This is a genomic window from Streptomyces sp. NPDC044002 (assembly GCF_056434525.1).
The window spans coordinates 164,224-251,395 of sequence record NZ_JBWKEZ010000001.1 but is presented as its reverse complement, the minus strand read 5'-3'; the positions used below and the strand labels follow the sequence as shown (position 1 = coordinate 251,395).

Annotated in this window: 95 protein-coding genes; 66 read left to right on the top strand and 29 right to left on the bottom strand. The window is 69.9% G+C overall.

The features are described from left to right. Positions 1–125 precede the first annotated feature (125 nt). The 17 genes from AC07A6_RS01195 to galE all read left to right on the top strand — a co-directional run bounded on the left by AC07A6_RS01195 (position 126) and on the right by galE (position 19,097). On the top strand, positions 126–1,226 hold the full coding sequence (locus AC07A6_RS01195; protein ID WP_478775564.1) for a hypothetical protein: 1,101 nt from the start codon (positions 126–128) through the stop codon (positions 1,224–1,226). A 545-nt stretch (positions 1,227–1,771) separates the two neighbouring features. Beyond that, entirely contained in the window at positions 1,772–3,649 is a 1,878-nt protein-coding gene (locus AC07A6_RS01190; protein ID WP_478775632.1) for an ABC transporter ATP-binding protein, read from the top strand. Further along, positions 3,646–4,614: a 5'-3' exonuclease gene (locus tag AC07A6_RS01185; RefSeq protein ID WP_478775563.1), complete on the top strand. Its 969-nt coding sequence runs from the start codon at positions 3,646–3,648 to the stop codon at positions 4,612–4,614. Before AC07A6_RS01190 ends, AC07A6_RS01185 begins: the two co-directional genes overlap by 4 nt. Beyond that, a complete protein-coding gene (locus tag AC07A6_RS01180; protein ID WP_478775562.1) occupies positions 4,608–5,954 on the top strand; it encodes an MFS transporter in 1,347 nt (448 codons plus the stop codon). The genes AC07A6_RS01185 and AC07A6_RS01180 overlap by 7 nt, the downstream gene beginning before the upstream one ends. A gap of 49 nt (positions 5,955–6,003) precedes the next feature. Next, on the top strand, positions 6,004–7,467 hold the full coding sequence (locus AC07A6_RS01175; RefSeq protein ID WP_478775561.1) for an NUDIX domain-containing protein: 1,464 nt from the start codon (positions 6,004–6,006) through the stop codon (positions 7,465–7,467). A gap of 49 nt (positions 7,468–7,516) precedes the next feature. Beyond that, positions 7,517–8,815 (top strand): protein-L-isoaspartate O-methyltransferase family protein, encoded by a 1,299-nt coding sequence (locus tag AC07A6_RS01170; protein WP_478775560.1) that lies wholly within the window; start codon positions 7,517–7,519, stop codon positions 8,813–8,815. Further along, complete coding sequence (locus tag AC07A6_RS01165; RefSeq protein WP_478775559.1) at positions 8,812–9,225, top strand: GFA family protein; 414 nt, start codon at positions 8,812–8,814, stop codon at positions 9,223–9,225. Before AC07A6_RS01170 ends, AC07A6_RS01165 begins: the two co-directional genes overlap by 4 nt. A gap of 52 nt (positions 9,226–9,277) precedes the next feature. Next, on the top strand, positions 9,278–10,084 hold the full coding sequence (locus AC07A6_RS01160; protein WP_478775558.1) for a class I SAM-dependent methyltransferase: 807 nt from the start codon (positions 9,278–9,280) through the stop codon (positions 10,082–10,084). A gap of 20 nt (positions 10,085–10,104) precedes the next feature. Beyond that, positions 10,105–11,463: an NUDIX domain-containing protein gene (locus AC07A6_RS01155; protein WP_478775557.1), complete on the top strand. Its 1,359-nt coding sequence runs from the start codon at positions 10,105–10,107 to the stop codon at positions 11,461–11,463. 39 nt (positions 11,464–11,502) lie between these two features. Further along, the gene (locus tag AC07A6_RS01150) at positions 11,503–11,976 is read left to right on the top strand and encodes a GNAT family N-acetyltransferase (RefSeq protein WP_478775556.1); all 474 of its coding nucleotides are present in this window, start codon (positions 11,503–11,505) and stop codon (positions 11,974–11,976) included. Then, a complete protein-coding gene (locus tag AC07A6_RS01145) occupies positions 11,973–12,476 on the top strand; it encodes an NUDIX domain-containing protein (RefSeq protein ID WP_478775555.1) in 504 nt (167 codons plus the stop codon). Before AC07A6_RS01150 ends, AC07A6_RS01145 begins: the two co-directional genes overlap by 4 nt. Beyond that, positions 12,477–13,142, top strand: coding sequence for a M15 family metallopeptidase (locus AC07A6_RS01140; RefSeq protein ID WP_400749534.1), 666 nt, complete (start codon positions 12,477–12,479; stop codon positions 13,140–13,142). Positions 13,143–13,174: 32 nt separating this feature from the next. Continuing rightward, positions 13,175–15,544 (top strand): methyltransferase, FxLD system, encoded by a 2,370-nt coding sequence (fxlM, locus tag AC07A6_RS01135; protein WP_478775554.1) that lies wholly within the window; start codon positions 13,175–13,177, stop codon positions 15,542–15,544. Beyond that, a complete protein-coding gene (locus AC07A6_RS01130; protein ID WP_478775553.1) occupies positions 15,541–16,119 on the top strand; it encodes an AAA family ATPase in 579 nt (192 codons plus the stop codon). Before fxlM ends, AC07A6_RS01130 begins: the two co-directional genes overlap by 4 nt. Beyond that, positions 16,119–17,078: a hydroxymethylbilane synthase gene (gene hemC / locus AC07A6_RS01125; RefSeq protein WP_478775552.1), complete on the top strand. Its 960-nt coding sequence runs from the start codon at positions 16,119–16,121 to the stop codon at positions 17,076–17,078. The genes AC07A6_RS01130 and hemC overlap by 1 nt, the downstream gene beginning before the upstream one ends. Continuing rightward, positions 17,075–17,953: a hypothetical protein gene (locus AC07A6_RS01120; protein WP_478775551.1), complete on the top strand. Its 879-nt coding sequence runs from the start codon at positions 17,075–17,077 to the stop codon at positions 17,951–17,953. The genes hemC and AC07A6_RS01120 overlap by 4 nt, the downstream gene beginning before the upstream one ends. Before the next feature lie 148 nt (positions 17,954–18,101). Then, positions 18,102–19,097 (top strand): UDP-glucose 4-epimerase GalE, encoded by a 996-nt coding sequence (galE, locus tag AC07A6_RS01115; protein WP_478775550.1) that lies wholly within the window; start codon positions 18,102–18,104, stop codon positions 19,095–19,097. 160 nt (positions 19,098–19,257) lie between these two features. Here the strand turns inward: galE and AC07A6_RS01110 are convergent, their stop codons facing one another. Beyond that, positions 19,258–19,431 carry a hypothetical protein gene (locus AC07A6_RS01110; RefSeq protein ID WP_478775631.1) on the bottom strand — a complete coding sequence of 58 codons (174 nt, stop codon included), beginning with the start codon at positions 19,429–19,431 and terminating at the stop codon, positions 19,258–19,260. 93 nt (positions 19,432–19,524) lie between these two features. Between AC07A6_RS01110 and AC07A6_RS01105 the strand changes: the two genes are divergently transcribed. Then, positions 19,525–20,298, top strand: coding sequence for a glycosyltransferase family 2 protein (locus AC07A6_RS01105; protein ID WP_478775549.1), 774 nt, complete (start codon positions 19,525–19,527; stop codon positions 20,296–20,298). A gap of 398 nt (positions 20,299–20,696) precedes the next feature. Here AC07A6_RS01105 and AC07A6_RS01100 read toward each other — a convergent pair whose 3' ends face one another. Then, on the bottom strand, positions 20,697–21,206 hold the full coding sequence (locus AC07A6_RS01100; protein WP_478775548.1) for an NUDIX domain-containing protein: 510 nt from the start codon (positions 21,204–21,206) through the stop codon (positions 20,697–20,699). A gap of 77 nt (positions 21,207–21,283) precedes the next feature. Further along, the gene (locus AC07A6_RS01095) at positions 21,284–21,811 is read right to left on the bottom strand and encodes a GNAT family N-acetyltransferase (RefSeq protein WP_478775547.1); all 528 of its coding nucleotides are present in this window, start codon (positions 21,809–21,811) and stop codon (positions 21,284–21,286) included. A gap of 250 nt (positions 21,812–22,061) precedes the next feature. On the opposite strand from AC07A6_RS01095, the gene AC07A6_RS01090 reads away from it, so the two are divergent. After that, entirely contained in the window at positions 22,062–22,901 is an 840-nt protein-coding gene (locus AC07A6_RS01090; RefSeq protein WP_478775546.1) for a hypothetical protein, read from the top strand. Here AC07A6_RS01090 and AC07A6_RS01085 read toward each other — a convergent pair. Then, on the bottom strand, positions 22,889–23,029 hold the full coding sequence (locus AC07A6_RS01085) for a hypothetical protein (protein WP_478775545.1): 141 nt from the start codon (positions 23,027–23,029) through the stop codon (positions 22,889–22,891). The genes AC07A6_RS01090 and AC07A6_RS01085 overlap by 13 nt on opposite strands. Before the next feature lie 256 nt (positions 23,030–23,285). Between AC07A6_RS01085 and AC07A6_RS01080 the strand changes: the two genes are divergently transcribed. The 13 genes from AC07A6_RS01080 (at position 23,286) to AC07A6_RS01020 (ending at position 39,463) form a co-directional block, all read left to right on the top strand. After that, entirely contained in the window at positions 23,286–24,404 is a 1,119-nt protein-coding gene (locus tag AC07A6_RS01080; protein ID WP_478775544.1) for a helix-turn-helix domain-containing protein, read from the top strand. 81 nt (positions 24,405–24,485) lie between these two features. Further along, positions 24,486–25,736 (top strand): helix-turn-helix domain-containing protein, encoded by a 1,251-nt coding sequence (locus tag AC07A6_RS01075; RefSeq protein ID WP_478775543.1) that lies wholly within the window; start codon positions 24,486–24,488, stop codon positions 25,734–25,736. 240 nt (positions 25,737–25,976) lie between these two features. After that, a complete protein-coding gene (locus tag AC07A6_RS01070) occupies positions 25,977–27,092 on the top strand; it encodes an archaeosine biosynthesis radical SAM protein RaSEA (RefSeq protein WP_478775542.1) in 1,116 nt (371 codons plus the stop codon). After that, complete coding sequence (locus AC07A6_RS01065) at positions 27,085–28,389, top strand: cytochrome P450 (protein ID WP_478775541.1); 1,305 nt, start codon at positions 27,085–27,087, stop codon at positions 28,387–28,389. The genes AC07A6_RS01070 and AC07A6_RS01065 overlap by 8 nt, the downstream gene beginning before the upstream one ends. A 2-nt stretch (positions 28,390–28,391) precedes the next feature. Continuing rightward, positions 28,392–29,681 (top strand): PLP-dependent aminotransferase family protein, encoded by a 1,290-nt coding sequence (locus AC07A6_RS01060; protein WP_478775540.1) that lies wholly within the window; start codon positions 28,392–28,394, stop codon positions 29,679–29,681. Then, positions 29,678–30,847, top strand: a complete 1,170-nt coding sequence (locus AC07A6_RS01055; protein WP_478775539.1) for a glycosyltransferase family 9 protein — start codon at positions 29,678–29,680, stop codon at positions 30,845–30,847. The genes AC07A6_RS01060 and AC07A6_RS01055 overlap by 4 nt, the downstream gene beginning before the upstream one ends. Positions 30,848–30,920: 73 nt before the next feature. Further along, complete coding sequence (locus tag AC07A6_RS01050) at positions 30,921–32,633, top strand: carbamoyltransferase family protein (protein ID WP_478775630.1); 1,713 nt, start codon at positions 30,921–30,923, stop codon at positions 32,631–32,633. Positions 32,634–32,719: 86 nt separating this feature from the next. Next, positions 32,720–34,105 carry a GDSL-type esterase/lipase family protein gene (locus AC07A6_RS01045; RefSeq protein WP_478775538.1) on the top strand — a complete coding sequence of 462 codons (1,386 nt, stop codon included), beginning with the start codon at positions 32,720–32,722 and terminating at the stop codon, positions 34,103–34,105. A gap of 90 nt (positions 34,106–34,195) precedes the next feature. Beyond that, on the top strand, positions 34,196–36,157 hold the full coding sequence (gene rfaE2 / locus AC07A6_RS01040) for a D-glycero-beta-D-manno-heptose 1-phosphate adenylyltransferase (RefSeq protein ID WP_478775537.1): 1,962 nt from the start codon (positions 34,196–34,198) through the stop codon (positions 36,155–36,157). Beyond that, complete coding sequence (locus AC07A6_RS01035) at positions 36,154–37,134, top strand: NAD-dependent epimerase/dehydratase family protein (protein WP_478775536.1); 981 nt, start codon at positions 36,154–36,156, stop codon at positions 37,132–37,134. The genes rfaE2 and AC07A6_RS01035 overlap by 4 nt, the downstream gene beginning before the upstream one ends. Before the next feature lie 52 nt (positions 37,135–37,186). Next, entirely contained in the window at positions 37,187–37,783 is a 597-nt protein-coding gene (locus AC07A6_RS01030; RefSeq protein WP_478775535.1) for a D-glycero-alpha-D-manno-heptose-1,7-bisphosphate 7-phosphatase, read from the top strand. 103 nt (positions 37,784–37,886) lie between these two features. Continuing rightward, positions 37,887–38,441 (top strand): P-loop nucleotide/nucleoside kinase family protein, encoded by a 555-nt coding sequence (locus AC07A6_RS01025; RefSeq protein ID WP_478775534.1) that lies wholly within the window; start codon positions 37,887–37,889, stop codon positions 38,439–38,441. Positions 38,442–38,719: 278 nt separating this feature from the next. Further along, positions 38,720–39,463: a TIGR02391 family protein gene (locus AC07A6_RS01020; protein ID WP_400749469.1), complete on the top strand. Its 744-nt coding sequence runs from the start codon at positions 38,720–38,722 to the stop codon at positions 39,461–39,463. 117 nt (positions 39,464–39,580) lie between these two features. Here the strand turns inward: AC07A6_RS01020 and AC07A6_RS01015 are convergent, their stop codons facing one another. Continuing rightward, positions 39,581–39,760 (bottom strand): hypothetical protein, encoded by a 180-nt coding sequence (locus AC07A6_RS01015; RefSeq protein WP_478775533.1) that lies wholly within the window; start codon positions 39,758–39,760, stop codon positions 39,581–39,583. Between the two features lie 89 nt (positions 39,761–39,849). Further along, on the bottom strand, positions 39,850–40,266 hold the full coding sequence (locus AC07A6_RS01010) for an NUDIX domain-containing protein (protein WP_478775532.1): 417 nt from the start codon (positions 40,264–40,266) through the stop codon (positions 39,850–39,852). 651 nt (positions 40,267–40,917) lie between these two features. On the opposite strand from AC07A6_RS01010, the gene AC07A6_RS01005 reads away from it, so the two are divergent. The 3 genes from AC07A6_RS01005 (at position 40,918) to AC07A6_RS00995 (ending at position 43,686) form a co-directional block, all read left to right on the top strand. Further along, on the top strand, positions 40,918–41,418 hold the full coding sequence (locus tag AC07A6_RS01005; RefSeq protein ID WP_478775531.1) for a hypothetical protein: 501 nt from the start codon (positions 40,918–40,920) through the stop codon (positions 41,416–41,418). 144 nt (positions 41,419–41,562) lie between these two features. Further along, positions 41,563–42,798 (top strand): MAB_1171c family putative transporter, encoded by a 1,236-nt coding sequence (locus tag AC07A6_RS01000; protein WP_478775530.1) that lies wholly within the window; start codon positions 41,563–41,565, stop codon positions 42,796–42,798. 255 nt (positions 42,799–43,053) lie between these two features. Further along, entirely contained in the window at positions 43,054–43,686 is a 633-nt protein-coding gene (locus AC07A6_RS00995; RefSeq protein ID WP_400749455.1) for an HAD-IA family hydrolase, read from the top strand. 385 nt (positions 43,687–44,071) lie between these two features. Here the strand turns inward: AC07A6_RS00995 and AC07A6_RS00990 are convergent, their stop codons facing one another. Beyond that, positions 44,072–44,947, bottom strand: a complete 876-nt coding sequence (locus AC07A6_RS00990) for a helix-turn-helix domain-containing protein (RefSeq protein WP_478775529.1) — start codon at positions 44,945–44,947, stop codon at positions 44,072–44,074. Between the two features lie 667 nt (positions 44,948–45,614). Between AC07A6_RS00990 and AC07A6_RS00985 the strand changes: the two genes are divergently transcribed. The 19 genes from AC07A6_RS00985 to AC07A6_RS00895 all read left to right on the top strand — a co-directional run bounded on the left by AC07A6_RS00985 (position 45,615) and on the right by AC07A6_RS00895 (position 59,627). Beyond that, the gene (locus tag AC07A6_RS00985) at positions 45,615–45,866 is read left to right on the top strand and encodes a transcriptional regulator (protein ID WP_478775528.1); all 252 of its coding nucleotides are present in this window, start codon (positions 45,615–45,617) and stop codon (positions 45,864–45,866) included. Then, entirely contained in the window at positions 45,866–46,918 is a 1,053-nt protein-coding gene (locus AC07A6_RS00980; protein WP_478775527.1) for a UBA domain-containing protein, read from the top strand. The genes AC07A6_RS00985 and AC07A6_RS00980 overlap by 1 nt, the downstream gene beginning before the upstream one ends. Beyond that, entirely contained in the window at positions 46,915–47,652 is a 738-nt protein-coding gene (locus AC07A6_RS00975) for an ATP-binding protein (protein ID WP_478775526.1), read from the top strand. Before AC07A6_RS00980 ends, AC07A6_RS00975 begins: the two co-directional genes overlap by 4 nt. A gap of 143 nt (positions 47,653–47,795) precedes the next feature. Continuing rightward, positions 47,796–48,386, top strand: coding sequence for a WhiB family transcriptional regulator (locus AC07A6_RS00970; protein WP_478775525.1), 591 nt, complete (start codon positions 47,796–47,798; stop codon positions 48,384–48,386). A 44-nt stretch (positions 48,387–48,430) separates the two neighbouring features. Continuing rightward, positions 48,431–49,585: a DUF2637 domain-containing protein gene (locus AC07A6_RS00965; RefSeq protein ID WP_478775629.1), complete on the top strand. Its 1,155-nt coding sequence runs from the start codon at positions 48,431–48,433 to the stop codon at positions 49,583–49,585. Positions 49,586–50,064: 479 nt separating this feature from the next. After that, positions 50,065–50,562: a MobC family plasmid mobilization relaxosome protein gene (locus AC07A6_RS00960; protein ID WP_478775524.1), complete on the top strand. Its 498-nt coding sequence runs from the start codon at positions 50,065–50,067 to the stop codon at positions 50,560–50,562. A gap of 15 nt (positions 50,563–50,577) precedes the next feature. Beyond that, positions 50,578–52,302 (top strand): relaxase/mobilization nuclease domain-containing protein, encoded by a 1,725-nt coding sequence (locus AC07A6_RS00955; RefSeq protein WP_478775523.1) that lies wholly within the window; start codon positions 50,578–50,580, stop codon positions 52,300–52,302. 81 nt (positions 52,303–52,383) lie between these two features. Further along, a complete protein-coding gene (locus AC07A6_RS00950) occupies positions 52,384–52,839 on the top strand; it encodes a hypothetical protein (RefSeq protein ID WP_478775522.1) in 456 nt (151 codons plus the stop codon). An 86-nt stretch (positions 52,840–52,925) separates the two neighbouring features. After that, the gene (locus tag AC07A6_RS00945; RefSeq protein WP_478775521.1) at positions 52,926–53,624 is read left to right on the top strand and encodes a hypothetical protein; all 699 of its coding nucleotides are present in this window, start codon (positions 52,926–52,928) and stop codon (positions 53,622–53,624) included. 218 nt (positions 53,625–53,842) lie between these two features. Beyond that, complete coding sequence (locus AC07A6_RS00940) at positions 53,843–54,127, top strand: hypothetical protein (RefSeq protein ID WP_400748995.1); 285 nt, start codon at positions 53,843–53,845, stop codon at positions 54,125–54,127. Next, on the top strand, positions 54,078–54,611 hold the full coding sequence (locus AC07A6_RS00935) for a DUF6879 family protein (RefSeq protein WP_478775520.1): 534 nt from the start codon (positions 54,078–54,080) through the stop codon (positions 54,609–54,611). The genes AC07A6_RS00940 and AC07A6_RS00935 overlap by 50 nt, the downstream gene beginning before the upstream one ends. Before the next feature lie 12 nt (positions 54,612–54,623). Beyond that, positions 54,624–55,472 (top strand): helix-turn-helix domain-containing protein, encoded by an 849-nt coding sequence (locus AC07A6_RS00930; protein WP_478775519.1) that lies wholly within the window; start codon positions 54,624–54,626, stop codon positions 55,470–55,472. 168 nt (positions 55,473–55,640) lie between these two features. After that, positions 55,641–55,874, top strand: a complete 234-nt coding sequence (locus AC07A6_RS00925) for a hypothetical protein (RefSeq protein ID WP_478775518.1) — start codon at positions 55,641–55,643, stop codon at positions 55,872–55,874. After that, positions 55,871–56,194 carry a hypothetical protein gene (locus AC07A6_RS00920; protein WP_478775517.1) on the top strand — a complete coding sequence of 108 codons (324 nt, stop codon included), beginning with the start codon at positions 55,871–55,873 and terminating at the stop codon, positions 56,192–56,194. The genes AC07A6_RS00925 and AC07A6_RS00920 overlap by 4 nt, the downstream gene beginning before the upstream one ends. A gap of 110 nt (positions 56,195–56,304) precedes the next feature. Next, entirely contained in the window at positions 56,305–56,445 is a 141-nt protein-coding gene (locus AC07A6_RS00915; protein ID WP_398672368.1) for an albusnodin family lasso peptide, read from the top strand. Between the two features lie 91 nt (positions 56,446–56,536). Then, positions 56,537–58,204: an albusnodin/ikarugamycin family macrolactam cyclase gene (locus AC07A6_RS00910; protein ID WP_478775516.1), complete on the top strand. Its 1,668-nt coding sequence runs from the start codon at positions 56,537–56,539 to the stop codon at positions 58,202–58,204. After that, entirely contained in the window at positions 58,201–58,809 is a 609-nt protein-coding gene (locus tag AC07A6_RS00905; protein ID WP_478775515.1) for a lasso peptide biosynthesis B2 protein, read from the top strand. The genes AC07A6_RS00910 and AC07A6_RS00905 overlap by 4 nt, the downstream gene beginning before the upstream one ends. Further along, the gene (locus tag AC07A6_RS00900) at positions 58,806–59,390 is read left to right on the top strand and encodes a GNAT family N-acetyltransferase (protein ID WP_478775514.1); all 585 of its coding nucleotides are present in this window, start codon (positions 58,806–58,808) and stop codon (positions 59,388–59,390) included. Before AC07A6_RS00905 ends, AC07A6_RS00900 begins: the two co-directional genes overlap by 4 nt. A 66-nt stretch (positions 59,391–59,456) precedes the next feature. Then, entirely contained in the window at positions 59,457–59,627 is a 171-nt protein-coding gene (locus AC07A6_RS00895; RefSeq protein ID WP_478775513.1) for a hypothetical protein, read from the top strand. A gap of 155 nt (positions 59,628–59,782) precedes the next feature. Here the strand turns inward: AC07A6_RS00895 and AC07A6_RS00890 are convergent, their stop codons facing one another. From AC07A6_RS00890 to AC07A6_RS00785, 22 genes are all read right to left on the bottom strand, one after another. After that, positions 59,783–60,529, bottom strand: a complete 747-nt coding sequence (locus tag AC07A6_RS00890; RefSeq protein ID WP_478775512.1) for an SPDY domain-containing protein — start codon at positions 60,527–60,529, stop codon at positions 59,783–59,785. Between the two features lie 16 nt (positions 60,530–60,545). Further along, complete coding sequence (locus tag AC07A6_RS00885; protein ID WP_478775511.1) at positions 60,546–60,842, bottom strand: hypothetical protein; 297 nt, start codon at positions 60,840–60,842, stop codon at positions 60,546–60,548. Positions 60,843–60,947: 105 nt separating this feature from the next. Continuing rightward, a complete protein-coding gene (locus AC07A6_RS00880) occupies positions 60,948–61,301 on the bottom strand; it encodes an SPDY domain-containing protein (protein WP_478775510.1) in 354 nt (117 codons plus the stop codon). A 222-nt stretch (positions 61,302–61,523) separates the two neighbouring features. Continuing rightward, positions 61,524–62,540 (bottom strand): MSCRAMM family protein, encoded by a 1,017-nt coding sequence (locus AC07A6_RS00875; protein ID WP_478775509.1) that lies wholly within the window; start codon positions 62,538–62,540, stop codon positions 61,524–61,526. A gap of 58 nt (positions 62,541–62,598) precedes the next feature. Continuing rightward, positions 62,599–63,231: an SPDY domain-containing protein gene (locus tag AC07A6_RS00870; RefSeq protein ID WP_400748967.1), complete on the bottom strand. Its 633-nt coding sequence runs from the start codon at positions 63,229–63,231 to the stop codon at positions 62,599–62,601. A 200-nt stretch (positions 63,232–63,431) separates the two neighbouring features. After that, complete coding sequence (locus tag AC07A6_RS00865; RefSeq protein WP_478775508.1) at positions 63,432–63,923, bottom strand: hypothetical protein; 492 nt, start codon at positions 63,921–63,923, stop codon at positions 63,432–63,434. Positions 63,924–63,950: 27 nt separating this feature from the next. Next, positions 63,951–64,805, bottom strand: coding sequence for an SPDY domain-containing protein (locus AC07A6_RS00860; RefSeq protein ID WP_478775507.1), 855 nt, complete (start codon positions 64,803–64,805; stop codon positions 63,951–63,953). A 27-nt stretch (positions 64,806–64,832) separates the two neighbouring features. Next, entirely contained in the window at positions 64,833–66,077 is a 1,245-nt protein-coding gene (locus AC07A6_RS00855; RefSeq protein ID WP_478775506.1) for an ATP-grasp domain-containing protein, read from the bottom strand. A gap of 35 nt (positions 66,078–66,112) precedes the next feature. After that, positions 66,113–66,475 (bottom strand): hypothetical protein, encoded by a 363-nt coding sequence (locus tag AC07A6_RS00850; protein WP_478775505.1) that lies wholly within the window; start codon positions 66,473–66,475, stop codon positions 66,113–66,115. 147 nt (positions 66,476–66,622) lie between these two features. After that, positions 66,623–67,885 carry an MFS transporter gene (locus tag AC07A6_RS00845; RefSeq protein ID WP_478775504.1) on the bottom strand — a complete coding sequence of 421 codons (1,263 nt, stop codon included), beginning with the start codon at positions 67,883–67,885 and terminating at the stop codon, positions 66,623–66,625. A 104-nt stretch (positions 67,886–67,989) separates the two neighbouring features. Next, the gene (locus tag AC07A6_RS00840) at positions 67,990–68,661 is read right to left on the bottom strand and encodes a winged helix-turn-helix transcriptional regulator (RefSeq protein ID WP_478775503.1); all 672 of its coding nucleotides are present in this window, start codon (positions 68,659–68,661) and stop codon (positions 67,990–67,992) included. Then, positions 68,658–69,512, bottom strand: a complete 855-nt coding sequence (locus AC07A6_RS00835) for a winged helix-turn-helix transcriptional regulator (RefSeq protein WP_478775502.1) — start codon at positions 69,510–69,512, stop codon at positions 68,658–68,660. The genes AC07A6_RS00840 and AC07A6_RS00835 overlap by 4 nt, the downstream gene beginning before the upstream one ends. Positions 69,513–69,550: 38 nt before the next feature. Continuing rightward, the gene (locus AC07A6_RS00830; protein ID WP_478775501.1) at positions 69,551–69,754 is read right to left on the bottom strand and encodes a hypothetical protein; all 204 of its coding nucleotides are present in this window, start codon (positions 69,752–69,754) and stop codon (positions 69,551–69,553) included. Positions 69,755–69,974: 220 nt separating this feature from the next. Then, a complete protein-coding gene (locus AC07A6_RS00825; protein WP_478775500.1) occupies positions 69,975–70,382 on the bottom strand; it encodes a hypothetical protein in 408 nt (135 codons plus the stop codon). Further along, the gene (locus tag AC07A6_RS00820) at positions 70,379–70,825 is read right to left on the bottom strand and encodes a hypothetical protein (protein ID WP_478775499.1); all 447 of its coding nucleotides are present in this window, start codon (positions 70,823–70,825) and stop codon (positions 70,379–70,381) included. Before AC07A6_RS00820 ends, AC07A6_RS00825 begins: the two co-directional genes overlap by 4 nt. Positions 70,826–70,986: 161 nt before the next feature. Further along, entirely contained in the window at positions 70,987–71,700 is a 714-nt protein-coding gene (locus AC07A6_RS00815; RefSeq protein WP_478775498.1) for a hypothetical protein, read from the bottom strand. Between the two features lie 46 nt (positions 71,701–71,746). Further along, positions 71,747–72,421 (bottom strand): hypothetical protein, encoded by a 675-nt coding sequence (locus tag AC07A6_RS00810; RefSeq protein WP_478775497.1) that lies wholly within the window; start codon positions 72,419–72,421, stop codon positions 71,747–71,749. Then, the gene (locus AC07A6_RS00805) at positions 72,372–72,830 is read right to left on the bottom strand and encodes a GNAT family N-acetyltransferase (RefSeq protein WP_478775496.1); all 459 of its coding nucleotides are present in this window, start codon (positions 72,828–72,830) and stop codon (positions 72,372–72,374) included. The genes AC07A6_RS00810 and AC07A6_RS00805 overlap by 50 nt, the downstream gene beginning before the upstream one ends. A gap of 92 nt (positions 72,831–72,922) precedes the next feature. Continuing rightward, complete coding sequence (locus AC07A6_RS00800; protein ID WP_478775495.1) at positions 72,923–73,546, bottom strand: DUF3631 domain-containing protein; 624 nt, start codon at positions 73,544–73,546, stop codon at positions 72,923–72,925. Then, positions 73,543–74,019 (bottom strand): hypothetical protein, encoded by a 477-nt coding sequence (locus tag AC07A6_RS00795; protein WP_478775494.1) that lies wholly within the window; start codon positions 74,017–74,019, stop codon positions 73,543–73,545. The genes AC07A6_RS00800 and AC07A6_RS00795 overlap by 4 nt, the downstream gene beginning before the upstream one ends. Continuing rightward, a complete protein-coding gene (locus tag AC07A6_RS00790) occupies positions 74,016–74,654 on the bottom strand; it encodes a DUF4913 domain-containing protein (RefSeq protein WP_478775493.1) in 639 nt (212 codons plus the stop codon). The genes AC07A6_RS00795 and AC07A6_RS00790 overlap by 4 nt, the downstream gene beginning before the upstream one ends. Before the next feature lie 145 nt (positions 74,655–74,799). After that, positions 74,800–75,552, bottom strand: coding sequence for a DNA-methyltransferase (locus AC07A6_RS00785; RefSeq protein WP_478775492.1), 753 nt, complete (start codon positions 75,550–75,552; stop codon positions 74,800–74,802). A gap of 465 nt (positions 75,553–76,017) precedes the next feature. On the opposite strand from AC07A6_RS00785, the gene AC07A6_RS00780 reads away from it, so the two are divergent. From AC07A6_RS00780 to AC07A6_RS00725, 12 genes are all read left to right on the top strand, one after another. Further along, the gene (locus AC07A6_RS00780; RefSeq protein WP_478775491.1) at positions 76,018–77,145 is read left to right on the top strand and encodes a C40 family peptidase; all 1,128 of its coding nucleotides are present in this window, start codon (positions 76,018–76,020) and stop codon (positions 77,143–77,145) included. A 148-nt stretch (positions 77,146–77,293) separates the two neighbouring features. After that, positions 77,294–77,602, top strand: coding sequence for a DUF6112 family protein (locus tag AC07A6_RS00775; protein ID WP_478775490.1), 309 nt, complete (start codon positions 77,294–77,296; stop codon positions 77,600–77,602). 35 nt (positions 77,603–77,637) lie between these two features. After that, positions 77,638–78,297, top strand: a complete 660-nt coding sequence (locus AC07A6_RS00770; protein ID WP_478775489.1) for a hypothetical protein — start codon at positions 77,638–77,640, stop codon at positions 78,295–78,297. Between the two features lie 29 nt (positions 78,298–78,326). Beyond that, positions 78,327–79,685: an SCO6881 family protein gene (locus AC07A6_RS00765; RefSeq protein ID WP_478775488.1), complete on the top strand. Its 1,359-nt coding sequence runs from the start codon at positions 78,327–78,329 to the stop codon at positions 79,683–79,685. Between the two features lie 101 nt (positions 79,686–79,786). After that, positions 79,787–81,256 carry an SCO6880 family protein gene (locus AC07A6_RS00760; protein WP_478775487.1) on the top strand — a complete coding sequence of 490 codons (1,470 nt, stop codon included), beginning with the start codon at positions 79,787–79,789 and terminating at the stop codon, positions 81,254–81,256. A 41-nt stretch (positions 81,257–81,297) separates the two neighbouring features. Further along, positions 81,298–81,759 carry a DUF6238 family protein gene (locus tag AC07A6_RS00755; protein ID WP_478775486.1) on the top strand — a complete coding sequence of 154 codons (462 nt, stop codon included), beginning with the start codon at positions 81,298–81,300 and terminating at the stop codon, positions 81,757–81,759. Positions 81,760–81,789: 30 nt separating this feature from the next. After that, positions 81,790–83,304, top strand: a complete 1,515-nt coding sequence (locus AC07A6_RS00750; protein WP_478775485.1) for an ATP-binding protein — start codon at positions 81,790–81,792, stop codon at positions 83,302–83,304. 133 nt (positions 83,305–83,437) lie between these two features. Next, a complete protein-coding gene (locus AC07A6_RS00745) occupies positions 83,438–83,932 on the top strand; it encodes a hypothetical protein (protein WP_478775484.1) in 495 nt (164 codons plus the stop codon). Positions 83,933–83,976: 44 nt separating this feature from the next. Beyond that, entirely contained in the window at positions 83,977–84,708 is a 732-nt protein-coding gene (locus tag AC07A6_RS00740; protein WP_478775483.1) for a hypothetical protein, read from the top strand. A 31-nt stretch (positions 84,709–84,739) separates the two neighbouring features. Continuing rightward, complete coding sequence (locus tag AC07A6_RS00735; protein WP_478775482.1) at positions 84,740–84,994, top strand: hypothetical protein; 255 nt, start codon at positions 84,740–84,742, stop codon at positions 84,992–84,994. Between the two features lie 1,004 nt (positions 84,995–85,998). Next, the gene (locus tag AC07A6_RS00730; RefSeq protein ID WP_478775481.1) at positions 85,999–86,424 is read left to right on the top strand and encodes a hypothetical protein; all 426 of its coding nucleotides are present in this window, start codon (positions 85,999–86,001) and stop codon (positions 86,422–86,424) included. A 74-nt stretch (positions 86,425–86,498) separates the two neighbouring features. Then, positions 86,499–86,861 (top strand): hypothetical protein, encoded by a 363-nt coding sequence (locus AC07A6_RS00725; protein ID WP_478775480.1) that lies wholly within the window; start codon positions 86,499–86,501, stop codon positions 86,859–86,861. The last annotated feature ends 311 nt before the right edge of the window (positions 86,862–87,172 follow it).

Below are 87,172 nucleotides of genomic sequence, written 5' to 3'. Positions count from 1 at the left end.
TTTACCTCTCCCCCCCCCCCCCCCCCCCCCCCCCCCCCCCCCCCCCCCCCCCCCCCCCCTCCCCCCCCCCCCCCCCCCCCCCCCCCCCCCCCCCCCCACGGCTGGCCAACCCCTCGGAGAACTTCATGGACCCACACGGCCAGTTAGCCCGACGCTTCCCCCTCGTTTCACGCTTCCGGCCCGCCTGCCTTCCCCTTCCCAACCGCGTCCAGACCCTCGTGACGCTCGCCGATTCCGCCGCCGCCGGAACGGACCAGGGCCTCGCTTCGGCCGTCTACAACCAGGCCGCCCTCATCGCCTCCGATGTCGGCCTTTCCGACCTCGCCCGCCAGATGTGCCACCAGCACGCCGACGCCTACCTGCACGCCACCCCGCTCCCCGCCATGACCGCGATCCGGGCCCTCGAACCGGTCGTCAACCTCGCACGCCTCCAGATCCGCGCCGGGCACCCCGACGACGGCCTCGACCGTTTCCTGCGCCTCTCCCAAGCCGTCAGCAACGGCACCGCCGACCGATTCGACGACGTGCACGTCCCCGCCGACCTCGTGCAGACCGAAGCCGACCGGCAAGAAGTCCGAGCGTGGCTGTGGCGTGTCCTCCTCGCCGACGGCTCACGCACCCTCACAGGAGCCGGCCGGTGGGCTGAAGCCCTCGCACACACACGCGAACACCAGGGCATCGGCAAGCGGATGTTCGACGGCCGACAGATCGCCGTCGTCGCCGCCCTCACCAGCGGCGACATCAGCCACGCCGCCGAACTCATCGCCGAGACCGCCGCCGGCGACCCGTGGGAGCACGCCGTCACCGCCTGCCTGCACGCGCTGTGCCACCGGGCCTCCGACGGCCTGGGCCACGCTCAGGAGAACGAACTCGAGGCCGCGGTCCTCGCCGTCCCCGTCGAGCAGGGCATGACGGTCTTCGACACCAGACTCCGCCTCACAGCCCTGGCCACCATCGCCTCCCCTGCAAGCCCGGCCGCCCAGCGCATCACCAACCAGCTGCACCGCCACATCACCGACGCTCGCGACGGCTTCGCCGCACGGGAAGCGCTGGCCGACCCTCTGTTCACCAAACTGGCCCCTCCGACGCAACTTGCGGCCTGCCGTGACCTCGTCGAGGCCTGCGCCCTGGGCTCTGGCGCCATTCCCGTTCAACTCCGTCGCACCCTGGACGCAGCACTTCAGCGGAGCGACCGCGTGATCCGCGACAGCCTGTCGGCTTCCTGATCCGTCTCCGGTGTCGGAGCCCAGCCTGCCAGCCCCACGGACACGCACGAGCCCGGCGGCCGTACTGAAGCCCACAATCCCCCGCCCGAGTGACACAGCCTGTTCGAGCGAGTTTCAACGCCGCCAGCACAGACGCGCCAAGCCCACCCAGCCGGACCAGAACATTCGTTCACTATTCGCCCCCGATTCGGCCGTGACGCACCCGATCGGGAGCCGTTCTTAGAGCACCAGTACCAGCCGTGCGCCCATCCGGAGGTCCCTGTGAATCCGCAGCCGAACCACCTCGAAGCCCCCGCTGTATTCGAACATCTCAGGCCCGTCCCGTACCCGCGCCCGGCGTGTGGGCGCCGTGTTGACGCCCGCTCCTTCGGCGGCCGCGACTCACGACCGGATGCCGGGAGGGCTGCGTGAGCAAGGACTCGACGGCCGGATCCAGCGCCGCGGGGGTGTCGGATTCCGAGCGGCTCCTCTTCGGCGGCGAGCTCGCCTACGACATCGGATGGGACCGGCACGAGGGCGCCAGGCTCAAGCTCGGGCTCTGGACGATGGCGAGGCAGCTGCCCCGGCTGGTCGGGACCGGACTGCGGCTCGCCCACCTGGCCGATCCCCGGGCCCTGCGCCTGGTCCTGACCTCCGAGGCCGGCCGCGGAATCGCCCAGGCGGTCGGCCTGGTCGCGGTCAACAGCGTGCTCGGCCACATCCTCGCGAGCGGCAGCACCAACCAACGCCTTACCCAGGCCGTACCCGCGCTTACGGTCGTGGCCCTCACGGCGTTCCTCGGCTCCCTGCTGCGCTCGGCCTCGACGGCGGCCACCGGAGCGCTGGAGCCGAAGGTGCAGCGGGTGGCGACCGAGCAGTACCTGGGGCTTGTGCACCGTACGGAACTCGCGGCGATCGAGGACGACGAGTTCCACCGGCTCCTGGATGCGGCCCGGTACGGGGCGGACTCCGCCCGACGCATGATCCGCTACTGCACCAACACCCTGAACGCGGCCGTGTCGTTGATCGCCGCGGCCGGCGTGCTGACCGTCCTGCATCCGTTGCTGCTGCCCCTGCTGGTCCTGATGACTCTGCCGAGCGCGTGGAGTTCGCTGATGATCTCCCGCCAGAAGTACATCTCCTTCCACGCCTTCGTGCAGCACGCCCGGGCCGGGCACCTGCTCGGCCAGCTGCTGACCCAGAAGGAAGCGGCGGCGGAAGTCCGCGTCCACGGAGTCGGGCCGTTCCTGCTGGGCCACTTCCGAACGATGGCCGAGACCAGCGAACGCGAGCAGACCCGGCTGGCCCGCCGGGCGGCGCGGATCGGACTCGTCGCCGACGGCGCCGGCGGCATCGCCACCCTCCTCACGTACGGGGCCCTGGGCGCCCTGCTGTGGGGCGGGGCCATGGACCTCGCCGTCGCGGGCACGGCCGTCCTCGCCATCCGCACCGGCGCCGCCAGCCTGGACACGCTCGTGCTGCAGATCACCGAGCTGCACCAGGAGTCGCTGTTCGTGGCCGACTTCGAGCGGCTGTGCCGGGAGGCCAAGACCCGGGCGATCCCCGTGGGCGGGCGGGCGTTACCCGAGCAGCTGCGGGAAGTCCGGTTCGAGAAGGTTTCCTTCACCTACCCCGGCAGTGGAAGCAGCGGCGACGAACCGGAACCGACGCTGCGCGAGGTGAGCTTGTCGTTCCCGACAGGGAAGATCATTGCGCTGGTGGGTGAGAACGGCTCTGGCAAGTCCACGCTGGTCAGGCTGCTAGCCGGCCTGTACCTGCCGGACGAAGGGAGCGGCACGATCTGGTGGGACGACATCGACGCCCGCACCGCCGACCGCGACCAGGTCTTCGGCCGCGTCGCGTTGATGTCGCAGGACTTCTACCACTGGCCGTTCACGTTCCGGGTGAACGTCGGCATCGGCCAGCCCGGCCAGGCCATCGATGATCGAGCGGTCGAGGAGGCCGCCGGCTTCTCCGGAGCCGACCAGGTCCTCGACGACCTGCCGCGCGGGCTCGGCACGCTTCTGGCCCGCGGCTACCGCGGTGGCCACCAGATCTCCGGCGGGCAGTGGCAGCGCGTCGGCATCGCGCGCGCCAAGTACAGGCGGGCCGAGATCCTGATCGTGGACGAACCCACCAGCGCCCTCGACGCCGTCGCGGAGCAGCGGGTCTTCGACCAGATCAGGGCCCTGGCCGCGACCACCGGCCAGACGATCGTGCTCATCACCCATCGTCTCCATTCCGTGCGTCATGCGGACCTCATCCACGTCCTCAAGGACGGCCGGGTCGCCGAGTCCGGCACGTTCGAGGAACTGATGGACACGGCCACGGGCACCGGGGACTTCCGCGACGCCTACCTCGTCCAGGCCGCCGCCTTCGATGCCACGATCCCCACCCAGTCCGCCGGCGACCACGACGCCCTGCGCACCGAGGGCCACGCATGACCGCAGCCACCGCAGCCACCGCAGCCGAGGATGGCGGGGTGAACGCCCGCCTGGTGGCGGGATCCCACGCGACGCGGTCGCATGCCGACCGACAGGCCGGGGCGCCTCCAGGCTCCACCGAGCCTGGGGCTTCGCTAATGCTCGTGGATGGCCATCATCTCCTCTACCGGGCCCACTTCGGGTTTCCCCGGAGGGTGACCGCGCCCAGCGGGGAGGACCTGACCGGCCTGTTCGGGTTCGTCTCCCTGCTGCGCAAGGCCCACCGCGAGCACTGTCCGGGCCAGGAGATGTTCGTCGTCTTCGACGCCGAGGACGGCGCTGCCGACCGCGCTGAGAACGTGCCTGGCTACAAGGCAACCCGGGCAGGCGCCGACCACAGCCCTGTCGTCCACCTGCCCGCGGTCAAGCAGGCCCTGGACGCGGCCGGGGTGCGGTGGCTGGAGACGCCCGGCTGCGAAGGGGATGACGTCCTCGCCACCCTGGCCAAGCTCGCCGTCGTCACCGGCCGGGAAGTGATCGTGTTCTCCGGTGACCGTGACCTGTACGGACTGCTGGACGGGCAGCGAGTGCGGGTCCTCAACACCCAGCTTCCTGCCAGGCGTCAGCTGGTGACGGCTGCGGACGTGGCCGACCGCTTCGGTGTCCATCCGGTGCAGTGGCCGGACTTCCGGGCGCTGACCGGGGACGCGTCCGACAGCATCCCCGGCGTCACCGGCGTCGGTCCGGTGACCGCCAGGCAGCTCCTTGCCGGCGGGCGCCGCCTGGAGGACCTGCCCGAGACCGTGTCCGGGCGGGCCGGGACGGGGCTGGCTCGGGCCCGCGCGCAGTGGCAGGAGGTCTTGGCCTGGCGGGAGGCACTCCGTCTGAATGCGCACGTCCCGGTTCCTGACGACCTGCTCACCGGCCGACCCACCCCAGAGCTGGTGCCGGCAGGCCGACTGCTGACGGAGGCCAGACTGTGGTGACGCTGCCCGGCGCCCGGCCTCCTGCTGGCGGTAAAGCGCCCGCGCTCGGGCCGGGGTTCAGGCTGTACCTGAGCGGGGAGTCCGCCGGGCTGGTGGGGACATCGGTGCACCTGGTTGCCCTTCCCGCGCTCGCCGTCCTCGAACTGGACGCGACGGCAGGGCAGGCCGCCCTGCTCGCCTCCCTGGCCCACCTGCCCACCTTCCTACTCGCCCTCCCGGCCGGCGGCGTCGTCGACCGGTACACCAAGCGGGCCCTGCTGGTGGGCACCGATCTGGTCGGCGCCGCCGTCGTCACAGTGGTCCCCGTGGCGGCGCTGGCAGGGGTGCTGTCGATGCCCGTGCTGTACGGGGTCGCGCTGGTCCTGGGGGCGGTGAGCGTGCTGCACCAGGCGGCGGCCATCGCCATCGTTCCGCAGCTGGTCGAACCCGCCCTGCTGCACCGGGCCAATGCCAAGGTCGGGGCCGCGTTCGGGGCCTCGGACACCGCCGGAACGTACCTGGGCACCCTGGTCGTCGCCGTCGTCGGCGCGGCCAAGGCCTTCTGGCTGGATGCCCTGTCGTATCTGGTGTCCGCCTGGTGCGCGGCCCGGATTCCGGAGCCCGGCCGGCCGGTGCCGACCGAGGGAAGGCCCAGGCGGCGGTTCACCGGGGAGATCTGGGAGGGCCTCGCCTACACCGCGCGGACTCCGCTGGTGAGGGACCTCGTCCTCGCACTGACCCTGACCGGTGTGGGCGTCGGTGTCACCGGCGCGCTGTTCGCGTACTACCTGCTGACCACCCTGGAGGCGGGTCCGACCGGGTTGGGCGTCGTGATGGGCGTCTCTGGCATGGGCGCGCTCGCCGGCGCTCTGGTGGCCCCGCGAATCGTGGCCCGCTTCGGCCCCGGCCCCACCCTGCTCGCCGGATTCGCGACATGCCCCGTGGCGGGCGTGCCCCTGTTGATCGCCGGGCCCGGCCCCGTCTGGCTGGCGGTCCTCGCCGCGGCCGGAGGTCTCCAACTCGCAGCCGCAGCGGTGGCGGGTACCACCCAGAGGTCGGTGCGCCAGCAGATCTGCCCGCCCGGGTTGCAGGCGCGGGCACAGCAGACCTCGACCTGGCTGGTCTCGGGGAGCAAGCCATTCGCGGCCCTGGCCGGCGGTGCTGTGGCCACCACGTACGGGGCGCGCACCGCGCTGGTCATCGGGACGGTGGTGCTGGTCTTGCCGGTGGCCGTGTTGTGGCGCTCTCCTGTCAGCCGCCAGACCGCGATGCCGGTGCCCGCTCCGCCCTCCGGCGACTCCGCCCTCGTCGGCCGTGACCGCCCGCCCGCCGACGCCGCCGGAGCAGACCCGCACCCGTGAGCGTCGCCGACTCCTTCCCTCCGCCTTCTCTCCGAACTGTGAGGCCCTCTTGCCGCCCACCCGCTCGCACATCCACGATCTCGTCACCGCCTATCTGGAACGACACCCGGCCGAAGCGCCGCTGCTGGCACCCCTGTTGCAGGCATTGGACGGCGGCGGGGACCTCACGAGCCGCTCCACCCTGCCCGGGCACGTGACGTGCAGCGCGGTCGTGGTCAACAGCCACCGCCGCGTCCTGCACATCCGGCACAACGCCACCGGCAAGCTGCTGGCACCCGGCGGACACGTCGAGGCCGACGACCGTTCGCTTCTAGAGGCGGCGCTGCGCGAGGTCCACGAGGAGGCCGGCATCCCGCCCGGCGCCCTCTGCGCCACCGCCGCGTACAGCGGCCTGCCCTTCGACATCGACGTCCACGACATCGACGCCAACCCGTCCAAGGCCGAAGGCGCGCACCAGCACTACGATTTCCGCTTCGTCCTCATGCTCGCCCACGACGACGCGGAGATCTCGGTGCAGCGCGAGGAGGTCTCGGCCGCCGCATGGCTCGCCTTCGACCAGGTCACGTCCCCGACGCTGCGGGCGAAGCTCTGCGCCTCCGGGCTCGACGGCCGCATCGAGCCGGTCAACGCCTCGGCCTTGATCCACGACGGGCACGGCCGATACCTGCTCCACCTGCGCGATGACCTTCCCGGCATCTGGGAACCGGGAGCCTGGTCCCTGCTCGGCGGAGGCCGCGAGCCGGACGACACCTCGCTCGAAGACACCATCCGCCGCGAACTGCGCGAGGAAGCCGGACTCGAGCCGGGCGTCCTGGAGCCCTTCGCCGTCGAGCTCGCCACCGGCACCGATGGCCTGACCGTACCGCTCCAGATCTTCACCGCTCGGTGGAACGGCGACCCGGCAGGCCTAACGCTCACCGAGGGCGTGATGCTCGCCTGGTTCCACCCCGACGCCATGCCCCGCCTCCGGCTGAGCCCCTCCACCCTGGATCTCGTACGCCAGCACGCCGAGCACTCGGCTTGCAGCAAGGCGGTGGCCTCCCGCCCTGAAGCCCTCGAGCCGAAGGCCGGTAGCCCCAGCGTTCCGCACATCGTCGGCGTCCACCTCTATCTGGAGCGCGACGGCCAGGTGCTGCTCGGCCTGCGGCACCCCGCCTCCGCGTACGCCGGCGGCACCCATCATTTCCTGGCCGGGCACTGCGAGCAGGAATCCGCCGTGGCCTGTCTGGTGCGGGAGGCGAAGGAGGAGGCCGGCCTGCTGATCGAACCGCGGGACGTCGAGCTGGCACACGTGGTGCACATGGTGGACAAGCCCGGCGCGCAGCCCCGTATCGGGTTCGTCTTCCGTGCGCGGCGGTGGACGGGGACGCCGGAGGTCCGGGAGCCGGACCGGTGCGTCTCCTGGGGCTGGTGGCCCGCCGATGCCCTCCCCGAGCCGATCGTCCCCTACACCCGGGCCGCGATCGAAGGCATCCGGGCCGGACGTCCCTACACCGAACTCGGCTGGCTCTGACCGCCCAGCACCCCGCCCGCCGTCCCTGACCAAAGGTAAGGAGCCGTACGTGCTCGATCCCCTCGTGTCGCCCGCCCGAACCGAAACCGCCCCCGACGAGAGAACGGAGACCGCGCGGGCGGAGATGGTCGCCGGGCTGGAATCCGCTGGCCACCTCCGGCCGGGCCCGGTCCGTGACGCCTTCCTGGCTGTGCGGCGGGAGGTGCTGATGCCGCAGGCGTACGTGCGGCGCAGCAAGCCGGACGAGACTCCGCCGCGCTGGGACATGCTCGACTGGGGCGTGCCTGCGGACCGGGAGGAGTTGCTCGGGCTGCTGTACGGCGGGGAGAGCGTGCTGATCCAGCACGACGGGGAGCCGATTCTGGGCAGGGTGCCGGGCCCGCGGTCGGGCGGGTCGATGACGGCGATGTCCAGCACGGTCGGCATGACCGTCGCCCGCCTCCAGCATCTCGACCTGCGTCCGGGTCAGCGGGTCCTGGACATCGGGACCGGCGCGGGGGTGACCGCGGCCGTGGCGTGCCTGATCGCTGGGGATGCCGGGGTGGTCACCGTGGACCGGGATGCGCACGTCACCGCCGCCGCCCGCGAGGGGCTGGCTGAGCTCGGTCACCGGCCGACGGTAGTGACGGGGGACGGGCAGGACGGCTGGCTTCCAGGGGCCGACTACGACCGGATCTTCGTGTCGTACGCCGTCACCCGGGTGCCGGATGCCTGGCCGCAGCAGCTGGCCGCCGACGGGCTCGCGCTGGCGAGCCTGTCGACGTCTTCGCCGTCCTGGCCGGGCCTGGCCGTCATCACCAAGACCGCCGCCGGACGGACGCGGATTCGCCTGGAGGCGGTGAAGCTCGGGCACCGTGCCGGCCACGGCTGGGGTCAGATCTTCCTCAACGCCCGCTTCCGGGAACGAATCGATGCCGCGGATGGCGGGAGCACCCACACCACCCGCACGGGTCCGCCTTCGGACGAGGCGCGGGGGATGTGGCTGGCCCTGGACCACCTGCATTCCGGCCTCGTACGGAACTGGGCCGCCGACCACCTGGTCATCGGTGCGCCCGACTGCGGCTCTTGGGTCACCGCCCACCCGGACAGCGCGGAAGCCTGGACGGTCACGGTCTGCGGGCCCCGCGACATCTGGGCGGAGATCCAGGATACCGCCACCCGCTGGCAGGCAGCCGGATCCCCGTCCGCCTACCAGCTGCACCTCGAACCGGACGGAACCCAGTGGGTCAGTGCCGGAACCGGGCCGACCGAGTTGTCCTGGCCACTGTCCGCCGCCCCGAATCCGGCGACAACCGTCCCGTCGCAAGCACCCGAACCCAGCCTGTCACCGAAGGAGACCACCCCATGACCTCGCCCACTCCCGCCGTCATCACGCCCCGGTCCGGCGCCTGCCAGTGCGGCAAGATCCAGTTCACGGTCGTCGGAGAGCCTGACTACCCCCACACCTGCAGTTGCCGGGACTGCCAGAGGCTGTCAGGGGCACCGATGATGTCGTGGGTGTCCTTCCCGCTCGACAGCCTGGCATGGTGCGGCGGCGAGCCGTCGTGGCACTACACGTGGCCGGACTCCAAGCGTGGCTTCTGCCCGAGCTGTGGCAGCCAGGTCTGCGCCCTCGACGACGGGGCCACCAGCATCGCGGTCACCTTCTCCGCGCTGGGCAACCCGCCTGACCTGGTTCCGGTCAACCAGAGCTTCCGCGAGACCGCCGTGCCCTGGCTGCCCCAGGTCCCCGACACCCGCGACCGCTCCCACAGCTGAACGCCACAGCCCTGAGACACCGTTCACGCCCGCACCACGCGATCGGATACACGTGACCCTGTTCGACTCGCTCGACTACCACTACGCCCGTTACCGCCCCAGGCTGCCCAACGAGGTCGTCCAGCTTCTGGTCCAGGAACTGGTCGGGGTGAATGCGCCCACGCTGCTGGACCTCGGCGCCGGCACCGGACAGGTCGCCCTCTCCATGCTCCCCGCCTTGCCTCCCACCGCCCACCTGGACCTCGTGGACCAGGAGCAGGACATGCTCCGCACCGCGCTCGACGAGCTCCAACCGCACCTGGACGGGCGCACCGCCACGGTGCACGTCATCCCGGCAGAAGAGTTCGCCCCCACCCAGCCCGCTTACCAAGCCGATCTGATCACCTGCTGCCGGGCCTTCCACTGGATGGACCGCCCCGCGGTGCTGGCCATGGCCGGCCAGGTGGCGGCGCCGCAGGCCGCCGTCGCGGTCATGGGGGACGGCAGCCTGTGGACCCACCCTGCTGAGTGGACGGCCGCGCTCACGGGCCTGATCCAGTCCCACCTCGGAGAGGACCGCCGCGCCGGCACCACCGGCACCTACCGCGAGCCCGGCCGCCGCTACGAAGACGACCTGGCCGACTCCACGTTCAGCGACATCACCGAGCACCGCATCCCCTTCACCCGCGCCTGGACTCCCCACGACGCCCTGGGCTATCTGCGGTCCACCAGCTTCGCCCGCCCCGACCTGTTCACCGACCACGCACGATTCGAAGAGCAGGCCCAGGCTCTCCTCCACGAACACGCCAAAGACGGAGTCCTGAACGAGGAGGGCATGTTCACCGTCCTGCTCGCCCGGCGCCCCGGGGCGTCGCGGTGAGCGGCGGGGACCGGCACACCGTGCCGGTAGACGTCCACCTCGTCCTGCGCCGCGACAGCGGGAACGCCCCGGAGGTGCTGCTGTCGCGCCGGGCCGGACCGGTCTACGCGTCCGGCTTGTGGCATCTCCCGTCCGGACACCTCGACCCCGGCGAGGACATGGTGGCGGCGGTCATCCGCGAGGCCCGTGAGGAAACGGGCGTGCTCATCGCGGCTGAGGACGTGGCCGTGGCGGTCACCGTTCACCACCACCCGCCTACGGGATCCCGCTCGCGGATCGGGGTGTTCTTCGAGGTTCGGCAGTGGAGCGGAGAGCCCCAGGTCATGGAGCCAGACCGCTGCGACGGCATGGACTGGTACTCGCTGGACGCCCTCCCTGAGCCGATGGTGGCGTACTGCCGGGCCGGCCTGGATGCCTACCGCGCGGGCCTGCCCGCCGCCATGCACTTCCAACAGCCGGGCGACACCATCGAACACAGCGCGCAGGGCCCCGACCGCACCCGCCTCCTACCCGGCCCGCCGACCGGTGCGGTGCAACTGCCCTACCGGTTGCGCGTGTTCGCCGAGAAGGCCGTCGGCCGGATCGCGGAGGCGACGGAGGTGTCCTGGGTGCGCACCGGCAGCCGGGTGTGGCGGCTCACCGGGGCGGGGGGTGGCACCTGGTATCTCAAGCGGCACCGCGGGCGGAAGTTCCATGAGAGGGAAGTCTCCGCGTATCAGTCGTGGGTGCCTGTGCTCGGTCACTGGGCTCCCCGGCTCATCGCGGCCGACCCCGCGGCGCAGGCCGCCGTCGTCAGCGCGCTGGCCGGACGTCCGCTGCACGGCATGGCCCTCACCCCTGCCGACGAGGCACGGGTCCAGCATGATCTGGGCCGTCTCCTCCGCATCCTTCACAGCAGCGCTCCCGAGCGGCCCGCCGAGTCCGCGACGGCCGCCGACAAGATCAAGCGCCACCTGAAAGGTGCCCGGCCGTACCTGGCCGAAGGAGACGAGGACCTGGTGCTCGCCCTAGCCGGCACGTACGCGGACCTGCCGAAGCCCGTGCTCGTGCCCACCCACGGTGACCTGCAGTACCGCAACGTCCTCCTCGCCGACGAAGGCGAAGTGCTCCTGTTCGACTTCGAGCGGTCCGAGTACGGAACGGTGACGCGGGACCTGGTGCGCCTGAGCGACACCTGGACCGGCCGACCGGACCTGCGCGCCGCGTTCCTCGACGGCTACGGCAGAGCTCTCACGCCCGTCGAGGAGCTGCGGCTGGACTGCGAGGCCGCCTTCGACGCCGTCTCCGGCATCGCCTACGGCACCAGCTACGACGACCCGGAGGTGACCGAACGCGGCCACCGAACCCTGCGCCGCCTCCACGCCACCCACCGCCCGTAACCCGTGGTCCCCACCTGCCCCTTCGAGAAGGGAAACCCCGTGCCTGAACCTCGCCTCGCCGCCCCGGCGGATGCCGCGGAGATCGCCCGATTGCGGTCGGAAAACATCCTCAGCGAACCCCTCGACGAACTGTGGCTGGCCACGTGCGCCGAGCAGCTGGCCCTACGCCTCCGGGACGGCGGTGACGCCCGCGCCTACGTCATCGACGCGCCCGGCGGCGGGCTCGCGACCTGCGCCCTCGGCCTGGTCCACGCCGTCCTGCCGGCCCCGAAGTACCCCAAGGGGCTGGCCGTGCGGATCCACGCGGTAGCCACCGACCCCGCCCACCGGCGCCGCGGCCACGCCCGGGCCGCGCTGGCCGCCCTCCTCGACCACCTGGAGCGCGATGGAGTCACCCTCTACGAGCTGTACGCCAGCGCCGGGTCCGCCGCGCTGTACGAGGGACTTGGCTTCGCAGCCGACCCCGCGCTCATGCGCATGACCCGCTTCCCCGCAGAAGAGAGCACATCGTGAGCAGGAAGTGGCTTCCTCCGGAGGAGTTCGCCGCGACGCTGCCGAAGGCGACGGTATTCGGAGCGGTGTTCTTCACCGATGAGGAGGACCGGCCCGTCCAGCTGCGCGCTACGTACTCCAGCGTCCACCCGTGGCAGTGGCCGGGCGGCGTCGCCGAGGCCGGCGAGCGCCCCTGGGAGACCGCCGTGCGTGAGTGCCGGGAGGAGACCGGACTCCACGTGGCGGGACCGCCGCAGCTCCTGGCCACGGTGTTCGGCCTGCCGGGCAAGGATTGGCCACTCGCCTCCGTCGGGTTCGTCTTCGACGGCGGCCGGCTTTCCTCCGGCCAGCTCGCCGGGATCATGCTGGACCCGGACGAGCACGACCAGGTCCGCGCCCTGACCGTGCCCGAGTGGCAGGACCTGATGCCGCGCCGCGACCACGCACGGCTCGAGGCCGTGATGGCCGCCCGCCGCGCCGGGATCCCGGCGTACTTCGACACCTGGGACTGGGAGGTCTAGATGAGCATCGTGCTGATGTCCGACCCGCGGGTCGCTGCGATCCCCGTGACTGACAACGGCGACCCCCTCGCCGACGTCCGCGCCGGCGGAGAACTCCTCCTGGATGACCGCCGCTCCGATCCCGCGTACGCCTTCGCGCAGCTCCGTTCCGGCGTCCTGGACCGGCTGCTGAATGCCCAGGTGCTGCTGCCCGATGGCCTGCGTCTGCTCGTCGTAGAGGGGTTCCGGCCGCCCGTGCTGCAGCAGCGGTACTTCGAGGAGTACGAGGCCGAGCTGCGTGCGGCCAATCCGGGCTGGTCCGTGGAGGAGCTGCGGGCGCAGGCGAGCCGGTACGTGTCGCCACCGGAGATCGCCCCGCACAGCGCCGGCGCCGCCGTGGACCTGACCCTTGTCGATGCGGACGGCACCGAGCTGGACATGGGCACCCGGGTCAATGCCAGCCCGGAGGAGAGCGCGGGTGCCTGCTACACGCTCGCCGACGGCCTCTCCCACCGGGCCCGCCTGCACCGCGCGACCCTAAGCCATGCCCTCACAGCCGCAGGGCTCGTCAACTACGGCACCGAGTGGTGGCACTGGTCCTTCGGCGACCGGTACTGGGCCCTGATGACCGGCCAGCCGACCGCCCTCTACGGGCCCGCCTCCCAGCAACCCTCCGATCTGTCCTGAGCAACCCTGCCGAATTGGGAGCACGTACCGCTATGAGCACCACGCACACCGCGCTGGCCTGGCACGCCCACTACGAAGGCGGCCGGGACTTCAGCCCGCTGACCGACACCGAGAAGACGGTCCTCACCGAGCACCTGGCCCTGCCGGAGGACGCCCAAGGGGCCCGCGCCTTGGACGTGGCCTGCGGGACCGGCGAACTCGCCCGCTTCCTCGCCACGGCCGGGTACCGGGTCGACGCCGTTGACTGGGCCCGCTCCGCCGTCGAGCGCGCCACCGAGTTGGCCTCGGAGGGGGTTATCTGCCACCAGATCGACATCACCGGCGGGGACCTCTCCTCCCTCCTCCCGGCCGGTAGCGGCTATCGGCTCATCACCATGCGCCGGGCCCTGGCTCACCTGCCCGACCGCACCCGCACGGTCGCCGAACTCGCCGCCCTGCTCGACGAGGACGGCACGCTGTGCGTGATCACCCCACACGCCGACCGGCACCCGGAGGAGCTGCGCGGAATCTGCCTTGACGATGCCGAGATCGACCTCCTCGCCGACAGTTGGCAACACACCGAGCGCGTCGAGGCCGGCGACACCACCGTCCTGCTGCTGCGCGGGCCCAAGACTGACCCAGTCGCCTACAACGAGAAGCGGGCACCGAAGCCGGCCGCCATGGCCGGTGTCGCGGTCGTCGTCACCAACGAGCACGGGCAGGTCCTCCTAGGCTGGAACCCCTCCCGCGCCGTGTGGGAACTGCCCGCGGGCAAGGTGGAGCCGGGCGAGGCGTTCGAGGCCACCGCGGTACGCGAACTCGCCGAGGAGGCAGGCCTGCATGCTCGGCCGGAGTCCGTTCTCCTGCTGGGCACGTTGTGCGACGCCGCCCACGGATTCACCCGGGTCACCGAGATCGCCCGCATCACCGACTACACCGGCGAGCCGACCGTCCGGGAGCCCGAGTTGATCACCCGGTGGGAGTGGCATACCCCCTTCGCCGTGCGGAGGCTGCCGCAGCCGCTGTTCACGGCTTCCGCTCAAGCCCTGAACGTGGTGTGGCCGGGCCTGCTGCCCGACGTCCCGCCCGCGCACCACACGCCGAGGCCCTCCGGAGACCTGCCGCTGACGTTCACAGAACCGGCCACGGCCGTCCGTCTCCGCGAGCAGTTGGTCCGGGACCTCACAGAAGCCGGGTGGACCGACACCCCTGAGCTGCGGCGGGCGTTCACGAACGTGCCCCGGCACGCCTTCCTGCCCGAACAGCCGCTCGCCCAGGCGTACGTCAACGAGGCGGTGGCCACCGTATTCGACAGCACTGGGCGGTCGACGAGTTCGGTGTCCCAGCCCGAGATGCAGGCGGCCATGCTGCGCCGGGCCCACCTCCGACCGGGCGACAACGTCCTGGAGATCGGAGGCGGCGGCTACAACGCGTCCCTCATCGCCGAACTCGTCGGCCCATCCGGGTCGGTGGTGTGCGTGGAGATCGACCCCTACGTACACGCCCGCACGGAGCGCTTCCTGGCCGAGACCGGGTACGCGGACCGGGTCCGGCTCGTCCTCGGCGACGGCACCCACGGAGCCCCCGGGCATCTGATCCCGGAGAACGGCTTCGACGCCATCATCGTCACGGTCGCCTCAAACGACCTGCCCTGGCGCTGGACCAGCCAGCTCGCCGAAGGCAGGCACTTGGTTGTGCCGCTGCGGATCGGCGGCTTCACCCGAGCCGCCGGGCTTCGCAAGAAGGACTCAATGCTGGTCTCCACGGAAATCAGCCCGTGCGGGTTCGTCCCCATGCAGGGCGCCGGCCGTTGGGACGACACCCCGACCGTCATCGGGGACACCGGCTACGGGATCCGCTGGGAAGACACTCCGCCTGCCCCGCTCCACGGCCTGGACCGCGCCCTCGCCGCAGGCGGGCTGGAGCTGTGGACCGGGGTGACGGTGCGCGGCGGCGAGTCGCTCGAAGACCTACAGCTGTGGCTAGCCACCTCACTGGGCGGCTTCTGCCGGATGGAGGGCGATCCGGACCGTCAGGGCCCGGTGCGACTGCCGAAAAGGTCAGGCGCCGAAGCCATCATCCTCGGCCGCTCACTGGCCTGCCTGATGACGGAACGACGTGAGCACGACGAGGCCAACGGCACGTCCACGTGGGAGTTCGGGGTACAGGGCTTCGGACCGGACGGCAAGACCGCCGCGGACACCATCGCCGCGGCAGTCCGCACCTGGGACCGGGAACTGCGGGGCCGGGCCACGCCCCGGTTGACGGTGATGCCCGCAGGCACCGCCGACTCCGCGCTGCCCGCCGGGGACGTCGTGGAGAAGAGCGACTGCCGCATCGTGATCGGCTGGCCGGACCGTGACGCGGCCGCCGACCCCGCCGTTGTACGGAACACGACACAAGGGAGGTCCGACGAGCAGTGATCATCTGGATCAACGGGGCCTTCGGCAGCGGGAAGAGCACCCTGGCAGCCGGTCTGCACCAGGCGCTGCCTGGTTCGGTGGTGGTCGACCCGGAGGAGATCGGCGGCCTGCTGCGCCGAACCTTCAACGGGCACCGCGGCAGGCTCCGCGACTATCAGGACTACCCGGCCTGGCGGCGCCTGACCGCGGCCTACATCGGCGAGATCGCCGAGCACACTGGCGGTCACGTCATCGTGCCCATGACCGTGCTCAATCCCGCGTACGCCACCGAGGCGTTCACACCTTTGCTCTTGTCGCCCGGGCTCGTCCATCTCGTCCTCCATGTCAATCCGGACGGGCTGGGAGCCCGGATCGACGCGAGTGAGGAGTACCCGGGAGACGACGCCCGGAGCGAGGCCGTACGCGCCTACCGGCGGCGCCGGGCAGCGGACTACACCGCTGCCGCAGCGGCGTGGATGCACGCCGACGACCACGTCATCGACACCAGCACCCTGACAGCGGACGCGGTCCTCCAGGCCGCCCTCACCCATCTTCTGCCCTCCCGCCTCGTAACCGCCGATGGAGTCCGACCCTGATGACCAGCGCCACCGACCTCACCACCGTCCGGCTGGGTACCCGGCCCAGCCCCATGGCCCTCGAACAGACCGGGCGCTTCGCCAACGCCTTCCGGACCCGGTACCCCGAGGCGGTCCTCGACATCGTCGAAATCATCTCCGAGGGCGACAGGCACCGTGGCCCGCTCTCGGCGATCGGCGGCAAGGGCGCCTTCACCCGCAACGCCGACCGATACCTCCTCGACGGACACGTCCAGGCCACCATCGCGTGCGCCAAGGACGTACCCGGACCACACGACCGCTCCCCCGGCATCGTCATCGCCGCGGTCCTGCCCCGCGAAGACACACGCGACGCCCTCGTCTTCCCCACCGGCCATCCCGCGGCCACGCTCGCCGAACTGCCGCCCGGCACCCGGGTCGGGACCAGCGCACCCCGCCGGGCAGCCCTCCTCAAAGCCCTCCACCCGACGCTCGTACAGGTACCGATCCGCGGCAACGCCGACAGTCGGCTGCGCGCACTCGACGCGGGAGCGCTCGGCGCGGACGTGATGATCGCCGCTCTGGCCGGCCTGCGTCGCCTCGGCCATGAGCACCGGGCCTCCGAGATCCTCGACCCCGCCGTGTGGCTGCCCGCGGCCGGCGCAGGGACCGTGATCGTCGAGCACCGAGCCAGCGACCCTGCCACCGGAGAGCTGCTCGCTCCCCTCACCCATGCCCCCACCCGGATCATGCTCGACGCCGAGCGGGCCGCGCTCGCCACTCTGCACGGCGGGTGCCTGACGGCCGCCTCAGCCCACGCCACCCTCGACGCGACGTCGGGAGTCATCACCGTGCACGCGGCTGTTCTCGACCCGGCCGGCGGCAACCCTCTGCGGGCATGTGCGTCCGGCCCCGCGACGTCAGCCCATGCTGTCGGGCAGCGCGCAGGACGACAACTGCTGGGCGCCGGGGCAGCACGTCTCCTCGGACGACCCGCATGACCGAACCGGAAGCACAGGAGGCGGTATTCGCGCCGCCGGCCGAGAAGTCCGACCGGCAGCGGATGAGGCGGGCACACAGGCAGGCTGCGCAGGCCTTCTCGGTGACGGCGTCCGGGCCGGAGGCGTGGGGATGGCAGGGCCGCACCCTGGGCCGCCGGGCCGGCCGGTGGTGGTTGCGGCTGGTCAGCGCTCCTGCTGACAAACGCGACGGGCGCCTGTGGGACGGCACTGCCGCCGCAGACTCCGCCCTGCCTCGATCCGTTCCCCGGCCTCGCCTGCACGACGTCACCGAGTGGACCGACGGCACCAGCGCCTACCGAGCCGAACGGTCCGAGTACATCGCCCAGCCAGCGATCCAAGCGGGCGGACCCGTCCTGACGCACGACGTCGACCTGCCCCGCTCCTGGTGGGGAGACCTTCGCACCGCACTCACCGCCACTGCGACGGTGCCAACCGACCGACAGGCCGTACGGCAGCAATGGATCGACCGCAACTTCACCCGCTTCCTAGGCACCCCCGCCCCCACGATCGGCTCCTGGACCACGGGCCACGGGGACCTGCACTGGGGCAACCTCACACCCGAACCTCTCGTGATCCTCGACTGGGAAGGGTGGGGCCTGCTCCCCAGCGGCTACGACGTAGGCCTCCTCCACGCCTACACCCTCACCAAGCCCGCCACGGCCGCTCGCATCCGCAGCGAGTTCGCCCACGTCCTAGACACTCCCGAGGGACGCCTCGGCGAACTCGTCGCACTGGCCCAGCTTCTCCAAGTCACCGGCCGCGGCGCCCACCCCGACCTCGCCCCGCACTTGGCCCGCCGAGCCCAGCACCTCACCGGAATCCCCGTCCCGGCGCCCACCGCCATGACCAGCTGATGCCCCTGCCTGCTGCGCGGCAGGTCCCCAGAACCACCGCCAGCAGGCGTCCAGCCGTCCGCCACACGACCCGGAATGGCGCTGCCCGGTCTCAGCTGGCTTGAGTGCCGGTTGCCTACGGGACCGAATCGACCAGGAAGAGATCACCGTGACAACCGTCCTCATTGCCGGAGGAGCCGGCTACATCGGCAGCACCGTAGCCTCGGCCTGCGTGGATGCGGGTATCACCCCCTTGATCCTCGACAACCTCGTTCGGGGCCGACACGAGTTCACCAAGGGCCGCACCTTCTACGAGGGCGACATCGCCGACGGCGCGCTCGTCAACCGGATCTTCGCGGAGCACCCAGAGATTTCTGCAGTGGTGCACTGCGCAGCCTTGATCGTGGTTCCCGAGTCCGTCGCGGACCCGATCGGCTACTACGACGCGAACGTGGCCAAGAGCCTGTCCTTCATCGATCACCTGCACCGCAACGGCTGTGACCGCATCATCTTCAGTTCCTCCGCCTCGATCTACCAGGCCGAGGACGGCTCGCCCGTCAACGAGGACTCGCCGCTGGCGCCGCAGAGCCCCTACGCACGGACGAAGGCCGTGTGCGAGGAGATGTTCGCGGACATCGCCGTGGCAGGGCCGCGCGTGCTGTCGCTGCGGTACTTCAACCCGGTCGGGGCCGACCCCGAGCTGCGTACCGGTCTCCAGTTGAAGCGGCCCAGCCACGCACTGGGGGTGCTTATCCAGGCGCACCAAGAGGGCCGCGCGTTCCCGGTGACCGGTACGAACTACCCGACGCGGGACGGCACGGGTATCCGGGACTACGTGCACGTGTGGGACCTCGCCGCGGCACACATCGCCGCGATCGAACGCTTTGACTCCATCCTGACGGGGAAAAAGCGGTCGATCGCCATCAACTTGGGCACCGGCTCCGGCGCCACCGTGCGCGAGCTGTGCACGGCGTTCAACAACGTCGTCTCCACGCCGCTGGAGACGATCGACACCGATCCTCGGCCCGGTGACGTCGCCGGCGGCTACACCAAGAGCGACCGGGCAGCCGAGCTCCTGGGTTGGACGCCGAAGCTGTCCCTGGAGGAAGGCATCCGGTCCGCATTGGCCTGGATTCCGGTGCGCGACGAGCTGCTGAAGGGCTGAACCGACCTCCCCGGCCTTCACTCCTCCTGGACGTACGGGAAGGAGTGAAGGCCTGTCTCGAGGGCGAGGAGGTGCGAAGGTGCTCGCCCAGGGTCCGGGCGCAGGACTCGATGTAGGTCAAGGTCGGGCACGCCGTCCCGCAGCGGGGTCGGCACGGTGATCACCGCGTTGTCGAAGCCGGCCAACAGGGCTCGTCGGCAGTCGCGGAGTAGGCCCCGGTGTCCAGGACCGCGCGGAGCCGGGAGGAGGCCACGTCCTCCACGTACGAATCGCCGGCGGTGAGCCGCTCAATGCTGTGTGGGTCCACGTCGTGGCCGACGACGCGATGGCCCACCTCGGCGGCGCGCACGGCGAGCGGCAGTCCCACGTAGCCTTGGCCGGCGACAACAATTCCACGACGACTCCAGTCTGGGTAAGGAGCACCGCTGTGCCCCTGGTTTCTGTGGTGATGCCGGTACACAATTCGGCGGCCACGCTCGGGCCCTCAGTTCGGTCGGTGCTGGCGCAGACCCACACCGATCTCGAACTGCTGATCACCGACGACGCGTCCTCGGACGACTCGATGGATCTGCTGCGAGAGCTGGCCCGGCAGGACGAGCGGGTTCTGCCGGAGGCGGCGGCCCGGCAGGGGGGCGCGGCCAGGGCCCGGAACCTGGCCATCGCGCGGGCCCGGGGTGACTACATCGCGTTTCTCGACAGCGATGACATGTGGCTCCCGACGAAGCTGGAGAAGCAGCTCGCCTTCGCCACGACGGCCGGGACGCCCCTCACGTTCACCTCCTATTACAAGGTCGACGCCCTGTACGAGGGCGAGGCCGCCGGCTTCGTCCCGAACGGGCGTGTCGTGTGGGCGCCGAAGCGCGTGAGCTACAGCGCGATGCTGGTCCAGGACCACATCGGCGCCCTGACCGCCATGTACGACCGCAGGGTGGTCGGGGCGAAGCTGATGCCGGACATGCCTAAGAGGCAGGACTACGCGCTCTGGTTGTCGATCATGCGGGACGGGACCCCCGCCCGGGCTCTGCGGGAACCCTTGGCCGTGTACCGGTCTCAGCGGGCCGGGTCGCTCTCGTCGAACAAGCTGTCGCTCGTCTCGTACAACTGGGCCCTGTACCGCCGGCACGAACAGCTCTCGGTGTTCCGGTCGGCTGAGGCTCTGGCCGGGGCGGCATGGCACTCGGTGCGGAAGTCGCGCATCTAGATTTGTGCCCGAGCCCGGGGAGCCCAGTGCGCGACCGTTTCCGGGTGGTGCCCGACCGGGCCCCGCCCCGTAGCCGTGCCGCGTGGCCGTGCCGCGTGGCCGGCGGCTGGGCCCGAAGGGCGGGACTCGGTGGGTCACTGGTGCCGTCGGCCGGCTACGCGGCCCAACCGGCTCCGGCCGACTATCAGGCCAGCAGCCATCTCGAGCTGCGAGAGGCTGAGCTGGCTGCAGCCGCAGCCTTGGAGTCCCTGAGGCTCGCCCAGCACATCGGTGCACCCCGCTGCATCACCCTGGTGCAGGACCTCGTCCCCGGTTCGAACCCTTCAGGTCGGTGCCGCTGTCGTGCTCCTGCTGGCTGGGAACCCTTGGGGGGCGAGCGGCGCGAAATGGTCCTTCGTTCACGGCCTCTCGGGAGTCATGGCCGAGGAAGGCGCGGTGTTCGCCGGCCAGGCGTACTCGCTGTACGGGGTGCCGTCGGCGATGTGCTGGAGCGCTACGGCGAGGTAGGGCGGGAGGGGTTCGGGCACGCTGGTCGCCTTGTGCCACTCCCAGCCTTCGCATTTGTCCCGCTCGGGGTTGCCGATGCTGCCGTGCCAGCGGTCGGTTTCGAAGAAGAATGCGATCCTTCGGGAGCCGGAGCCGGTGGAGACGTGGTGCATGAGGTGCACGAAGCGCAGGTGGTCGGGGTCAACGGTGGCGCTGGTCTCCTCAGCGAACTCGCGGGCAGCCGCCGCGCGGGCGGGTTCGTGTTCTTCCATGAGCCCGGCCGGGATCTGCCACATACCGGGGAAGACCTGCTGTTGTCGGCGCCGGCTCATGAGGATTTCGTCGCCCTGGCGCAGCAGGAGGTGGACGTCGGCGTAGTGGGAGGCGTAATTGCGCGCCAACCCAGGGGTGTTCTCAGGCATCGTGCTCCTCTTCGGTCTGCAGGCGCCTGCGGGTAGTGCGGCAGCAACGCAGCCGCCCTCGGGTGTGAAGCGATCCTCTAGCCCGCATTCGGGGGGAGCTCTTCGGGAAGGAGGGATCCGGCCCAGCAGTCGCGCAGGCGGCCCTGTGAGGTGATGCGCAGGCGGAGGGTGCCCTCCATCTGGAACCCGGCCTTGAGGGCGACCGCGCGGGAGGCGTCGTTTCCGACGCGGGCCATCCACGTGATGATCGGCAGGTTGAGGTCTTCGAAGCCCCAGCGGCAGATCCGGGTGACCGCCTCGGTCGCGATGCCCTGGCCGCGGGCGGACTTGCCGATCCAGTAGCCGATCGACGGTGCGTGCTTGGGGCGCTGGTGGAGGCTGATCAGTCCGGCACGTTGGCCGGTGGAGGTGCTGGTGACGACGAACGTGGTGTGGTCGTCGTGATTGCGCGTGTTGGCCACGAACTCCTCGGCATCACGCCGTTCGTAGGGGCTGGGGACGGAGGTGTTGCGCTGGATCTCCAGGTCTTGGAGCTCGGCCGTGATCCAGTCGATGTCCTGCGCATCTGGGGCGCGGAGGGTCAGTCGGGGGCTGGTCAGGATCACAGGTGCGGCTCCGTTTCTGCAGCGGATAGGCGCAGGAGCCTAATCGGGTGGAGGCGGCTGGCGCTGCCCGTTTTTTTGCGTCGTCCGGGTGGGCGCGTGGCAGCGGCTACTCGACTGCAGGGAGGGGTGTGGCTACGCAGAATCCCGTTGGCTGGCAGTCTCGGGCGGGATCGGTGGCGTGAACGGCACCAGAAGCAGACCCGTGTCAAACTCGACATGATGCGGGCCGGACTTGGTACGTTCGGGTGTAATGACGCTGCGTTCGGTGGATCTGCGCAAAGAGCCCGTGGAAGCCGTGCTGGACCGTGTGGAGCGGTCGCTGGGGGTGCGCCTGGATCACGGGACTGTGGTGCGTAAGCGCCGATCTGTAGGAACGCGTACGGACCGCGGTACGTGGGTGCGCATCGAGCGGCGCGGGCTCGACCGGATCGGGGTCCAGGGCGGGGACGGCACCGCGTCCGCGGAGGCCCTGCGCGGGATCGCTAAGCCGGCCTGGCTCGCCGGTTTCGCATGGCGGGACGAGACGGAGCCTGTGATGTGGCGGGCGGACGAGACGGAACTGCTGCCGGGTGCCCCAGCGGGCAGCGCAGTCGTGGCGGAAGACCCGAAAGTGACTGAGGAGTGGTGGGCTTCGCTGAATGCCTCACTGGATGCCCTCGCCGAGCAGCACACGAACCGGATCGCAACACCGGATACCGAGACCCTCACGCAGGAACTGGTCACGGGAACGGTCCACAGCGTCTTCCCTGGCGTGGACACGGCAGTGGTCGAATGGCGTCCGGCCCACGCAGATCTGAACTGGGCGAATGTGACTGCGCCGGCGTTCTGCCTGTTCGACTGGGAGGACTGGGGCATGGCCCCCCGTGGCCTGGACGCAGCGAATCTCTGGGGAGCCTCCCTCACCGTCCCGACTCTGGCCGATCGCGTCCGCAGCGAGCGGCGGAACGATCTCGAAAGCCGGGACGGCAAGCTGATGTTGCTGCTAGTCGCCGCGAAGATCCTCGGCCCCTACGCTGACCCAGAGGACCCTCGCCTGGTCCCCGCGCGGAAGACAGCTGAGCAGCTGCTGCTGGAACTTCAAGCGAGCTGACGGGCTTTGAGGAGCTGCCGGTACTCCCGGACCACCTTCTCATCGACCTCGTACGCCAGTGCCTTGGTCAGCTCCCGCAGATGGTCGAGGTTGTCCGTGCCGACTGCGACCGAGTCGACCCGAGGCAAGCTTTAGGAGGAGCGGAACGCCGCCTGGGCCTTCGTAACCGACGCGGATCCCCGTAGGAAGACCCCCGGCCTCGGACACTGCCCGCGGGCTACGGTCTCGCACACGGATCGACGTGGCATATTCGCTCTGTCCGGCTCCGAGTGGCTACTGTGTCGCCGCGAAGCCCATACGGTCCCGTTGAAGGACCCGACCCGCGATCGGCATTTTGGCCCGAGGATGAGCACGGAGCCCGACAGTGGCCAAGCGAGCACCCTTGTGACGCTCGAGATGGACGGCAACGGCCCCGCCCCGATCGGGCGTCGCCTGGCTGAGTGGCGAACACGGCGCGGCATCACCGCGGCCGAGCTGGCAGTGCAATCCAGCCTGCCGGAACAGGTGATTTCGGATCTGGAATCCGGTAGGGACTGGGTTGATCAGCATCATATTTTGGCTTCGCTGGCAGCAGGTCTACAGCTCGAACCTGCCGAGCTGACGGGCCAGCCGTACGGACCTTCCGGAACGGACCACGCCACGGTCCACGCGACTGCGTGGCACCTTCGTCGCCAACTGGCCATCGTTGCGTCCCGCGGTGCAGTAGCCATCGAACCGACAGAGTCCGAACTAGCCGGACAGACGGAAGCCGTGCGGCAAGCGGAGGCAGCAGGAGATGATCACGCCCTGGCGCTGGCCCTTCCCGCCCTGCTGGACCTCACCACTTCGTCGGCCGCGCGCGGTGCCGAGGCAGTCCGGGCAGCACGAACCACCGCATACGTTGCCGGATCAGGTCTTCTGCGGCGGTTGGGCTATCGAGACCTGGCCTGGAGCCTCCTCCAGCAGGCAGAGGTGGCCGACCCCGGGGAGGACCACGTCCTCGTTGAGGAAGTACGCCTCCTGGTGAGCATGGGCCTGGCGGAACAGGCCATCATCCGCGCCGAGCGGTTCCGCGGTGCTCGACCATCTGTCGAGCTGACGTGTGCAACAGGGCTGGCACATGCTGTCGCGAGGCAGGAGGAGAAGGCGGCCCGCCTCCTCGAGGAGGCCGCAAGCCGGGCCGCTGACGTACCGGGGACTACCGAGGTTGCGGTGACAAGAGCCGCCTTCGCTTTGGAGTCCCGGTCGCTCGAGGAGCTCTTGGCGCTGGAGGTTTCCGATTCCCCTGTGGCGCCAGCCGGGAAGCGTGCGGCCTTGCTGCTGTTCTCTGCGGCTGCCTGGGCGCGGCGTGGGGACACCGGCCGGGCTGCAGAGCGGCTGGCGGCGGCTGAGGGCGCCGCTCCGCTCTATCTGCGGTTGGAGCCTCTGGCGCGCGAGCTCCTCCATGTCCTGACGGCTCGTTCCAGTACAGCGGCCAGCGGCGCACTACTGGCGCGGGTTGCGGAGCAGCTCGGAGCCCAGTGAGGTCCGCGGTTTCGGGGAATGCCCGCCTAGGCCGGCCGTCTGGGCCTAGCCTTTGATCATCTGAATCTTGGGTAGGCGATCATGGATGATCTTCAGGAACACCAGGCCAAGACCATCGGTAGCACGGTGCGCGCGCTGCGGCACCAGCGCGGGGTGAGCTTGAAGGACCTGGCGGACGTCACCGGGATCTCGGTGGGCCACCTCTCCATGGTGGAGAACGGCAAGCGGCTCCTCGCCAACTCCGTGTTCATCGAATCGATCGCCTCCGCCTTACGGGTCTCGCCCGCCGAGCTGACGGGCCAGCCGACGGCGCCGCTGGATCCGAGCACCGGGGGTGCCCATGCGGCGGTCCCGGCCCTGAGGCTGGCGCTGATGGGTCTGGCCGTGGCCAGACCGGTCGGTGACCGGCTCCCGGACGATCCGGTGCAGATGCTGACGGCGCGTGTGGCGCGGGCCAACAACCTCTATCACTCCTCCGAGTACGCAACGCTGACCGTCGAATTGCCCTCCCTTCTGGCCGATCTGCACACTGCGGCAGGAATCAGCCACGGGCTCGTGCGTCGGCGGCTCCTGCAGTTATTGGCCGGCGCGTACCATCCGGCGTGCGTGCTGCTTCTGAAGAACCTGGGTTACCCGGACCTCGCCTACGTCGCCGTGACGCGCGCCGCCGAGGTGATCGCTGAGCTCGAGGATCCGGCGTACGGCGCACTGTCGGACTTCTTCACCGCGCATGTGCTGCTGGCGGCCGGTAGCCCTGAACAGGCCTTGGTGCGGACGGCGGCCGCGATCTCGGATCTGGAGGGGCACCTGGGTGCCGGGCAGGCGCCGCAGGCGCTGCTCGGTGAGCTCCACCTGCTGTCAGCGACTGCGATCACCCGCGACAACACCCGCACCGGGGAAGCACGCCAGCTCGATGCCGGAACGCATCTGTCGGAGGCAGAGCAGCTTGCTCGGCGCACTGGAGAGAGCCGGGACTGGCACTTGAACTTCGGCAGCACCAACGTCGCCATCCACCGGGTGAGTCTGAATGCCTCCCTGGGCCGGCACGGTGATGCCGTGGTCGCCGGGGACAGCCTCCACCCCGAGGCGATCACAGCCCCTGGACGGCGGATGGCCTTTCACTCCGATCTGGCCAAGGCCCTGGCGCACCTGCGCGGGCGGGAGTCCGATGCTCTGCGCGAGTTGCTCAATGCCGAGGAGATCGCGCCCCAGCGGCTCCGGGTAGATCCCTTGATCCGGGACTGCGTCGCCTACCTCCTCGGTCGCCAGCTGTCGGCGCACAATCGCCGTGACCTGCGCGGACTTGCCCACCGGGTTGGTGTCCTGAACTGACGCGGCCTCTCGTTGGGAGGAGGGTTCCCGGCCAGATCGGCCCTGTTTCGGACGTGGGTTCACCACAGTGAACCCAAAGCGTGAAATCGCGGCTACTTTCGGTGCGTGCCCCTGGCAGCCGGGTTGCCGAAGCTCTGTATCGGGCTTGCGCCGGTGTTCATCGGGGTCGTATCGGCTGCGCCGCGCCTCCGGTCCGCGAGCAGCTCCGGCTGATCGACCGGGGATCAAGGGGGGCTCCACATGCCTGAGCACGTACTGGACGCGCCGGTGCCCGTGCAGGACCTGCGGCGCCGCATCGGGGATCTGTCCCTGCGGCTGCGCACGTCGGGGACCCAGGTCAAGCCGGCCGAGCCGCGGTTCACCGACTACGACAGGATCCGGCTGCCGAGCGGTGAGGTGATCGGCCGCAAGAAGGTAATCGTGATGTCGGGCGGCTGCTCGGTGCCGACGTGCACGATGTGCCCCTTCACCAACCTGAACAACTACGGCATCGACGGCGCCACCTCCACCGAGAGCCTCCTGGAGCAGGTCCGGCGCACGCTGGCCCGGACTGAAGACGAGCCCGCGTACGAGGTGCTCTCCCTTTACAACGACGGCAGCTTCTTCGCGCCGAGGGAGATCCCGCGGGACATCCAGGTGGAAATCGCCCACCTGGTCGCGGAGGCCGGGGTGAAACGGCTGGTGGTGGAGTCCCTGCCCCAGTTCATCACCGAGCCTGTGCTGGCCCCGTTCGTGCAGGCGCTGGACGGGGTGCGGCTGGAGATCGGTATCGGGCTGCAGTCTGCGGACGCGCTGGTGCGCGAAACGCTGGTGAACACCCGGATCTCCCAGCGGTCGTTCGAGCGCGCCCTTGCGGTGATGTCCGCTCTGGGGGTGGACCCGAAGATCTACCTGATGGTCAAGCCGCCGTTCCTGACCGACGGCGAGGCAGTGACCGACGTCGTGGACTCGGTGGACTACCTGACCGGGCTCGGCGTGCGCGGGATGACGCTGTGTCCGACGCGGGTGTCGCGGAACACGGTGGCGTGGGAGCTGTGGCAGGCCGGGCAGTATACGCCGCCGAACCTGTGGACGGTGGTGGAGGCGGTCCGCCGGGTCCATGAGCGGCTCGCTGTGCGGGTGGCGTGCGTGAACCTGCGCGGCAGCGACTTCGAGTCGGTCTTCCCCGATGCCTGCCCGGCCTGTGCGGACCGGGTCGTGGACGCGCTGATGCGGTTCGGGGAGAGCGGCGATGCGGCCGACCTGCCTGGTGACTGTTCGTGCCGGCCGCCGTTGGAGGTGACCGGCCTCGACCACGAGGCCATCACGGCCCGGACGGCGCAGCAGCTGAGCGTGCTGGAGCGGGCCGGTGTCTGAGCAGGCCGCGGCCCGGGCGGGCGGCGGGTTACCACCGCAGCATCCGGAGCGCGGCTTCGAGGGGCATCCGCTGCGCGTTCTGGAAGAAGGGCATCGCCAGCACGGGCCGGTGTTCGGGATGACGGTCGATGGCGTGGAGACGGTGCTGGTGGGCACCTGGGCGGGGCTGGGCGAGCTGTTCGCGGCCGAGCGTGGCCGCCTGGAGGTCCTCAACACCCCGCTGGTGCACGACCTGTTCGGCCGTGCCCTGTTCAACCTGACCGGGGACCGGCATCGCGAGGCCCGGCGCCTGCTGCGGCCCGCGCTGGCTGGGCGGGCGCTGGCCGCGTACGTGCCGGCCCTGCTGGAGGTGACCACCCCGGCCGTCGCCCGGTGGGCGGAGACGGGCACCCAGGATCTGTACCTGGCAAGCCGGTCGACGACCAGAGCGATGAGCGCCCGCGTCCTGCTGGGCATCGCCCCCGGATCGGCGGAGGCGAAGGCATTCGCTACGGACTTCGAGCGGTTCGTTGCGGCGACCGGTGCGCCGCCGGGGCCGCGCCGGCACGCCTCTGGCCGGTACTGGGCGGGGCGCGCGGCGCGGCAGCGCCTGCACGCGCTGTTCGCCCAGCAGGCCGCAGCTGCTGGGCGGGAGGGATGTCCGGGGTCGGCTCTCGACCGCCTGGTGGCCGCGTTCAACGGTGCCCCCGAGGCGGTGGGGCCGTTGGAGGATCACCTTCTGGCGCTGCTGATCGCGGCGAGGGAGACGACGGCGAGCCTGGTCACCTGGTGCCTGGTGGAGCTGGCCGGCCATCGGAAGCACGCCAGCCTCGCTGCGGCGGAGTCCCGGGAGGCGCTGGCCAGGCCCGGACTCCTTCTCCGACGTGAGGAACTGCCGGTCCTGCGAGCCGTGCTCGCCGAGACGCAGCGCATGCACTCGCCGAACCTGCTGTCCGTGCGGGAGGCGGTCTGCCCCATGACGCTGGGCGGCCACCGGATTCCGGCCGGGACGCGGGTGGCCTACTCCCCGTCGGCCGGGCACTTCGACCCCGACGATTTCCCCGAGCCTGACTCCTTCCTGCCTGGCCGGTTCCTCGCCGGGCAGGCCTCGGGAGCGCGGCTGTGGGCGTTCGGCGGGGGTGCGCATGCGTGCCTGGGCCGGCCGCTCGCCGAGCTGATGGCCGTCACGATCGTGGCGTGCGCCCTCGGGCAGGGGCTGCCGCGCCTGCCTGGTGGCCCGCCCGGCCGGATCCGCTACCGGCCCGCCAAGGCCCCGATCGACCCGCTGCCGTTTGCCCTCGTTCGCCAGGAGACCTGATCGTGAACCACCGCACTGCGTCCGACGCGCTCGCCGCCCTCCAACAGGCTGCCGCTCACCACGCTTCCGCCCGGCGTCGGCTGCATCTCGTGCCGAGCGAGAACGGGCTGTCGCTGGCGGCCCGCACGGCGCACCTGATGGAGGCTGCCGTCCGCTATGCCTTTGCCGGGCCCGAGGACGGGGGCGAGAACTGGGCGTGGCCGGGCCGGCAGGACCTGGTCGCCGTCGAGCGGGCCGCGGCTGTACGGCTCGGCGCACAGCTGGGCGCCGAATTCGTGAACGTGAAGCCGGTGTCGGGGGTGTCGGCGCTGACGGTGGCACTCTCGGCGCTGGCGCGGCCGTGGACCGTGGTGTTCAACCTGGCGGAGCGCGACGGCGGGCACGGCTCGACCCGCTTCATCGGCACCCGGCTGGGGCTGCAGATGAAGGACCTGCCGGTCGATCCGACCACCTGCACTCTCGACCTGAACGCCCTCGCCTGTCGGCTCGGGAGCGGACCCCGGCCGGAGCTGGTGTACCTCGACGCGTTCATGTGTCTGTTCCCGGTGGATCTGCGGGGGCTTCGGGAGGTGGTCGGCCCGGAGGCGGTCATCCACTACGACGCCTCCCACACTCTGGGGCTGATCGCCGGGGGCGCCTGGCAGAACCCCCTCGCCGAGGGTGCGGACAGCCTCGGCGGTTCCACCCACAAGACGTATCCGGGCCCGCACAAGGGCCTGCTGGCCACCAACGATGCCGGGCTCGCGGCCCGGTTGGACGAGCATGCCTCTCACTTTGTTTCCCACCACCACCCAGCCGACGTTGTCGCCTTGGCCGTGGCCGCCGCCGAGATGGACGAGCGCGGCCCGGCGTACGCGAAGGCCACCGTCGCCAACGCCCGCCGCCTGGGCGCGGCGTTGACGGAGCGGGGGTTCACGGTATGCGGGGAAAAGGACGGGTTCACCGACTGCCATCAGCTGTGGCTCGACATCACGCCGCTGATGGACGCCGAGCAGGCATCCCGTCGGCTGTTCGAGGCCGGGATCGTCGTCAACGCGATCCCCTTGCCGCACATCACCGCGTCGGCCGGGCTGCGCCTGGGCGTGCAGGAGGTCACCTGGGCCGGGATGCGCGAGAACGGCATCGACGAACTGGCCGCCATCTTCACCGCCGTGCTGCGCGACGGGGCGGACCCGGCCACGGTCGCGGCGCGGACCGAGGCCTTGGTGGAGGCACACCGCCCGGACGGCGGCGCGGACGAGCAGGTCCTGCGCGTCGCGCTCGCCGCAGCCGGGATCGGAGGTGGGGCGTGATCCCGGAGCAGATCCCGGGCAAGGGCGTCTTCCTCGGGCCCGTGTACACCGTCGAGTCATTCGAGACCCGGCCGGACTGCCGGCACTTCGTCGGCGGGATGCCCTGCCGTCACTGGCGGCCGTGCCGCGACTGCCCGCACCACGACCCGGTCGACTACCGGGTGCTGATCGTGATGCTAGGCCTGCTGGGGGACATGCTCATCGCCTCCCCACTGCCCAGGCGGATTCGTGACGACCACCCGGGCGCGCATGTCACCTGGCTCGTCGACGCGGACAACGCACCGATCCTGCGGATGAACCCTTACGTGGATGAGGTCCTCGTCCACGACTGGGAGGCCGCCGCGCAGCTTCCGTCACGCCGCTTCGACGCGGTGTACTCCTTCGAGCGAACCCCGTCGGCGGCGGCGCTGGTCGACCGCATCGAGGCCGGGCACAAGGCAGGGCTCGCCTTCGGCGGCCCGCACCACTGCCTGTATCCGATGGGCGAGGCCGCGATGCAGTTCTTCCGGCAGAACACTTGGAACGACTACCGCACCACCGCCAACGCGCAGACGTGGACGGAGCTGTACTTCGCGGTCGCCGGGTACGAGTACGCCGGCGAGCCGTACGTCCTGGCCGTGCCCGAGGACGCCCAGCGACGAGTGGCCAGGCTGCTCGGTGAGCGCACCGGGCCCCGGGTGGGCCTGAACCTGGGCGGCTCGCTGACGACGAAGCTGTGGCCGGCCCAGCACTGGGCCGAACTCGCCGCCGCGCTCCTGGACCACGGCGCGCAGCTGGCGATCCTGGGCGGGCCGACCGACCGGGAGGCCTGCGAGGCGCTGGTGCGGCACCTGCGGATGCGGGGCGCCGACGAGTCCAGCGTTGCGTACGCGCCGCTGAGCCTGGAGGAGGCGTCCGCGCTACCGGGCCTAGTCGACGTGGTGGTGACCGGCGACTCCCTCGGCTTCCATCTCGCGCTCGCCCACCAACGGCCGACGGTGCTACTGCTCGGGCCGTCCAATGGCGCCGAGGTCATCCCCAAGCACGTCACGAACGTCACCGCGCTCCGCTCGACGCTGCCGTGCTCGCCGTGCGCCCACCAGGTCGCCTGCGGCGGGGTCGGCGGCTGCATGGACACCATCGACCCCTCGGCCGCCCTCAAGGCGACGCTCGACCACCTGAACTGACCACCCGGCCCACCCGGCGTTTCGCCGGGGTGGTGGGCGGCTCTGCGAGAAGGAGTGATCCCTGTTGGGAACCGTGCTGGGGCTCGGCGGCCCGTACTACCACGACGCCTCCGCCTGCCTGGTCATCGACGGCCGCATCGTCGCCTTCGCCGAGGAGGAGCGCTTCTCCCGCCGCAAACACCACAAGGACTCCCGCTCCTGCGCCGTGGCCGCTGCCTACTGCCTCGCGGAGGCCGGCATCACCTTGGAGGAGGTGGACGAGATCGCCATAGCGTTCAACCCCACCTGGCCCACCACGAGCGACACCTGTACGGACGCCGAGCTGATCGCCGAGCTCCTCGACCCCGCCCTGTTCGGCCACCACCGGCCCCGTCAGGTCACCGTGATCGAGCACCATCTCGCACACGCAGCCTCCGCGTTCCACCCCTCCGGCTTCGACGAGGCCGCCGTCCTGGTGGTCGACGGCTCCGGCGACGGCGTCTCCGCCACCCTCGCCCACGGCACCACCAGCGGATGCAAGGTCCTGCGCCAGTTCCCGTTCTCCCAGTCTCTGGGCTGGTTCTACGAGACCGTCGCCGAGCACCTCGGGCTCGGTGACTGGACCAGCTCCGGCAAGCTCATGGGCCTGGCCGGCTACGGCAACGCCGACCGCTACACCTTGGACTTCCTCACCCCCACGGCCGGGGGCTACCACCTGGACCTGTCCCGCTACGGCATTCACCCCGACGAAAGCGTCGACGACCAGTACACCGACCTGCGCTACTACCGGCGCCTCAAGGCGGCGTATGCCGCCGCGTACACCGACCTCGGCATCCCACCCCACCTCCGCGCCCGTACCTACACCGGCGGCCGGGTCGTCCCGGACACCGGCTACCGGCCCGAGCACGCCGACCTCGCTGCCTGCGTACAGCGCCTGCTGGAACAGTGCCTGACCGAGCTGGCCCGCGAGGCCCTCACCCTCACCGGCACCATCCGGCTGTGCGTGGCGGGCGGGGTGGGGCTGAACTGTTCTGCCAACGGCCGCCTCGCCGCCCTGCGCGGGGTGGAGGAGCTGTTCGTCCAACCGGCCGCCGGGGATGCCGGGTGCGCCATTGGCGCGGCGCTCGAGGTCGCGCTGCGCCGCGGCGACCTCGCTTTGCCCGGCCCAGTGATGAACACCGCCGCCCTCGGCCCCTCCTTCGACGCGGGGACCATCCGTACCGTCCTGGGCGACTACGGCTTGGCCTTCCAGCACCTGGGCGAGGACCTGCCGACCGCGGTGGCCGGGCACCTGGCCCTCGGGCGCACGGTCGGCTGGTTCCAGGGCCGTATGGAGGCCGGACCCCGCGCGCTCGGCCGGCGCAGCATCCTCGCCGACGCCCAGCACACCGGTGCCCGCGACCACATCAACGCCCGCGTCAAGCACCGGGAGTCCTGGCGGCCCCTCGCCCCGGTCCTCCTCGCCGACGCCGCCCCGGATCTGATCGGCACCAGCACCCCGCACCCGTTCATGATCGTCGCCCGGCAGGCCACCGACATCGCCCGCGAGGTGATCCCGGCCGCCGTGCACGCTGACGGCACGCTGCGGCCGCAGACCGTCGCCCCCGATGACGCCGACCCCTACGCCCGGCTGCTGGCCTCGTTCGCCGAGCAGACCGGCCGGCCGCCCGCACTGCTGAATACCTCCTTCAACCACGAGGCCGAGCCAATCGTGTGCACCCCGCGCGATGCGGTCGCTACCTTCGCCGCCAGTCCTCTCGACGCACTCGCCATCGGCCCGTTCCTCATCCGCAAGGACCGTCCCTAGCTGACTGTCAGACATCACCCGTTTACAGCCGGTACGTTGAGCCCGGCCCTGGCTATCATCCGCAGCAAGCGAAGGACCGATCCGCGATGACCAGCACGACCTCCCCCGACCTGACCGTTGCCGAGCGGCTGCTTGCCGAGCACGGCCCGGCGCTGACCCTCGGCGACGGCTGCACGCTGCCCGACGATCTGGTGGTCGAGATCGACCCCGGCGCCCACCTGACCATCGGCGACCGGGTTTCCATCCGCCGCGGATCCACCATCCAGGTCCACCGCGGCGCCACCGTCGCCATCGGCAACGATGTCGCCATAGGAGAGCACACCTTCATCTCCGCCATGGCCGGCATCCGCATCGGCGACGGCGCGGCCCTGTCGAACATGGTCGACCTGCACGACCACAACCACCGCCCTCGCACCGCGGCGAACGTGCCGACCGGGCAGCTCGTCCCCTGGGCGTCCGGCTTCGAGGCCGCGCCGATCATCATCGAACCCGGCGCGATCCTCTCGAACAAGGTCACCGTCACGGCCGGGGTCCGCATCGGGGCCAACACACTGGTCGGCGCGAACGCGGTCGTCTCCCACAGCATCGCCCCCGACACCATCGCCACCGGTGTCCCCGCCGTCGCCCGCCGCCACTTCGACGGTGCTCCCATGCGACGCGAGGACAGCCGCACCCTGACCGTAGGGTTCTTCGGCACCTCGATCATGGAGCACCTGGAGGCGTTCAACGCGCAGATGACCACACAGGCCGACCTGCCCGAGATCGGCGCCAAGGTCACCATCGAGGGCTGGCACCAGCGCGGCTGGGTCCACCGCCTCAATCTGTCCCTGCGCACCGCCTTCCCGCACGTCGTCTTCGACGTCAAGAACCACGGCGAGGGCGGTGCGACCAGCCGCGACCTCGCCGGCATCGTCGAAGCCGACCGGGCCACCACCGGAACCGACTACGACCTGGTGTTCCTTGGCTGCGGCATCAACGACGTCTGGCGCCGCTTCCAGAACCGGATGTCCGAGGCGGTCGACCTGGACGAGTACACCCGGCACCTCGACACGATGCTGAAGCAGCTCAGCGGCTACAGCCGCCGGATCGTCGTCGTCTCCGAGACGCCGTTCGGCCCCATCGAGGACCCCGGGACCGTGGCCGAGATGAACGCCGAGCTCACCCGCTACAACGAGGCCGCCGCGAAGACGGCCGCCGCCCACGGCGCGCTGTTCCTCGACGTATGGACCCCGTTCACCTCCGCCGCCCGGCAGCTAGTCCCCGCGAACGACGGGGACTCCGCGGTCAGCCTGTGGAGCGACGGAGTGCACCTGACGGAACTCGGGGACACCGTGCTGCTGCAGCAAGCCGAGCGGATCCTCGCCGAGCACCACATCGTCGAGAAGCTCCTCGACTACCCGCTCCTGGAGCGCGACGCCGCGCTCATCAACTACGGCCTGCTGTTCGCTCGGTTCAGGCCTGCCGGTTCCTGAACGGTTGGGGCGTCCCGCGCTGGTCGGCCACCGCCGGACGCCCCAACCGCCACCTCGCCCCACCCGCATCGTCTCCGAGGGAGCTGCCCCGTGACCCCGTTGGGCCGCGCGCACATACAGGCGCTGACTGCCGCCTTACCCCTGCTCGACACCGGGCGTCTCCAGGAGTGGGGCCGCCTTCTTTCCGAACGGCTGCCCGCGGGCAGCCGGTTGCTGGTCGCGGGCAACGGCGGATCGGCGGCCGAAGCCCAGCACCTTACCTCCGAGCTCGTGGGCCGCTTCCGCGCCGAGCGGGCGCCGCTGTCCGCCATCGCGCTCCACGCCGACTCCTCCTCGGTGACCGCCATCAGCAACGACTACGGGCCCGAGGAGGTCTTCGCCCGACAGGTCCGCGCGCATGGCCGGCCCGGCGACGTCCTGCTGCTGCTCTCCGTCTCCGGCGCCAGCTCCAACGTGCTTGCCGCCGCGAACGCGGGCCGGGAGCTCGGCCTCACCGTCTGGGCGCTGACCGGCCCGGGCCCGAACCCGCTCGCCGCCGCGAGCGACCAGGCTGTGTGCGTGGATGCCCCCCAGGTCGCCACCGTGCAGGAGTGCCACCTGGTCGCGGTACACCTGCTGTGCGCGGCTGTCGACACCCACCTGACAGAGGGGGCCCTCCCCGCGGGCGCGGAGCCGGACAGCGCACGGCGGATAGTGGTGGTCGGTGACGTCCTGCTGGACCGCGACATCGCCGGCACCGCAGACCGATTCTCCCCGGAAGCCCCCGTCCCCGTCATCTCCGGCGCCTGGGACATCGACCGGCCCGGCGGCGCCGGGCTGGCCGCGGTCCTCGCCGCCCGGGAGCCCGGCTGGCGCGTCACCCTCGTGTGCGGCCTCGGCCAGGACGAACCGGGTGCGCGGGTCCGCATCCTCCTGGACGAAGCGGGTGTCGAGGTCCTCGACCTCGCTGCCAGCGGCGCCACCCCGGTCAAGACCCGCGTCCGGGCCGCCGACCGCACCCTGCTCCGCTTCGACACAGACGCTGGCCCGCTGCGGCTCGGCCCGCTCCCCGCCCCGGCCCGTGCCCGGCTGGGCGAGGCGGCGGCCGTCCTGGTCTGCGACTACGGGCGCGGCATCACCTCCCACGACGAAGTCCGCCAGGCCCTCACCGAAGCGGCCTCCGGCCGCCCGCTGGTGTGGGACCCGCACCCCAAGGGCACCACACCGGTCCCTGGCACGGCGCTGGCCGTCCCGAACACGGACGAGGCCCTTCTCCTCACCGGCGACACCGGCCCGCGCGACCTCGCGGGTGACGCCGGGCGCGCCGCACGGCTGCTGGCCCAGTGGCCCGTCAAGCAGGTGGCGGTCACGCGAGGCTGCGACGGCGCCATCCTGGTCGCCGACCCCGAGGGCCACCCCCTGGTCGTACCCGCCCGACCCGCCGCCGGGGACACATGCGGAGCCGGCGACCAGCTAGCGGTCACCGCAGCCGTGATGCTCGGCGCCGGACGCCTGCCCTCCCACGCCGTGGCCGCGGCCGTCGACGCCGCCACCGTCTACGTCGAAGCAGGCGGCCCCGCCTCCCTGACAGATCCGCCCGCCTCGGGCCGTACGGACCCGCTGGAGCTGGCCACCCGTGTACGGGCGCGCGGCGGAAGGGTGGTCGGCGCGGGCGGCTGCTTCGACCTGCTGCACACCGGGCACCTCTCCCTCTTGGACCGGGCGCGCCGTCTGGGCGACGCCCTGATCGTGTGCATTAACTCGGACGACTCCGTGCGTCGGCTCAAGGGCGAGAGCCGACCCGTCGTCGGCGAGCAGGAACGCGCAACGTTGCTGGCGGCGCTGGACTGCGTGGACGGCGTGCTCGTCTTCGGCGAAGACACTCCCGAGAAGATCCTGGCCGAACTCCGCCCAGACATTTGGGTCAAGGGTGGCGACTACGCGGGCCACCGGATCGCCGAGGCTAGCCTCGTGGAGAGCTGGGGCGGCGAAGTAGTCACCGTGCCGTACCTGGACGGCCACTCCACCACCACCCGGATCGACCGACTCACCCAGCAGGCAGGTGCCCGGTGACCCACGGCAGCAGCGTGCTGGTCACCGGCGCGGCCGGGTTCATCGGCCGGCACACCGTGACCGCGTTCCACCGAGCCGGGTACAGCGTCACCGCGGTAGACCTGCGCCCCGCCCCGGGACACCTCGCCGATGCTGCCCGGTGGCACCACGGCGACTTCGCCGACCCGGCGCTCCTCGCCGAGATCGCGACTGGCCGCTACACCACGGTCGTCCACCAGGCCGGCATCAGCGACACCCGGGCCCCAGCCGGGCCCGAACTGGACGCGACCAACACCCTCGGCCCGCTCCGGCTGGCCGACGCCTGCCGCACCGGTGGCGCCCGTCTGATCTACGCCTCCTCGCACTCCGTCTACGGCACTCTCCACCACCGCACGCCGATCGCCGAGAACGCCGACACCGACACCAGCCGCTGCTCGGGCCCACTCAACCCGTACGCGGCGTCCAAGCTCGCCCTTGATCAGCAGATGCGCACCCGCCACGCCACAGGCCTCGACTGGACTGGGCTGCGCTACACCAACGTCTTCGGCCCCGACGAGACCGACAAGGGCCCTATGGCCTCGATCCTGTCCCAGCTCCTGCGCCAGGGCGCCAGCACCGGCCACATCCGCCTCTTCGACGACTCGCTCACGGCTGCCCGCGACTACATCCCCGTCGAGGCCGTCACCGCCACCATCGTCCAACTCGCCACTGCCCGGCCGTCGGTGCCAGCCGCGGTCTACAACCTCGGCGCAGGCACCGCCGTCCCCTTCGCCGACCTCGCGCAGTGGTGCGCCCGCCTCCACCGCGAAGCTACCGGCCAGCCGCTGCTCGCAGAGCTTGTGCCGAACCCGGTCAGGACCGCCTACCAGTTCTTCACCTGCGCAGACATGACCGCGCTCGACATTGTTCTGCCCGACCGGCCGACAGTCTCGGCCGCATCCGTCGAGGCCCGCGCCGCCGCACTGTTCGAGGCCTTCCGCAACTGTGCGAAAGGGTGAACCGGTGCCTTCCGCGCCGCTGGCGGACGCTGCTCGGCTACGGCGGAGGGCAGTGTTCCTCGACCGCGACGGCACCCTCACCGAGCCCCGCCACTACCCCTCCCACCCAAACGAGCTGGTTCTCCAACCGGACATCGGCGCGCCGCTGCGGGCCCTCCAGAACGCGGGCTTCGCCCTGGTCGTCATCACCAACCAGAGCGGCCTGGCCCGCGGCCTGTTCAACACCGACGCTCTAGACGTCATGCACGACCGGCTCCGCGCCCTCCTCGGCCATCGCGGAGTCCGCCTGGACGGCATCTACGCCTGTCCCCACCACCCGGACGGCATCGTGCCCGGCTACCGCAGCGTCTGCCGCTGCAGAAAGCCAGCGCCCGGGCTGCTCCATCAAGCCGCCCAGGACCTCGGTCTCGACCTCTCCCGATCGTGGATGGTCGGCGACTCTGCCTGCGACATCGGCACCGGGCATCGAGCCGGAACCCGCACCGCGCTCATCGGTACCCAGCCCCTCGACGATGTAGCCCCGGACGTGCAGCGCGCTACGACGTTCGAGGCGCTTTGCCAAGTACTACGAGCACCGCCGCAGAGTAGAGCTGGGAGGTCGTCAGTGAGTGGTGAGCCGGGACAGCTGGGGCCGCGTACGAGAAACTAGGCCGACAGCCCGGATTCATCGCCTTCCAGCTCATCCAGACCCCGGCACGGTCCCTCACCTGATCATGCGAGACGTACCGGCTCACCCCTCGGGGGCTCAGCAAATGCCAGCACAGCCGACCCTCGTGGTGGTCAGCGGTCCACCCGGCACCGGCAAGACCACCCTCGCGCACAGCCTTGCCAACGAGCTCGGCTGCCCCGCGATCATCCGCGACGAGATCAAGCAGGGCATGGTCATGAACACCCCTGACCGCCAGCCCGACGGCGACGACCCACTCAACATCCCGGCCATGCAGGCCTTCTTCGAAACCCTCGGCGTGCTCCTCCATGCCGGCGTCACCGTCGTTGCCGAGGCCGCCTACCAAGACCGCCTCTGGCGCCCAGGCCTCGAACCCCTCATGAAGGTCGCGGACCTTCGGATCATCCGCTGCATGACCCCCACAGCAACCATCATCGACCGCATCGCCGACCGAGCCGAGTCCGACAGGCACCGCGCCGCTCATGCGGACCGGAGACTCCTCACCGACATTTCCACCGGCGTGTACAGCCCGGACCAGTTCGAAGACATCTCCCTCGATGCACCCACCCTGCTCGTCGATACGTCCGATGGCTACCGGCCTGACACGGCCGCGATCGGAACGTTCGTCCAAGCACGGTGACTGACTGGCTGTGCCGGGGCAAGCCAAGTTGGCCGGCCTCGATGGCGGTGAGGATTTCCAGCACTCCGGTCGTGTTCGACGGCGGCGCCCGGCCCGGCTTGTCCGTGCGGTGATCGGAGCACGTGGCGTCTTCGGACCCGGCGACGCCGGGCAGGGCGAGGGAGTCCTCGGTGACGTCGTACGGCATCGGTGTTCCTCCAGGTAGGTCAGGCGAGGCGGAGTAGGCGTCTGGCGAGTTGCTGAGCCCCGGTGTCAGTGCCACGCCGTACCGTGCGCCCATGACGTTGACGTACATACCGCCGGTCCCAGCGGAACAGATCCGGCAGCTGCCCACCCGGGACATCGCGCTCCTTCTCCTGCAGCATCTGGCCAGCGGCACCGGATTCCTGCAGTACGGAGGGACGATGGGTTCGGCCCGCCAGGCATTCCAGAACGAGCCGGACGCGCCGGTTCTACTCGACCGTCTCTCCGATGCCTGGGCCTGGCTGGAGGCGCAGGCACTGCTGTCCCAGGTGCCCAGCCAGTCGGAAGCGTTCCGCCAGCTTTCCCGCGACGGCAGGGACCTGGCGAAGGATCCCGGCGGCATCACCAGGTTCGAGGCCCGACAGAGGCTGTCCGGACCGCTCCACCCGACCCTGGAAGACACGGTGCGCACCAACTTCGACCTGGGTGACTACGAAACGGCATGCTTCGCCGCGATGAAAGCGGTCGAGGTCGCCGTCCGGGACGCCTCCCGCCTCGACAACTCCCTGGTCGGCGTGAAGCTGATGCGTGCAGCCTTCCAGCCGCACCAGAACGGAAAGCCCGGCGGCCCGCTCGCCGACGCCGGAGCCGAAGGCGGTGAGCAGGAGGCCGCTTCCGCGCTGTTCGCCGGCGCGATGGGCGCATACAAGAACCCCGCCAGCCACCGGACTGTCGACTTCGACGATCCGATCGAGGCAGCCGAGATCATCCAGTTCGCCGACCTGCTGCTGCGACAGGTCGAACGCGCCAAGCGCCGCCAGCCCGCCACGAATACGTAGTGACGGAGCGTGGCCGCGCCCGAACCGTAGCCGGGTGCGTGGCGAAGCCCGAAGATCAGGCCGACGGAGTCAACACCGTCCTGCGTGAGTCGAGCCGTCTCTCCAGCTCTGGCACTGTCAGGGACGGCCGACGGGGGTGTACCGGAATCCGATCTCGCGCAGGCGCGCCGGGTCGAGGAGGTTGCGGCCGGCGAACATGACCGGAGTGCGCATGACGCTGTGCGGGGCGGCGTCCGTCTCGTCCGCGAACCCGACACCCGGGCGTGCGCTGCACTCGGAGTCTAGGAGATCGCGCACCAGCTCAACCGCTGGGTGGCAGAGCTCGACAGCTCCACCCGCCCCCTAGGAGATCAGGACAGCCGCTTGTCACCGCGCTGACGAGTGGCTCATAGCCCGATGGCTGCCTTCGGTCCCATGTACATCCCGGCGCCAGGAAGGCCGTTCTGGCACAGGGCCATGAACTTCTCGCTGAACCCCAGCCCGGGCAGCTCGGCAAGTTTCACGAAGTCGACCTGCCGAATCGGACGCGTATCCACGCCCTCCATGACGGCCCCGAGCCTCCCGCCGACCCGGCGTGCCTCGAAGGTGATGTGAACGACATGAGCGGCTGTGTGGTCGCAGACGTACAGCAGACGGCCGACCTCGACCTCGACGCCGGTCTCCTCCAGCATCTCCCGCTTCAGGGCCGCTTCCAGGGTTTCGCCAGGCTCGACCTTGCCCCCTGGCAGGCTCCACGAGCGATCGCCGTCGGTGTCCTGGTCGAGCAACAGGATCTGGCCGTCCTCAATGACGATGCCAGTCACGCGTGTATGCATCCGCCGACGCTATCGCCCTCCAACATCTCCCGGGGAGACCACTGGTGAAAGCGCAATCGGTCACGGCAGTGGTAATCGCCGGCCACAGCCTCCCGCCGTAGTAGCGCCCCTACCCGGCGGATGCTCCGACGATGGTCGACCCGCACCGCAGTCTCGGGGCGGACGAACCGCGGCGTCTGGACCAGCCACGCGGTCACCACAAAGGCGCACGTGGACGATCTCGGACTTTGAATTTCAAACAAACAGGCGACGCGGGCACGACTCCTCCTTGCCCATGGTCGTCGTGGCGGAGATCATTCCGCCTGGACCAGAGTCGCTGTTCTCCGGTGTCACCCGAATTGGATCAAGCCTGCCGGATTTTCGATCTTGGAATCCATGATGGCCTATTCCGTTTTGGTGACCTTCATAACACGCCCTGCCCGTGCAGCCTGCGCTTTCCGGCGAGTAAGATCAGGGGTCGGCAGGATGCGCCGCCCGGCCACCACACCTCAAGTGCGCATCCCAGGCTGTTCGCGCCCCACGTGCGGATATCGGGATCTGGGGGACCGACAGCGGACACCCCGGCGGTAATTAAAGGGAACGACTATGCGTTGGCGTCGGGACCCTTCACGGCGCGCTCTCGTGAAGGAATGCGAGAGGTTGCTCGCCGATCTTCCCATCCCCACACCTTTCAGCGTCGAGGCGCTGGTGCGGAATATGGAACATGCACTGAGCCGCCAGATTCGCCTGGTGCCAATGGATGATCCCGATGGAGGCCTGGGCACGGCATGCGGTCTGCGGGTCAAGGCACCTGAGTTCACAATTATTCTCTACCGCCGCCGTTCAAGTCGCTGCCAGACCGAGCACATTATTCTCCATGAGCTCGCGCATGAGTGGCTGGACCACGGAACGACCCTGACGGCTGCCGAGATCGAGCGATACGTACCTGAACACATCCGCCAGGAAGTCATTCGGCGCTTCCCGGCGGCCCTGGTCCAAGGTCGCGTAAATTTCGACAGCCCCGAGGAGAAACGAGCCGAACTTTCGGCATCGTTGATAAAGCGGCTGGCACGTCGCCATCCTGTAGGGGGAGATGACATGGTCAGCCTCCTAGAATCCTCACTTTCTCATCCTGTTGCCCCACCACGACGCCGATTTTAGGCGGGAGTGACTGGTGATCACCAGTATGGCATTCCCGGCTTTTTGATAGCCACCACACAGTTCGCCTACCGTCAATCGTGGCTGTGGCCAGCCAGCCTTCCGGGTCGGTAAGCCCCAGCCAGCCCGTAGATATGCACAGGTTACGTGTTCGACTACTTCAAATACCTGACTGCGGCAGCAATGACCGTCATCGCCGTTTGGCGATTCCCCGCAGTTCGGTACGCCGACGCTCACCGCCGAGCCCTCTGGGGTGGCTACGCAGGTTTTTCCGTAGCTCTATGGCTATACACGCCAGCGGTGATGCACGCAGTGGACCGAATCCCTGTAGTCGACCTGAGCGCCCTCCTGCGGCACTTCGCCAGCACTGCAGCCATCATCGCAGCCTTGACTTACGTCGCAACCAGCTACGGGAAGAGCACGGAGGCCGTCGTGCCCCGGCATGTCGCGGTCTCGCGCTGGATCGCTCGCGCATCCTATAGAGCTGGCGCGATAGGCGTGGCTCTGCTCACCGTCCTATTTTTCACCGTGTTGGACCGCCCCTCACCGAGTCGCAGTTTCCTAATCGATCACGCCGGGGAATGGGGCGCTGCGGTCTACATGACCGTTTTCTACTTCTTCCCACTCATCACAACTGCGGTTTGCGGCTACCAATGGACAAGAGCGGCGCGACAGGCCGAGAACACCAGCATGCGTGTCGGACTCGGCCTGATGGGTGTCGCGATGTGGATGGGACTGATCCACACAGTGGCCCGCGTCACCATCCTCTGGGGAGCGGTTGCGTTCCCCCTGAGCGCCTCCACGGTGCAGCTACTTATAGACGCCACAGCGCTATGGATGAACCTGCTATTCCTGATCGTGGCTGTAGGTGCGAGCATTCCCACTACCCGCGCTGCTGCTGCCCGCTGGAAGACGTGGTGCACCCTATATAGAATCCATCCGCTCTGGGTTGACCTGGTGGAAGCCTTTCCGGGGACGAGCCTGTACCCGCCTGGATCGCGTCTCGCAGAACTAATCCACATGCGCGTCCCCAGCGATGTCCGCCTGGATCGCTGGACTCAGGATATTGCTGACGCCTGCGAAAAGCTGCGATACTACGCCCCGGAAGAATTGCAGTTCGCCGCAGAGGACACGACCTCCTCACACGCCGATCCCGAGCCGGCCGCTGAGGCGTACTGGATTAAGGCAGCCCTCCAAGCTGCCGATGCCACGCAGGCCCACCGGTATGCCGTCAGCCCCTTCAAAGCGAAACCGTTCGTTGACACCGACAGCGAAGCTGCCTGGCTAACACGCGTGAGCGCGGTCTACTCGGACATAGACGCGGCGCAAGCTCGGACGCTTTTCGAGCACTCCGCACAGGCAGAAAGCGAACCGAATCGATAACTCGCGATTGCCCCTTGCCGGATCACGACGCCAAGCGGCATGGCGATCTTGAATGGCGTACCGGTTAGTGACATTAGGCACTGCGGCTTCATGAACGTGGCTGGTACCGTGGGTGGCGCGGGCCGATAGGTCTTGTTCCGCCCCGTAAGTGGACTCTGGCTTGCGACGCACAGCTGCTGCCGTCGCCACCTAGCCGGGTCCACGACGCTGCCCGGTCTGGAAGGCGTCCGAAGTCTCAGCAATGGAGTTTTCCGCATGTCCAACCGCACTGGCCTCATCCTCGATTTCGGAGGTGTGCTCACCACTCCCCTGCTGCCCGTCGTGTTGGCCTTCGAGCAGCGTGAAGGGCTTCCCCAGGGTGCGTGCATCTCCGCGCTGTACCAGGACGAAGAGGGTGTCCGGATCACCAGCGATCTCGAACGTGGAGCGGTCAGCCAGACCGAGTGGAACGAGATCGCCGGCAAGAAGTTGGGCGTCTCTCCCGACGGCCTGATGGGCCGGATCTTCGGTGGCCTGCGTCCTGAGCCGCTGCTGATCAACGCCGCAGCCGCCGCGAGGCGAGCCGGGATCAAGGTCGGCATTCTGTCCAACTCCGTGGGGCTCGCACCCTGGGACTTGTACGACGGCTACGAGCTCGAGACGCTGTACGACGCGGTGGTGATCTCCGAGCACCACGGGATGCGTAAGCCCGATGCGGAGCTTTTCGAGATCGCACTCAAGGCCATGGAGCTGCCCGCCGAGCAGTGCGTTTTCGTCGACGACACCGAGGCGTACGTTCGGGCGGCAGAGCAGCTCGGCCTCGCAGGGGTGCACAACAAGAACCCCGAGCTGACGGTGGCCGAGCTTTCGAACCTGCTCGGTGTGGACCTCACTGCTGCAGCGCCGTAGTGAGTAGCGGCGCGCATTGGCGCGGCTACATTCCAGACCGAACGCACCAAATGTGATGGCTGGCGTGCAACGGGTGACGAACAGCGGAGAACAAGCAGGTCTCCACCCGGCGGCATGACGTTTTCGCGAACAACAGCGGGACTGCGACGTTGCACCGACTTGTCGGGGCGACCTTCGTAGTCCCGTTCGCTTTCGCCACTAGCCCGGCTGGGGACGAGCTCCGAGACCTGCCCCTGGTCTGCGCGCAGCTTGGCGGTCCACACAGGGCTCCAAGCCCGCGGAGCGAGGGCGCCTCGGAGCCGACCCACGAGAGACTTCAATGGTCGCTGGGGCCGGCGCCGGGCCCGCTACGCGTGATGCCCAGCGAACCTGCCGACAGGCGGTGTCACTTCCCGCCCTGCACGTCTGGCAGCTTGTGTTTCAGCTCTCCAACGACCTCGTTGATCTTGGCCATCATCTCCGCAGACAGTCCCGTTTGGTTACCGCGGGCGGCCAAGCCGATGATCTGTCCTCGGTGAATTGAGCCGAAGAACTGGAGCGCTTCAAAGAAGTCACGGGCCGCTGGGTCGACCTCCGCATCGTCCTGGAAGAGTTCAGCGCCGACCTGGAGGGCGTGGGCCAGCCCGGCACGCACTACGTCGGAAGCGTCGGTGGTGGCACCCGTACGGAGCGCGACGATGTCGTCTGCCGTGACGGCCGTCATGCCCGCATGCTCATTGACGGCCCGTGCGATTTCCTCGTCAGAGGGAGGCTCCTGGCCAACGTAGCCGTGTTCCAGGAGGAAGGTGATCTTTTCCCTGATCGTGCGGGGGGAGGACACCTGCTCGTCACGCGAAGACGTAGTACGAATCCCAAACGAGCGGTCCTGCGCCGCCAGCAACTCCTGTTCGGTCACCCCATAGGCCTGCGCGAGTGGCTCCACGTAGGCATCGCTGAGCCTGCGCCTCCCGGATTCAGCGTTGCTCACCGGCACTCGGCTGGCATTGATGATCGCGGCAGCCTGCCCCTTGCTGAGGCCGGCGTCGCAGCGCAGGAGCTGCAGGTCCGGCGGGCCGTCGTGGGGGAAAAGGACATTGAGCGCCTGGCCGAGCGCCGCGGCAAGCGCGGGAAGTGTCTCGCCCTTGGGGAATTCGCTGCCGTTCTCCCACCGTGCGACAGCCGGGCCGCTAACGCCCACCATCTCGCCCAGCTGCTTCTGGCTGAGATCCCTGCCCCGTCGGACAGCGCGTACGCGACTGCCGTCGAACTGACGTGGGGGCACATGAACTCCTGCGAGGTGGCGGTCTAGGCGATCCGGGTGGTGTCTAGAGCACTGTAGTCGACGGCTTGATACATCCGCACAACTAACGTACGTTCCTGTATCGCAGCTGGTGATCAGGGGCGATGTCTCTCCATGGTGCCAGCTCTTCGCTGATGCATACGCCTCGGCGAAGGATTCCGGCCGACGAGGCAGCGAAGCCCCAGACGCATGGCCCAGAGCCTTGCGTGGCGGTTCCGCGCCGGTCACGGGGGTGCTGCGCCGCAGTACGCAGGTTCTAGAGCTATGTCTAGACCTTGCGCGGGGGTCCGCATAGCTTGTTGCCGAACCCGCCGGGCAGGAGCCCGGTGGGACGTTAAACCAGGGGGAGGATCCGTGAGGACGCAGCGCGAGCCGCACGAAAGCAGCGGCTAGGGATACAGAAACGGCGCCGGAGAGCAGCAACTCCCGACGCCGACTGTGCAACGCCAAGAGCAGCAACTCTGGCGCTGTGCGCAGATCACCTCGGGCTCCAGCAAGAGCCCTTGAGGTCACCCACCTACACCGCACCGGCCCCCTTTCCACGGAACACGGTGCGGATCACTTCACCGGAGAGTGTCGCATGTCCACACCCCTGCGCGAAAGGCCGTCGATCGACGCCTGCGCAAAATCGCCGTCCCTTCAGGCTCGCATGCTGGCGCAGCGCCTCGAAGGGATGCTGCCGCAGGCCGCCCAGGTCCGCGTCAAGCTGATGGACGGCCGGACCGCCTGGCCGCACCTCGACGTCCGCGCCACGAATGCCGCCGGCGGCTCCGTGCGGATCAGCCGGACCCAGGCCCATGTCGCGGCCCGCTGGATCATTCGCTGCCACCCCGGCGCCGACTGGGCCCTCGCGAGAACCTTCGATCTCCGCACCGGCTTCCTCGCCGGGGGCGCTGCCTGATGGCACGAATCCGCACCATCAAGCCGGAATGGTTCCAGTCGGAGGACCTCGCCAAAGTCGGCCTCCACGCCGAGCGCACCTTCCTCGGTCTCATCAGCCACGCCGACGACTCCGGGCGCCACAAGGACCTCGCATCCCTCATCACCGGATACATCTGGATGGTGCGCGGGGACCACGACATCGCCGGCGTCGAGCAGGACCTCGATGCGCTGGCTGACGTCGGTCTCATCTGCCGGTACACCGGCTGTGATGGGAAAGAGAACCTGCACCTGGTGACGTGGGAGAAGCACCAGCGCATCGACAAGCGCTCCACCTCCCGGCTGTCGCGCTGCCCGCTCCACCAGCAGCACCAGCAGTGCGGGGGCTGCGACTCGGACCGGTGCCCGCAGACCGAGCGGCGCAAGGCGGAATCGGCTCCGCGAGTCCTCCCGGAGGTCTCCGGGAGGACTCCGGGAGGACTCGATCCCCGGGTTTCCATCGAATCCGAGGCGGCCCTCTACCCGCGAGACATCGTCGGAGACGCGCTGCTCGCACCGGAGGCGGAGTCGTCGGCGCACCCCGCCCAGCCGACCCTGGTCGGGTCCAAATCCGCAGGTCAGGCGCTTATCGGGGAGACCTCCTCGAACACTCCCGGAGTGCTCCGGGAGGGGAATGCGTCTGGATCTAGGATCTTGGATCCTGGATCTTCCCTTACGGGGCGCGTGGCGCCCGAGCCGGTCGCTCGACCTGGTTCGGTCTCCGCCAAGGAGCTGGTGGCCGAGTACGTCACCGAATGCGGACAGCGTCCGCCGCAGAAGGTCCTGGGACACCTGGGCCGGGAAATCAAGGCCCTGCTCGACGAGGGATTCGAGCCGAACACGGTGCGCACTGCTCTCGGGCAGCTGCGGGCCAAGGGGCTGAACCCCTCCACCCTCGCCAGCCTGGTGAACGCGGTCATCAACAGCTCGTCCTCCGCCTCCGGCGCGGGGCTATGGGCCAGCGCTTCGCCCTCCAGCGCGCCCTACTTCAACAGCACCGCCCCCGCCCCCACGACCTTCGGAGTGAGCCTGTGACCCGCACCGCCCTCCGTGAGCCCCTGCAGGCCGGCGAGCACAGGCTCGTCGCCCGGTGGAGGGACAAGCTGACCGAACGCGGCATCGACTTCGACGGACCCCAGATGCCTGACAGGCTGGACATCCAGCCCGCCCTCGATGCCGCGCAGGCCCGCATCCCCTTCGACTACCAGGACGCCGAGGCAGATCATCCGGTCGTCTCGGCCTGGGTGGCGAAGGTCGCCGCGACTGCGGTCGCCGACAACCACGGCGGACGAGGGCGCCGCGCCATCGGCCACGGCCCCTCCCTGCTGCTGTGGGGGCCGACGGGCACGGGCAAGACCCGGCAGGCCTACGGGGCCATCCGCGCACTGACCGCGGCTGGGTGCGGTGTGGCCTGGGAAGCGGTCTTCACCGCGAACCTCTACGCGGAGATGCGGCCCCGGCCGGGCGTGGACCCGGAGTGGATGCTGCGCCGCTACATGCGGGCGCCGGTACTGCTGCTGGACGATCTCGGGCTGCCCAAGCACACGCCCTGGAACGAGGAGTTGACCGGGCGGCTGCTGAACTACCGGGCCGAGCGGCACCTGCCGACGATCGTGACCACGAACCTCCCGCCGATCCGTACGCCGGGCATGCCCACTGAGCAGGAAGTGCTGCGCGACAAGATCGGCGACCGTGTCCTGTCGCGGCTGGCCGGCATGTGCGTCCAGGTCGAACTCAACGGACCCGACCACCGCTACCTGCGGGCCTGACCCTCTCCCCACCCCGAACACACGGTGCGGCCTTCTGCCCGCGCCTCTGCCCGCCTCACCGCCAGGACCCTCCACACCACCCCGCTGCTGCTGCCGGGGACGTGGTGACCGCGCGCCGGCCGTGAGGCACATCGGAGAATCCCATGCACTACATCACCACCCACGAGACCTCGGCCGTCGACCTGCGCGGCGTCGGCGACCACAGCTGGTACGAGCGCGCGCTCTGCTACGGCATGGACATCGAGGAAGCCGACAAGACCTTCTTCCCCGAGGCCAGCGCCACCACGGACATCCAGCGGGCCAAGATGATCTGCGGCCACTGCCCGGTCCGACAGGAATGCTTCGACGCAGCCATGGACACGGCAAGCCGCACGGGAATCCGGGCCGGCCTGACCGAGTCCGAGCGCAGGCCGTACCACAAAAAGGTTGCCGAGCGCCTGGACTACCGGCGCGTCGAGGCGGTCTTCCGCGGGCGCGACGTCGCGCTGTCCACAACCGAACGCGACCACGTTGTCAGAAGGGCCCTCCACCTCGGGTGGAGCATCGAGAGACTGGGCAAGCTGCTGGGAACCGAGCACGACTACACCCGCAGGCTGATGAACAAGCAGCGCAAGGCGATGGCCGATGAGCAGGCGGCCAAGGAGCAAGCGGCTGCCCTCACGAACGCCGAGGTGGTCAACAGCCCCAAGGCCCCGACGCCGTCCCTGGTCGTCGACTTCAGGACGGCCGCGTGACCAACCCGGCAGTCAAGGTCGCGCCCGTGAGCGCGTGGGACCGGATGGCGATCGTCGCACTGGGCACCGCTGGCTGCGCGCTCTCGTACGACGCGCTCCAGCAGATGGCGGTCGCCATCCACGTCCGAGGGTTCCTCACCTACCTGTTCCCGCTCGTGGTCGACGGGTTCATCGCGTACGGCGTCCGCGCCCTGCTCGTGCTTGCCGCCGCTCCACTACGAGCCCGGCTGTACGTGTGGACGCTCTTCGGCACCGCGACCGCTGCGAGCATTTGGGCCAATGCGCTCCATGCGGTCCGGCTGAACCAGCAGACCGTCCTCACCAGCGGGCTGCGCCTGGGAGACACCGTCGTCGCGGTGCTGTCCACGCTCGCGCCGCTGGCCCTCGCCGGCGCGGTCCACCTGTACATCCTCATCACGCGCCACCAGCTCGGCGACTCCCCCCGGACCAACCCAGCGGACCAGCGGACCAAACAGCACCCGGACCAGGGGGCGCCTTCGGCGCCACACGTCTGGGCCCCGCAAGACCACCAGTCCGGTCCGGACCCGGAGCGGCCACAGGGCGCAGACATCGCGGACCGCTCGAGCGAGCCTGCCGGAGCCAACTCCGGCCGAGGATTCGCATCCCGCCTGCCCAACCCGCATAGCGCCCGAGAGGGGGCAGACCACGGACCAGCAGACACCCCCGCACCCAACGATCGCCTTCGGAGCGAGAACTGGGCAGGCCCCAAGCCGGCTGTGGATCGCACCCGCATCGCCGCAGCTCAAGCCGAAGACCAGCGCGGACCGGACCAGCTCTCTGGACCAGACCCGGCCGGACCGACCCCGGACCAGACCCCCGGACCACACCCGGCCGGACCGACCCCGGACCAGACCCCCGGACCACACCCGGCCGGACCGACCCCGGACCAGACCCCCGGACCACACCCGGCCGGACCGACCCCGGACCAGACCCCCGGACCAGCAGCTGATCCCGTGCCGCTGGAGGTGCTACTCCCCATCGCTCGCGAAGCCGCGCTCGCCGGCGGGCGGATGACTCGCCGGGTCATCGGCCCCTACCTGCGCGAGAAGAACCTCCCGATCGGGAACGAGCGGTTCTCCGAGCTCCAGGAAGCGCTGTACCGAGATCCGGCTCTCTCCCACCTCCCCCGTCCGAAGCGGAGCACGCCCGTGGCAAAGGAACGCCTCGCGCGCGGCTGAACCTCCAAAGGCGCAGGTCAACGCCCTGCTCCTCGATCTCCATGCGGTGGCCCGCGCAGCCATGCGGGCCACCGCCCCCACAGACACCGAATGGAGCCGTCCTTGTCCCGCGCACCCGCACCACACGGCCGTCCCCGAGTGGCCGACGACGCCGAGGCATACGCCTGGGCGGAAGTCCTGGTCCGGTACGGCCACCTTCACGCCGCCGTGCCAACCCCCACCGGGCAGTGGCTCATCCAGGACAACCCCGACGCGCCCGTCCGGGTGCTGTCCGGCCCGAGTGCCCTGGTTGAGGTCGCAGCAGGCGTTCAGCGCTGCATCCGCCGGATGAGGGCTCGCAGGCCATGACAATCCCGATCAGTCCCCCGCCCAGCTCCACGGGGCAGCCGGTCACCAACCCGACCTCAGGGCGAGCAAGTTATCCGCTAAGACCGTCTTCCCCGTCGGGGAAGACGGCCTCGGCGCAGCCCGCCCCCAGGGTGGCGGGACCGGACCAGCGCCAGGGGGCGCTGGTCCGGGAAGCAGCGACCGAGGGCGGATCGCAGCCGGAGAAGCAGCCGTCGCGACGCAAGCGCCGTGACGCCAAGAAGATCGTGCGCAAGCGCTCGCCGAAGTCCGGCGACGACAAGCGCTTGAACGTGATCTACGTCCGTCTCAACGACACCGAGAAGACAGTCCTCACCGCTGCCGCCGTCGCGACACGAGCAAGCCTGCCCGCTTTCCTCGCCCGCAGTGGTCTTGCCGCCGCAGGTGACCTCGACAACACCGCCGCCGCCATCGCCGGCCACCGCGAGACGGTCTCGGAGCTGTTCGCCGCGCGCCGACACCTCGGTCGCGTCGGCAACAACCTCAACCAGATCGCCCGCGCCATCAACTCCGGTGGCCAGCCCGAGGAACTGGACGCGGCACTCGCCGCTGTCCGGCAAGCCGTGGATCGCGTCCAAGCCGCCACCGACCGCCTGCTGAACCAACCTTAGGAAGACACCACCAGCATGATCCCCAGGATCCACAAGCGCGGGAAGCGCACCATCGGCCTGCTCGCCTACCTGTACGGGCCGGGCACGCACGAGGAGCACACCGACCCGCACCTCGTGGCCTCTTGGGACGACAACGCCCCCGACCCCGGCCGCGACCCGCAGGCCACCTTGAAGCAGCTCCAGCGCCTCCTCGATCAGCCTGTGCAGAACGCCGAAGAGGACAGCCGCCCCGCCCGGCATGTGTGGCACCTGTCCGTCCGTAACGCCCCCACCGACAGGATCCTGTCCGACGAGGAGTGGGCGGACGTCGCCCGACGCATGGTTGCTGCTGCCGGAATCGACGACCCGGACCAGGGCGCCGGTTGCCGCTGGGCGGCAGTTCGTCACGCCGACGACCACATCCACATCATCGCCACCCTGGTCCGCGAGGACGGCTACAAGCCCGACCTCGACCAGGACGCCCAGCGAGTCCAAGACGAAGCCCGCCTCCTGGAAGCCGAACTCGGACTGCGCCGCCTCAACTCCGGCGATCGCACCGCAGCCCAGCGGCCCACGAGCGCTGAACGCCACAAGGCCGAGCGTGAGCGCCGCGAGCGCACCCCGCGCGAGGAACTCCGCGAGACCGTACGGCGCGCGGTGGCCGGCGCCAACAGCGACACGGAGTTCTTCGATCGGCTCGCAGGCTCCGGCCTCCTCGTCCGGAAGCGCGTCGCACCGTCCGGAGACCTTCTCGGATACACCGTCGCCCTGCCCGACGACCGGAACAAGGACGGCGACCCGGTGTTCTATTCGGGATCGAAGTTGGCCCCCGACCTGTCGCTGCCTCGCATCCGCGAGCGCTGGAGCGGCATGCCCGACCAGCCCGAGACCGACGACAGCACGAGGCTGGTGGCCGAGCCTGGCATGTCCAGGCCGGCATCGGCTCGCCGCCGCGCGGCCGGGGCCGTTTGGCAGGCGGTGCTGGTCATCGACCAGGGCGAGGACGGCGCGGTCGCAGCACAGATCGCCTCAGCCGCGGAGGTCTTGGACGCACTCTCCAAGACCTCCGCCGCCCATACGCGGCGCGAGCTCCGCGAGGCCGCGGCGGCGTTCGAGCGGGCCTCTCGGTCGCACGTCCGCGCGGTACGCGACCACGACCGGGCGCTGCGACAGGCCGCCCGCGACCTTTCACACGGTGGGCCGGCCCTGGGCCGCGGCGAGGACGGCGCCACCACGGCGATGGTGATCGACATGCTGTTCTTCCTCGTCACCGCTGCCGCTCTGTGGCACGGGAGGAAGGGGCACACCCAACAGGCCGCCGCTGCCCAGCAGGCTGCCGAGTACCTCCAGGCCGCGTACTCGAGTGCTGCCGAACGACCCATCGGGGCGTTGTACGAACGCGGTCGGCACCTTTCGCTCCCAGTTCGGCGCCGACACGAATCCGTAGTGCGGCGGGCTCTGCCGGACCTGGCCGAACAGCTACTGGCCGAGCCCGGCTGGCCGGCGCTGGCCGCCACGCTCGCTGAGGCGGAGGCTGCCGGACATCAGCCGGGGCCTCTACTGGCCGCCGCCGCTGCCCGCCGAGAGCTGGGCACCGCCGATTCTGTCAGCGACGTCCTGGTGTGGCGCCTGCGCCGCATGGCCGACCTCCCCGCTGATCCGGCCAAGGGCATTCCGTCTGCCGCAGGAGCCACCTCGCGGCCGACCGGTGCCCGCCCCACCGCTGCCGAACAGCCCTCCCGCCGCTCGCCAGGGCTGTGAACGTTTGTTGAGTAGAACCAGGTCACGCCCACGAGAGAGGGTGTGACCGTACACGCGGACCACGATCACCCGGAGGCGCCCATGTTCCGCAGCAGACGAGGCCGACAGGACGATTCGGTCCGCCAGTTCCAGGCGGAGGCGATGCACATCGCCTCCACCGCGCAGGAACCGGACCAGGGCGGTGCGGTCCCCACGGCCGGCGCGGCCGAGACCGGCTCGGTGGCGATACCGGTCGATCTGCTCGTGCCGGCGCCGGAGCAGCTGGCCGGCACGATGATGCGTTACTGGGCGCCACTGTCCGTGGACGGTGCAGTGATCAGCTGCACTGAGTGCGGGGCGTACCGGGACTGGCTGGTGCTCAACAGCGGTGATCACGTATGGGTTCGCTGCCGCAGCGGCCACGAGGCGCTCGTGCCCGGTCTCGACAGTGACTGGTACGCACAGAACTCGGGCCCGATCGAAGGGGTCTTCGGCAGCCGGGAGGAGGGACTGACGTCCTTCGGATACGACGGCACGTTCGCGGGCGCGATCCTCTGACCTCGCAATTCGCCATCACCCCCCTTGGAAGATCAGCATCGCCAGGGGGCACCGTCGACCCGCACACACGCACGGGGGGATCACACATGCGACACCACAGCACCACCCTGCTCGGCTTTGCCGCAGCGGCCACGCTCACGCTGACAGCCTGCTCGACCGGCACCACGCCGGACCCCGGCTCCGCCGGCACCCGGAAGGCGAGCAGCTCCACCACAACGCAGCAGGACACGAAGGCCGTGCCGCTCTCGGCCGACCAGCTCGGGCCGCGTCTGCTCGACATTGTCGACATGGGCTCCGGCTACCGGGTCGAGCCGCAGCAGGATTCGAAGCACGACGACATCGCCGTCGTGGGCTGCCCCGCACTGGAGAAACTCGGTGGAGCCGCCGCCGGCGGGTCGCTCGGCTTCCCCACCCAGGCCAAGGTCACCTTCGCCTACAGCGGGTCCGCCGACTCCGAGGTGGCCGAGGAGATATACACCGATGCCGAGGACAAGCTCTCCTCCGGCACCCGCACCGTCTTCGACGCGATGACCGCCTGCCCGAAGTACCAGCTGGCGTCCGGCAGCACGCCCATCAACGTCACCACCCAGAAGGTCACCGCACCGGAGCGCGGCGACGAACGGTGGGCAACGGTGATGACACTCTCTGGCGGAGGCCAGACCACGATGATCAAGCAGGTCGCCGTGCGGTCTGGCACCGTCCTGGTCGTCCTTTCCGGCAGTCCCGGCCTGGTCGACACGCACCTCGACAAGGCCCTCGACAAGGCCTTGGCTCCGGTCACCTGATCCCGCACGAGCTGACACCCCGTATCTCCGGACGGGGCGCCGCTCTGTTCTCCCGTCAGACGAACAGAGCACAATGACGCCCCTGGCGGAGTCCCGTCCGGCGGGGGCTTCGTCGTGTTCGGATCGCGCCAGACCTGTCCCCAGCCCTTGACGCTCATCCCGCGCTCGGGAACCGTCACACGCAAATACGCGCAATCCGCTGGACAGGGGAGATCGCTATGACGCTACGGTTCGTCGGGATAGACCCCAACACCGGAGGTGACGGCTCACCGACGGTGTGGGTGGAAGAGGAAACGGCCGACCTGGTCATACAGGGCGAGGAGGCCGACGACTTGTTGAGGGCACAGGTCGGCGGAACGCAGTGGGTCGCCGGTCACGACACGGGTATCCCTCCGCACGAGACAGTGATCCGTATCCCCGCCCGCATGGTGCCGATCTTGAGGGAGGCGTGTGATGACGCAGAACGGCGTGCCGGACTTCGTGACGATGCTGAGGACCGCTGAACGCAGCGCGGTCCACCTGGAGATGCGCGACGTCTACAGCGTCGGCGACGAGGTGGAGGAGTTCGAACGGTTCAGGCAAACCGGCGAGATCGTTCTGGACCCAACGGCGGCCTGGTGGCCGGAGTGGCTCGGGATCGTCCGGGAAACGGTCGGACGGGGCGTGATGATGCGCCGAGCCCGGATTGTGTCCGAGCCGGTCACCGACTACATCCGGTGGGAGCACGCGGCCACGCCCCTGAACGTCGAAGCCGGGGAGCATGTCCGCTGGCTTCCCCGCCGTCAGGCGTCGGACATCGCGCTGCCGGGAAACGATTTCTGGCTGATCGACGACCGCCTGGTGCGCTGGAACCACTTCACCGGTGTGGGCGACTGGGACGACCCGAAATACTCGGTGAGTGAAGTACCAGCCGTGGTCAGGCTGTGCGCGGACGCGTTCGAGGCCGTATGGGAACGTGCCGTCGACCACAAGAAGTACACCGTCTGACGCGCACCACCCATGCCCATCTCCCCCTCCTCCAGCGCTCAGGCGGCCCGCGAGGCGCTCGCGGTGCGCCTGTCGCACCTGCGCCGGGATGCCGGCCTCACCGGACGTGAGCTTTCCGCCCGGTGCGGCTGGCACCCTGCCAAGACCACCCGCATCCAGAAAGGCGATGCCGCCCCCTCCGACGCGGACATCCGCGCATGGTGTGCGGCCTGCGATGCGGACGACCAGGCCACAGACCTGATCGCCACCTCTCGCGCCGTCGAGTCGATGTACCAAGAGTGGCGCCGCCTACACAAAAACGGGCTCCTCCAGGCCCAGGAGAACGCCTACACCGCCAACGCGCAGGCGTCTCTCCAGCGCGTCTATGTATCCAACGTCGTCCCCGGATTTCTCCAAACCGCCGCGTACGCGACGGCGCTGCTCGGGAGCATCACCCGCTTCCAGGGGACCCCGGACGACGTCACCGAGGCCGTGGCCGCCCGCGTCGCACGGTCCCGGTTCCTCTACGAGGGCACCCACCGATACGCGGTCATCCTGGAAGAGTGGGTACTGCGGTCCAAGATCGGGGATTCCCAGACGATGGTCGGCCAGCTCCGTCACCTGCTCACCGTGATGCCGCTGGTCTCCGTGTCGCTCGGCGTCATCCCGGCCACCGCCGCGCGCACCATGTGGCCGCTGGAGGCCTTCTACCTCTACGACGACCGGCGGGTGCACGTAGAAACCCTGACTGCGAAGCTCGGCGTCACCCAGCCCCCCGAACTCGCCGACTACGCCCAGGCGTTCGAAGAGCTGTCGAATATGGCCGTTTACGGCGACGAGGCCCGCGCACTCATCGACGCCGCGATCACCGCGCTGAGATGAATTTTCGCAATTAACCGCAACACCGTTGGTGCTGCTTCCCACTCGACGGCAGGGTGGTCACAACCGCCGGGAAGGCACCAGGCTCCCCAACCGGCGGTAGATACGAGGAGCGCCCTGCCTCACGTCCCCTGATGTGGCAGGGCCCGCCCCCGACGAGGAGGCCCCGCTGTGACCACCGCGCACCGCCCGCCGTCCCACCAGTTGCTCCCCGCCTGGCTCCACGAGGGCGCCCGCGTCCTGGACCCTGCCAAAGACCGTGAGGGCATCGCCCAGTTCATCGGCCCCCGGGAAGACCCCGAGCCCCGGCGGATAGTGCCGTGCGCCGTCTTCGTGCGGCCCGAGGACGGCGGGATCGAGTGGACGGTTCCCCCGGGCGCGGTACGGGAGGCTGAGACGCGGTGAGGTTACGGCTGCTGGACGAAACCGAGCTGGCCGGCGACCCCGCCCGGTGCGTGGAATTCTCCCTCGACCAGGTCCGCGTCGAAGACGGCCGCCTCACCCTGCGCGTTACCCCGGCCGAGGTCGTCTACCTGCGTTTCGAGGCCGAAGAGCTCCTGGATGAAATCCGCGGTGAGGTCGAACGCGCGGAACGCGCCTGGCGCCGCGCCCTCGGCGAGTGGCACGAGGAAGGCCGTGCCGCTGTAGAAGCCCGAGAGCCGGACGTGACATTGCTGGCCCGGGTTCTCGAAGGCCTTCGACGAGATGCCCTGGTGCCGGTCTAACCGGCCTACAGATTTCCCTCCCCGCACCTTCCAGGCAGTCGGCACGGGCAGGGATGCACCACCAGCACCACCCCCTTCATCACTCGCACACCCTCGAGAGGAGCAGCATCATGTCCGACACCAGCACCACCCCGGCGGTCCAGCCCGAGGGCACCCCGCCCGCCGTGATCGACCTCGGCGACGCGGCCACGCTGACGAAGGGCAGCGACAACTCAGGCGTCGAGAGCAAGCAGACCCCGTACGACGCCTGACGCTCTCCGCGTCACTGATGCACCGGGCGGCGGCCCTCCTCCACGGGGGCCGCCGTCCCGTGTTCCGCACCTCAAGGAGGCAGGGGAAGCGATGCGTTGGTTCGGAGGATGCGCGCCGGGTGGGCCCGCGAGGGCGCCCGAGAGCGCGCGGCTGATTTGGAGTGACCCACCGCTGTGGGCTGCCGGGGACTGGTCCGAGCGCTACGTGAGAACGCTCGAGGGCAACGGGCGTCGCCTAGCGGTGTTCGGCCCGTGCGCAGCCAGCAGCCACGACCTCGACCGGGCCCTGTACGAGCCGGGCCCTTTCGGAGCGGGCCGGATGTGGCCCGGGTCGTACGCGGTGGTCCGTCAGGGGCAGTCCGGCGACACCGAGATCTTCACCGACCCGGTGTCGGCAATCCCCCTCTACACGACGCGCTTTCAGGGCGGCACCGTATGGGGCTCCAGCTCCAGGGCCCTGGCCGCTCTAGGCGGCGGGGGGATCGATACCGCATGGATGGCAGCGTTCCTACTCGACCGCCAGACCCCCGCACCACGCCGCAGCGCCTGGGCAGGCGTGGCGCCGGTGCCCGCCGGATCGCGGCTGCTGCTGAAGACGACCGGCTCCGCGTCGGTGACATCCTGGTGGTCTCCATCGCGTCGCTCATACGAGGAAGTGGTGCCGCTGGTCGCCGAGGCACTGCACGAGGGGGTGCGGGCCCGAGCCGAAGGCGTCAAGGTCTCCTGTGACGTCGCGGGCATCGACTCCACCACGATGGCGGTCCTCGCCGCCCAGCACGGCCCGGTCCTCGGCCTGACCGCACACCCCGACGGCGTCACCGAGGGCGGCGACATGCGGTACGCGCGCCAGGTGCCCGGTTTGGATCACGCAGAGTTCCCACTGCGCCGCAACCACCTGCCTTTCACCCCAGCTGACTTGGAGCTGCCCGCCACCGACGGGCCCGCCCCTTCCTCGGGGCTGTGGGCCTCGTTCTCCGGACAGCTCCTCACCGTCGCCGATCGGGGTTCGCTCTGCCACCTGACGGGAGACGGCGGCGACAACCTGTTCCTGTCTCCCCCCGTGCACCTGGCGGACCTGGCCCGCAGCGGCCGGTGGGTGCGGATGGGGCGGGACGCTCTGGAGTGGTCGCAGCTGCGCCGGGAAAGTCCATGGCCGTTGGTCATGGCCGCGCTCTCCGGCTCGGTGGCCCGCCTCCACCGGCCGTGGATGACGAGACCGCAGTGGCTGACCGCCCCGACCACCGAACCGGTTACGCCCCCCGAGGACGCGGACGCGGTACTGATCGCGGACCTGCGCGGCGCTGCTCGGGCTGCTGCCGCTGACGTCGAACTGGCCGCCGCTCTCGGCCTGGAGCTGGCCAATCCCTACTTCGACGGCGCACTCCTGGACGCGGTGGTCTCCGTCCCGCCCGAAGACCGGTTCAGCGTGCGCCGGTACAAGCCACTACTCGTCGACGCTGTGGGGGGTCATCTGCCCGAGGCACATCGCACCAGGGCGGCCAAGGGAGTGTTCGCCGCGGACTTCCACCGGGGGGTACGGACGAACCTCCCTTACCTGCTCACGCTGGCGGACGGGCGCCTGGCGGCAGCCGGTCTGATCGATCCCGGGCCGCTGCGGACCGCCCTGCATGGCGTGGCTCTGGGCGCGAGGGCGGTCTGGCCGCCGCTCCTGGCCGCGCTGACCGCCGAAATGTGGCTGGGCGCGATCGAGTCGGAGAAACCAGTGCGGTGGTCGCCGGCCCGGGAGATGACGCGGTGAACAACAACCTGGTGGCGGTGGTACTCCCCGCCTCGTGCGTGGTCCTGGACTACCGCAGCGGACGCACCGAACTCCACACGATCCCGCCCAAGGGCGCCCTGACGATCCAGCACCAGGAGGACGTCCCCTCGTGGGGGACGATCGAGGTGGCCGCCACCCTCACTCGGGTACCCGCAGCTCCCTGGACGCAGCGTGTGGCCGCCGTCCCCGTCCTCCTCGCCACGGCGGTCGTGGCTCACGCAGGTTCCCGCTCGGGGAAGTTCCACCGCCTGGTGCGGCTGGCAGGGATCGGCCGAGGACTACCCCAGGCGAGCAAAAGCCGGGCCCGGGACGCGGTCAACGCCATACGGTGGGCGTCGCGAGTGATGCCCGCACGCTGGGCCTGCCTGGAACAGTCCACCGCAGCCGCCGTACTGATGGCAGCGTCGGGACGCCGCGCGGAGTGGCGCCACGGCATCGCCGGGGACCCGGTACGGATGCACGCCTGGATAGCCGACCCCGACGGCCGGCCCGTCGAAGAGCCCCCGGATACCGCGCTGTACGCCGTCACCTACACACCCGATGGACCGTCCCTCGCAGAGGGTCGGAAAGGAGCCGCCTCATGACTGAAACCCGTTCGAGTGAATCCCACGTGCTGCTGCGCGGGGAACGCCTCGCGCTCGGCCAGCCCCGCCGGGAGATGCTGCCCCACTACCACCGGTGGGAGAACGACCCTGGGACTCTCCTCGGCTACGGGAACCAGTTCCCGCAGGCGTGGGAGGTCCGCGAGAAAGGTTGGGAGGGACAGCGCGGGAACAGGAACTACCAGCAGTTCGAGATCCTCGACGGCCCCGAGCCGGTCGGGATGACCATCCTCATCGTCAACGCCTTCGTACACACCGCCGAGTTCGTCATCGTCATCGCCCCCGAGCACCGGGGGAAGGGCTACGCCACCGAGGCGACCCGCCTGACACTGGACTGGGCGTTTCACCTCGGTGCCCTGCGCATGGTCCACCTCAAGGTCCTCGCCCCCAACACCGCGGGAATCAAGGCGTACGAGAAGGCCGGGTTCCAGCAGTCCGGCCGGATGCGCAAGTCCGGATTCTGGCTCGGCCGGCCGGTGGACGAGCTGATCATGGACGCACTCCCCGAGGACTTCACCGGCCCCTCAGCCGTCCGACCGTTGACCGAGGACGGCCGCGACTGACCGTTGCACACACCTGTGCCCCGCCCCCTAGCCACCGGGAGCGGGGCACAAGTGTTGTCTCAGGCCATGACGGTGCCGGTGATCGGCGGTGTCGACTTCGGCGACTCGCCGCCCGCATTGAGCGCGGTCACGGTGAAGACCGGGGCTTCGCCCGCGGTGTATCCGGTGACCGTGGCCGCCGGGCCGGGCGGGCACTATGTCCCCCGAGGAGTCCCCCGGCACGCCCGCGGGATCTGAACGGCTCCGCTGATCCACCGCCCAGCCACTGGACCCGGAAAGGCTGGCCACCAACGGCAACAGCAGAAGCCCCCTCCATCCGTCCGGCGGGGCATCGTTGTGCTGGAATCAGGCCGTTGATCCCGCGGACTTTTCAGCGTCCTCCCCTGGACCGGTCAGGGCATGTGGCTGACCGTGAGGCAGTGTTCGGAGACGTGCGGGAGGGTTCGGCGAGGCACCGGTGCCGGGGCGACGAGCGCCTCGGCGAAGGCAGCGACGAGGTCCTGAGGCGCCGAGTGGCTAAACGCCGCACACCACAGGTACGGGCTTCCCAGCTCGGGCTGCGACCAGGCCATCCAGCCGGGAAGATCCGGACGGGGGTCCTGGTCTTCGATCCCGGCGGGAAGAACCGCCCAGGACCAGGACGAGGCCAACGAGGCGTCCCAGAAGGTGTGCTCCGGGTCGTCTGCGTCAGGGGCCCAGCCCGCAGCTGCCAAGACCTGCGTGACCGCGTCGATCCCGTCAAAGCCCCACGCAGGCTCCTTCCTCGCGTCCAAGGCGAGCACGAAGGCTGTGAGTGCTTCGTGGGGGATGCCGGCGGTGAAGTACGCCGTCCATGCCGCGATGCCGCGGTCGGGGGCCTCGCGTGCGGAGATTTCCCAGGCGATGGGAAGGTCGCCCAAGCCGGTGGTCAACGGGTCGGCCAGTATCCACTCGGCGCTTCGGAGCTGGTCCGGGCTGGAGTGGAAGAAGGACTTGTGTGCCGTCGTCCAGCAGGACCAGCCGGCGCCCGTCAGGGTGTGCCCGACGGCCTCGGCGAGGTCTCCGTCATCTCCGGCCAGGTGCCGGGGACTGGCCCAGAGCCAGCCTGTGTGGGGCGTGCTCGGTTCGGGCGGGGTGTGGGAGTACAGGGGCGCCTCCAAAGGGCTCGGCGGCCGATCATGCCAGCCTTGCGGATCGGCGTACTGCGCGGCGGCTGAGGGAGACCGTGCCTGTGGGCGGATGCCAGGTCAGGGCCTGAGCGATGGCGGGCGGAAGGACCTCCCCCTGCCCCGCTTCGCCGAGGAAGACCACCTGGCCGCCTTGTCCGTCGCGGGCTGTGACGATCTCGCCGGCGAAGTGGACATGCGGAAACTCCGGGTTGATCGCGAGGAAGAGGGGTGCGTTACGGTCACAGGACGCGAGACGGTCGATGATCTCGCCAACGGTCACGGCGTGATGGGTCTGCGGTTGCACTGGTGCTCCTTCTGGACACGCCGGGGCACAGCACGGCGCGTGAAGTGGGACAAGCGGAAGAGGCGTCGGGCTGGGACCGGGGCCGGTCCGAGCCGTTGTTGCGGGTCAGCTGCGCCGGGAGGTGGCGAGTACGGTCTCGACGGCTGCTGCCACGACGGCAGCGGGGGTCTCGGTGCTGAACCTCGCTTGATAGCCGTGGGTGGTGGCCGTGCCGGTGATGGCGATCACCCAGCCGACGTCGAGGTCGCCGGGGCGGCCCTCGGGAAACCAGCCGAGGTAGAAGCGCCCGTCCTTGCTGGCGACGTGCGCATCGGCTCGGTCGTCGACGACCAGGTTGAAGTCCTCGGCGGTGAAGCGGTCGATGACCTGGGTGGGGTGTCCGCGGCCGAGGAGCCACGTGCGGATGCGCAGGGCCTCGATCGTGGTGGAGAAGCCGGGCTGGTCGCCGGCGTGAGTCATGGGCGGCTCCGTGCTCGGAAGGGGCAGGAAGTCACCCACTTTGACATGCACCTGCGGTCGTGTTCCAGCAGGTGAGGCGTTCTGTCGCTCTGCCGTCAGCGATCTCCCTGATGAGGTTTCCTGACCGTACTGACAGCACGAAGCGAGGGCGGCATCCCCTGGGGGATACCGCCCTCGCTTGCGTCTTCAGTTGTCCCGCCGTTCACGGCGGTGATGGGTGCGTCAGGAAGCGTCGTTCGACTGGTTGGCGTGTCGGCGTCGCACGGCCCAGATGGCGCCGGCTCCGCTACTGATCAGGAGGCCGCCTACTGCGGCGAGCCAGGCGGTGGAGGCGGCGCCGGTGCGAGCGAGCTGGCCGTCGGGACCGGCAGTGGCTGTGGCCGTACTGGTCGGGGTGACGGACGGAGTGGGGGTACCGCTGGAGTTGTCCGGCGTCGGGGTTGCGGGTGCGGAGGCCTCGGGGGTGGGCGTGGGCGTGGTGGTGGGCGGCTTGCTCGGCTGCTGGGTCGGCGGCGTGGTGGCGGTGGGCGTATTGGTGAACTCGGCGGTCGTTGCGGCGGCGGGCTTCGCCGTGACCTGTACCGGGCTCGAGTCCAGCTGGTAGCCGGCAGGTGCCTTGGTCTCGGTGGCGGTGTAGGCGGTACCGGTGCGTACGGTGACGGTGAGCCGGGCCTTGGCCGTGCCGTCCTTGCCCGTGGTCAGGGTGACGGATTCACCGCCGCTGCCGGAAGGCCGGATGTTGATCACGGCGCCGGCGAGCGCCTTGCCGGTGGTCTTGTCGGTCTTCTTCACCGTCAGTTCCGCAGGTTTGAAGGGGTCGACGACGGTGATGGGGGTGACCTGGCCTGGGGTGACGATGACATCCCGATCCTCGGCCAGGTCGTGGATGGCGCTGCCGGAGTCGGTCTCCTTGAGCCGGTAGACGCCCGGGGTGACCTTCTCGAAGCGGAGGATGCCGTCGGTTCCGGTCTTGCCCTGCAGGGCCTTCGCACCGTTGATGGTGTCAAGGAGACTGAACTGGGCGCCTTCGAGCGTGGCGCCGGCGGGGTCCTTTTTGTGGATCTCAACGCCGCCGGGCTCCGGCTCGGGCATGCTGCGCGGAGCCGGCGCCGACGTGGACGGGGTCGGCTCGGGTACCTCGGCTGAGGCCGAGGGTGCCCAGGTCAGGGCTCCAGTCGCGACGGCGGCTACGGCGATGGCAGCGGTGGGCGCCTTGCGGCGGGCGGTACGGCTGGACAACGAGGTTGTGCTCCTTGGTGGGTTGATTGAACGGGATACCCGCGTATGGCTGGGCGAGTCAGCGGGTGCGGGCCGTCGCGTTGTGCGGCGCCACCGGCGGCAAGGCTGGCGTGTTGGCGGGTTTGCGGTCCGGGGCGGGGGCCAGCAGGAGGTGCTCTGTATAGAGGGGGACTTCGCGCGCGATGCGGGTGAGCGGCTCCTCCGCGACCAAGGAGGTGGTGAAGGCCGCGACGAAGGTGACGGGGGTCCGGCTGGTGAAGGATGCTCGCCACAGCGGCTCGCTGGGGTCGCCCACGTTCAGCATCCAGACAGGCTTGTCGCGGTCAGTGGTGGCGTACCGGTGTTCCAGGTGGGCCATGCCGTCCGGGCTGCGGAAGTGCTGCGAGCCCCAATTGCTGGCGGTGTGGGTCCAGCCGGCGTTGAGCAGTGGCAGGTACGCAGCTACGGGAGCGGTGTCGTCGTGGAACAGCAGCTCGCTGTCGCTGTAGGTGTCGTCCAGGTAGAAGTGCAGCAGTTCGGTGTGGAAGTCCCAGATCATCTCGACGGGGGTGGAGGCGTCGAACCTGGCGTTCCAGGCTGCCGCTGCGAAGGGCTGCTGGTACGCGGCGGTGATCCAGGCCCCTTCTCCGGCTGCGCCGCCGGGATCGGCCAGGAAGCCGGAACGCAACCTCAGGCAAGGGCTGGAGGCCACTTGGTACCCGTCCTCCGGGCAGTGGAAGGACCAGTCGTGGTCACCGCTGTTGTGAGGAAATGGCCATCCGTCGAGGATTTGGTCGGAGCCGCGACCGGCAAGGTGCCGGGCATGGACGGATACGAGCTTGTCCGAGGGCAATGAGCTCATGGGGTCGGTCAGTTCAGGTCCGTTCGTCGGAGGAGTAGTTCTGCCATCAGCTATCGGTGGCGGCCGTGGGCGGCGGCCTTCTCGGCGAGCGGCAGCGATGTGGTGCGGGCAACCGAGGCGCCTGTACGAGGAGGGGTGGGGCGGGTGGAGAACCAGAGGTCGGCGTAGCGGGTGACGGCGGCCTTCAGGCGGGTCCAGTCCCCACCGGCCCAAGGCGCCGGGCCCGATGTGCGGGGGTTGAAGTCGCGGAAGACTGCGTAGCCGTCGGATCGTTCCGTTCGGCCTGCCGTCCTGTCCCGTGTGCGGAAGGTGCCGTGGTCGGCGAAGGAGAGCACGATCTCGTCGATTGGTCCTCGGTCCGGGTGAACGATGCTCAGGTGCAGGCCGCCGTACTCCCCGTGGCGGATGGTGGGCTGGAAGGAGACCCGGAGGCGGAGTGAGCTGTCAGGGGCCGCCGCGTAGTAGCTGTTGCCGACTACGGCAGCGTCATCGAAGGTGAGGGCCAGTTCCTGGGTGAAGAAGGCGTTCGGGGACAGCGCCATGGACGTGGGGCCTCCTGTTGGGCGAGATCAGCGGCGGGCTGCGGGGCGGGCCGGTGCGGGGAGTCGGGCTCCGGGAACCGTGCTGGTCGACCAGCGGCGAACGCTGGATGGACGTGCGGTCGGGGGTGTGCGGAAGCGTGCGAGGTCGAGGGGCGTGGGTGCAGGAGGGTTCGGCGGCACCACGGGTGTGAGCTGGGCGTGCCCCTTGGTCATCTGGGACAGTTCGCCCTGCCATCGCAGTACGGGCGCGGGGTTGACGACTGCGGTGGCGGTTGCGGCGATCAGGTCCACCGGGGTGCGGCTGCTGAAGACGGCGTACCAGGAGGAGTAGGAGCGTTCTGGCCCGCCCCACATTCCCCAGCGCGTGTCGTTGGTCACCAGCTCGCGTTCCTGGTCGAGAGGGCCGTGGTCGTACCAGGCGCCGGCGAGTCCGTCCGGGGAGGCCAGTTGCGTGCGGCCGGACGCGATGTGGGTTGCCCAACCCGCTTTCAGTAGCGGATCGAAGGCCCGTAGGACACCGCCGCCGGTACCGTGCAGGTCCGAGCCGTCGTCCCTTTGGTACGCGGCAACGAGCTGGCTGGTGAAGGCGGTGACGAATTCGGTGGGCGCCTTGTCGTTGAATGCAGCGGCCCACCGTGGTGCCCCGAAGTGGTGCTCGTAGGCGCTGATCTTCCACAAGGCGTCGTCGTCGCCCTCCGGCATGTAGCCGATCCGAACTCGCTGGTCTGGGGCGGGGAGAAAGACGTTTCCGTGGTCGTCCCAGGTCGGTTTCCATCCCGCGTCGAGGGCAGGCTGGAGGCCGGGGTCGCCCTCGACGGTGGATCCGGCCAGATAACGGGGGCTTACGTAGTAGTCACCTGCGGGTTCGTCGGTATGAGTCATGGGGTTCTGGGTCATCGGTTTGGGCGGCTAGCTCAGCTCGTCGGCCGCGAGCGTAGTGATGGTGATGTGGGCTGCGGCCTCGGCCAGTCGCTGCTCGACCTTGGTGGCGTCGTAGCCGGTGACGACGAAGAGCCCGGCGCGCGCAAGGTCCACATCTCCATCCGGAGGCAGGACGATCTCGTCGCCGGGACCGCGAAGCCACTGGAGGCGCTCCAGCCACGGGGCGTTGTCAACGAACTGCTCGGCGGCGCCGCGGTGGATGAGGATGCCGGAGGCTTCCGGGCACAGCAGGGTGATTCCGGCGGCGCGGATGCGGTCGGGTTCCAGGTCAGGCGTGGTGCCGCAGGCAAGATCGGCGGCGGCGCGGGGCAGGTCGATCCCGGTGGCGAGGCGGACCAGGTGGCCGATGAGGTCGCCGCCGATCCTGCCGTTGACCTCGATGATGCGCGGACCGGTGGCGGTCAGGCGCATTTCCACGTGCTGGACGCCGTGGTCGATACCGAGGGCCCGGATGGCCGCGGCTGCGATCGGCGCGACCTGGTCGAGGAGCGGATCGGCCGCGTCCACGGTGTGGCCGGTCTCCTCGAAGTACGGGGCGAAGCCGAGTTGCTGGCGGGTGACGGCCACGGCGGTGGTGGAGCCGTTCTGGGTGACGCATTCGACGCTGATCTCCGGGCCGTCAAGGTACTCCTCGACCAGGACCTCGTTGTTCTCACCGCCGCGCATGGCCGCGCCGGTGGTAGCGAAGGCCAGGGCGCGTGGGAGTTCCTCGACCGCGTCGACCCGGACGACGCCGACGCTGCCGGCCTGACCGGCGGGCTTGAGAACGACGGGGTATCCGATCCGTTCCGCAACGAGTGCGGCCTCCAGCAAGCTGGCTACCTGGACGGATCGGGCGGATGGAACCCCGTGTCGGTCCAGCAGCGCGCGCGTGGCGTGCTTATCCCGGCAGTTGTGCATCACCGCGACCGGGTTGGACTTCATACCGAGCGCCTCGGCAAGGCGAGCGGTGGCGACCAGTAGGACTTCGTTCCAGGTCAGAACACCGGCGATGGTGTGGCGGCCGGCCAGTGCCTGTCCAGCAGCGAGGAGGGCATCCGGGTCGTGCGGGTCGGCGACCTCGTGGTCGATGACGTGAGGTTCTTCCCAGGTGATCGGGCCTGAGGTGATGACGACGACGTCGTACGCCGAAGCGACCTGCTCCAGGCAGTAGCCGCGGTAAACGGAATCCCCGGGGGCGACCACGAGGAGGACAGGGGCCTGGTGGGTCAAGTACAGCTCCAAAGAGGGTGGGGTGCAGGAGCGGTTCAGCGGTGCGCGGCGCGCTTGCTGGAAACTGCGGCAGCAGACGACGCGGCCTGCACAGTGAGCGGGGGCACAACGACGGGACTTGCTGCTGGCGAGTGGGCCACCTGTCGGACGAGCGCCTTGGCAAGCTCGACGGAGTCGATGCCCGCCTCTTCGGCCTGCATCCCCAGCAATGCTTCGACGCGGTCTTCGGGGAGGGCCGGATGGTTCTCCGTGTACATCACCGTCCACTCCTCCTTGCAGGAGATCGCGAACGAGGCGAGGTACATGACGGTTGTCCGCTCTGCGTTGGCTTCCGGCGGCGGGACGTACAGCTCGACGCCGTTGTCCGTCATGGTCTGGAATCCGAGCCGTTCGAGCACGGTGACTGCCTGGGGAAGATCGCCGAGCAGGGCAATCCAGAGCGGTCGGTCATGACCGGGCGTGTGCCCGTACAGGATGTCGACGCTGGTGGGGTCGTTGATGACGTGTCCTTGGGATAGAGGGCGAGATGAAGGCGAACGGGGTGGTCAGGCTGCCTGCGCATACGCGGCCCGGGTGGCCAGTGCGGGATCGCGCCGCATCTGCCAGAACGCGGCGGCCAGGCCGATGGCCTGCAGTGCGGCGCAGACGGTGAGGACTTGGCCGAGCAGGTTCGCCGGGGTCAGTGCGACGAGCAGGCCGGCCACCGGGAAGGGCAGCAGCATGATGAGGATCGTGACGGCGAGGGTGCTGCCGAAGACGGCTTCGGGAATGAGCTTCGAGCGCAGTGTGCGCATCACGACGGTCATGCCTCCCTCGCCGGCCATGAGGACTGCGACCAGGACGAGTAGCTGTACGTAGGCGTCGGCCTGGGCGACGGCGAATCCGGCTGCCGCGGCGATGGCCGCGCAGACCGCGCCGACGGGCCAGAGTCCGGCGCGGTCGATGGCGAAGCGGCAGATGGCGACGGCCAGCAGGGAGGCTGCCGCGGCGGCGGACCAGATCAGTCCGACCGAGGCGCTGGTGTGGCCCATCTGCTGCACGATCAGGACAGGGGCCGCGGCCTGGAGGGTCCCCGTCGCGATGTTGGAGACGGTCAGTCCGGTGATCAGCCAGGCCAGGGCCGGGAGCGAGCGCAGGGTGGCCCAGCCGACCCGGAGACCCTGCATGGGCGAGGCGGAGACCTCAACAGTGCGGTGCAGGCGGTCGCGCGGGGCAAGGAAGGCGGCCAGCAGCGAGAGTCCGGCGATCGTGAGGAGCATGCCAGTGCGGCCCGCGTACTGCAGGAGCAGGCCGCCGGCGGCAGGGCCGGTCAGGTTCGCGGTGTTGTCGATGCCGAGGAGGACCGACTGGACCTTGTGCTCACCTTCACCGGCCTTGCGCCCGGCGAGTGCCCCCGCAGTTTCAGCGGCCACGTAGCTGTACTCGGTCAGTACGCCGGTCACCGCGGCCAGAGCCATCACCGCGATCGTGGCGGGCAGGCCGTCGCCGACCAGGGTGAGCGCCGCGACGGCGGCCACCAGCACCAGGGCCCGGAGGGTGGCGGCCATCCGGAAGACTCGCGTACAGCCCCACCGGTCGACGGCCGCGCCGGCCCAGGAGAACGCGGCAAGCCTGGGAACCCACTCCAGGGTGAAGGCGATGCCGGTCAAGGCGGCGGATCCCGTGGTGGCCAGGACCAGCAGAGGGATGGCGTACGTGGCCATGCTGAAGGAGACGGCATCCGCACAGCGAGGCAGGTAGATACGGCGCACGATGCCGATATTGGGGATACGGGCGTGGCGGCCACCGACGGCTCTGCGACGAGTCATGATCACTTTCAGCGGGAATGCGGCGTCCGGTCAGCGGCGTCCGGGGCGGTCAGCGGGCAGGAAGTGGCCCGCGATGCGAGGCGGGGAGACGCGCGCCGAGTCGCCTATCGGGGGAGGCGCGGTGTGTGCGTGGAGCTGGCCTGGGCCGACGGAAGGGCCGGGCCGGCGATGCGGTGAAGCTCTGTGGTCGGCCTGCCCGGGCGGCGGCTCGCAGCGGCCAGGACGACCTGCGGGTGCGCAGCTGCCCAGTCGGTGAGGGCGGCCAGTGCTTGGCGTAGCCCTTCTCCGGCCGCGGTAAGGATGTATCGGCCGTCGGGACTCGTGCTGATGAGACCGGCGTGAAACGCACGCCGTGCCCCATAGCCGTTCGGCGTGGTCGACGGCGATCTGAGCAGGTTCACCGTGGGACGGTCGCGCAGCAGGACAAGCGTCGCTTCGACCCTGGTGACGAAGCCGGTCTGCGGAGCGGGATAGTCATGCCGGCGTGCCCAGCGGGACAGAGCCTCGTAGACGTCGCCCAGGTCCCGTCCGGCCTCTGTGAGCCCCAGGGGGCTGTCGTCGTCACGGCGACCCCGCACCTGGAGCAGTCCACGCTGGCGAAGGCTGCGCATTCCGTGCTGCAGGCTGTCTTCCGGGATGTCGGGGAAGGTGGCCTGGGCGGCTCGCCGCGGGATGGGCCCGTTGTCGTCGAGCTCGCTGATGATGCGCGTTGTCCACCGCAGGCTCAGCATGGCGGCGGCACTCACCGCATCGGCGGTCGGCTGGGGTGTGCTCATCGGGCCCGGCCCCCCATCGAGGAGCTGGCCACAGCGGAGCGCACGGGCTGGGCGTGGGAGAACAAGTTTCCCGACCGCACGGTCGTGGACGGAGCGCCTGCTGCGGGGTGGGACCGGTTGGCAGCCCACCGTCCGTCGGGCAGTTCCGCGGAGGAGACGGCCCGTTCGGCCCAGAGAGGGTGCTTGGTGTCGGCTCGGCGGCCGGCAGCCCAGGCCGAAAGCGACCGGAAAACCGGGGCGAGCTCGGTCCCCTGGGCGGAGAGCTGGTAGTCGCTGTGGCCGAGCCGTTCGACGAGTCCGTCGGCGACGAGCTGGCGCAGGGGCGAGTACAGCAGGGCGGCGTTCCCTCCCGGCAGCACCATGGTGGCCAGGTCCCGACCGGATGCTCGTCCCTCCGAGCGCAGCGCCCACAGCAGCGGGGTGGCGTGCTTGGGCGTGATGAGGGTCAGGACGTCTTCGGCGTTCTGGGCCGGGGGTATCCGCTCGACCTCCAGCTCGCCGGTCTGCCGGTTCGGCTTCGTCTCCTTGTCCAGGTGGCTGTCGCCGTAGGACGCGAGGGCTGCGATCACACTGGCGAGGGCCTGGCCGCGGGTCGAGAGACGGTAGTTGACGTGGCGTACGTGCTCCTGGCGGCGCTCGACGAGGCCGTCGGCGGTGAGACGGGCGAGGCGCGGGGCGAGCTGCCCGTCCTGGAGCATGCCCAGGCGGGGCTTGATCTCGGTGTAGCGCATGGGCTGGTCGCTGAGGGTCATCAGCGTCCATACCGTCCAACGCGGGTTGAGCATCTCCAGGGCTTCGCCGACCCGGGCGAGGTCGGCGGTAAGGGGGCGGGGCAGGCCGGTGGTGGGCAACGGAGGTCTCTCCTGGGGTGCGGGACTTCGGGACGGTGTCAGTGGGTACGCGCGGCCGGTGCGGTGCGTGCGGCCGGTGCGGTGCGTGCGGCGGGGGCGGGCACCGTGGTGGCAGGGGGCTCATTGCGGCGGAGTCCCTGCAGCGCGGCCGTGAGGGCCTTGGTGTGGGCGTCGCGGGCGGCGACGGACTGGCTCAGCCGCTGGGCGCAATCGAGGATGTGGCCGGCGGCGAAGGGGCCCACTTCTCGCTCTTCGACGGTGAACTGGCGCAGGCGGTCCAGTTGGAAGTCGATGTTCCGTTCGGCGAAGACGAGGTCGGCGTGGATGCCGAGGAGGGCTCCGAGCAGGGTTGTTGTGGGGGCCCCTTCGGTATGGCGCGCAAGGTCGGTCAGGGGCTGGCCGTAGAGGGATTCGATGCGGTGACGGAGTGCGTCGGATGTGGCGTGGGGCAGGTGATGTCCTTCACGGGTGACGGGTCGGCGCCGGGGCGGCAGCCTGGGCGGGCCGAACCGTGGGGGGCGGTGGCCGGCGGGGGTGCCGGTCGACTCCGGCTGCCGGCATGGAGGTGAGGACGTTGGTGAGCGCGGCCAGCAGTCCCACTCGGGCGTCGACAGCGGCCTCCAGCCATTGGGCGTCCATCCGCAGGTCGTCGGGGTTCAGCTCTCCGAGGTCCCGTTGCGGGGCGGTCGATTGGTGCACGCGGTCGCGGATCCGGGCGAGATGCTCCTCGGCTACGGCGAGGAAGGCCCGGAGTTCCATGACGCGGTACAAGGCGGGCTCTGCAAGACCTGATGTGGCGCGCTGGTGCAGGAGGCCGACCGGGTGCCCGAAGGCCGACTCGATCGCCTGATCCTGTGTGGTCGGTTTCAACGAGCCCGCCCCTGAACAGCCGTGCTGATCCTGCGCGGCTGCGCCGCCGCAACAGCGGGAGCCTGGATCCAGAACGAGGCCGCGGTGCTGCGCGGAGCGCCTCGCTCGGCCGCGTCTGCGATGACGGTGTCGAGCAGCGCCTTCAGGATGACGGCGGGGACATCGCGTTCCACAACTGCAGCGTTCACCCGGTGTGCAAGCTCCCACTGACGGGGGTTGAGCTGGCCGGGCTCGGCGCCGAGGGCTACGACGAGCTCGTCCTCGGCCTGGCGCAGCCTGTCCTGCGCGGCGGACAGCCGGCCGTACCAGCGGAGCGCTTCCCCAGCGCCGGGGCTGGAGTGCCCCTGGTTGTGGTCGCGTTCGAGGTCCGGCAGCGTCTGCTGGAACGTCGCTTCGATGCTCTGGGCGAAGAACTCCAGCACATCCTGCTCGCCGTCGGGCACAGAGGTCTCCTCTCGTACAAGGTGGGCGGGGTGGCTGCGCATCTGGTGCGCACAAGGCGAAGTGCTGCTTCCAGAATCCGGAGAATCCGTGAATTCCGAATTCACGGATCCGCTGATAGAAGACCTCGACTGCGTCCGGCCAATGCTGTGGAAGCGGAAGGTCAGCGGCGGCGGGGAGAAGCTGGGCCGGTGGTGGTGGGCGGCGCCGGAACCGCACGCTGGGGCAGATGCGTTGTGGGCTGCTTCTGCCGAACGCTGTCCGGGTCGTCGTGATACGACACGGCGGCGTCATAGGTGGTGAATCTGCCTTCGCGCAATGTGTGGCTGTACTTCGCGAGGTCTGCCTCTTCCACAAAGACCCGGAAAGGGTGCGGGTTCTTGCTGTCGAGGGCGCGAAGCAGGACCGTGATCCGGGGCCGGTCCGTGTCGTCGTTGGTGCAGCTGTCGATCAAGGCGAAGCAATCACCGTCACCGACAAGTCGGTCCTGTAGCGCAGTGGTCGCCTCGTCGGCGGGCGCGGTACCCATGCCCGGCGGCAGGCGGATCTCCTCGCGCGGGCAGCCTCGGGCCACGAGCCAGGACTGGGCCATGGCCGGCAGAGGCAGCGTGGCGTGCTCGAACGTGAAGGTTCTTGCGCCCGGATCTCGCGAGATGCGCAGGGCGATGATCTGCGGCTCGCCGGGGATGCCCCAGGTGGCGGTCTGGTCGTGCAGGACGTGGAAGCTGTGGCGGGCGTCGGCCGAGTGATGTTCGGCCAGCGCCGTCAGCATGTCCTCGTCGGCCACGATGCGGTGGTGGAAGTCTTCCTCGACCGTGCTGCTGGCCGCTCGGTAGCCGTCGAGCCGGAAATCGGCTTTGTGCGTGGAGGGTGACACTAAATCGGGCTCTCTCTCGGGGCAGTTATCGCAGCTGACGGCTCCTTCAGACTTCCGCCGCCGCGACGTAGGACGAACCGGTCGGTGCTGAGCGCTGTCCTCGGGAGCCCGCAAGTACGGCGCGGCCGACCTCGGTGATGAGGACGGGCTGGCCGGCGTGGAGTGGGGGCGAGGTATCGCGGACGACAAGTTCGGCTTGCTCGAGCCGCTCAAGGACGTACTGCGTGACCCTGGTGCCCGATTCCGTGGCGACGGACAGGCGTCCGGTCAGCAGGTGCTGGTGGAGCTTGGCACCGCGAGCGATGGCCAGCAGGGCGGCGTAATCCGGGGCGTCCAGATCGGGGAGTCCCTCAGGAGATGACCTCGGGGCGTCTCGTTCGACCGGCTCCAGGACTGCAACGGCCTCGGCGTGCAGGGTGTCCCGCACAGCCACAGCCTCCCTGATCTGGCCGACTACCCGGTCAACTCGGGTGAGCAGGGCGGCATCGAGTTCGAACTCGCCGCTGACCAGGCGCTGAAGGAGGGTCCGGTGGAAGGTGAGGTCGGTGTGCGCCTTGGCCAGGTCGCGGTGTGCCCGCACGAGGCCTGCGACCGGCTCGTTGAGCAGGCCGTGGTCGTAGTGCTCCCACAGTGCGTCCACCGTGGTCCCGGTCGCGGCTTCGATGCGGTCGTCAAGGCCGGTCAGGGCCTTGCGCGCGCCGAGCAGTGTGGCTGGGGGCATGGGAGTCCTCGTCTGGGGTGGGACGGGAGTGGCTGGTGATGTCGGACAGCGACATCCGGAGTTCGGTGTGGCTGCCGTCGTGCGATGCGGAAGCAGGCCCCAGGCGGCGGAGGAGGCCCAGGATGGGAGCGTTGGTCCGCTCGGTGTAGACGCTCAGGGTGTGGGCTCCGGCGGCCACGGCGTGCCGGGCGGCGAGGCGGATCAGCCCCGTGCCGATGCCGCGACGGTGGAGGTGGTCGGCAACTTGTACGCCGAGGTCGACGACGCCAGGGCTGTGGTGCAGCCGGCCGATGGAGACGAGGGCGATCACCCCGTCGCCGGGCGCACTCGCAATCCAGTTGTCCGAGGCACGCAGGAGACGCTCGAAGTCCGGTCTGTGAATTCGGAGCCGCCCCCACCTGCGGTGCATCGACTGCTCGCTGCACCGCAGAAGGAAGGCGTTGACCGTGTCCCAGTCTTCGGGACCAGCCCGGGCAACAGAGCCGGCGGCGAACGCGGCGCTCAGAGCGGCTGGCTGTGCAGGGCTCGCGCGAGAGCTCGACGCGAGTAGGCCTTGCGTCGGCGACCATCGGAAAGGTCCATGTTCCGCGGGTGGATGTCGTACGGGTCCAGCAGCTTCGCCAGGCGTACGGGGGTGATGTCGGCGTACTTCCAGCCCTTGCCCGCCACGCCCGGTACGCCCGTCAGCTCGCCGACCAGGTCCATGGAGGCCATGGCCTCCGGGTTGCCCCGTCGGCCGAACGCGTTGAGGCACTCGACTACGAGGCGCGAAGTGGTCGTAGCGTCGGCGGTCTCGGCTGCACCGCTGGAGCGGCTCGCCGTTTGGTCCGGGCAGCACCGGGATGGGGCTGCCTCGCCCGTCGGGGGCTCCGTGGTTCGGATCACGTCCAGCAGCTCAAAGAGCAGGGTTCGGCAGGCGCAGTCGGAGGAGCGTGGTGCCGGAGTGCCGAAACCGCGGGCGCACCCGAAGTACGGGCTGCTGGGGGCAGCCTCGCGAGGGACGGCACAGCAGGACGCCTGCTCGCACCGATCCTCGTTGAGGATGTCGAGGAGACCTTCGATGATGCCTTCGAGGAGTCCGTCAATGAAGCGGGTCAGGGGGTCGTGCTGGGAGGGGATGGTCAACGGGTGATGCCTCTCGTGGGCGGGACGATGGGAGCGGGCTGAGGAATGCCGGGCCGCGCCGCGGGTACGGTCACCGCGCGTCCGTCGTGCACGGTCGTGTGCGGGGAGCGGGAGCGGGCCGCGTGGGCGAGGGCGCTCAGGGGGCGGCGTTCCAGGCCGAGGCGAGTTGCGACGGTGTCGTACACGTCGTATCCGTCCCGTGGACGGACGGCCACGACGTAGACCTCGGTCGTGTGTGTGGCGTCGGCCGGGGCGGCGCGCAGGGCGTAGACCATCCGCCACTCGGCGCGGCGGTCGACATAGGTCTTCCGGAATCCGGCGAGGTCGCCGGTGAGTTTGTGGCCCTGGCGAACGCCGTTGACGGCGTCCTGAATGTGGGCCAGGGCCAGGTCCCTGATGTCGCTGGGAGCGGCCATGAGGTCGTTCAGGGCACGCGGGTCGAACGACAGCCCGTACTGGGGTGCGGTGTTCATTCCGGCTCGCCGGAGAAGGAACGTTCATCCCCTGCGGCCGGGTGGAGCGGTGCGTCAGGGCGCGGCAGAAGCCGGTGAGACCGCCGCTCGGGGTCGGTGGTGCACGCCGAAAGCGGACCGCCCGGGGCACGGACCGCCGCCACGGTGTGCGTGAGGAAGTCCCGGTGCCACACGGCGGGTCCGGACGGCCCGGCATCGGGGTCCATGTGCTGCTGCCAGGCCAGCCACAACGCGTGCAGCCAGCCCACCACGTCCAGGTGTTCCTGCCACTCGTAGCACCACGGCGTCGCGGTGGTGATCTCCGAGCCGTACACGCCGAGGAAGACCCGCTGCACCCAGTCGGTCAGGCCGTCCAGCTCGGTGTCGAAGTCCTCGCCGTCGAGGGTGAGGATGAAGCGGGGCTCCGGGGGCGGGGGCGGCATCATCGGCATGCTGGATCTGGCCGGCATCGCCGGGAACGCAACGAAGGGTGAAGCCGGCGTGGGGTCTGCGGCGAGGCTGTCGAGCAGCCGGGCCTGGTCGGCCGACTGTTCCATCAGCTTGCGGACCGAGGCCTCCAGGTCCTCCAGGTCGCCGTCGGTCATACGGATCGGCTCCAGCTGTCCCTCGTCGCGAGGGTCGATGGATTCGGTCAAGGGAAACTCCTTGAAGGCACACGGGGCGAATAGGGAAGGTGCGTTCAACGATGCGGAGAATCCGTGAATTCCGAATTCACGGAACAGCTGATAGAGGGGCCGACGGGCTGGCGCCGCTGCTGGTTGAGCACCAGCCCGTGGGCTGTCAGGCCGCCAGGGTGCAGTCGGTCTGCGTGAGGGTCTGGGTCAGCGTCTCGGTAAGCCGGTCGGCGGCGATCTTGCTGTACTCGGGGGTCTTCTCCACGCCGATGAAGGAGCGGCCCTCCAGGAGCGCGGCCACGCCGGTGGAGCCGGATCCGGTGCAGAAGTCGAGGACGGTGCCCTGCTCCGGGCAGATCTTCACCAGCTCGCGCATCACCGAGACGGGCTTCTGCGTGATGTGCTTGCGCTCCTTACCGGAGGGCTGTGAGGCGCTGTACAGGCCTGGCAGGTAGATGGCCCGGGAGTTGTCCATCGGCCCCTTGGACGCCCAGACGATGTATTCGCAGTCCTGGCGGAAGCGACCCTTCTGCGGCCTGGCCTGCGGCTTGTGCCAGGTCAGGATGCCGCGCCACAGCCATCCGGCGGCCTGGATCGCGTCGGTGGTCATCGGCAGCTGTCGCCAATCGGTGAAGATCAGCGCGGTGCCGGTGGGCTTCGTCAGGCGGTGGGCCTCGGTCATGATCTGCGTCAGCCAGAAGCCGTACGAGCGAGCATCCATGTTTTCGCCGGTGAAGTCCGGCAGGGTGTGGCCGGCGTCGTTGGAGGTGTACTTCTGCCGCGCCGTGCGCGTGGTCCTCTCCTTCGCTGTCCGGCCACCGCTGTTGTACGGCGGGTCGGTGATGACGGAGTCCACGCAGGCGTCGGGGAGAGTGGCGAGCACGCTGAGCGCGTCGCCCTCGTGGAGGGAAAAGGGCAAGGGGAAACCGTTTCGGTAGGTGACGGGGCCCCGAGCGGTATGCAGACACACCTCGGCCTCACACGGATTCGCAGAATCCGCGGGCAGCGGGGGACGTCGGGGATGCGCAAGAGCCTAGGCCACGATCCGGGAATCACCTCGGCGCAGATCACTATTTCGGCATTCCCGATTCCGGCCCTAGGGTTTTCGAAGACCCACCGGGAAGCCCGGACGGGCCATCCCCTCTCCTGCCGGAGATCCCTCATGCCCAACATCACCTGATACCTGCGCGGGCCAGCGTCGAGCAGCAACTCGGCGCACAACCATCCGCCGTTGCACACCTACCAGCCGGCCGACGGGCCTTTCCGTCGCACGCCAGTCCTGCGGCCGGCAATCACTTCAAGGACCCATCACCGTGGCACACCCATGCCTGAACCTCTTCCGCCCCCTGCGCTCCGGCGCTGATTCGCCGCCGGGCGGGCCGGATTGAAATCGATGGCCGCCGTCATCGGCGTTGCCTGTCTCTCCCCCGTCCTGCTCGCGGGCACCGCAGCCGTCGCCGCGGCCGGCTCCGCCGGGCGGTCCACCAGCTGCACCACGGACAAGGGCCTCGACACGACTGCGGTCGCAAAGGCCGTCGAGGCCATCCTCGGCGGCAAGGGCGGCACCAGCCAGGACGTACACGTCGAAGGACTGGAGCTGCCCGCCGAGCAGATCCCACATGCCAAGACCATCGTCGCAACCGGCATCTCGCTCCATGTCCCCGAACGCGGACAGGTCGTGGCCCTGGCCACGGCGATCCAGGAGTCCCGCCTGCGCAACCTGAACGGTGGCGACCGGGATTCGCTCGGACTCTTCCAGCAGCGGCCCAGCCAGGGCTGGGGCACCCCCGAGCAGATCCGTGATCCGGTCTACGCCGCCACGAAGTTCTACAAGGGACTGCTGGAGGTGCGCGGATGGAAGCAGATGACCATCACCCAGGCCGCCCAGGCCGTGCAGCGCAGCGGCTTCCCCGACGCCTACGCACAGTGGGAACCGCTCGCCCGTGCCCTGCAGCAGGCCATCGTCAAGACCCTCCCCGGCGGCAACGGCAGCCCCGGAACCGGCGGCAGCCAGCCACCGGCAACCGGTGGGTGCGCCGGCGGCGACCTCGGCCCGATCCCCGAGGGAGCCGTCCCTGACGGGTACGAGATCCCCAAGGACGCCCCCGAGAAGGTCCGCACCGCGATCCGCTGGTCGATGGGCCAGCTCGGAACCATGTACCAGTGGGGCGGCACCTGTACGAACTCCCATGGCCCGGACCCCATGGGCAGGTGCGACTGCTCCAGCCTGACCCAGCAGTCCTACAAGGCCGCCGGTGTCACCCTCACGCGCACGACGTACACCCAGGTCAAGGAGGGCGACCCGATACCGGCATCCGCCATCCGGCCCGGCGACCTGCTGTTCACCCGACCCGGACCGAACGGGCCCGAGCACGTGGCCATGGCCATCGGCACCGCCAAGGGCACCCCTCTGGCAATCGAGGCACCCAGGACGGGCAAGCCGGTCCGGATCGTCACCCAGGCCAGCCTCGGCACCATCATCGCCGTCCAGCGGATGGTCCCCGCTTCCTAGCCGCCACCTGCGGCATTCCCTTCCCGGTTTCTCGGCCGGATCCCCCGCGGCCTCGCGCTGCCTTCGCGCGCCTTCGCCGCGCCCCTCCCCCTGCTCGCGCCACCAGCATCGGCCAACAGCCGGTGCCTGCAAGGAGTCCAGCACACCCATGTCGTCCATCGACCGACTCATCACCCTTGCCTACGACCCGGGCATCGCCCCCAACGAAGGCGGCCTTCCGGGCCTTTCGGTCCTCAAGAGCGTCGTCTCCTCGATCAACCTGTACGGGATCATCGCCGTTGTCGGCGCCCTCGCCGTCTCCCTTGCCGTGTGGGCCTGGGGCCACTTCACCGGAGGCCACAACTCCGAGGCGAACGGGAAGAAGGGCGCGGTCGTGTCCGCGGGCGCCGCCCTCGGGCTCGGCGCCGCCAACGGCATCGTTATGTTCTTCTCGGCCCTGGGGTCGCAGGTCAAGTAGTGGCGAAACGATCCCGCACACGGGCCCGTCCCCGGATGTACTTGCACACCGGCCACTGGTCGGCCAACCGTCGCATCACCGTCCTCGTCGTCTGCCTCACCCTGCTCGTGGCTGTCGCCGGCCTCGCCGCGTGGTGGACCGGCCGGAACGACACCGCGGACCGGCTCGCCACCCCGCCTCCGGGAGCCAGTTCCCCCGGCCCGTCCTCCCCTCACCCACCGACCGACGGCACCGGCGGCGTGGCCAAGCCCCCGCAGATCGCCGACCCGCTCGCGTACGGAAAGGCCGCGGCCCAGGTGCTATGGACCTACGACACCCGCACCACCACGCACGCCCAGCAGCTGGCAGGTCTGCACGCCTGGCTCACTCGCGAGACCCAGTACGCCGACTGGAGTGGCGTCCAGGCCCAGATCCCCGACCCCGTCCTGTGGTCTCGGATGCACGACAACGGCCAGCACGCCACCGCCACGATCGGCGAGGCGCACTTCCCGAGCTCCTTCAAACAAGCGCTCGCCGACGACCCCGCAGCGCTGACCCAGGCGTACATCTACGTGGTCACGGTCACCGGCAAGCAGCAGATCACCTGGAACGGCGGCGGGGCCGGAGCGGAGGACCGCACGGCCACCCTCGCTGTCCAGTGCCGGCCCCAGGCGGACTGCTCCCTGGTCGCCATCGCCCCGCGCGTCCTGCCCTGACCCCCACCCACGAGAGGAGGTAGACCCCTGTGGGCTTCTGCGACCTGCCCCTGGCCAACAAGATGTGCTCGGCCGCCGATCTCATCGACTTCGCGTCCGATCCCGGCAAGGCGATCACCGAGGGCATAGGCAACTGGATCGCCAAGAGCATCGGCGAACTCGCTGCCGCAGCCGCCGACCTGGCCGCCGACGCGATCGACACCACCACCAAGGTCGACCTCAACGCGACGTGGTTCCGCGAGAACTACGAGACTTTGCTGCCGATCGGCCTGATTGTCCTCGTCGCAACGATGTGCGCCCAGCTTGTCCGGGCAGCCTTCCGCCGCGATGGACAGGCCCTGCGGCAGGCGTTTACCGGCACCGCCTCGGGTGTGATCTTCGCGTTCGGTGCCATCGCCCTGACCACCGTCGCCATCGAGGTCGTCGATGCTCTGAGCGCCGGTCTCTTCGACGCCGCGAACACATCGATGAAGGAGGCCGTCCGGCGCAGCATCAAGGTCTCCCAGATCGGAGGTCTGGCTGGACTCGGCTGGATGGTGCCCGGAATCGTCGGCCTCGGAGCCGCCCTCGGTGCCTTCATGTTCTGGTGCGTCATGCTCGTACGCAAGGTCGGCATCCTCGTACTGGTCACCCTGGCTGTGTTCGCCGGTGCGGGCGGTGGCTGGGAGGTCGCTCGCCGCTGGCGACGCGGCTGGATCGAGGCCACCGCCACCCTGGTCGTCTCCAAGCTCCTGATGACCGTGATCTTCCTGCTGGGCATCTCCGCGCTCGGCCAGACCGACGCCAAGGACGGAACCGCCGCCCTCGCCGACGTCATGGCCGGCGTCGTCATCATGTGCCTCGTCCTGCTTTGCCCGTACGCCTGCTTCAAATTCGTCCATTGGGCCGCTGAGAGCACCGACGGCGAGTCGATCCACCGTGCCGGTGGCGCGGGAGCACAGGTCGCACGACAGCACGCGGAGAACGCAGCCCGCAAGGGAGCCGCGATGGCCGCGAACGCGGGCACCGGAGGAGCGGCAGCCGGAGCAGGCGCCGCCCCGCAGGGCCCCGATGCCGGAGGCGGATTCCCCGGCGACATCGCCTCGCACTCCACCGGCGGCGACAGCAAGGGCCAAGGCGGACAGGAGGGCGGAATCTCCCCCGCGATGGACGCCCTGAAGAAGGCGGCGCAGCCGCCGCCCACCAGCGTGCAGCAGGACACCAGCGGCCAGGTCGGCGGCGCCTCCGGCCAGCCCGGCGCCACCGCCCCCGATTCCTCCGCCTCAGGCGGCGGCCAGTGGGGCGAGCGCGGCAGCAGCGCCCCACCACCGCAAGGCAACGCGCCTACCACCGAGGGCACTTCGGCCAGCGGTCCGGCGTCAGCAGCGCCACCGCCCACCGGTCCCTGACCGCCGCCTGCTGAACCCATCCCCGTGGGACGCGCCGCGTCCGCTCCGGCGCGTCCCACGGTTCCACCCGCTGCCCGCCCGCTCGTCGAACGGCCCGCCCCTTGTCTGATCTGACCCTGACTCCCCCGCTGACGGTGAAGTTCCCGCTTCGCTCCCGTCGCGGCATCCTCCTCGGCCTGTCCCTCCCCCAGCTGATCCTGGTGTCCCTGACGCTGGCGCTGCTGCTGGTCACGGTTGTGACCACCGGCCTCGCCGGCGCCTTCGCCCTCGTCCCCCTGTGGGCCGCCATCGCGGCGCTGGCCTTCGTACGGCACAGCGGACGCCCGCTCATCGACTGGGCGCCGATCATCGCCCGCTACGCCCACCGCCGCCGTACGGGCCAGACCCTGTGGCTGGCCCGCGCCGTCTCCCGCCCCCGCATCGACGGACTGCTGCACCTTCCCGGCTCGACAGCGGCGCTGCGCGTGGTTACCCCCGAAGGGTCGCAGGCCTCGGCCATCCACGATCCGCACCAGCAGACCCTCACCGCTGTCGCCCGCGTCACCAGCAGGGCCTTCGCCCTGCTCGACCCGTCCACGCAAAACGCCAACGTGGCCAACTGGGGCCGGGCTCTGGCCAGCATCGCCCGCTCCGGGCACGTCGCCACCGTCCAGGTCCTGGAGCGCACCGTTCCCGATTCCGGCGACGGCCTCGCACGGCACTGGAGCACTCACGGCCGAGCCGACACCCCCGTGGCCGGGCAGGTGTACGCCGATCTCGTCGCCTCCGCGGGCCCGGCCGCCGCCCCGCACGAGGCGTACATCGCGATCTCCCTGGACCTCAAGGCCGCCAAGCGGCTGATCTCGCAGGCCGGCGGCGGGCTGCCCGGTGCCTTCACCGTGATGGCTCAGACCACGAGCTCCGTCGCCCAGGCCGCCCGGAACTCCGGGCTGATGGTCACCGGCTGGCTGACCGCCCGCGAAATCTCCGCGGTCATCCGGACCGCCTACGACCCCAAGGCTCTCTCGGCACTCCAGCAGTGGTCCGAGTCCGGCCGCGCCGAGGCCGACCCCGCCGCCGCAGGCCCCGTGGTCCAGATCGAGGAGAGCGACCGCCTCGCCACGGACACCGCCCGCCACGCCACCTATTGGGTCGAAAACTGGCCCAGGACCGAGACCTCGGCCGGATTCCTCCATGGCCTGCTGTTCAGCGCCGGCGTCCGCCGCAGCTTCTCCCTCGTCTACGCCCCGCAGGCCCTGTCCGCTGCCCTGCGCGATGTCCAGCGCCGCAAGGCCACGATCATCTCGGATGCCGCCGAGCGGCGGCGCAAGGGCATGGTCGACAGCGAAGAGGACAACGTCGAATACGCCGACGTGAAGGACCGGGAGCGACAGTTGATCGCCGGCCACGCAGACGTCGCCCTGACCGGACTGCTCACCGTGACCGCAGAGACCGACGCCCTCCTCGACGCCGCCTGCGCACAGATCGAAACCGCCGCGGTGACCGCCCAGGTCGACCTGCGCCGCCTCATCTGCCAGCAGCCCGACGCCTTCGCCCTGGCCGCGCTGCCCCTGGCCCGCACCGCCCTGTAGCCGACAAGGCTGTTGAACCTGCCCCCGGCAGGAAGGATCCCGTGACACCCCACGCCCACACCACCGACGCGCACCCTTACCTGCGCGCCGCCACCGCCGGCATCCGCCACCACACCCGAAGCCTCACGCCCCAGCCCGACCGGCCCCGCCCGAAGACGCCCGCGGACCGCGCCCACCTGGACGTCCTCCACGCCCACCTCACCGCGCTCCACCAGCTGCTCGACCAGCTCACCGACACCACCCGGAGCAGGTGGCCCGCTGCCGGGCGCCACCTCGCGACCGCCCACACCCGGCTCTGGCAGGCAAGCGCCGAAGTCCACGACGCCTTCCACACCCTCCCACCCGAATCCCCCAGCGCCGAAGCCGAGTGCCGGCCGGACCGGCTCCCCGACGGCCCGCCCGTACTGACCATCTGCCACCGTCACCTCGCAACCGGCCACGCCATCCGCCGCAAGACCACCCCCGCCGACCTGCGCGGCCACACCATCCACAGCGGACGATGACCTGCCCGCATCCGACCTAAGGCCGCCTCGATGAACCACCGGCCCGCCCGCCGAGCCCGCCGCGCCAGCGCCTCCCCCCTGTTCACCCCGCACGGAACCGACCGCGCCACCCGCAGAGCAGCCCGCCGACAGCTCGCCGAAGCCCAGGCCAAGGCCCGCGAAACGGCCACCGCCCACCCCGCCGGCCAGGAGCCCGCCGAAGCGCACATGCCGCTCCCGGTGTACCCGGCCTCCGGCCGCCCCGGCCCCGCCTCCGCGCGCGGCACCCGGCTGCGCCTTCCCGCTCACCGCATGACCACCGCCACCGCCAGCGGCGCGTATCCCTTCCTCGCCGAAGGCGGGCTCGGCGCCGAAGGCATCTACATCGGCCGCGACGTCCACGCCGAGGCGAGCTTCACCTTCGACCCCTTCACCCTGTACGGGCGCGTCGAAGGCTTCACCAACCCCAACGTCCTCTTGGCCGGCGTGATCGGCCAGGGGAAGAGTGCCCTCGCCAAGAGCTTCGCCCTGCGCTCCGTCGCCTTCGGGTACCGGGTGTACGTCCCGTGCGACCCCAAGGGCGAATGGACCCCCGTAGCCGCCGCCCTCGGCGGCACGTCGATCGCACTGGGCCCGGGGCTACCCGGCAAGCTGAACCCGCTCGACGCTGCACCCCGCCGGGAGGGCGTGGCCGAGGCCGACTGGGCGGTCGAAGTCCGTAAGCGGCGCCTGCTGCTGCTCGGATCCCTGGCACGCACCGTGCTCGGCCGGGACCTGAAGCCGATGGAACACACCGCGCTCGACGTCGCGCTCGACGCTGTCGTCCAGGCCGCCGCCGCGGTCGAGCGCACACCACTGCTGGGCGACATCGCCCACACCCTCAACCAGCCCGAGCTCCTCGACCAGGCCGGCGGCACCATGTCCGGCCACCTCGGCGACGCGGCCCGTGACCTGGCCCACGCACTGCGCCGACTCGTCAACGGAGACCTGTCCGGCATGTTCGATGCCCAGTCGACCATCCGCTTCGACCCCACCAGCCCGATGCTGACCATCGACCTCTCACGCCTGGGCGGATCCGGGGACGACACGGCGCTCGTACTGGCCATGACCTGTGCTTCAGCCTGGATGGAATCCGCACTGACCGACCCCCGAGGCGGGCGGCGCTGGGTGGTCTACGACGAGGCGTGGAGACTGATGCGCCACGCGGGCCTGCTGGAACGCATGCAGGCTCAGTGGAAGTTGTCCCGCGGGCTCGGCATCGCGAACTTGATGGTCATCCACCGACTCTCCGACCTGCTGACCGCAGGCGACGCCGGTTCACGTGGACGGGCCCTCGCCGAAGGCCTCCTCGCAGACTGCTCCACCCGCATCATCTACCGCCAGGAAAACGACCAGCTCCACGCCGCCGCCGGCCTCCTCGGACTCACCTCCGTGGAAACACAGGCCATCTCCCACCTCAACCGAGGCCGCGGGCTCTGGCGCGTCGCCGGACGGTCGTTCATCGTCCAACACCTACTCCACCCCGCTGAGCAGCAGCTCTTTGATACGGACTCCCGAATGCACTGACTTGCCGACCCATGGGTTCGCGATTCCTGAACCCCGATAGTCCTTGGCCTGTTCCCGGCCGGACACGACGAGTTCTCCCTGCCCACGCCCCATGCCTTGGCGCCATCCGTGCCACCTACCGGAGCCGCTTGATTTGAACACGCCGCCCACCCCCGGCCTGGCACCCCTGCCCGACCACCGAAACACCCGAGATCCCCAGTGGCTCCGTGCCTGGGCCAGGTTCGAGCACGTCACCACCCCGCTGCGACAGCGCGGACTGAGCTGCGACGTCGACTACGGACTGGATGACTGGATCGTCTACGCCTGGCCTCCCGACCACGACGCCGTGTTCATCATCGGATCTGACGACGGATGGATGGTCACGTACGAAACCCCCGCCGAGGACCGATCGTCGATGACGGTCCTCTACGACTCCAGAGAGCGACCCGACCTCGACGGCAGCACGCACGTGGCCGACTTGATCACAGCGGTCGACGCGCACTTGGCGCACCTCCGCCAACGCGCTTTCCCCGCCCGGCCGGCCTCGAAGCCGATGGTCACCACGACCACTCAGCTGAGGCCCAGCCTCGTCAGAGCGACGCCGGATCTCGTGCCGCGTGCCCCGTCATCGCAGGCCAAGCACCGGTGAACAGGCACCACCACCGTGCCCAATGGCCGCCGGTGCCGTGCGAGATGACCGCGAGCGAAGGACTCCTCCATATGCAACGCCCGCCTGACCTGACCGACGAAGCATGGGCCGACTACCGGCGGTGCCAGGCCGAGGACGACACACTCCTCGAGCAAGTCGTCGACCGTGAAGCCCAGCGGGAGAACGGTCTGATCAGCACGTACGCCGAGTACCGCTTCACCTGGGACATCGACCCGGTACCGGACGAGCAGGCCTGGCCAGCCCGACTCAAGGTCCAGGCGGAGGACTTCCGCCGCGCGATGAACGAGCTCACCCTGCTGGACGAGTCCGGTCACGTCCCTGAGCACCCGCTCGACCACGCTCTGCTCGACCAGGCCCGCCACGCCCAAAGGCTTGCCACCACCTCGCAGCGCGCGGTCTCTGCCCTCATGGAAACTTCCAGGCTTTCCCCCGCCCTGGTGACCTCCGTGCTTGTTCCCCTCTCGGCTGCTGCCACGCACGCCGCATCCGCGGTACAGCACTTCGCCGCCGTCGCGGCCATCTCGAACGGCTCCTCTGGCGGACGCCTCGCCGAGCACCTCCAGTGGCGCATGGTCTTCCACCACGCCGACGGTCGCCGCGAACTCAGACTCGCGGCAGAGACCTCGTTGGAGGCGACGGCCGAGTTCACCGCGCTAGCGGACCTGCGGCGCCAGCTCCTGCCTCGGACCGCATCGGCATCCCGACCGCCCGCGCAGCCCATCGCTGCTACCCGGACAGCCCCGAGGCAGCGCTGACCGGGACCACTACAGAAAGGATCCCCCCTCCGTGTACCACCCTGTGAGCATTCACATCGGCCATTACACCGCCGGCCCGCTGAACCAGCCCCGCACCGACCCGGTGCAGCAGCTTCTGTGGGCCAGAGGGTTCACGTACTGCTCCCGCCTCCACGGGTACGCCGCCCCGCACACGCTCCCCACCGAACAGCAGGAACACCTCGTTCACGAAGCCGTACACGCCCTGCACTCCCGCGGACACGCCGTCGCGCACGTACACCACCCTCAGCCCAAGGCGGACGACTGAAGCTGGACCCGCCGGGCATCCGAATCGGGCCTGTCGACCGACACGCACTCGTTACCGGATTCGCTGAGCGACTCGCCACCGGGCTGGGGCCCGGCTGGACTACGGCGGGGCGTTGGACCCCCTCCGGTCGCGACCCGGCTGAACGCCGGATCTGGGACATGGCCGGCGGCAGCTTGCACCGTGCTCTGGAGTCCTTCCCTCACGGGCACCGGGCCGTCCTCACCCATCCGCATGGCCTTCAGCTCTACGTTCTCCCCCGAACACCAGACCTGGGCTCCTTCGTCGTCTCCCCCGTACTCCCCGCCGGTGTCTTCGAGTACGGCGCCGTCCAGCCTCCCCGTGCGATCGCCGTGGCAGAAGACCCCGTACGAGCAGCGGCCGGCGTCCGGCGTCGCCTCCTGCGCCCGTACCGCACTGCCGCAATGGCGGTGGCCCGCACCACCCGGTTCAGGGAGCACGACAAGATCGTGATCGGGCGAGCGGAAGACGGCCAGCCCTTGCTGAATACGGTCGCGCCGACGGCCGTGAGGGCCTTGCTCCACTCGGACGGCCGGTGGGTACTGGACCCTGCAACCGGTCTGTGCCAACTCAGGCATGCGGATCGGCATCCCGAGTCTGTCATCCAGCAGGCCGTCCTGCGCCTGAGCGTCCACGGCTTCGACATCGTCTACGTGACCGGGATCCCGCTCAACACATCCCCAGGCAGCCGCCCGCCCCCGCCACCCGTCCCTCCCCGGCGGCCTCGCGGCCGCGAAGCCCCTCGCGGCCCTCTTCTCTAGGCGTCCGCTCGTCCAGGGGCCATGTCCTCAGCCCCTCCTCCGCCCGTCGCCTCGTCCTTCATCCATCCGCATCAGGAGATTGCTCTGGCCACCCGATCCTGCATCGCCCGACCGACACCCACAGGCTTCGAGGGCATATACGTCCACTGGGACGGCTACCCCACCCACCACCTGCCGCTACTGCTCGCAGCCCACCAGTTCCGTTTCAAGGGCGACACCGAAGCAATGGCCCGCTTCCTCGTCGACTCCCCCGCCGTCAGCTGGGACTACCTCGGCGCAGACCTCCTCACCGATGCGCCGGACCCCGTGCAGCAGCACCTGGGCAACGGGTACGACGCGTGCCGCCCGACGACCGGCCTTGTCACCCTGGACGGCAGCCCCGTTCAGCGGATGACGTTCGACGAGGTGTCCGCCCAAGAAAGCTGGCTGAGCTGGGCGTATGTCCTGCATCCGCAGGGAGTCGAGGTGATCAGCCTCCAGAACGGAACCCACGGTCTCATCGTTGGCTGGGACGTGGACCCGCTCACTCCGTTCACCGACGACGCCGACCGTTGGCTCCCACGCCCCGCTAGTCGCAGCCAGGCACCCACGACCACCGTGCGCAAGGCCGAACTCCGAGTGCAGGCACCCAAGTCGGCGTCCCGCCGGTGAGCGCCCAGCCGCTCCGGCATCCACCGAATCCGGCTACCGGCGACACACCGGGGCAGGAGCCACCCACAACGGCCGTGCGGGGCAGTAGCGAGTTGCGGCGCACCGCCCGGCTGGAAGCGGCCGACTACCTGGCCACGCTGAATCTGCCGGGGCCGGGCCAGAGCCTGTTGCCTTGGACCGAGGCGCTCATGAGCGCCGACACCCCGGCACAGTTCCACCTCGTCACCGACACAGTCATCGGCTCCGAGTCCGGTGCGCTGCTGGCCCTGCGTGACTTCCTGCGCGCTGCCGGCGAGTGGTGCGACGGCCACGGTCACGGTGCCCTCGGGGACCGATACCGCCGCACGAGCGAACTCCTCGACGTCGCCGACCGGCTGCTGTTCCAGCTGGGCGTCGACCAGCTCGCCGCCACGAACCCGGCCCCAAGCCCGGCCTGACCCTCGCGTCCCAACCCGGCTCCAACCGGCTGCCGAGGTCTCCACCCGTACCTTGCGCTGAAAGGACCGCCCCCTGCCTGCGGACCCACCCCACCTGTACATCGGCTGGCACGAAGAGCACGGCTTCGTCGCCGCATCCGGCCGGCCCCTGACCGACCACCTCAAGAACTGGGTCCTCGACCGCGTCCAGTTCGAACCCGTCCCGGGAACCACCCTGCACCGGCTCACCGAACCGGGGCAGGACGGCCGCCGACGCGCCCGGCAAGCCGTCGCAGCGATACGCGCCTTGGGCCTCCGCGTACAGGCCGACT

Excerpts from the sequence above, each read along its gene's own strand:
- AC07A6_RS01195 (WP_478775564.1), top strand. The coding sequence starts at position 126 with ATGGACCCACACGGCCAGTTAGCCCGACGCTTCCCCCTCGTTTCACGC.
- AC07A6_RS01190 (WP_478775632.1), top strand. The coding sequence starts at position 1,772 with ATGGCGAGGCAGCTGCCCCGGCTGGTCGGGACCGGACTGCGGCTCGCC.
- AC07A6_RS01185 (WP_478775563.1), top strand. The coding sequence starts at position 3,646 with ATGACCGCAGCCACCGCAGCCACCGCAGCCGAGGATGGCGGGGTGAAC.
- AC07A6_RS01165 (WP_478775559.1), top strand. The coding sequence starts at position 8,812 with ATGACCTCGCCCACTCCCGCCGTCATCACGCCCCGGTCCGGCGCCTGC.
- AC07A6_RS01140 (WP_400749534.1), top strand. The coding sequence starts at position 12,477 with ATGAGCATCGTGCTGATGTCCGACCCGCGGGTCGCTGCGATCCCCGTG.
- fxlM (WP_478775554.1), top strand. The coding sequence starts at position 13,175 with ATGAGCACCACGCACACCGCGCTGGCCTGGCACGCCCACTACGAAGGC.
- hemC (WP_478775552.1), top strand. The coding sequence starts at position 16,119 with ATGACCAGCGCCACCGACCTCACCACCGTCCGGCTGGGTACCCGGCCC.
- AC07A6_RS01120 (WP_478775551.1), top strand. The coding sequence starts at position 17,075 with ATGACCGAACCGGAAGCACAGGAGGCGGTATTCGCGCCGCCGGCCGAG.
- AC07A6_RS01100 (WP_478775548.1), bottom strand. The coding sequence starts at position 21,206 with ATGCCTGAGAACACCCCTGGGTTGGCGCGCAATTACGCCTCCCACTAC.
- AC07A6_RS01090 (WP_478775546.1), top strand. The coding sequence starts at position 22,062 with ATGACGCTGCGTTCGGTGGATCTGCGCAAAGAGCCCGTGGAAGCCGTG.
- AC07A6_RS01075 (WP_478775543.1), top strand. The coding sequence starts at position 24,486 with ATGGATGATCTTCAGGAACACCAGGCCAAGACCATCGGTAGCACGGTG.
- AC07A6_RS01070 (WP_478775542.1), top strand. The coding sequence starts at position 25,977 with ATGCCTGAGCACGTACTGGACGCGCCGGTGCCCGTGCAGGACCTGCGG.
- AC07A6_RS01045 (WP_478775538.1), top strand. The coding sequence starts at position 32,720 with ATGACCAGCACGACCTCCCCCGACCTGACCGTTGCCGAGCGGCTGCTT.
- AC07A6_RS01025 (WP_478775534.1), top strand. The coding sequence starts at position 37,887 with ATGCCAGCACAGCCGACCCTCGTGGTGGTCAGCGGTCCACCCGGCACC.
- AC07A6_RS01020 (WP_400749469.1), top strand. The coding sequence starts at position 38,720 with ATGACGTTGACGTACATACCGCCGGTCCCAGCGGAACAGATCCGGCAG.
- AC07A6_RS00995 (WP_400749455.1), top strand. The coding sequence starts at position 43,054 with ATGTCCAACCGCACTGGCCTCATCCTCGATTTCGGAGGTGTGCTCACC.
- AC07A6_RS00985 (WP_478775528.1), top strand. The coding sequence starts at position 45,615 with ATGCTGGCGCAGCGCCTCGAAGGGATGCTGCCGCAGGCCGCCCAGGTC.
- AC07A6_RS00980 (WP_478775527.1), top strand. The coding sequence starts at position 45,866 with ATGGCACGAATCCGCACCATCAAGCCGGAATGGTTCCAGTCGGAGGAC.
- AC07A6_RS00970 (WP_478775525.1), top strand. The coding sequence starts at position 47,796 with ATGCACTACATCACCACCCACGAGACCTCGGCCGTCGACCTGCGCGGC.
- AC07A6_RS00965 (WP_478775629.1), top strand. The coding sequence starts at position 48,431 with ATGGCGATCGTCGCACTGGGCACCGCTGGCTGCGCGCTCTCGTACGAC.
- AC07A6_RS00955 (WP_478775523.1), top strand. The coding sequence starts at position 50,578 with ATGATCCCCAGGATCCACAAGCGCGGGAAGCGCACCATCGGCCTGCTC.
- AC07A6_RS00950 (WP_478775522.1), top strand. The coding sequence starts at position 52,384 with ATGTTCCGCAGCAGACGAGGCCGACAGGACGATTCGGTCCGCCAGTTC.
- AC07A6_RS00945 (WP_478775521.1), top strand. The coding sequence starts at position 52,926 with ATGCGACACCACAGCACCACCCTGCTCGGCTTTGCCGCAGCGGCCACG.
- AC07A6_RS00940 (WP_400748995.1), top strand. The coding sequence starts at position 53,843 with ATGACGCTACGGTTCGTCGGGATAGACCCCAACACCGGAGGTGACGGC.
- AC07A6_RS00935 (WP_478775520.1), top strand. The coding sequence starts at position 54,078 with ATGACGCAGAACGGCGTGCCGGACTTCGTGACGATGCTGAGGACCGCT.
- AC07A6_RS00930 (WP_478775519.1), top strand. The coding sequence starts at position 54,624 with ATGCCCATCTCCCCCTCCTCCAGCGCTCAGGCGGCCCGCGAGGCGCTC.
- AC07A6_RS00915 (WP_398672368.1), top strand. The coding sequence starts at position 56,305 with ATGTCCGACACCAGCACCACCCCGGCGGTCCAGCCCGAGGGCACCCCG.
- AC07A6_RS00910 (WP_478775516.1), top strand. The coding sequence starts at position 56,537 with ATGCGTTGGTTCGGAGGATGCGCGCCGGGTGGGCCCGCGAGGGCGCCC.
- AC07A6_RS00900 (WP_478775514.1), top strand. The coding sequence starts at position 58,806 with ATGACTGAAACCCGTTCGAGTGAATCCCACGTGCTGCTGCGCGGGGAA.
- AC07A6_RS00895 (WP_478775513.1), top strand. The coding sequence starts at position 59,457 with ATGACGGTGCCGGTGATCGGCGGTGTCGACTTCGGCGACTCGCCGCCC.
- AC07A6_RS00880 (WP_478775510.1), bottom strand. The coding sequence starts at position 61,301 with ATGACTCACGCCGGCGACCAGCCCGGCTTCTCCACCACGATCGAGGCC.
- AC07A6_RS00865 (WP_478775508.1), bottom strand. The coding sequence starts at position 63,923 with ATGGCGCTGTCCCCGAACGCCTTCTTCACCCAGGAACTGGCCCTCACC.
- AC07A6_RS00860 (WP_478775507.1), bottom strand. The coding sequence starts at position 64,805 with ATGACTCATACCGACGAACCCGCAGGTGACTACTACGTAAGCCCCCGT.
- AC07A6_RS00845 (WP_478775504.1), bottom strand. The coding sequence starts at position 67,885 with ATGACTCGTCGCAGAGCCGTCGGTGGCCGCCACGCCCGTATCCCCAAT.
- AC07A6_RS00840 (WP_478775503.1), bottom strand. The coding sequence starts at position 68,661 with ATGAGCACACCCCAGCCGACCGCCGATGCGGTGAGTGCCGCCGCCATG.
- AC07A6_RS00810 (WP_478775497.1), bottom strand. The coding sequence starts at position 72,421 with ATGCCCCCAGCCACACTGCTCGGCGCGCGCAAGGCCCTGACCGGCCTT.
- AC07A6_RS00805 (WP_478775496.1), bottom strand. The coding sequence starts at position 72,830 with ATGCACCGCAGGTGGGGGCGGCTCCGAATTCACAGACCGGACTTCGAG.
- AC07A6_RS00795 (WP_478775494.1), bottom strand. The coding sequence starts at position 74,019 with ATGAACACCGCACCCCAGTACGGGCTGTCGTTCGACCCGCGTGCCCTG.
- AC07A6_RS00775 (WP_478775490.1), top strand. The coding sequence starts at position 77,294 with ATGTCGTCCATCGACCGACTCATCACCCTTGCCTACGACCCGGGCATC.
- AC07A6_RS00770 (WP_478775489.1), top strand. The coding sequence starts at position 77,638 with ATGTACTTGCACACCGGCCACTGGTCGGCCAACCGTCGCATCACCGTC.
- AC07A6_RS00750 (WP_478775485.1), top strand. The coding sequence starts at position 81,790 with ATGAACCACCGGCCCGCCCGCCGAGCCCGCCGCGCCAGCGCCTCCCCC.
- AC07A6_RS00740 (WP_478775483.1), top strand. The coding sequence starts at position 83,977 with ATGACCGCGAGCGAAGGACTCCTCCATATGCAACGCCCGCCTGACCTG.
- AC07A6_RS00730 (WP_478775481.1), top strand. The coding sequence starts at position 85,999 with ATGGCCCGCTTCCTCGTCGACTCCCCCGCCGTCAGCTGGGACTACCTC.